The 113,398-nt window shown below is 72.1% G+C and carries 104 protein-coding genes, 2 tRNA genes and 4 pseudogenes (2 of these 110 only partly in view); 78 read left to right on the forward strand and 32 right to left on the reverse strand.

From position 1 onward, the window contains the following. The 10 genes from sufB to FE374_RS07035 form a co-directional block, all read left to right on the forward strand. A protein-coding gene (sufB, locus tag FE374_RS06990; protein WP_139927845.1) for a Fe-S cluster assembly protein SufB crosses the window boundary here: on the forward strand, positions 1-977 show its 3' portion. 475 nt of this gene lie to the left of the window's left edge; the window shows 977 of its 1,452 coding nt (coding positions 476-1,452); the start codon falls outside the window, past its left edge; it ends in the stop codon at positions 975-977. Then, positions 977-2,188 (forward strand): Fe-S cluster assembly protein SufD, encoded by a 1,212-nt coding sequence (gene sufD, locus FE374_RS06995; RefSeq protein ID WP_139927846.1) that lies wholly within the window; start codon positions 977-979, stop codon positions 2,186-2,188. Before sufB ends, sufD begins: the two co-directional genes overlap by 1 nt. Further along, a complete protein-coding gene (locus FE374_RS07000; RefSeq protein WP_168205780.1) occupies positions 2,185-2,532 on the forward strand; it encodes a non-heme iron oxygenase ferredoxin subunit in 348 nt (115 codons plus the stop codon). The genes sufD and FE374_RS07000 overlap by 4 nt, the downstream gene beginning before the upstream one ends. A gap of 44 nt (positions 2,533-2,576) precedes the next feature. Further along, positions 2,577-3,335 (forward strand): Fe-S cluster assembly ATPase SufC, encoded by a 759-nt coding sequence (gene sufC / locus FE374_RS07005; RefSeq protein WP_139927848.1) that lies wholly within the window; start codon positions 2,577-2,579, stop codon positions 3,333-3,335. Positions 3,336-3,349: 14 nt separating this feature from the next. Next, on the forward strand, positions 3,350-4,693 hold the full coding sequence (locus FE374_RS07010; RefSeq protein ID WP_139927849.1) for a cysteine desulfurase: 1,344 nt from the start codon (positions 3,350-3,352) through the stop codon (positions 4,691-4,693). Further along, positions 4,686-5,195, forward strand: a complete 510-nt coding sequence (gene sufU, locus FE374_RS07015; RefSeq protein WP_139927850.1) for a Fe-S cluster assembly sulfur transfer protein SufU — start codon at positions 4,686-4,688, stop codon at positions 5,193-5,195. The genes FE374_RS07010 and sufU overlap by 8 nt, the downstream gene beginning before the upstream one ends. Then, positions 5,192-5,539 carry a metal-sulfur cluster assembly factor gene (locus FE374_RS07020; protein WP_139927851.1) on the forward strand — a complete coding sequence of 116 codons (348 nt, stop codon included), beginning with the start codon at positions 5,192-5,194 and terminating at the stop codon, positions 5,537-5,539. The genes sufU and FE374_RS07020 overlap by 4 nt, the downstream gene beginning before the upstream one ends. A gap of 246 nt (positions 5,540-5,785) precedes the next feature. Further along, positions 5,786-6,814, forward strand: coding sequence for a site-specific integrase (locus tag FE374_RS07025; protein ID WP_168205615.1), 1,029 nt, complete (start codon positions 5,786-5,788; stop codon positions 6,812-6,814). After that, a complete protein-coding gene (locus tag FE374_RS20055) occupies positions 6,786-7,046 on the forward strand; it encodes a tyrosine-type recombinase/integrase (RefSeq protein ID WP_168205616.1) in 261 nt (86 codons plus the stop codon). Before FE374_RS07025 ends, FE374_RS20055 begins: the two co-directional genes overlap by 29 nt. Positions 7,047-7,145: 99 nt before the next feature. After that, entirely contained in the window at positions 7,146-7,355 is a 210-nt protein-coding gene (locus FE374_RS07035; RefSeq protein WP_139927854.1) for a helix-turn-helix domain-containing protein, read from the forward strand. Between the two features lie 979 nt (positions 7,356-8,334). On the opposite strand, the gene FE374_RS07040 is transcribed toward FE374_RS07035, so the two are convergent. After that, positions 8,335-8,565, reverse strand: a complete 231-nt coding sequence (locus FE374_RS07040) for a hypothetical protein (protein ID WP_139927855.1) — start codon at positions 8,563-8,565, stop codon at positions 8,335-8,337. Between the two features lie 80 nt (positions 8,566-8,645). Further along, positions 8,646-9,059, reverse strand: coding sequence for a hypothetical protein (locus FE374_RS07045; RefSeq protein ID WP_139927856.1), 414 nt, complete (start codon positions 9,057-9,059; stop codon positions 8,646-8,648). A gap of 160 nt (positions 9,060-9,219) precedes the next feature. On the opposite strand from FE374_RS07045, the gene FE374_RS07050 reads away from it, so the two are divergent. The 4 genes and pseudogenes from FE374_RS07050 (at position 9,220) to FE374_RS20065 (ending at position 13,932) form a co-directional block, all read left to right on the forward strand. Beyond that, a complete protein-coding gene (locus FE374_RS07050) occupies positions 9,220-11,211 on the forward strand; it encodes a sensor histidine kinase (protein ID WP_139927857.1) in 1,992 nt (663 codons plus the stop codon). Next, positions 11,208-11,861 carry a response regulator transcription factor gene (locus FE374_RS07055; protein WP_139927858.1) on the forward strand — a complete coding sequence of 218 codons (654 nt, stop codon included), beginning with the start codon at positions 11,208-11,210 and terminating at the stop codon, positions 11,859-11,861. The genes FE374_RS07050 and FE374_RS07055 overlap by 4 nt, the downstream gene beginning before the upstream one ends. Before the next feature lie 1,212 nt (positions 11,862-13,073). Further along, positions 13,074-13,493: pseudogene (locus FE374_RS20060) on the forward strand (relaxase domain-containing protein); the annotation flags it as partial. Between the two features lie 73 nt (positions 13,494-13,566). Further along, the gene (locus tag FE374_RS20065) at positions 13,567-13,932 is read left to right on the forward strand and encodes a hypothetical protein (RefSeq protein ID WP_269142063.1); all 366 of its coding nucleotides are present in this window, start codon (positions 13,567-13,569) and stop codon (positions 13,930-13,932) included. On the opposite strand, the gene FE374_RS07065 is transcribed toward FE374_RS20065, so the two are convergent. Further along, on the reverse strand, positions 13,850-15,328 hold the full coding sequence (locus FE374_RS07065) for an amidohydrolase family protein (RefSeq protein WP_168205617.1): 1,479 nt from the start codon (positions 15,326-15,328) through the stop codon (positions 13,850-13,852). The genes FE374_RS20065 and FE374_RS07065 overlap by 83 nt on opposite strands. Positions 15,329-15,591: 263 nt before the next feature. Here FE374_RS07065 and FE374_RS07070 point away from each other — a divergent pair. Further along, positions 15,592-15,753, forward strand: a pseudogene (locus tag FE374_RS07070) (ISL3 family transposase); the annotation flags it as partial. 383 nt (positions 15,754-16,136) lie between these two features. Here FE374_RS07070 and ypfJ read toward each other — a convergent pair. Continuing rightward, entirely contained in the window at positions 16,137-17,009 is an 873-nt protein-coding gene (gene ypfJ / locus FE374_RS07075) for a KPN_02809 family neutral zinc metallopeptidase (RefSeq protein WP_139927860.1), read from the reverse strand. Positions 17,010-17,131: 122 nt separating this feature from the next. Between ypfJ and FE374_RS07080 the strand changes: the two genes are divergently transcribed. Both FE374_RS07080 and FE374_RS07085 read left to right on the forward strand, forming a co-directional pair. Continuing rightward, on the forward strand, positions 17,132-18,010 hold the full coding sequence (locus FE374_RS07080; protein ID WP_139927861.1) for an aminoglycoside phosphotransferase family protein: 879 nt from the start codon (positions 17,132-17,134) through the stop codon (positions 18,008-18,010). Between the two features lie 157 nt (positions 18,011-18,167). Then, a complete protein-coding gene (locus FE374_RS07085) occupies positions 18,168-19,781 on the forward strand; it encodes an ABC-F family ATP-binding cassette domain-containing protein (protein ID WP_139927862.1) in 1,614 nt (537 codons plus the stop codon). 35 nt (positions 19,782-19,816) lie between these two features. On the opposite strand, the gene FE374_RS07090 is transcribed toward FE374_RS07085, so the two are convergent. From FE374_RS07090 to FE374_RS07100, 3 genes are read right to left on the reverse strand one after another with little or no spacing between them, the layout of a single operon-like run. Further along, positions 19,817-20,794 carry an SURF1 family cytochrome oxidase biogenesis protein gene (locus FE374_RS07090; protein ID WP_139927863.1) on the reverse strand — a complete coding sequence of 326 codons (978 nt, stop codon included), beginning with the start codon at positions 20,792-20,794 and terminating at the stop codon, positions 19,817-19,819. Further along, positions 20,791-21,036 (reverse strand): hypothetical protein, encoded by a 246-nt coding sequence (locus tag FE374_RS07095; protein WP_139927864.1) that lies wholly within the window; start codon positions 21,034-21,036, stop codon positions 20,791-20,793. Before FE374_RS07095 ends, FE374_RS07090 begins: the two co-directional genes overlap by 4 nt. Beyond that, complete coding sequence (locus FE374_RS07100) at positions 21,033-21,359, reverse strand: DUF3099 domain-containing protein (protein WP_139927865.1); 327 nt, start codon at positions 21,357-21,359, stop codon at positions 21,033-21,035. The genes FE374_RS07095 and FE374_RS07100 overlap by 4 nt, the downstream gene beginning before the upstream one ends. Before the next feature lie 158 nt (positions 21,360-21,517). Between FE374_RS07100 and FE374_RS07105 the strand changes: the two genes are divergently transcribed. The 6 genes from FE374_RS07105 to FE374_RS19130 all read left to right on the forward strand — a co-directional run bounded on the left by FE374_RS07105 (position 21,518) and on the right by FE374_RS19130 (position 26,105). Then, a complete protein-coding gene (locus FE374_RS07105) occupies positions 21,518-22,180 on the forward strand; it encodes a cytidylate kinase-like family protein (protein ID WP_139927866.1) in 663 nt (220 codons plus the stop codon). Positions 22,181-22,281: 101 nt separating this feature from the next. Continuing rightward, positions 22,282-23,676, forward strand: coding sequence for a gluconate permease GntP (gene gntP, locus FE374_RS07115; protein WP_139927867.1), 1,395 nt, complete (start codon positions 22,282-22,284; stop codon positions 23,674-23,676). 124 nt (positions 23,677-23,800) lie between these two features. After that, positions 23,801-24,517, forward strand: coding sequence for a 3-oxoacyl-ACP reductase FabG (fabG, locus tag FE374_RS07120; RefSeq protein WP_139927868.1), 717 nt, complete (start codon positions 23,801-23,803; stop codon positions 24,515-24,517). Positions 24,518-24,579: 62 nt separating this feature from the next. After that, the gene (fabI, locus tag FE374_RS07125; protein ID WP_139927869.1) at positions 24,580-25,347 is read left to right on the forward strand and encodes an enoyl-ACP reductase FabI; all 768 of its coding nucleotides are present in this window, start codon (positions 24,580-24,582) and stop codon (positions 25,345-25,347) included. Next, positions 25,347-25,847, forward strand: a complete 501-nt coding sequence (locus tag FE374_RS07130; protein WP_139927870.1) for a SixA phosphatase family protein — start codon at positions 25,347-25,349, stop codon at positions 25,845-25,847. Before fabI ends, FE374_RS07130 begins: the two co-directional genes overlap by 1 nt. Positions 25,848-25,934: 87 nt before the next feature. After that, positions 25,935-26,105: a hypothetical protein gene (locus tag FE374_RS19130; RefSeq protein ID WP_168205618.1), complete on the forward strand. Its 171-nt coding sequence runs from the start codon at positions 25,935-25,937 to the stop codon at positions 26,103-26,105. 85 nt (positions 26,106-26,190) lie between these two features. Here the strand turns inward: FE374_RS19130 and serB are convergent, their stop codons facing one another. Together serB and FE374_RS07140 are read right to left on the reverse strand one after the other, a co-directional pair. Then, the gene (gene serB, locus FE374_RS07135; RefSeq protein ID WP_230978502.1) at positions 26,191-27,102 is read right to left on the reverse strand and encodes a phosphoserine phosphatase SerB; all 912 of its coding nucleotides are present in this window, start codon (positions 27,100-27,102) and stop codon (positions 26,191-26,193) included. A 57-nt stretch (positions 27,103-27,159) separates the two neighbouring features. Beyond that, complete coding sequence (locus FE374_RS07140) at positions 27,160-28,401, reverse strand: glucose-1-phosphate adenylyltransferase (RefSeq protein WP_139927871.1); 1,242 nt, start codon at positions 28,399-28,401, stop codon at positions 27,160-27,162. 161 nt (positions 28,402-28,562) lie between these two features. On the opposite strand from FE374_RS07140, the gene glgA reads away from it, so the two are divergent. After that, a complete protein-coding gene (gene glgA, locus FE374_RS07145; RefSeq protein ID WP_139927872.1) occupies positions 28,563-29,795 on the forward strand; it encodes a glycogen synthase in 1,233 nt (410 codons plus the stop codon). Between the two features lie 86 nt (positions 29,796-29,881). Here the strand turns inward: glgA and FE374_RS07150 are convergent, their stop codons facing one another. Next, the gene (locus FE374_RS07150; protein WP_139927873.1) at positions 29,882-30,751 is read right to left on the reverse strand and encodes a hypothetical protein; all 870 of its coding nucleotides are present in this window, start codon (positions 30,749-30,751) and stop codon (positions 29,882-29,884) included. A 221-nt stretch (positions 30,752-30,972) separates the two neighbouring features. On the opposite strand from FE374_RS07150, the gene FE374_RS07155 reads away from it, so the two are divergent. From FE374_RS07155 to FE374_RS07180, 6 genes are all read left to right on the forward strand, one after another. After that, a complete protein-coding gene (locus FE374_RS07155) occupies positions 30,973-31,782 on the forward strand; it encodes an ABC transporter ATP-binding protein (RefSeq protein ID WP_139927874.1) in 810 nt (269 codons plus the stop codon). Between the two features lie 232 nt (positions 31,783-32,014). Further along, positions 32,015-32,464: an NfeD family protein gene (locus FE374_RS07160; RefSeq protein ID WP_139927875.1), complete on the forward strand. Its 450-nt coding sequence runs from the start codon at positions 32,015-32,017 to the stop codon at positions 32,462-32,464. A gap of 24 nt (positions 32,465-32,488) precedes the next feature. Next, positions 32,489-33,832 (forward strand): SPFH domain-containing protein, encoded by a 1,344-nt coding sequence (locus FE374_RS07165; RefSeq protein WP_179957354.1) that lies wholly within the window; start codon positions 32,489-32,491, stop codon positions 33,830-33,832. A gap of 118 nt (positions 33,833-33,950) precedes the next feature. Then, on the forward strand, positions 33,951-35,849 hold the full coding sequence (locus FE374_RS07170; protein ID WP_139927876.1) for an ABC transporter ATP-binding protein: 1,899 nt from the start codon (positions 33,951-33,953) through the stop codon (positions 35,847-35,849). Continuing rightward, positions 35,846-37,774: an ABC transporter ATP-binding protein gene (locus tag FE374_RS07175; RefSeq protein ID WP_139927877.1), complete on the forward strand. Its 1,929-nt coding sequence runs from the start codon at positions 35,846-35,848 to the stop codon at positions 37,772-37,774. Before FE374_RS07170 ends, FE374_RS07175 begins: the two co-directional genes overlap by 4 nt. Positions 37,775-37,836: 62 nt before the next feature. Next, entirely contained in the window at positions 37,837-38,697 is an 861-nt protein-coding gene (locus tag FE374_RS07180) for a TrmH family RNA methyltransferase (protein ID WP_139931441.1), read from the forward strand. 15 nt (positions 38,698-38,712) lie between these two features. On the opposite strand, the gene FE374_RS20280 is transcribed toward FE374_RS07180, so the two are convergent. Together FE374_RS20280 and FE374_RS07190 are read right to left on the reverse strand one after the other, a co-directional pair. After that, entirely contained in the window at positions 38,713-39,267 is a 555-nt protein-coding gene (locus FE374_RS20280; RefSeq protein ID WP_139927878.1) for a TIGR02391 family protein, read from the reverse strand. After that, positions 39,264-39,950 (reverse strand): hypothetical protein, encoded by a 687-nt coding sequence (locus FE374_RS07190; RefSeq protein ID WP_139927879.1) that lies wholly within the window; start codon positions 39,948-39,950, stop codon positions 39,264-39,266. The genes FE374_RS20280 and FE374_RS07190 overlap by 4 nt, the downstream gene beginning before the upstream one ends. A gap of 69 nt (positions 39,951-40,019) precedes the next feature. Here FE374_RS07190 and FE374_RS07195 point away from each other — a divergent pair. After that, positions 40,020-40,183 (forward strand): annotated as a pseudogene (locus FE374_RS07195) (TrmH family RNA methyltransferase); the annotation flags it as partial. A gap of 178 nt (positions 40,184-40,361) precedes the next feature. Then, positions 40,362-41,009, forward strand: a complete 648-nt coding sequence (locus FE374_RS07200; protein ID WP_139927880.1) for a dihydrofolate reductase family protein — start codon at positions 40,362-40,364, stop codon at positions 41,007-41,009. 62 nt (positions 41,010-41,071) lie between these two features. Here FE374_RS07200 and FE374_RS07205 read toward each other — a convergent pair whose 3' ends face one another. Continuing rightward, positions 41,072-41,464 (reverse strand): nitroreductase family deazaflavin-dependent oxidoreductase, encoded by a 393-nt coding sequence (locus FE374_RS07205; protein ID WP_139927881.1) that lies wholly within the window; start codon positions 41,462-41,464, stop codon positions 41,072-41,074. Positions 41,465-41,559: 95 nt separating this feature from the next. Between FE374_RS07205 and FE374_RS07210 the strand changes: the two genes are divergently transcribed. Continuing rightward, complete coding sequence (locus tag FE374_RS07210) at positions 41,560-42,003, forward strand: MmcQ/YjbR family DNA-binding protein (RefSeq protein ID WP_139927882.1); 444 nt, start codon at positions 41,560-41,562, stop codon at positions 42,001-42,003. Positions 42,004-42,071: 68 nt separating this feature from the next. On the opposite strand, the gene FE374_RS07215 is transcribed toward FE374_RS07210, so the two are convergent. Both FE374_RS07215 and FE374_RS07220 read right to left on the reverse strand, forming a co-directional pair. Further along, complete coding sequence (locus FE374_RS07215) at positions 42,072-43,802, reverse strand: SulP family inorganic anion transporter (RefSeq protein WP_139927883.1); 1,731 nt, start codon at positions 43,800-43,802, stop codon at positions 42,072-42,074. Beyond that, complete coding sequence (locus tag FE374_RS07220; RefSeq protein WP_223173663.1) at positions 43,799-44,185, reverse strand: ArsR/SmtB family transcription factor; 387 nt, start codon at positions 44,183-44,185, stop codon at positions 43,799-43,801. The genes FE374_RS07215 and FE374_RS07220 overlap by 4 nt, the downstream gene beginning before the upstream one ends. A gap of 195 nt (positions 44,186-44,380) precedes the next feature. Between FE374_RS07220 and FE374_RS07225 the strand changes: the two genes are divergently transcribed. Further along, the gene (locus FE374_RS07225) at positions 44,381-45,763 is read left to right on the forward strand and encodes a dihydrolipoyl dehydrogenase family protein (protein WP_139927884.1); all 1,383 of its coding nucleotides are present in this window, start codon (positions 44,381-44,383) and stop codon (positions 45,761-45,763) included. Positions 45,764-45,809: 46 nt separating this feature from the next. On the opposite strand, the gene FE374_RS07230 is transcribed toward FE374_RS07225, so the two are convergent. The 5 genes from FE374_RS07230 to FE374_RS07250 all read right to left on the reverse strand — a co-directional run bounded on the left by FE374_RS07230 (position 45,810) and on the right by FE374_RS07250 (position 49,557). Continuing rightward, positions 45,810-47,162 carry an MFS transporter gene (locus tag FE374_RS07230; RefSeq protein ID WP_139927885.1) on the reverse strand — a complete coding sequence of 451 codons (1,353 nt, stop codon included), beginning with the start codon at positions 47,160-47,162 and terminating at the stop codon, positions 45,810-45,812. Between the two features lie 35 nt (positions 47,163-47,197). After that, positions 47,198-47,662: a tRNA (cytidine(34)-2'-O)-methyltransferase gene (locus FE374_RS07235; protein WP_139927886.1), complete on the reverse strand. Its 465-nt coding sequence runs from the start codon at positions 47,660-47,662 to the stop codon at positions 47,198-47,200. Between the two features lie 44 nt (positions 47,663-47,706). Next, positions 47,707-48,249, reverse strand: a complete 543-nt coding sequence (locus tag FE374_RS07240) for a ferritin (protein ID WP_139927887.1) — start codon at positions 48,247-48,249, stop codon at positions 47,707-47,709. 106 nt (positions 48,250-48,355) lie between these two features. Further along, entirely contained in the window at positions 48,356-49,018 is a 663-nt protein-coding gene (locus FE374_RS07245) for a YbaK/EbsC family protein (protein ID WP_139927888.1), read from the reverse strand. Between the two features lie 11 nt (positions 49,019-49,029). Beyond that, the gene (locus FE374_RS07250; RefSeq protein WP_139927889.1) at positions 49,030-49,557 is read right to left on the reverse strand and encodes a YbhB/YbcL family Raf kinase inhibitor-like protein; all 528 of its coding nucleotides are present in this window, start codon (positions 49,555-49,557) and stop codon (positions 49,030-49,032) included. Positions 49,558-49,782: 225 nt separating this feature from the next. Between FE374_RS07250 and FE374_RS07255 the strand changes: the two genes are divergently transcribed. From FE374_RS07255 to FE374_RS07270, 4 genes are read left to right on the forward strand one after another with little or no spacing between them, the layout of a single operon-like run. Then, complete coding sequence (locus tag FE374_RS07255; RefSeq protein ID WP_139927890.1) at positions 49,783-50,403, forward strand: 2-oxoacid:acceptor oxidoreductase family protein; 621 nt, start codon at positions 49,783-49,785, stop codon at positions 50,401-50,403. Beyond that, positions 50,396-51,658 carry a pyruvate ferredoxin oxidoreductase gene (gene porA, locus FE374_RS07260; RefSeq protein WP_139927891.1) on the forward strand — a complete coding sequence of 421 codons (1,263 nt, stop codon included), beginning with the start codon at positions 50,396-50,398 and terminating at the stop codon, positions 51,656-51,658. The genes FE374_RS07255 and porA overlap by 8 nt, the downstream gene beginning before the upstream one ends. Next, a complete protein-coding gene (locus FE374_RS07265) occupies positions 51,655-52,815 on the forward strand; it encodes a thiamine pyrophosphate-dependent enzyme (RefSeq protein ID WP_139927892.1) in 1,161 nt (386 codons plus the stop codon). The genes porA and FE374_RS07265 overlap by 4 nt, the downstream gene beginning before the upstream one ends. Position 52,816: 1 nt before the next feature. Next, on the forward strand, positions 52,817-54,433 hold the full coding sequence (locus FE374_RS07270) for an NAD(P)-binding protein (RefSeq protein WP_139927893.1): 1,617 nt from the start codon (positions 52,817-52,819) through the stop codon (positions 54,431-54,433). Between the two features lie 5 nt (positions 54,434-54,438). Here the strand turns inward: FE374_RS07270 and FE374_RS07275 are convergent, their stop codons facing one another. Beyond that, positions 54,439-55,320 carry a manganese catalase gene (locus FE374_RS07275; RefSeq protein WP_139927894.1) on the reverse strand — a complete coding sequence of 294 codons (882 nt, stop codon included), beginning with the start codon at positions 55,318-55,320 and terminating at the stop codon, positions 54,439-54,441. Positions 55,321-55,713: 393 nt separating this feature from the next. Here FE374_RS07275 and FE374_RS07280 point away from each other — a divergent pair, with 393 nt between their 5' ends. From FE374_RS07280 to FE374_RS07300, 5 genes are all read left to right on the forward strand, one after another. Continuing rightward, on the forward strand, positions 55,714-56,712 hold the full coding sequence (locus FE374_RS07280; protein ID WP_139927895.1) for a hypothetical protein: 999 nt from the start codon (positions 55,714-55,716) through the stop codon (positions 56,710-56,712). 1 nt (position 56,713) lies between these two features. After that, positions 56,714-58,348 (forward strand): Y-family DNA polymerase, encoded by a 1,635-nt coding sequence (locus tag FE374_RS07285; protein ID WP_139927896.1) that lies wholly within the window; start codon positions 56,714-56,716, stop codon positions 58,346-58,348. A 38-nt stretch (positions 58,349-58,386) separates the two neighbouring features. Beyond that, entirely contained in the window at positions 58,387-59,211 is an 825-nt protein-coding gene (locus FE374_RS07290) for an MBL fold metallo-hydrolase (RefSeq protein WP_139927897.1), read from the forward strand. Positions 59,212-59,282: 71 nt separating this feature from the next. Further along, positions 59,283-59,852 carry a dihydrofolate reductase family protein gene (locus tag FE374_RS07295; RefSeq protein WP_139927898.1) on the forward strand — a complete coding sequence of 190 codons (570 nt, stop codon included), beginning with the start codon at positions 59,283-59,285 and terminating at the stop codon, positions 59,850-59,852. Positions 59,853-59,874: 22 nt separating this feature from the next. Further along, complete coding sequence (locus FE374_RS07300; protein WP_139931443.1) at positions 59,875-63,333, forward strand: error-prone DNA polymerase; 3,459 nt, start codon at positions 59,875-59,877, stop codon at positions 63,331-63,333. A gap of 64 nt (positions 63,334-63,397) precedes the next feature. Here FE374_RS07300 and FE374_RS07305 read toward each other — a convergent pair whose 3' ends face one another. The 3 genes from FE374_RS07305 to FE374_RS07315 are packed head-to-tail and all read right to left on the reverse strand — an operon-like array spanning position 63,398 to position 66,580. Continuing rightward, positions 63,398-64,801, reverse strand: a complete 1,404-nt coding sequence (locus FE374_RS07305; protein ID WP_139927899.1) for an AI-2E family transporter — start codon at positions 64,799-64,801, stop codon at positions 63,398-63,400. A 49-nt stretch (positions 64,802-64,850) separates the two neighbouring features. Then, positions 64,851-65,855, reverse strand: coding sequence for an aminoglycoside phosphotransferase family protein (locus FE374_RS07310; protein ID WP_139927900.1), 1,005 nt, complete (start codon positions 65,853-65,855; stop codon positions 64,851-64,853). After that, positions 65,852-66,580 carry an HAD hydrolase-like protein gene (locus FE374_RS07315; RefSeq protein ID WP_230978503.1) on the reverse strand — a complete coding sequence of 243 codons (729 nt, stop codon included), beginning with the start codon at positions 66,578-66,580 and terminating at the stop codon, positions 65,852-65,854. Before FE374_RS07315 ends, FE374_RS07310 begins: the two co-directional genes overlap by 4 nt. A 253-nt stretch (positions 66,581-66,833) precedes the next feature. Between FE374_RS07315 and FE374_RS07320 the strand changes: the two genes are divergently transcribed. The 4 genes from FE374_RS07320 (at position 66,834) to FE374_RS07335 (ending at position 70,456) form a co-directional block, all read left to right on the forward strand. Beyond that, positions 66,834-67,298: a hypothetical protein gene (locus FE374_RS07320; RefSeq protein WP_139927901.1), complete on the forward strand. Its 465-nt coding sequence runs from the start codon at positions 66,834-66,836 to the stop codon at positions 67,296-67,298. 57 nt (positions 67,299-67,355) lie between these two features. Continuing rightward, positions 67,356-68,267 carry a D-hexose-6-phosphate mutarotase gene (locus FE374_RS07325; RefSeq protein ID WP_139927902.1) on the forward strand — a complete coding sequence of 304 codons (912 nt, stop codon included), beginning with the start codon at positions 67,356-67,358 and terminating at the stop codon, positions 68,265-68,267. A gap of 231 nt (positions 68,268-68,498) precedes the next feature. After that, positions 68,499-68,939, forward strand: coding sequence for a Fur family transcriptional regulator (locus tag FE374_RS07330; RefSeq protein WP_139927903.1), 441 nt, complete (start codon positions 68,499-68,501; stop codon positions 68,937-68,939). Continuing rightward, a complete protein-coding gene (locus FE374_RS07335; protein ID WP_139927904.1) occupies positions 68,936-70,456 on the forward strand; it encodes a catalase in 1,521 nt (506 codons plus the stop codon). Before FE374_RS07330 ends, FE374_RS07335 begins: the two co-directional genes overlap by 4 nt. A gap of 187 nt (positions 70,457-70,643) precedes the next feature. On the opposite strand, the gene FE374_RS07340 is transcribed toward FE374_RS07335, so the two are convergent. Further along, positions 70,644-70,729 (reverse strand) — tRNA-Leu (locus tag FE374_RS07340). A gap of 214 nt (positions 70,730-70,943) precedes the next feature. Between FE374_RS07340 and FE374_RS19785 the strand changes: the two genes are divergently transcribed. The 3 genes from FE374_RS19785 (at position 70,944) to FE374_RS07355 (ending at position 75,716) form a co-directional block, all read left to right on the forward strand. Then, the gene (locus FE374_RS19785) at positions 70,944-72,026 is read left to right on the forward strand and encodes a GNAT family N-acetyltransferase (protein WP_139927905.1); all 1,083 of its coding nucleotides are present in this window, start codon (positions 70,944-70,946) and stop codon (positions 72,024-72,026) included. Positions 72,027-72,093: 67 nt separating this feature from the next. Continuing rightward, positions 72,094-74,241 (forward strand): M3 family metallopeptidase, encoded by a 2,148-nt coding sequence (locus FE374_RS07350; protein WP_139927906.1) that lies wholly within the window; start codon positions 72,094-72,096, stop codon positions 74,239-74,241. A gap of 116 nt (positions 74,242-74,357) precedes the next feature. Next, on the forward strand, positions 74,358-75,716 hold the full coding sequence (locus FE374_RS07355) for a M20/M25/M40 family metallo-hydrolase (RefSeq protein WP_139927907.1): 1,359 nt from the start codon (positions 74,358-74,360) through the stop codon (positions 75,714-75,716). 22 nt (positions 75,717-75,738) lie between these two features. Here the strand turns inward: FE374_RS07355 and FE374_RS07360 are convergent, their stop codons facing one another. Further along, a complete protein-coding gene (locus FE374_RS07360) occupies positions 75,739-75,969 on the reverse strand; it encodes a DUF5703 family protein (RefSeq protein WP_221934802.1) in 231 nt (76 codons plus the stop codon). Positions 75,970-76,062: 93 nt separating this feature from the next. On the opposite strand from FE374_RS07360, the gene FE374_RS07365 reads away from it, so the two are divergent. Further along, positions 76,063-76,341: a DNA primase gene (locus FE374_RS07365; protein WP_139927908.1), complete on the forward strand. Its 279-nt coding sequence runs from the start codon at positions 76,063-76,065 to the stop codon at positions 76,339-76,341. A gap of 56 nt (positions 76,342-76,397) precedes the next feature. On the opposite strand, the gene FE374_RS07370 is transcribed toward FE374_RS07365, so the two are convergent. Next, positions 76,398-77,390, reverse strand: a complete 993-nt coding sequence (locus tag FE374_RS07370) for an aldo/keto reductase (RefSeq protein ID WP_139927909.1) — start codon at positions 77,388-77,390, stop codon at positions 76,398-76,400. Between the two features lie 106 nt (positions 77,391-77,496). Here FE374_RS07370 and FE374_RS07375 point away from each other — a divergent pair, with 106 nt between their 5' ends. Beyond that, positions 77,497-78,357 carry an undecaprenyl-diphosphate phosphatase gene (locus tag FE374_RS07375; RefSeq protein WP_139927910.1) on the forward strand — a complete coding sequence of 287 codons (861 nt, stop codon included), beginning with the start codon at positions 77,497-77,499 and terminating at the stop codon, positions 78,355-78,357. A 38-nt stretch (positions 78,358-78,395) separates the two neighbouring features. Next, positions 78,396-79,679, forward strand: coding sequence for a cysteine--1-D-myo-inosityl 2-amino-2-deoxy-alpha-D-glucopyranoside ligase (gene mshC / locus FE374_RS07380; protein ID WP_139927911.1), 1,284 nt, complete (start codon positions 78,396-78,398; stop codon positions 79,677-79,679). Here the strand turns inward: mshC and FE374_RS07385 are convergent, their stop codons facing one another. Then, positions 79,680-80,624, reverse strand: coding sequence for a PAC2 family protein (locus tag FE374_RS07385; protein ID WP_139927912.1), 945 nt, complete (start codon positions 80,622-80,624; stop codon positions 79,680-79,682). An 82-nt stretch (positions 80,625-80,706) separates the two neighbouring features. On the opposite strand from FE374_RS07385, the gene FE374_RS07390 reads away from it, so the two are divergent. Continuing rightward, positions 80,707-81,414, forward strand: a complete 708-nt coding sequence (locus FE374_RS07390) for an HAD family hydrolase (RefSeq protein WP_230978504.1) — start codon at positions 80,707-80,709, stop codon at positions 81,412-81,414. 10 nt (positions 81,415-81,424) lie between these two features. Here FE374_RS07390 and FE374_RS07395 read toward each other — a convergent pair whose 3' ends face one another. Beyond that, a complete protein-coding gene (locus FE374_RS07395) occupies positions 81,425-82,321 on the reverse strand; it encodes a RecB family exonuclease (RefSeq protein ID WP_179957356.1) in 897 nt (298 codons plus the stop codon). A 96-nt stretch (positions 82,322-82,417) separates the two neighbouring features. Between FE374_RS07395 and FE374_RS07400 the strand changes: the two genes are divergently transcribed. The 7 genes and pseudogenes from FE374_RS07400 (at position 82,418) to FE374_RS07430 (ending at position 90,988) form a co-directional block, all read left to right on the forward strand. Beyond that, a complete protein-coding gene (locus FE374_RS07400) occupies positions 82,418-83,587 on the forward strand; it encodes a site-2 protease family protein (protein WP_139927913.1) in 1,170 nt (389 codons plus the stop codon). Positions 83,588-83,620: 33 nt separating this feature from the next. Further along, positions 83,621-84,709 (forward strand): tRNA (adenine-N1)-methyltransferase, encoded by a 1,089-nt coding sequence (locus FE374_RS07405; RefSeq protein WP_139927914.1) that lies wholly within the window; start codon positions 83,621-83,623, stop codon positions 84,707-84,709. Positions 84,710-84,811: 102 nt separating this feature from the next. Then, positions 84,812-86,416 (forward strand): annotated as a pseudogene (gene arc, locus FE374_RS07410) (proteasome ATPase); the annotation flags it as partial. A 211-nt stretch (positions 86,417-86,627) separates the two neighbouring features. After that, a complete protein-coding gene (gene dop / locus FE374_RS07415) occupies positions 86,628-88,292 on the forward strand; it encodes a depupylase/deamidase Dop (protein WP_139927916.1) in 1,665 nt (554 codons plus the stop codon). A gap of 38 nt (positions 88,293-88,330) precedes the next feature. Beyond that, a complete protein-coding gene (locus tag FE374_RS07420; RefSeq protein ID WP_139927917.1) occupies positions 88,331-88,519 on the forward strand; it encodes a ubiquitin-like protein Pup in 189 nt (62 codons plus the stop codon). Continuing rightward, positions 88,516-89,910, forward strand: a complete 1,395-nt coding sequence (gene pafA / locus FE374_RS07425; RefSeq protein ID WP_139927918.1) for a Pup--protein ligase — start codon at positions 88,516-88,518, stop codon at positions 89,908-89,910. Before FE374_RS07420 ends, pafA begins: the two co-directional genes overlap by 4 nt. Positions 89,911-90,034: 124 nt before the next feature. Next, a complete protein-coding gene (locus FE374_RS07430) occupies positions 90,035-90,988 on the forward strand; it encodes an FKBP-type peptidyl-prolyl cis-trans isomerase (RefSeq protein WP_139927919.1) in 954 nt (317 codons plus the stop codon). Positions 90,989-90,995: 7 nt separating this feature from the next. Here FE374_RS07430 and FE374_RS07435 read toward each other — a convergent pair whose 3' ends face one another. After that, entirely contained in the window at positions 90,996-91,616 is a 621-nt protein-coding gene (locus FE374_RS07435; RefSeq protein WP_139927920.1) for a nucleoside/nucleotide kinase family protein, read from the reverse strand. Positions 91,617-91,687: 71 nt separating this feature from the next. Between FE374_RS07435 and hisF the strand changes: the two genes are divergently transcribed. The 11 genes from hisF (at position 91,688) to lgt (ending at position 101,154) form a co-directional block, all read left to right on the forward strand. Continuing rightward, complete coding sequence (gene hisF / locus FE374_RS07440; RefSeq protein ID WP_139927921.1) at positions 91,688-92,458, forward strand: imidazole glycerol phosphate synthase subunit HisF; 771 nt, start codon at positions 91,688-91,690, stop codon at positions 92,456-92,458. 25 nt (positions 92,459-92,483) lie between these two features. Further along, positions 92,484-93,164: a TIGR03085 family metal-binding protein gene (locus tag FE374_RS07445; RefSeq protein WP_139927922.1), complete on the forward strand. Its 681-nt coding sequence runs from the start codon at positions 92,484-92,486 to the stop codon at positions 93,162-93,164. A gap of 122 nt (positions 93,165-93,286) precedes the next feature. After that, positions 93,287-93,667, forward strand: coding sequence for a phosphoribosyl-AMP cyclohydrolase (gene hisI, locus FE374_RS07450; RefSeq protein ID WP_230978505.1), 381 nt, complete (start codon positions 93,287-93,289; stop codon positions 93,665-93,667). Beyond that, positions 93,664-95,286 carry an anthranilate synthase component I gene (locus tag FE374_RS07455; RefSeq protein WP_139927924.1) on the forward strand — a complete coding sequence of 541 codons (1,623 nt, stop codon included), beginning with the start codon at positions 93,664-93,666 and terminating at the stop codon, positions 95,284-95,286. The genes hisI and FE374_RS07455 overlap by 4 nt, the downstream gene beginning before the upstream one ends. Positions 95,287-95,296: 10 nt before the next feature. Further along, positions 95,297-95,929 (forward strand): Trp biosynthesis-associated membrane protein, encoded by a 633-nt coding sequence (locus FE374_RS07460; protein ID WP_139927925.1) that lies wholly within the window; start codon positions 95,297-95,299, stop codon positions 95,927-95,929. A gap of 92 nt (positions 95,930-96,021) precedes the next feature. Next, the gene (locus FE374_RS07465; RefSeq protein ID WP_139927926.1) at positions 96,022-96,303 is read left to right on the forward strand and encodes an HGxxPAAW family protein; all 282 of its coding nucleotides are present in this window, start codon (positions 96,022-96,024) and stop codon (positions 96,301-96,303) included. Then, complete coding sequence (locus tag FE374_RS07470; RefSeq protein ID WP_139927927.1) at positions 96,303-96,728, forward strand: hypothetical protein; 426 nt, start codon at positions 96,303-96,305, stop codon at positions 96,726-96,728. The genes FE374_RS07465 and FE374_RS07470 overlap by 1 nt, the downstream gene beginning before the upstream one ends. Before the next feature lie 126 nt (positions 96,729-96,854). Further along, the gene (trpC, locus tag FE374_RS07475; protein ID WP_139927928.1) at positions 96,855-97,670 is read left to right on the forward strand and encodes an indole-3-glycerol phosphate synthase TrpC; all 816 of its coding nucleotides are present in this window, start codon (positions 96,855-96,857) and stop codon (positions 97,668-97,670) included. Then, the gene (gene trpB, locus FE374_RS07480) at positions 97,667-99,013 is read left to right on the forward strand and encodes a tryptophan synthase subunit beta (RefSeq protein ID WP_139927929.1); all 1,347 of its coding nucleotides are present in this window, start codon (positions 97,667-97,669) and stop codon (positions 99,011-99,013) included. Before trpC ends, trpB begins: the two co-directional genes overlap by 4 nt. A gap of 2 nt (positions 99,014-99,015) precedes the next feature. After that, positions 99,016-99,849: a tryptophan synthase subunit alpha gene (gene trpA, locus FE374_RS07485; protein WP_139927930.1), complete on the forward strand. Its 834-nt coding sequence runs from the start codon at positions 99,016-99,018 to the stop codon at positions 99,847-99,849. Between the two features lie 216 nt (positions 99,850-100,065). Continuing rightward, the gene (gene lgt, locus FE374_RS07490; RefSeq protein WP_223173664.1) at positions 100,066-101,154 is read left to right on the forward strand and encodes a prolipoprotein diacylglyceryl transferase; all 1,089 of its coding nucleotides are present in this window, start codon (positions 100,066-100,068) and stop codon (positions 101,152-101,154) included. An 83-nt stretch (positions 101,155-101,237) separates the two neighbouring features. On the opposite strand, the gene FE374_RS07495 is transcribed toward lgt, so the two are convergent. Beyond that, entirely contained in the window at positions 101,238-102,872 is a 1,635-nt protein-coding gene (locus FE374_RS07495) for a DUF222 domain-containing protein (protein WP_139927931.1), read from the reverse strand. A 281-nt stretch (positions 102,873-103,153) separates the two neighbouring features. Here FE374_RS07495 and gltB point away from each other — a divergent pair, with 281 nt between their 5' ends. The 6 genes from gltB to FE374_RS07525 all read left to right on the forward strand — a co-directional run bounded on the left by gltB (position 103,154) and on the right by FE374_RS07525 (position 113,262). Then, positions 103,154-107,755 carry a glutamate synthase large subunit gene (gene gltB / locus FE374_RS07500; protein WP_139927932.1) on the forward strand — a complete coding sequence of 1,534 codons (4,602 nt, stop codon included), beginning with the start codon at positions 103,154-103,156 and terminating at the stop codon, positions 107,753-107,755. Next, positions 107,748-109,232 carry a glutamate synthase subunit beta gene (locus FE374_RS07505; protein WP_139927933.1) on the forward strand — a complete coding sequence of 495 codons (1,485 nt, stop codon included), beginning with the start codon at positions 107,748-107,750 and terminating at the stop codon, positions 109,230-109,232. The genes gltB and FE374_RS07505 overlap by 8 nt, the downstream gene beginning before the upstream one ends. Before the next feature lie 134 nt (positions 109,233-109,366). Then, complete coding sequence (gene pyk / locus FE374_RS07510; RefSeq protein WP_139927934.1) at positions 109,367-110,791, forward strand: pyruvate kinase; 1,425 nt, start codon at positions 109,367-109,369, stop codon at positions 110,789-110,791. Between the two features lie 108 nt (positions 110,792-110,899). Next, positions 110,900-110,984: transfer RNA gene (locus FE374_RS07515), tRNA-Leu, on the forward strand. Between the two features lie 165 nt (positions 110,985-111,149). Then, positions 111,150-111,764, forward strand: coding sequence for an ANTAR domain-containing response regulator (locus FE374_RS07520; RefSeq protein ID WP_456319098.1), 615 nt, complete (start codon positions 111,150-111,152; stop codon positions 111,762-111,764). 223 nt (positions 111,765-111,987) lie between these two features. Then, entirely contained in the window at positions 111,988-113,262 is a 1,275-nt protein-coding gene (locus FE374_RS07525; protein WP_139927935.1) for an ABC transporter substrate-binding protein, read from the forward strand. Positions 113,263-113,378: 116 nt separating this feature from the next. Here FE374_RS07525 and FE374_RS07530 read toward each other — a convergent pair whose 3' ends face one another. Next, a protein-coding gene (locus FE374_RS07530; protein WP_139927936.1) for an ABC transporter ATP-binding protein crosses the window boundary here: on the reverse strand, positions 113,379-113,398 show its end. It continues 799 nt past the right edge of the window; only the last 20 of its 819 coding nucleotides appear in the window; its start codon lies beyond the right edge, outside the window; it ends in the stop codon at positions 113,379-113,381.

Here is a 113,398-nt window from a genome sequence, read left to right on the forward strand (position 1 = left end):
TCATCTTCCTCGACACCGACACGGGCCTGAAGGAGCACCCCGAGATCTTCGAGGAGTACTTCGGCTCCGTGATCCCCGCCGGGGACAACAAGTTCGCCTCCCTCAACACCGCGGTGTGGTCCGGCGGCTCCTTCGTGTACGTGCCCAAGGGCGTGCACGTGGAGATCCCGCTGCAGGCCTACTTCCGGATCAACACCGAGAACATGGGCCAGTTCGAGCGGACGCTGATCATCGCCGACGAGGGCTCCTACGTGCACTACGTCGAGGGCTGCACCGCCCCGATCTACCAGTCCGACTCGCTGCACTCCGCCGTCGTGGAGATCATCGTCAAGAAGGACGCCCGCGTCCGGTACACGACGATCCAGAACTGGTCGAACAACGTGTACAACCTGGTGACCAAGCGCGCCACGGTCGACGCCGGCGGCACCATGGAGTGGATCGACGGCAACATCGGCTCCAAGGTCACCATGAAGTACCCGGCCGTGTACCTCATGGGCGAGCACGCCAAGGGCGAGACCTTGTCCATCGCCTTCGCCGGCGAGGGGCAGCACCAGGACACCGGCTCCAAGATGGTGCACCTGGCGCCGCACACCTCCTCCTCGATCGTGTCCAAGTCCGTGGCCCGCTCCGGCGGGCGCGCCTCCTACCGCGGCCTGGTGCAGGTGCTCGAGGGTGCCGTGCACTCCAAGTCCATCGTGCTGTGCGACGCGCTGCTGGTGGACCAGATCTCCCGGTCGGACACCTACCCCTACGTGGACGTGCGCGTGGACGACGTCGAGATGGCGCACGAGGCCACCGTGTCGAAGGTGAGCGAGGACCAGCTCTTCTACCTCATGTCCCGGGGCATGACCGAGACCGAGGCCATGGCGATGATCGTCCGGGGCTTCGTCGAGCCCATCGCGCGTGAGCTGCCGATGGAGTACGCCCTCGAGCTCAACCGACTGATCGAGCTGCAGATGGAAGGGGCCGTCGGCTGATGACCGCCACGACCAACATGTCCACCGACCACACCCGCGCCGCCGCGGACGCCGCCCACACCCACGGCGGCGGCACGGTGCCGGAGTCCTCCCGCGCCGACCGCCGCTCGTCGTTCGACCTGGCCGACTTCCCGGTCCCCACGGGCCGGGAGGAGGACTGGCGCTTCTCCCCGGTGGACCGCCTCCAGCGGCTCTTCGCCGGTGACCTCACCGGCACCGGGCCCGTGGTGACGGTCGAGACCGACGACGCCGTGCGCGTGGAGCGCGTGGGCCGCGACGACGCCCGTCTGGGTCAGGTCGGCGCACCGGGCGACCGCATCTCGGCCGCCGCGTGGCACTCCTTCGGCGAGGCCTTCGTGGTCACCGTCCCGAAGAACCACGTCGCCGAGCGGCACACCATGCTCGCCGTCAACGGCGACGACGTGACCGCCTTGGCCCCGGCCGCGCAGCACGTGCTCGTGGTCGCCGAGGAGCTCTCCGAGTCCCTCGTGGTCCTGGACCACCGCGGCACCGCCGAGCTCGCCCAGACGGTCGAGATCGACGTGCGCGACGGCGCTCGCCTCACCCTGGTCTCGGTCCAGGACTGGGCCGAGGGCGGCGTGCACGTGGCCAACCACCGCGCCCGCATCGCCAAGGACGGGCACCTCAAGCACATCGTCGTCACCCTCAACGGCGACGTCGTGCGGGTCACCCCGGACGTGGCCTTCACCGGACCCGGCGCGGACGTCGAGCTCCTCGGCGTGTACTACGTCGACGCGGGCCAGCACTTCGAGCACCGCCTGTTCGTCGATCACGCCGTGCCCAAGGCGAAGTCCCGGGCCACCTACAAGGGCGCCCTGCAGGGCGACGGCGCGCACTCGGTGTGGGTTGGCGACGTCCTCATCCGCAAGGAGGCCGAGGGCACCGACACCTACGAGCTCAACCGCAACCTGGTCCTGACCGAGGGCGCCCGCGCGGACTCGGTGCCGAACCTGGAGATCGAGACCGGCGAGATCGAAGGCGCCGGCCACGCCAGCGCCACCGGCCGGTTCGACGACGAGCAGCTGTTCTACCTGCGCTCGCGCGGCATCCCCGAGACCGAGGCCCGCCGCCTCGTGGTGCGCGGCTTCTTCGCGGAGCTGATCAACCAGATCGGCGTGCCGCTGGTGCAGGACCGCCTCATGGCCGCCATCGAGGAGGAGCTGTCCCGCACCATGGGGGCCGCGTCCTGATGAGACAGCACGCCTGCGACACCGCCGACCTCGAGCCCGGGGAGGCCATGCGCCTCGAGCTCGAGACGGCGGACGGCGCACCCCTCCCGGTCGCGCTCGTACGCGACGAGGACGGGGAGTTCCACGCCATCTCCGACATCTGCTCGCACGGGCAGGTGAGCTTGTCGGACGGCGAGGTCGAGGGCCGCACCATCGAGTGCTGGCTGCACGGGTCCACCTTCGACCTGCGCACCGGCAAGCCGCTCAGCCTGCCCGCCACCCAGCCCGTTCCCGTCTACCCCGTGACCGTGGACGGGGAGCGCGTCCTGGTCGACGTCGACACCACCGCCGACGTCGTCAGCTGACGCCCCCCGCCGCCCAGACCCCAGGAAGAGAAGAAACCATCACGATGTCCACTCTTGAGATCAAGAACCTGCACGTCAGCGTCGAGACCAACGACGGCCCTAAGGCGATCCTGCGCGGCGTCGACCTCACCATCAACTCCGGCGAGATCCACGCCATCATGGGCCCCAACGGCTCCGGCAAGTCGACCCTGGCGTACTCCATCGCCGGCCACCCCAAGTACACGGTCACCGAGGGCGAGGTGCTCCTCGACGGCGAGAACGTGCTGGAGATGAGCGTCGACGAGCGCGCCCGCGCCGGCCTGTTCCTCGCCATGCAGTACCCCGTCGAGGTCCCCGGCGTCACCGTCTCGAACTTCCTGCGCACCGCCAAGACCGCCATCACCGGCGAGGCCCCCGCGCTGCGCAAGTGGGTCGGCGACGTCAAGGACGCCATGGCCAAGCTGCGCATGGACCCCGAGTTCGCCCAGCGCGACGTCAACCACGGCTTCTCCGGCGGTGAGAAGAAGCGCCACGAGATCCTCCAGATGGAGCTGATCGAGCCGAAGTTCGCCGTCTTGGACGAGACCGACTCCGGCCTCGACGTCGACGCGCTGCGCGTGGTCTCCGAGGGTGTCAACCGCGTCCACGAGAACACCGGCCTGGGCGTCATGCTCATCACGCACTACACGCGGATCCTGAACTACATCAAGCCCGACCGCGTGCACGTCTTTGTCGAGGGCAGGGTCGCCGAGCAGGGTGGCCCCGAGCTGGCCGACCGGCTCGAGGCCGAGGGCTACGACAAGTACCTGACCACCACGGTCTGAGGAGCACCACGCACATGACAGCCGCCGGAACGTCGACGACCGGCCCGCTCCCGGCACCGGCCGCCGGCTCCGCGCGCTCCCTGAGCGCCGCGGAGCTGGCGGCCGTCCGCGGGGACTTCCCGCTGCTCGCACGCACCGTGCGCGACGGCCGGCCGCTGGTCTACCTCGACTCTGCCGCCACCTCCCAGAAGCCGCAGTGCGTCATCGACGCCGAGCAGGACTTCTACGAGCGCACCAACGCCGCCGTCCACCGCGGCGCACACGCCCTCGCGGAGGAGGCCACCGAGGTCTACGAGGCCGCCCGCGCGGCGGTGGCCGCGTTCGTCGGTGCCGCCGAGGACGAGATCGTCTGGACGAAGAACGCGACCGAGGGCCTCAATCTCGTCACCTACGCGATGTCCAACGCGTCTCTCGGGCGCGGCGGGGACCGGGCCCGTGAGCTCTTCGGGCTCGGGGCCGGCGACGAGATCGTGGTCACCGAGGCCGAGCACCACGCCAACCTCGTGCCCTGGCAGGAGCTGTGCGCCCGCACCGGCGCAACCCTGCGCTGGATCACGGTGGGCGACGACGGCCGGCTGGACCCGGCGTCGTACGGCGTCATCACCGAGCGCACGAAGGTCGTGTCCCTCACCCACGCCTCCAACGTCACCGGCGCGGTCAGCCCGGTCTCCGACGTCGTCGCCCTGGCCCGCAAGGTCGGCGCCCTGGTGGTGCTCGACGCCTGCCAGTCGGTGCCGCACCTGCCGGTGGACCTGCACGCGCTGGACGTCGACTTCGCCGCGTTCTCCGGGCACAAGATGCTCGGCCCCACCGGTATCGGTGTGCTGTACGGCAAGCGTGAGCTGCTCGCCGCCATGCCGCCGTTCCTTACCGGCGGGTCCATGGTGCAGGTGGTGACCATGGAGTCCACCACCTACGCCGAGGCGCCTACCCGGTTCGAGGCGGGCACCCAGATGGTGGCCCAGACGGTGGGCTTACGCGCCGCCGTCGACTACCTCGCCGAGCTGGGCATGGACGCCGTCGCCGCCCACGAGACCGACCTCACCGCGCTGCTGCTCGAGGGGATCTCCTCGGTCCCCGGCGTGCGAGTGCTCGGTCCCACCGACCCGGCTGACCGGCTCGCCGTCGTCTCCTTCGTCGTCGACGGGGTGCACCCGCACGACGTCGGCCAGGTCCTCGACAACGACGGGATCGCGGTGCGGGTGGGTCACCACTGCGCCCAGCCCGTCCACCGCCGCCTCGGCGCGCACGCCTCGGCACGCGCCTCGGCCGGCGTGTACACCACCGCCGAGGAGATCGAGCTGTTCGTCGACAAGCTCGGCGGCGTCCGGCGCTTCTTCGGGGTGGATCATGGCTGACGCGATGCAGCAGTTGTACCAGCAGGTGATCCTCGACCACTCCCGCGAGCGGCACGGCGCCGGGGAGATCGAGCCGTTCGACGGCGAGTCCTTCCAGGTGAACCCGACCTGCGGGGACCAGGTGACCCTGCGGGTCCGGCTGGACCACTCGGTCGGCGGGCCCACCATCGCCGCCGTCGGCTGGGTCGGGCAGGGCTGCTCCATCTCGCAGGCCTCGCTGTCGATCCTCAACGACCTCGTCACCGGGCAGGACATCGCCACGGCGGACCGCCTCAACGAGACCTTCCGTGAGCTGATGCACGGCCGCGGGAAGGCGCTCGAACCCGCCAAGGAGGAGCAGCTCGAGGACGCCGCCGCCTTCGTCGGCGTGGCGAAGTTCCCCGCACGCATCAAGTGCGCGCTGCTCGGCTGGATGGCGCTGCGCGACGCCCTCGCGCACGCCCTCACCGCCGAGCCGCACACCACCGACACCCCCGGGTCCGACCCCAAGGAGAACGCATGAGCGAGACCACCCAGCCCACGGTGACCAACCCGTCGCCGACCACGGCGGCCGACGTCGAGGAGGCCATGCGGGACGTCATCGACCCCGAGCTCGGTATCAACGTCGTCGACCTCGGCCTGGTTTACGGCATCACCGTGGACCAGAACAACGAGGCGGTCATCGACATGACCCTGACCTCGGCGGCGTGCCCGCTGACCGACGTCATCGAGGACCAGGCCCACATCGCCACCGAGGGCCTGGTCAACAGCATCCGCATCAACTGGGTGTGGATGCCGCCGTGGGGCCCCGACAAGATCACCCCGATCGGCCGCGAGCAGCTGCGGGCGCTGGGGTTCAACGTCTAGCTCTTGGGCGGCGTTCCGCTGATCGTCAGATCAGCGGGAATGCTGCCTGACCTGCGACGACGCCGTTTCCGTTGGGGACTCAGGTGGACTGAAAGGCCCTCTCAGGGCACCTCATTCCCCCACTGGTCCCCCACGGAGATCGGTCCCTTTGTGCAGGTCGGAGCCCGGATTGCCGGCGTTGGCGCGTGTGCGATTCCCCCACCAGAGGAGGTCCCGGCGGGACACCTGATGGGTGGAGGCACACCCATGACAGGCAACACCGGACCAAGGCGGACCTTCGGTGAGCTCGAGCGGCGCAAGAGCCAGCCGGCTGGCGCGGTCATCGGCTGGCGCGCCCGCTACACCGGGCCCGATCTGAAGCGGCACTCGCGCAACTTTGGCGACAAGATGGCCGCCGAGGCCTGGCTCAACGCCGAGCGGCTCCTGATCGACCGCGACCTGTGGACCCCACCGCGCGAGCGGGCGCGCCGTGCTCGATTGGATGCGCAGCGCGGGATCACGTTCGCCGAGTGGGCGGAACGATCGATCGCCGGCAGGCCGCTGCGCGCGTCCACCCGCTATCGGTACGAGGGAACGCTGCGTAAGCGCATCCTGCCCGAGCTCGGCGACATCCCGCTGAGGGAGCTGTCGCGGCTGGACGTCACCAACTGGTACACGAAGATGCGGGCGCAGCTCGCTGCCGAGGCCCGGGCCGCGCATCGCAGAGGCGACGGCCGTGGCGCGGCGTTCTCCGCCTATCAGGTGCTGTCCTCAGTACTGAACGACGCGGTCGACCACGAACTTCTCGAAACGTCGCCGGCCCGCGTCAAGGGGGCGTTGCGGTATGACGCCGTCCACGAGCCTGTGGTGCTGACGCCAGAGCAGATGTGGACGCTGCACGAACTGATGCCCGACTATCTGGCGGCGCTCGTGCCGCTGGCCGCGACGACCGGGCTGCGACACGGCGAGCTGCGGGCGCTGCAGCGCCAGCACCTGGACCTGGAGGACCCGGCGCGGGCCGTCGTGCATGTTCGCGGTACTGCTGCCAACAACAAGGTCAGCGGGAGGTACAACGAGATCGGAGAACCGAAGACGAAGGCATCCAAGCGTGACGTCGCGATCCCGTCGTTGGTCGTGCCGATCTTGAAGGCTCACCTCGACAAGCACGCACAGCCCGGTGACGACGGCTTCGTCTTCGTCGGGCGGAAGGGCGCGGTGCTGCACGCTTCCGTCGTCGAGTCGAACTGGCAGGCCGTGGCGCAAGCAGGTGGGACTGGACGACCTGCACATCCATGACCTGCGGCACACGGCGCTGACGTGGGCCGCGCGTTCGGGTGCGACGTTGGCCGAGCTGATGGCGATCGCGGGCCACAAGAACCCCACCATCGCGCTGCGCTACCAGCACATCGGCGACGAAGAGCGCCGGCACGCCATCGCGGAGAAGGTGGGGGCTGCCTTCACCGACGAGCTCACCCAACGACGTGCTCGTCGCACGACCGGCGGCGAAGGTGCCGGGCAGTCGCATTGATGGTGGACGCCACCGGACCGCGAGGGGCCGGAGGGGCCCGGCACACACCTCATGGATGACGGCGGAGTGCGCCGTCCACGTCCACCAGGAGGCCCTCAGATGAACACGAATCGGCCGGCCACGCGGGTGCCGAGCGGCAAGCTGGTCGCTCTCGCCGATGCCGCAGCAGAGTTCAGCGTCTGCACGAAGACGATCCGGCGACGCATCGCCGACGGCACCGTCACCGGATACAAGATTGGTCGCGTGATCCGGGTCGATCTCGACGAGTTCCGGCGGGCACTCGTCATCACGATCCCGGCGGCGCGGTAAGCGTGACGCCGAGCGCATCGGACCGACGGGACATGGGCCGGCCCCGGCTTGGGGGCGCGGTCTGTGCGGTGGGCGTGAGTCACGCCCACCGTTCAGTCCTCCATTGATGTCGCCTTCGAAGCGCGAGGCACCCTCCTGGCGGCGTCAGCGTCACGGTTCTCGGCCAGCAGTTCCTTCAGTTCTCGGGAGAGCGTCGCCCCCTCCCACGGCGACGACGCTGCGTCCCGGCACGGACGGAAGTGCAGCAACGCAACCTCACCGAAGCAGCAGCCGGTGACGACGCGTCGGCCGAACTCATCATCGTCGCCAGCGCCCTACCTGCGGAAACGGTCGAGCAGTCCATGCCCCCACCATGGCGGCGGCGCGTACCCCTTTCCGTCCCCCTGACCGGGTCCTCCCAGCGTCCCCCCGTCGAAGGCACGGCAGCAGTGCTGGTCACACGGCGTCCCCCTCGTCGTGAAGCGCCTTGGCTCGGCGGCGAGGATCTGTGTTGGAACCTCCGCCCACGGTGCCATTGGCGACGATCAAGAAGTCGGCCAGGAGCGGCACCCTCGAGGACTGCGCCAGTACCGGACGGACGTGTGCGGATGCCACGCGTGCGAACTGCGGCCCCTCCCACGTGCACGCAAGAACTGAAACGGGTCGAGGTCGACGAGGAGGTCGTCGCCAGACCCACGGCCGATCCGGTGTTCCTTGGCGGGGCCGGCGGGCCTCGATTTTGTCGACAGGCGGCATGTGCGGCATCCCGCTGGGTGCGTCGATGCCGCGACATTTGCGGAGGCGGGGCATGTGATCGTGCGCTCGGCGGTTGGCGATGTCGGTTGCATCATCGAGTTGGGCGGTCGTGGTGCCGCGTCCCCCAGCAGGGTGAGGTAGCTCCGGCCGCCGGATCGTCGTCGATCGCTCTGTCGTCTCTGTCGTTGCCTGTCAACGACGGCTGAAAGTGGACCCCCTGGCGACGGCCGCCAGGGGTCATTTTTCACGTGCCGTTGACATAGTCGACGGTCTCGATGGCCTGCTGAGTGTCGGCGAGCGGGGCTCGCACCTTCTCCGCACCTTCGAGGTCGCCACGGGCCTCCGGCGCGGCCAGTGTGGCGAGATGGTGCTGGCTTTTGAGCTTTTCGCGTTCGCGCACGAGTTCCTGCTCGGCCTTCCTCTGCTCGCGCAGCTCCTCGCGCCGGGCGCGGGGAGCCGCCGCTCTCCACCACATCAGGATCCTGGGACCACCGCCGGCGGCTGCTTGACGCCCGAACACCGGTGGAGCCACTCGGCCGAGGTCGTCCCCACGACTCAGGCCGTGTAGGAGCGGACCGAACGGGACATCGCGAGCGCGATGAGCGCCACATCGGCCGCGCCAAAGGCGATGGCCTCCGTCTCCTGCCACCAGATCAGCTTGGCGACCGTGAAGCAGATGCCGAACAATGCGTAGGCGATCAGCACCTTGCGGGCTGTGTTGCTTCCCTTGAACATGTTGATGGCCGCGGCAACGCCCGTGACCGCCACGGCGATGAAGGCGACGACGAAGAGCACCGTCCACACCGAGCGCTGCGGCGCGCCCTCCCAGAAGAGGGTGAAGTAGGTGGCGCCGTAGGATGTCACGGCGGCGAGCGCGTACGTGAGGACCGTGGCGACCCAGACGGTGGCCGGACGGCTGCGGCGGTCGGAAACGGTGGTCTTGACCGCGGTCGTGCGGGTGCTGGACATGCTGTCTCCTCGTTCTCGGGGGATCTTGCCGTCAGCATCCGCGCGACGATGTCCCGCCCGCGAGGGGCGGCGGACCCGTATCGCGCCAGGTCTCCTCGTCCCGGCAGATCGGGACGCCGAGTCCCATGACAGAGCGGTCCGAAACGGCGACCATGGGCTCATGACACCTCGCGGCGCGGCGGTGCCGGCCGCTATCGCGTCGGCTGCCCTGTTCCTCGGTGCGGGATCGGCCCTCCACCTGATGCAGCGCGGGACACCCACCGGTGCCGGGGTCACCGACTGGTGGCTCATGGCGGTGTCGATGACCGTGGCGTTCGCCACCACGGGAGGGTGGTTGGCGAGACGCCGCTCGCAGCTCGTCATCGGCTGGCTCATGCTCTCCATCGGCGTGACGGCCTCCTTGTCCATGCTGTCGCTCGAGTACGGCGTCTACGGCCTTGACCACCCGGGCGTACCCGGCTCCGACTTCCTCCTGTGGGTCGGCAACTGGGCGTGGTCGGCAGCGGTTGTCGCGGTCGCGGCACTGCTGCCCCCGTTGCTGCCCGAGGGCCGCCTGCCGAACCGAACGTGGTGGCCTGTTCTCGTCCTCGGCTCGCTCTCCGTGGTCGCGGCGAGCGTCCAGTGGGCGTTGATGCCGTACGAGGCCTGGTCTCCCGTTATCGCCGACGCGGGTGCGGTCAACCCGGTCGGTGCTGACGTTGTGGCGACGCCAGCGGCCCAGACGATGTTCGCGCTGGTTGTGCTGGCCGGCCCGCTCGCGGCCGCGGGGGGCCTGGTGGTCCGGTGGAGGGCGTCGCAGGGGGCGACGAGACAGCAGCTCAAGTGGATCCTTCTCGGGCTGGTCTGGGCGGTGGTGCTGTTCGCGGCGGGGTTCGCTCTGGGCCCGCTCGTGACGGCGGCCGCGGTGCTGCCGGTCCCCGCCGGCATCGTGGTCGCGGTGCTGCGCTACGGGCTGTGGGACGTGGACGTGGCCATCAGCAGGTCGCTCCTGTACCTGGCGCTGGCCGCAGCCGTCGCCACGGTCTACGTCACGGTCGTCGGGCTGCTCGGGGGGTTGCTGGGCGCCACTACGGGGGCGCCGGTGCTCGCGACCGCGCTGGTCGCCGTCCTGGTGGAACCGTTGCACCGCCGCCTGCGCAGGGTGGTCAACCGCGTCGTGCACGGCAGCATGTCGGACCCTCTGACGGCCCTGGCGGAGATGGGGTCCCGGGCGGCTGCTGCTCATGACGCCTCGACGGTCGGGGAGCACCTGCTGCCGAGGCTGCTCGCCTCGACGGCCAGCACGATGCACCTGGGCTACGCGGCGGTGGAGCTCGCCGATGGGTCGGTGATCTCCAGTGGCGAGGTCGGGGGAGAGCACGTGCGTGTGCCGCTGGTCCACGACGGTGCCGATGTCGGCTTCCTCGTCGTCGGTGGCCGGCGTGCGGGCCTGTCGCGCAGGGATCGAGACCGCCTGGCACGATTGGCGAGTCAGGTCGCCGTAGCGGCCCACAACGTCCTCTTGGTCAACGCGTTGCGCCGGTCCGGCGAGGAGCTCGTCAACGCGCGAGAGGAGGAGCGGCGACGCCTGCACCGGGAGCTGCATGACGGGGTCGGACCCTCCCTCGCCGCTCTGGCGCTGACCATCGAGCTGGCGCGTGACCTGGTTGTGGACGAACCGAAGGAGGCCGTCGAGCTGCTCGACCGGACCCTGCCCCGGCTGAAGGGGACGGTGGACGACGTCCGGACCGTCGTCCTCGGTCTGCGGCCGCCCGCGCTCGACGACCTGGGACTGGCCGGGTCCGTGCGGGAGCTGGCCGCTGGTTTCGCCGGGCCGAGCCTCTTGGTGCGCGTGCAGGTCGACGGCGACCTGTCGGATCTGCCGGCAGCGACCGAGGTGGCGACCTATCGGATCGTCGCCGAGGCGCTGGCGAACGCGAGCCGGCACGCCGATGCAGGGGAGATCGTCGTCTGGCTGGAGCGGTACGGGGATGAGGTGAGCGTCGACGTGGTGGACGACGGCCGGGGCATCGAGGTGAGCCGACCGGGTGGCGTCGGGCTGCAGTCGATGACGGGGCGGGCCACCGAGGTTGGTGGTCGGCTGCTGCTCGGCCCGGGCAGGGACGGCCGCGGAACCAGCGTCCGCGCGGTCCTCCCGGCGGTGACACCGTGAGGGTGGTCGTGGTGGATGACCACCCCGTCTACCGGGAGGGTCTGAGCGCGGTGATCGGCCGCATGGACGCCGTCGAGGTGGTGGGAGAGGCGGATGACGGCGAGGCTGCGGTGCCGCTAGTGCAGCGCCTGCAGCCCGACGTGGTCGTCATGGACCTGCACATGCCGCGTCTGAACGGCATCGACGCCACGCGGCAGGTCCTGGAAGTCGCTCCGTCGACCGGCGTGCTGGTGCTGACGATGCTCGAGGGCGACGAGTCCGTGTTCGCCGCGATGCGAGCGGGGGCCCGCGGTTACGTGCTCAAGGGCGCCGACCGCGGCGAGATCGAGCGGGCCCTGCGCGCCGTCGCCAGCGGGGAGGTCGTCTTCAGTGCAGGCGTCGCCGCGCGGGTGCTCGCCTGGTTCCGCACCGGAGGTGCAGCCCGCGAGTCGCTGGCCCCCTTTCCCGAGCTGACGGAACGCGAAAGGGAGGTGCTCACCCTGGTGGCCCGAGGTCTGACGAACACGGAGATCGCGAGCAGGCTCGTCGTGTCCGGCAAGACGGTGCGTAACCACGTCTCCAACGTCTTCGCCAAGCTGCACGTGACGGACCGCGCGTCTGCGGTGGCACGGGCACGGGACGCCGGTCTCGGTAGAACAGACCTGGCGTAGGTCAGCGATCCGAGCGGCGGTTGACATGCTGCGGCGTCGCTCAGGGGGACCAGGTGAGCGCTCGTGGGTGGGACGTCGTTGCGGGCCATGTCCGTCTACAATCGGATCGACGCCTTTGTCCATCAGGTGTACTGGGGGCGCCGCGCAAGGCAACGTCGGGCGGACCGTCGGTCAGACGCTCGCCGGGCTGGCGAGGGCGGGGTCTCTGCGGTGGGCGTGAGTCACGCCCACCGTTCAGTCCTCCGCTGATTCGTCTCCGAAGCGCGAGGCCTCCGGCCGCGTTGCGGTCCTCGGCCAGCAGCCGAGGGGCGCCGCCTCGCGGGGACAGCGGCTTGCGTCTCGGCACGGAGGGAAACGCAGGATCGCAACCTCACCGAGGCGGCTGGCGGTGACGACACGCTGGCGGAGCGCACCATCGCCGCCGGCGCTGCGCCCGCCGAAGCGGTCGAGCTGTCCGTGCCCCAACGATGGCGGCGGCGCGTACCCCTTTCCGTCCCCTCTGACCGCGTCCTCCCAGCCCCCCGAGGAGAGGCACGGCAACAATGCAGGTCAGAGCGTCCCCTCGTCGGGAAGCGTGTATGCGGCGGCGGCAAGTGATCTTTGTTGGCGGCCTCGGCCACGGTGCGTTGGTGATGGTCGAGAAGTTGGCCAGGATCGACTCGGTCGAGAGTCTGCGCGAACTTCGGACGGACTTGTGCGCGCGTCCTCCAGACCGTGCGCATTGCGGCTCCTCCTACGTTCACGCGAGCGTTCGAGGTCGACGAGGACGTCGTCGGCGGGTACACGGGCAACTCCTGTCCGCGTTGGCGGGCCACGATTCTGTCGGCACGCGGCACGCGGCACGCGGCACGCGGCACGCGGCACGTGTGTGCGGGATCGTGATGCGCGCTTTGATGCCGAGCCACATGCGGGGGAGGTGATGGTCGCGCGCTCGGCGGTTGGCAATGTCGGGTGCACCCGCGACCTGGTCGGTCATGGCGCCGCGTTCCGTCACAGGCGACGTTCGCCCGGGCTCCGGCTCGTCGTCGTTCGGTGCGGCGGTCGCTGTCGCCGTCGCTCGGCGGCGTCCCGGCGGCCGCTGCCGCCGTCGTTGCCTTTCGCCGCCGCGGTCCGTGGTGTCGTCTCGAGGCTGGTCACACGTCTGGCACTGAGGCCGGTTGAGCGAACACACCTTCATCGTGGAGGTGTGATGTGACGGTCTCGATGAGGGTGATGTCGGCCGGGGACGGCTATGCGTTCTTGCTGCGCTCGGTCGTAACCGGCGACGGCCTGGCGTCGCATACCTCTGCACTGTCCCGGTACTACGCCGCGGCCGGCACACCGTCGGGAACCTGGATGGGCGCGGGCGTCACCCAGTTCGGCAAGGGCGAGCTGCAGGCAGGCATGACCGTCACCCCGGAGCAGCTGCAGGCGCTCCTGGGCTGCGGGTGCGACCCGATGACCGGTGCCGGCCTTGGACGCCCCTACCAGCGGTACGCGACCGTGGCGGAGCGCATCGCTGCCCGCGTCGCAGGGATCGACCGGAGCCTGCCCGTCGCGGAGTACGACGCCGAGGTCGCCCGGATCGAGGCCGATGAGACCACGCGGGGACCGCGCACCTCGGTTGCCGGGTTCGACCTGACGTTCTCGGTGCCGAAGTCCGTCTCGGTGCTGTGGGGCGTGGCCGATGCCCACACCCAGGAGCTGATCGTCGAGGGCCCACCATATGGCTGTCGCGCAGGTGTTGGAGTTCTTCGAGCGGGAGGTTGCCGCCACCCGGGTCGGCTCCGGGGGCGTCGCGCAGGTCGAGGTTCTCGGGGTGGCGGCCGTCGGGGTCTTCCGGATGGGTGGCGTGAGAACCTCCATCCTCGGAAGACCTCGACCCCTATCGGGCGACCGACGCACCGCCCCTCACTACACCCTCAACTGCGAAGAGCCGCCAAAGTGGCACACAGGGACTCCTCTCCTATACTTCAAAGCCGAGTATTGCGGCTGGAGCACGGCTGAGATCAGCGCGGCTCCAAGCGGTCCTCGCGGGGCACCTCGACGAAGAAGTCCTCTGCCTCCAGACGTTCCCAGATCCGCGCGTTAATCCGACCGGCGGTATTGATAACCTCGGCGACGTCGTCGAAGACAAACTCGCCGTCACGCAGCTGCCACACACCCTCGGTGAGTACGTTGCGCACCGACAGTCCATTGGCGTAAAGCAGGAGGTTCAGTGGCTCCGGCGGCACCACACCGACGCCGTGCGGCGCCCCCACGACGTCGATCGAGCACAGGTCGGCGCGTGCACCTGGGACGAGGCGGCCCAGATCCCGCCGCTCCAGACCCGCCGCAGCGCCGATCGTGGCGGCATGCAGCGCCGTCCAGATCGATGGTCGGTCCATCGCCACCGCCGAACGGTCGACGAGGAAATCCGTGCGCGCCCGGCCGTACATCACCGCCAGCTTGATGTTCTCCAGATAGTCCGCCGAGTGCGCGTCGATCCCGATCGAGGTGTTGACGCCCGCCGCGAGCATCTCAGGCCAGGGGGCGATCCCCGGCGAGACCCCACCGCCGGTAGCGGAAGGCGAGTTGACATAGGTGAAGTTGTCGCGGGGAAGCAGGTCCAGGTCACGTTCGAGCTCGAGTCCAAGGCAATGAGCGCCGAAGACGGGCGTTCCCGGGTCAAACAAGCCAAGCGCCGCAAGCCACGGGACCTCATCATTGCCCCATACCCGGCGAAACTGCTCATCCGTCCCCGTCGGGCCACCAGTGAAGCCGGCCTGCAGGTGAATCTGCACACCGTGGAACCGCTCCGCCGCTTCTCGCACCTGTCGGATCGTTTCGGGCGTGTGCGCGGCACTGGTTCCAACTGCCATCATCGGCCGAAGGAGATCGTCCTCGATGGACGCCGCGAAGTCCACGGCGAGCGCAATCTCCGTCTCGGTTTCGGCCGCGGCAGCGCGCAGCACGTGTTGATCAGCGCCCCAGAGTTCCATGATCCGATGCATGCCAGGGACCATCGCCGAGGGATAGCCGCGTACGCCGTACCGCCGAGCAACCCGTACGTAGGACTGCATCTGCTTGAGGCTGAGCGACATTTCGACATGTGTGGTGCATCCGCCGCGCAACATCCCTAGCACGTTCGCCGCTGTCAGGGCGTCCCGCTCATCGTCGGTAAGCTCTTCGAGGAGCTCCATCGTATGCAGGAAGTTGCGGCCGCGGCGGGTGCGGGGATTGCTCTCGACGTAGCCGCGTGTGGAGCTCAGCGCGCCGATGTGGCTATGTCCCGAGATGAAACCTGGCAAGAGCAGGTGCCCTTCAAGCCAGATCCGGTCGTCGCTGCCGCGCGGATCGGTAGCGGGCCGCACATCCGCAATGACACCCCGATCGATGACCACCTCGTGGTCGCGGACGAGTTCCAGCCGGTCGTCGGTCGCGGTCAGCACCCAACTCGCGCCGACGATGCGCGGGCCGGCGGTGGAGCGATCGCGGTCTGGGGTCATGAGCGGGCCTCCTGCAAGCAAAAGTGCCGGCTCCATGTGCCAGCTGTGACGGACAATCTAGCGAGGTCAAACCCGCGGGAGTGCCGTATCGGACGGCGTGATCCGTTCGGGTTGCTTAGGCGCTCACAGCGGCGGGGATCTCGGCGGTGGTGACCTCTTCGGTTCGCTTACGAGGGTGAGGGGACTTGGCCAGGACTTCGAGGCCGAAGTAACGGCGGCCTTCTGCCCATCGTCGTGCTGTTCGGCGGCGGCGACATTAGGGCTTCGATCGGCTCGGGACATCGGATGGGCCAACCGAGGCCATGAACGGTCGCCTCGAGCACTTCCGAGGCTCCGCCCTCGGGTACCGCGACCTCATCAACTACATCGGACGGTCGCTGCTCGAGGCCGGCGGATTCAGAACCCGACTACACCCTCGATTCTGAAGAGCCCCTTTGGCTCCGCCGCCGCCTCGTTTGGGTGAGTTGTCTTCGAGGCCAGGACCCTGCGTTGGTCCTGAGTTCGGTCATTCGGGAGCCCAAGGCGGTCCGTTGCTGCGGATGACCCAGGGCTCGGTAGAGTTGCCGATGGTGGGCATGTTGCCCACTCGAGATCAAGACGTGACCGTCAGGGTCTCGCCACCTCCGTCTCGGCGGGGGAGCGCACACGTGCCCGATTCCCCCATGGTTCCCCCACAGCCTCCCGGCTCACATTGGCTTGCAGGTCAGGGCGGGTACGCACAGTTCAACGTCTGACCCGTCTGGCTCGTCCGCCCCGCGAGATGTCATCTTCTCCGCGAGATGTCATCGGTGTGCGCCGCGGCGCGGGCTCAGAGCTGCGGCGCGGCGAAGGTGTCGCACGCGGCCATCGTGCCCTGCTCATAGCCCGTGGTGAACCACTGCACCCGCTGCTCGGCCGCGCCGTGGGTCCAGGTCTCAGGGTTGACCTCTTGCCCGGCGCCGGCCTGGATGCGGTCATCGCCCACTGCGGCGGCCGCGTCGATCGCATCCGTGACCTGCTCGCGCGTCGGCGGCTGGATGAACGTCACGCCCGAGTCCGGGTCGACGACGTTCGCGGCCTGTCCGACCCACAGCCCGGCGTAGCAGTCCGCCTGCAGCTCCAGCCGGACGCCGTCGGACTCGGGGCCGGTGCCCTGCCGGTCGATGGTGGCCATCGTGCCCTGCTGGTTCTGGATGTGATGGCCCCACTCGTGGGCGACGATGTACATCTGTGCCAGCGGCGCGTTCTCCGCACCCAGCTGCGTCTCGAGCTGGTCGAAGAACCCGATGTCGAGGTAGACCGAGGCGTCCGGCGGGCAGTAGAACGGGCCGACGGCGGCGGTGGCGTTGCCGCACCCGGTCGAGACGCTCTGCTCGAAGACCCAGAAGTCGGGCTGCTGGTACGCGATCCCGGTCTGGTCGGGCAGCGCCGCGCCCCAATACTGGTCCAGCGCGTCCGCCGTGAAGAGCATCCGGCAGTCGGTGAACTCGTTGGCGTCGGCGCCGGTGCGGCAGTGCTCGAAGGACCCCTGTTCCGCGGTGGGCTGCTCACCGCCCTCGAGGACGCCGGAGACGTCCTGGCCGGTGAAGAGATAGATCAGCAGTGCCACGATGCCCAGGCCGCCACCCCCGACGGCGATGCCCCGTCCGCGTGAACGGCCCACCCGCCCGGTGTCGGCACGCACGCCCTCGTTGAACGTCATGGGCAGAACGTAGCCTCGGCGCGTCGCACGTGCCCGTCGCACGCCGCGGCGCCAGGCTTCCCGTGCGGGGTCGGCGAACGTCCCGGCCGGTCGTGAGCACCGGGCCGGAGGAAGGAGAGCGCATGGCCGACAAGCCCGCTGCCGAGGTAGCCGTCGACGAGGCACTGGTCGCACGGCTCCTCGCCGACCAGCACCCGGACCTCGCCGCACGCCCGTTGCGCCTGGTGGCCAGCGGCTGGGACAACGCGATCGTCCGGGCGGGGGAGGACCTCGCCGTGCGCGTGCCGCGCCGCGCGGCCGCCGCCGACCTGATCCGCCACGAGCAGCGGTGGCTACCGGTGCTGGCCCCGCGCCTGCCGGTGGATACCCCGGTCCCGCTGCGCCACGGGGAACCGACGGCATACTTCCCGTGGGCGTGGAGCGTGACCCCGTGGCTGCCGGGGACGACGGCGGCCGTCCTCGCCGCGGGGGAGCGACGGCCGCTGGCGGAGCCGCTCGCCGCGTTCGTCACTGCGATGCATCGGCCCGCCCCCACGGACGCCCCGCACAACCCGGTGCGCGGTGTGCCGCTGCGCGGACGACACGACGCCGTGCGAGAGCGGCTCGGCTCGGGGCTCGTGCCCGAGGCGGACCGTGTTCTCACCCTCTGGGAGGACCTCAGCCGCGCACCGGCCTGGACCGGACCGCCGCTGTGGCTGCACGGCGACCTTCACCCCGCGAACATGCTCGTCCGCGACGGCGTCCTGACCGCCGTCCTCGACTTCGGCGACCTCACTGCCGGAGACCCGGCCACCGACCTGGCCACCGCCTGGCTCACGTTCGACGCCCCCGGCCGCGACTCCTTTGCCCGCGCCCTGGCCGGGGCCTACGACGAGGCGACCTGGCGCCGCGCCCGTGGCTGGGCGCTGTCCCTGGCGACGGCGCTGCTCGCGCACTCCGACGACGTGCCGCTGCTGCGCGCGGTGGGTGAGCACACCCTGCGCGAGGTGCTCGGAGGCTGACGACGGACGCCCGGCTGCGCCGTCGGGCATGACGCTCTCGGTCCGTCGTCAGACGTGTCGAACCTGGCAGAACCGGGCGAAGCGGACCGCCGTACACTGGAACGGCGCGTCCCGGCGTGCTCCCCACTCTCCTGAGCCATGTCTTGAGGTCTGCCCTGTGATCACCGCCCACGACGTCTCCGTGCGCATCGGCGCCCGGGAGCTGCTGCACGAGGCGAGCTTCCGTGTCGACACCGGGATGCGCATCGGGCTCGTCGGCCGCAACGGCGCGGGCAAGACGACCCTGACAAAGCTGCTCTCAGGGCAGGAGGAGACGGCGTCGGTCATCCAGCACACGGGGCAGATCGTCCGCACCGGGGAGATCGGCTACCTCCCGCAGGACCCCCGCACCGGCGACCTGCAGGTGCTCGCCCGCGACCGGGTGCTCTCCGCCCGGGGGATCGACCTCCTGCTGCGTCGCATCCGCAAGGCGGAGGAGAAGATGGCCACCGCAACCGGGGACGCGCAGGTCAAGGCCATGGAGAAGTATGTGCGCCTGGACGCGGAGTTCGAGGCCCAGGGCGGGTGGGCGGCCGAGTCCGAGGCGGCCCGCATCACCTCCAACCTCGGCCTGCCCCAGCGCGTCCTCGAGCAGCCGCTGGAGACCCTCTCCGGCGGTCAGCGCCGCCGGGTCGAGCTCGCCCGGATCCTCTTCTCCGGCGTCGACACCCTCCTGCTCGACGAGCCGACCAACCACCTCGACCACGACTCGATCGAGTGGCTGCGCGAGTACCTCCGGACCTATAACGGCGGCTTCGTCGTGATCAGCCACGACGTCGAGCTGCTGCGCCAGACCGTCAACCACGTCTTCTACCTCGACGCCAACCGCAGCGTCCTGGACGTGTACAACATGGGCTGGGACGCCTACGTCAAGCAGCGCGAGGCCGACGAGCGGCGCCGGCACCGCGAGCGGGCCAACGCCGAGAAGAAGGCCGGCGCGCTGATGGCGCAGGCGGACAAGATGCGCGCCAAGGCCACCAAGACGGTCGCCGCGCAGAACATGGCGCGCCGCGCGGAGCGGCTCCTGTCCGGGCTGGAGGAGACGCGCCGCGCCGACAAGGTGGCACACCTGCGCTTCCCCGACCCGGCGCCGTGCGGCAAGACGCCGCTGACCGCCGAGGGGCTGAGCAAGTCCTACGGCTCTCTCGAGGTGTTCACCGACGTCAACCTCGCGATCGACCGTGGCTCCAAGGTGGTCATCCTGGGCCTCAACGGCGCCGGGAAGACGACGCTGCTGCGCATCCTCGGCGGCGTGGAGGAGCCGGACACCGGCGAGGTGATCCCCGGCCACGGCCTGAAGGTGGGCTACTACGCCCAGGAGCACGAGACCCTCGACCTCGAGCGAACCGTGGTGGAGAACCTGCGCTCGGCCGCCCCGGACATGGACGACACCGGCGTGCGCAGCGTGCTCGGCTCTTTCCTCTTCTCCGGCGACGACGCCGACAAGCCCGCCAAGGTGCTCTCCGGCGGCGAGAAGACCCGCCTCGCGCTCGCGGTCCTGGTGGTGTCCTCGGCGAACGTGCTGCTCCTGGACGAGCCCACGAACAACCTCGACCCCGCCAGCCGCGAGGAGATCCTGGGCGCGTTGCGCACGTTCAGCGGCGCCGTCGTCCTCGTCACCCACGACGAGGGTGCGGTCGAGGCCTTGGAGCCGGAACGGGTGCTGCTCCTGCCCGACGCCGACGAGGACCTGTGGAGCGAGCAGTACCTCGAGCTGGTCACGCTCGCCTGAGACCTGGCCCGGCTCGACCTGGGGGCTGGTCGGCCTCAGTCCCGCTCGACCTCCGGCCCGGCCGCCTCGATGACCCGGTCGCGACCCTGTTGCTCGGCCGGGTCCAGCCGCGCGCCGGACCCACCGGACACGCCGGACCCACCGGGCAGCGCAGTCGTTGCCCGCAGCTGCTGGTAGACCTCCAGGTCCTCCTCGAACTCCGCCCGGCTGAGCGTGCGCACCGGGCCGCGGCCGGAGCGGTCGGCGGCCTCGCGCCGGGCGAGGACCACCACGGCGCCGAGCGCCGCGACCGAGAACAGCCCCCACTGAATCGTGTACGACAGGTTCATCCCGTAGTTGAAGGCGGGCCGTGCGTACCCGCCCAGCGGCTGCGGCGGCGCAGGAGACTCCTTCGCGGCGAGCACGTGCCCGTCGAGCACGGGCAGGCCGGCCACCTCGGTCAGGTCCGTCACCTCCGCGGCGGAGGCGAGCACCTCCTCGGGCGCGAGCGTGTACATCTGCCCGGTGGGACGGGCGCGACCCGCGGGGTCCTCGGCGAGGCGGAGCCGTCCGGTCAGCCGCACCTCGCCGGACGGCGGCGCCGGCAGGTCGGCGCCGAGCTCGTCCGCGCGGTCGGCCGCGATCCAGCCGCGGTCGACCACCACGACCAGGCCGTTCCCGCCGCCGCCCGAGGCCACGAACGGGGTCACCAGGTGGGCGGCGGCGTTGCCGTCCACCGGGCGGTTGCGCAGCACCACGGTGGCATCGTCGACGTAGTGGCCGGTGAGCTCGACGGGCCGCCACTCGTCCCCGGGCCGCACCGTCAGCGTGGGGAGCGCCTCCATCAGCGGCTCGGGTGAGGCGTCGTAGACGGCGTTGACCTGCCGGGAGTCGGCCGAGCGTTCCTCGAACCGGCTCCACTGCCACCGGCCGAGGAGCACGCACGCGAGGGAGACGGCCACCATCAACGCGATCAGGCTGAGCCAGCGAGGAGTGGTGAGGAAGGCGTAGCGACCGGTCGTCGGCGCGCTCACCCGTGCGACTCGTCGAGCTCGTCCACGCCGACCACCTCGCGCAGGAACGACCGGGCCGTTAGGAACTGTGAAAGGTGCTCACGGTGAGCCTCACAGGCCAGCCACACCTTGCGGCGGCCCTCGGTGTGCAGGCGCGGGTTGTTCCACAGCAGCGCGTGCACCGCTCGCTCGCCGCAGCCCTTGGCGCTGCAGGCGAGCTGCCCGACGTCGCGCACGTAGGGCAGGGCGGCGTCCGGGCTCATGCGAGGTACTCCGTGTTCGGGTCGTAGGGCAGGCGGGGGAGCTCAGGCGGCTCGTCGCCTGAGGAGAGCAACGTCTCGGCCGGCACGGGGCGCTCACGCCCGGCGTTGGCGAACAGCACCGCGATCATCGGCAGGAAGATCGCGCCGGCGCCGGCCACCCACTTCCACCAGCCGGGGACCACGAACAGCAGCAGCATGCAGCCGGTGCGGATGCCCATCGAGGTGAGGTACCGCACCGTGCGGGCGTGCACATCCTCCGCCAGCGCACGCGGCGCCGAGGTGATCGCGTAGACCCGCGACTCCTGGCCGTGTCGTCCCCTCACTCCACCAGGCTACGCCGCACGGGGACGGTCGGCGTGGCCCGCCCGCCACCCGCCGGGCCGGCCAGCCCGGCCGGGCCGGCCGGCCGGGCGGCGCTCGGGCGCACAGGCGGTGCGACCCGGTCGCCACTACGCTGCCGTCATCCGGCGATGGAGGTTCCATGTCCGAGTCCGCAGCCCCCATGCAGAGCAGCCGGCCCGGACGCAGCCGGCCGCTGATCGCCATCTCGGCGACCTACGGTGCCGGTGGGGCCGTCGTCGGCCAACGGGTCGCCGACGCGTTGGGTGTGCCGTTCCTGGCGCACACGTTCAGCTCCGAGCAGATGGAGCAGGCGCACCGGGAGGGCGGCGCGGCGAACCCGTCGGCCGCCTACCTCCAGCACCGCGTGCGTGGCGACCTGGCAACGGACGACGACGCCGCGCGCTCCGCGCTGGCCGAGCTCGAGAGCCGGTCCTTCTTCGAGGAGAGCGACGAGGAGGTGCGCGCCCTGCTCACCACGGGCGGCGTGGTCGTCGGACGGGCGGGCCCGTACCTCCTGCGCGACGACCCCGCGGTGCTGCGGGTCCTCCTCGACGGCCCGCGTGACGCCCGCGTCGCGGCCGGCGCCGCGCAGGAGGGCGTGGACGCGGCGACCGCGGAGCGGCGCCAGGCCGCCCACGACGCCTCCCGGGTCGCGGTCGCCCGGGTGCACTACGGGGTCGACCCGAACGAGCTGCGGCACTACGCCGTCGTGCTCGACACCGTGGTGCTCGGGTTCGACACGGCGGCAGACGTGATCGTGACGGCAGCGCGGGCGCTGCACGACCGGACCGCGAGCCGATGAGCTGCGGGGCGCCCCGGCGGGTGCCCCGTCCGGCACCTCGCCGAGCCCGGGACCGGTAGGCCGCCCGGGCCGCCACAACCACTCAGTAGGGGGCCTGTCTCATGGAATGGGTGCACATCCTGTTCGTGGTGCTCGGCATCGCGCTCATGCTGTTCCTGAACATCAAGTTCAACGTCAACGCCATGCTGGCGCTGCTGCTGGCGACACTGTTCATCGGGTTCCTGGAGATGGGCGGGATCGCCCTGGGGTGGCTGCCGACCCCGGAGGGTGGGCTGAATCCCGCGGTCATCCTCGAGACGATCCAGACCGGCTTCGGCTCGACCCTGGGGTCCCTGGCCATCATCGTGGTGTTCGGCGCGGTCATCGGGAAGCTGATGGTCGACTCCGGCGCCGCGAACCAGATCGCCGAGACCCTGATCGCCCGGTTCGGGATCCGCTTCGTGAAGATCGCCATGGTCATCGCGGGCAGCGTCTTCGGCCTGGCGATGTTCTACGAGGTCGCCTTCATCATCATGGCGCCGCTGATCGTCGCCGTCGCCCACGAGGCGAAGATGCCGTTCATGAAGATCGCGATCCCCGCCGTGGCGGCCACGACGACGGCGCACTCGCTGTTCGTGCCGCAGCCCGGCCCGGTCGCGCTGGTCGAGGCGTACAACGCCGACACCGGCATGGTCTACATCTACGGGATTCTCGTGGCGATCCCCACGATCGCCGTGACCGGCTGGGTGCTGCCCCGGCTGCTGGGCAACCTCGACTACCCGGTGCCCAAGCTGCTGCAGGCCGAGAACGAGGTGCCGGTAAGCATGCGGCCCTCGTTCGGGATCTCGATGCTGGTGCCGCTGATCCCGGCGATCATCATGATCGGGGCCACGATCGCGAACGCGTTCCTCGTCGAGGGCACAACCGTGCACATGTGGGTGAACTTCGTCGGCTCACCCATCGTCGCGATCTCGCTCGCGATGATCGCGGCGTTCTACTTCTTCGGCACCGCCCGGCGCCGGTCGTTCGAGTGGGTGATGGACTCCTTCGGCGGCGCTGTCAAGGCGATCGCCATGGTCGTCCTCATCATCGGTGCGGGCGGCGCGCTGAAGCAGATGATCATCGCGACCGGGATCGGTGACTACATCGGCACCCTGATGTCGGGATCCTCGGCGAACCCGTACATCATGGCCTGGCTGATCACGGTGCTCATCCGGCTCGCCACCGGGCAGGGTGTGGTGTCGGCGATGACCGCCGCCGGGATCATCGGCTCCGCGGTCATCGACCCGGCGACCGGTCAGATGGTGGCAGGGGTCGACCCCGCGCTGCTGGTGCTCGCCACCGCCGCCGGGTCCAACACCCTCACCCACGTCAACGACGCCTCGTTCTGGCTGTTCAAGGGCTATTTCGACCTGTCGGTCAAGGACACGCTCAAGACCTGGGGCCTGCTCGAGCTGTGCAACTCCCTCGTCGGCCTCGGCGTGGTGCTGCTCCTCTCGCTGTTCGTCGGAGGGTGACCTCACCCACCCGCCGGACCCGCGCACCGGGCGGCCAGGGCACCGGGCTTTTCCCCGTGCCGGTCGCCGTCGGCTACGGTTTCCCCGCAGCGACAGCGACCGGCAGACGAACGGGGAGACACGGGTGGACGAACAGGGTGCGCGCAGCGTGCTGGTGACCGGGGCGAACCGGGGTATCGGCCGCGCGATCGCGGAGCGGTTCGTGGCCGCCGGTGACAAGGTGGCCACGATCTACCGGTCCGGCGACCTGCCCGACGGCGTGCTCGGCGTGGTCGGGGACGTGCGCGACACCGCCTCCATCGACGCGGCGTTCACGCAGATCGAGGCCGAGCACGGCCCCGTCGAGGTCGTCGTCGCCAACGCGGGGGTGACCCGCGACCAGCTCCTCATGCGCATGAGCGACGAGGACTTCGACACCGTCCTGGACACCAACCTCGCCGGTGCGTTCCGGGTGGCCCGGCGGGCGAGCAAGGGCATGATCCGGCTGCGTCGCGGCCGCATCGTGCTCATCTCCTCCGTGGTGGCCATGTACGGCGGGCCCGGTCAGGTGAACTACTCCGCGTCGAAGGCGGGCCTGATCGGCATCGCCCGCTCGATCACCCGCGAGCTCGGCGGGCGTGGCATCACCGCCAACGTCGTCGCCCCGGGGTTCATCGACACCGCGATGACGCAGGCGCTGCCGGAGAAGCAGCAGCAGGCCTACCTCGCCGCCATCCCCGCCGGCCGCTTCGGCGCCGTCGACGATGTCGCGGCCGCCGTGCAGTTCCTCGCGAGCGACGCCGCGGCCTACATCTCCGGCGCCGTCGTCCCCGTGGACGGCGGCCTGGGCATGGGTCACTGACCACCGCCCCCAGATCTATCCCCGCGGCGCCCGCGCGCCGCCACATGAAGGAGACGCACGACATGGGCCTGCTCGAGGGCAAGACGATCCTGGTGACCGGGGTGCTGAAGGACAACTCCATCGCTTTCCACGTGGCGCGGCTCGCGCAGGAGCAGGGCGCCTCGGTGATCCTGTCCTCCTTCGGCCGCCAGCTCCGGCTCACGGAGATCACCGCCCGCCGCCTGCCCCAGCCCGCACCGGTGGTCCAGCTCGACGTGCAGAGCCAGGAGGACCTCGCCGGCCTGGCCGCCGCCGTCCGCCAGCACGCCGACCACCTGGACGCGGTGGTGCACTCCATCGGGTTCGCCCCGCAGTCCGTCATGGGCGGCAATTTCCTCGCGGGGGAGTGGCAGGACGTCTCCACCGCGATCGAGGTCTCGGCCTACTCCCTCAAGGCCCTCGCCGTGGCGGCCAAGCCCCTCATGGGCCGGGGCTCCGCCGTCGTCGGCCTGACCTTCGACGCGTCCTTCGCGTGGCCGGTCTACGACTGGATGGGCGTCGCGAAGGCGGCCTTCGAGGCCACCTCCCGCTACCTGGCGCGCGACCTGGGGCCGGACGGCATCCGGGTCAACCTCGTCTCCGCGGGCCCCGTGCGCACCACGGCGGCCACGTCCATCCCCGGCTTCGACCAGGTCGAGGGCGGCTGGGACGACCGTGCCCCCCTGGGCTGGGACGTCTCCGACGCCGAGCCCACCGCCCGCACCGTGCTGGCCCTGTGCTCCGACTGGCTGCCGGCCACGACGGGGGAGATCGTCCACGCCGACGGCGGCGTCCACGCGATGGGCGTGTGATGGCGCGCACGCTCGTACTGCTGCGGCACGCCAAGGCCGAGCCGGAGGGCGACCTCGGCGACGCGATGCGCCCGCTGGCGGGGAAGGGCCGCAAGCAGGCCACCGCGCTGGGCCCCCAGCTCGCCGACCTCGTCGGACCCGTGGACGTGGCACTGGTGTCGAGCGCCCTGCGGGCGACGGAGACCTACAAGCTGGTCGCCGCGGGGATGAAGGTGCGGGCGCAGCAGGTGGTCGGGGAGATCTACGAGGGGGGTCCGCGCACGGTGCTCGGCCTCCTGCAGGACGTGGACGAGGCGGCCGCCACGGTGCTCGTGGTCGGCCACGAGCCCACTATCTCCGGCCTGGCGTCCCTGCTGCACGACGCCCGCGACGACCTCGCCCGGCAGGTCAGCCTCGGGGTGCCGACGGCGACGGCGTGCGTCCTCCAGGTGCCCGGCACCTGGCAGGAGCTCGACCGCTCGACCGCCCACCTGAGCAGGCTGATCCGCCCGTCGCACTGACCTCAGGCTCACTCTCGACGGCCTGCCGCAGGGGTGGTGCGCGGTGGCTGCGCGGCGCACACTGGAGGCACGGCGAAGGGAGTGACCATGTGTTACGGAGCCTACGGAGAACGCTTCTGGGAGGAGCGCGAGGAACGTCGCCGTCGCGCCCAGGAGCAGGCGAAGACCCCTGAGGAGAAGACCACCGCGGCACCCGAGACGTTCGAGGACGCGCCGGTCGAGATGATCATCGAGGAGCTCGAACCCGCCGCCCGGTGAGGTGGTGAGGGATCGGCTGCACACCACGTGGCCCGTCCGGCGCTCAGGCGCAGGGCGGGCTCGCGCGCGTGCCCGGCGCGCGTTGTCACCTGCCGAGCAGGCCCAGGACCGCGTCCAGGCGCGGGAACGTCAGTGCCGCGTGCGCCTCGGCCTGCACCACCGGCTTGGCGCAGAACGCCACGCCCAGCCCGGCGACCGCCAGCATGTCCAGATCGTTGGCGCCGTCGCCCACGGCGACCACCCGCTCCAGGGGCACCCCGTCCTCGGCCGCCCACGCGCGCAGGTGCCGCTCCTTCGCGGCCCGGTCGACGACGGCGCCGGCCGTGCGGCCCGTGAGCTGGCCGCCGTCGACCTCGAGGGTGTTGGCGACCACGTGGTCGATGCCCAGCTCCTCGGCCAGCGGGCGCACGATCTCGGCGAAGCCGCCGGAGACCAGGCCCACCGTCCCGCCGGCGGCGTGGACAGCCTCGACGAGCTCGCGGGCCCCCGGGGTCAGGCGGACGGCCGCGCGCACCTCGTCGAGCACCCGGGCGTCGAGACCGGCCAGCGTGGCCACCCGCTCGCGCAGGCTGGCGGCGAAGTCCAGCTCGCCGCGCATCGCCCGGTCGGTCACCGCGGCCACCATCTCGCGGGTACCGGCGTGCTCGGCGATGAGCTCGATGACCTCGGCGGTGACGAAGGTGGAGTCCACGTCCGTCACGAGCAGGCCGACGCCATCGGCCGCGAGCGGGCCGGCTGTGACCGCGCTGTCCACTCCCAGGGCGGTGGCGGGGCCGCGGAGCTCCGTGCCCAGCTCCGCGTGCGAACGCCCACCGGGACGTGCAGTGCCGGCCACGGCGAGGCCGAACCAGCCGTCGCGGGAGGTGTCGGTGACGCTGACGCCGTCGGCGCCCTGCTCGATGACGGCGACGGCGTGGCGCACCAGCGTCTCGGGGATGGGGCGGGCGGAGACCAGGCCGGCGCGCACGGCGGAGCCGGGGACGGGGGGAAGACTCACGGGCGCAGCCTACGGTGACGCGGCGGCTCGGCGGGGACGGCGTCCGCCGGGTCCGTCTCAGCGGCTGACCACCGCGCCCTTGGGCACCACGGTGATGCCGGACTCGGTCACGGTGAAGCCGCGCTCGAGGTCCTTCTCCACGTCCAGGCCCACCTGCGCGCCCTCCTCGACGCGCACGTTCTTGTCCAGGATCGCCCGGCTGACGGTGGCGTTGCGGCCCACGTCCACCCCGTCGAACAGGACCGAGTCACGCACCGACGACCAGGAGTTCACCCGGGTTCCGGGGGAGAGGACCGAGCCGACGACCTCGCCGCCGGAGACGATCACCCCGGGGGAGATGAGCGAGTCCAGCGCGTGGCCGAGGCGCTCGCGGTGGCCGTAGACGAACTTCGCCGGCGGCAGCCCGGTGTAGCCGGTGTGCAGGGGCCAGTGGTCGTTGTAGAGGTTGAAGATCGGGTAGACGGAGATGAGGTCCTGGTTGGCGTCGTAGAACGCGTCCACGGTCCCGACGTCGCGCCAGTAGCTGCGGTCCCGGTCGGTGGAGCCGGGCACCTCGTTGAAGGTGAAGTCGTACAGGCCCGCGGCGCCGTCGGCCACGAAGCGCGGGACGATCGAGCCGCCCATGTCGTGCTTGGAGGCCTCGTTCTTGGCGTCCGCGCTGACGGCCTCCACGAGGGCGTCGGCGTTCATGACGTAGTTGCCCATCGAGGCGAGGACCTTGTCGGGGGAGTCGACCAGGCCCACGGCGTCCTTCGGCTTCTCCAGGAACTCCCCGATCTTGTGGGGGTTGTGCGGGTCTGCCTGGATGACGCCGAACTGGTCCGCGAGGGAGAGCGGCTGTCGGATGCCGGCCACCGTGAGGGGGAAGCCGGAGTCGATGTGCTGCTCCACCATCTGGGAGAAGTCCATCCGGTAGATGTTGTCCGCACCGGTGATGACCACGATGTCGGGCCGCTCGTCGTCGATGAGGTTCAACGACTGGTACACCGCGTCGGCGCTGCCGAGGAACCAGTGCTTGCCCACCCGTTGCTGCGCGGGCACGGGCGCGACGTAGTTGCCGAGCAGGTTCGACATCCGCCACGTCTTGGACACGTGCTTGTCCAGGCTGTGTGACTTGTACTGGGTGAGCACCACGATCTTGAGGTAGCCGGAGTTCACCAGGTTCGACAGAGCGAAGTCGATCAGCCGGTAGATGCCCCCGAAGGGCACTGCGGGCTTGGCCCGGTCGGCAGTCAGCGGCATCAGGCGCTTGCCCTCTCCGCCTGCCAGGACGATTGCCAGAACGCGTGGGGATGCCATAGCACCGACCATATTGCCGACCGCCGAGAACGGCGTGGCGAACGGCAACATCTTGCACCGTGTTGCGCGTCTCACCCGGCGTGGGGGCATGCTGGGACCCGGCCGCACCGCGGCGGCCGCCTGGCCGACATGCCGACATGCCAGTACCTGGAAGGACAGCCATGAGGGTCGACCTCCTCACCCGCGAGTACCCGCCCCACGTCTACGGGGGTGCCGGGGTGCACGTGACCGAGCTGGCGCGCGTGCTGCGCCGCAGCATCGACGTCCGGGTCCACGCCTTCGACGGCCCGCGCCTGAACGGCGACTCCGACAACGACGACGTCGTCCCCGTGACGGGCTACGACGACCTCCCCGAGCTGCAGGGCGCGAACGCGGCGCTGCGCACGTTCGGCGTCGACCTGCAGATCGCCGCCAACCTCGACGGCACCGACCTCGTGCACTCCCACACCTGGTACGCCAACCTCGCGGGCACCCTCGGGTCGTTGCTGCTCGACGTGCCGCACGTGCTATCTGCCCACTCCCTCGAGCCGCTGCGCCCGTGGAAGGCCGAGCAGCTCGGCGGCGGGTACGCGCTGTCTAGCTGGGCCGAGCGCACCGCCTACGAGGGGGCCGCCGGGGTCATCGCGGTGTCGGGCGGCATGCGGGAGGACATCCTGCGGGCCTACCCGCAGGTGGACCCCGCCAAGGTGCACGTGGTCCACAACGGCATCGACCTCGAGGGCTGGCGGCGCCCGGACGACGACGCCGCCCGGGAGGCCGCCGAGGCCACCCTCGCCCGGCTCGGCATCGACGCGACCCGGCCGACCGTGGTGTTCGTCGGCCGTATCACCCGCCAGAAGGGCCTGCCGCACCTGCTCCGCGCCGTCGAGCAGCTGCCCGCCGACGTCCAGCTCGTGCTGTGCGCCGGCGCCCCCGACACCACCGAGATCGCCGCGGAGGTCACCGGCCTCGTGGAGGGCCTGCAGGACAAGCGGGACGGCGTCGTCTGGATCGAGGAGATGCTGCCCCGGCCTGAGCTGGTCGCCGTGCTCGCCGCCGCGACGGTGTTCGTGTGCCCGTCGATCTACGAGCCCCTCGGCATCGTCAACCTCGAGGCCATGGCCGTGGGCCTGCCCGTGGTCGGCTCCGCCACCGGCGGCATCCCCGAGGTCATCGACGACGGCGTGACGGGCACCCTGGTCCCGATCGAGCAGGTGACCGACGGCACCGGCACGCCGGTGGACCCGCGTGCCTTCGAGCGGGACCTGGCCGAGGCGCTCACCGCGCTGGCCGGCGACCCCGAACGAGCCGCCCGCATGGGGGTCGCCGCTCGGCGCCGGGTGGAGGACCACTTCTCGTGGGACGCGGTCGCCGATCGCACGTTGGAGGTCTACCGCGCGGTCCTTCAGGGCTGAGTCCACGCACCCTCCCTACCCGCCCTCCCTAACCCGCGAGATGTCATCTTCTCCGGGAGATGTCACGATCGGACTCGGCGGCGTCGTCAGCTCCGGCCCGGCCTGGTCGCGCTCGCCGCGCACATCGCGTGCCGGGCCGCGCGCTCCACGTGGGCCAGCGCGTGGGCGCGCTGGTCGATCTGCGCCGCCGTGACCGCGGCGCCGGCGTCGTCCAGCGCCAGGTCGACGATGGCCAGCAGGCGCGCCGCGCGCTCGAGGACGTCGAGCTGGCGCGGCTCCACGTGCGGGGGAACCAGCCGGTCGGGGAGCGTGGCGAGGGAGAGGTCGAGCAGCTGGTCGGCCAGGTCGGGCCGGTTGCGGGCGACGTCGAGCGCCTCGAGGGTCTCGACCGCCTCGGTCAGCGCCAGCTGGATCTCGCGGCGAGCATGGGAGAGGGAGTCAACCCCGGCGAGCAGGAGGCTCGGGGCGGGCACCAGGTCGGTGATGTCATCCTCGACAGTCCAGGTCACCAGCTCCCCGCGCTCGTAGACGCTGCCGTAGGTGCTGCGCATCGGCACGACCACGCTGCACTGCTCGATGCCATGCCCGTCGGTGCGGCGTAGCAGCAGGCCTTCGCCGGCGTCGAGGAGGTCCGCCGAGCGTGCGGCGGGCGCGCCCATGGGATCCCCCGCGCGGGGCATCACGGCAGCTACCTCGAGCACCGGGGTCAGCCCCACCACCAGGTCGTGCAGGGCGGCGAGCCAGGCAGAGGAGCTCACCGCCGGTGCCCGCCGTCGTGCCTCGAGCTCGTCGGCACGCGAACGGTGGACCGCTCTACGGTTGTGGACCTCGTGATGCTCACCGGACCGGGCGACGGCGCGTGCGGCCCGGTAGGCGGAGTCACGGTCGTTGGCGACAGGCAGCCAGAGCGCGAGCGTCACCGAGGCGGGCAGCGCGAGGATCGCCGGGCCGGACATGGGTACACCTTACGAACATGCGGACCTGTAGCGGTCGGCCGCCGCTCCCAGACGCAGCGGACCGGTGCGCGACGAATCGCGCGTCGTCGCCCGGGCGGGGCTGCCGCCGTCGTCCGCGCGACCTCTGCCGTCCGCGCGCGACTTCCGCCGTCGCCCGGGGAGCGACCCCGGCGGGCGCGTGCGGGTCGGGACCAGGCGCCGAGGTGTTCTAGGGTCAGGGCATGGGTGATGTGCTCGAGCTCGACGCGGTCTCGGTGCGCCGCGGGACCAAGATGATCCTCGACGACGTGAGCTGGTCGGTGAACGAGGGCGAACGGTGGGTCGTGCTCGGCCCCAACGGTGCCGGGAAGACCACCGTCATCCAGCTCGTCTCGGGCCGCATGCACCCCACGTCCGGCTCCGTGACGATCATCGGCGAGCCGCTCGGCAGGACCGACGTCGCCGAGCTGCGTCCGTTGATCGGGCTCGCCTCGGCCGCGCTCGCCCACCGCATCCCCGACGACGAGAAGGTTCTCGACGTCGTCGTCACCGCGTCCTACGGCATCACCGGGCGCTGGCGCGAGCAGTACGAGGATCTCGACACCGACCGCGCGCAGGCGCTGCTCGACGTCTTCGGCGTCGGCCACCTGAGCGGCCGGGCCTACGGAACCCTCAGCTCGGGTGAGCGCAAGCGCGTCCAGGTCGCCCGCGCCCTCATGCCGGACCCGGAGGTGCTGCTGCTCGACGAGCCGGCCGCCGGGCTCGACCTGGGTGGACGTGAGGAGCTCATGCAGGCCCTCGCCGAGCTGGCCGGTGACCGGCGCTCGCCGGTGATGGTGCTGGTCACCCATCACGTGGAGGAGATCCCGCCCGGCTTCACGCACGCTCTCCTGCTGAAGGAGGGCACCGTCGAGGCCGTCGGACCGATCGACGAGGTCATCACCCCGCAGCACCTGTCGCGGGCGTTCGGCCTGGACCTCGAGGTGGAGCGGCACCGCGACCGCTTCGCCGCACGCGCGGCCGGCGCGCACGTCGGCGCCCGCGCGCACTGACGCTCCCTCCCGCCTCACCCTTTCCCACGGTGTCATCTTCTCCGCAACATGTCGTGACATCTCGCGGAGAAGATGACATCTCGCGGCGACGACGAAGCTCGGTGATAACGGGCGTTGGCGGCGTGGTATCACCCCTGGTATGGCCGTCAGCCGGGTAGGATCTGAGTGACACGCGCGGCCGTCGGTGCACGTCACAGACACGTGCAGCGGTCTGGAGCGAGGGGAGCGACGCATGGCCTGGCTCTGGTGGCTCGGCGCGGCGCTGGTGCTCGGCGTCATCGAGCTCGTCACCGTCGACCTGATCTTCCTCATGTTCGCCGGTGGCGCTGCCGCCGCCGCGGTGGTGGCCCTCATCGGGACGCCGCTGTGGGTGCAGGTGCTCGTGTTCGCCGTCGTCTCCGTGGTGCTGCTCTTCGGTGTGCGCCCCTGGGGCAAGCGTCTCCTCGAGCGCTCCACCCCCGACACGCTCACGAACGTCGCCGCCCATGTCGGACGTGAGGCGACCGTGCTCATCGACGTCACGGACCGGGCCGGTCGTGTCAAGCTCGTCGGCGAGGTCTGGACCGCCCGCGCGTCGCGGCCGGGTGTGGTGCTGCCCGCCGGGACCAGCGTCCGGGTGGTGCGGATCGACGGCGCGATCGCCGTCGTCGAGGCCACTGCCGACACCACGTTGTACCCCTGACCGCATCACGTCCGAAGGAGCACCATGACCGAGAGCGTCGGCAGCATCATCGCGGTGATCATCCTCGCCCTGCTCGCGGTCCTGGTGATCGTCGCCATCTACAAGGCTGTGCGGATCGTGCCGCAGGCGGTGGCGCTCATCGTCGAGCGGCTGGGCAAGTACCAGACCACCATGTACGCCGGCCTGCACTTCCTCATCCCGTTCGTGGACCGGGTCCGGGCCAGCGTGGACCTGCGCGAGCAGGTCGTCTCCTTCCCGCCGCAGCCGGTGATCACCTCCGACAACCTCGTCGTCAGCATCGACACCGTCATCTACTTCCAGGTCACCGAGCCGAAGTCGGCCACCTACGAGATCGCGAACTTCATCACCGGCATCGAGCAGCTCACCGTCACCACGCTGCGCAACGTCATCGGGTCGATGGACCTGGAGCAGACCCTGACCAGCCGCGACCAGATCAACGGCCAGCTGCGCGGGGTGCTGGACGAGGCGACCAGCCGGTGGGGCATCCGCGTGAACCGGGTCGAGCTCAAGGCGATCGACCCGCCCCCGTCCATCCAGGGCGCGATGGAGCAGCAGATGCGCGCGGAGCGTGACCGCCGTGCCGCGATCCTCACCGCCGAGGGCGTGAAGCAGTCCCAGATCCTCACCGCCGAGGGCGAGAAGCAGTCCGCCATCCTCCGGGCCGAAGGGCAGGCGCAGGCCGCGATCCTCCGGGCCCAGGGTGAGTCGCGGGCCATCCTGCAGGTCTTCGACGCCATCCACCGCGGCAACGCCGACCCGAAGCTGCTCGCGTACCAGTACCTGCAGACCCTGCCGAAGATCGCCGAGGGCAACTCGTCAAAGATGTGGATCATCCCGACCGAGTTCACCGCCGCCCTGACGTCCATCACCCGCGCGTTCGGCGGCGGCGGAGCCGACGGCGGCAACGGGGTGGACGATGGCGACCCCAACCCCGTGGTCGACTTCGGCCCTGGCGGCAGCGAGCTCGCGGAGGGGCTGCGCGACACCAGCCTGCAGGACCCCGACGAGGCGCTCGCCGAGGCCCGCGGGGAGGCCGAGCGTGCCACCTCCGAGGCCACCTCGGCCGGCACAGCCTCCGGGATGCCCTTCTCCCAGAGCGCCGAGCGGGGCCAGCACCCCGCAGAGGACGAGCCCAGCCGCGCCGAGCGGCGCCGCGCCTCCCGTGAACGCGTCGAGGATGCGATCGAGGACGGCGGCGAGCGGGCCCGCCGGGAGGCGCTGCGACGCGCCGAGGAGCGCGCGGGCCAGGACGACACCTCACGCTTCGCCCCGCCGCCCGGCGAGCAGACCGGGCCGACCGACGCCGGTGCCGACCCGGCACAGGGGCCCGACACGCCCCGGCAGTAGCGCCCGGCGTGGGCCGAACGGTGGGGGCCGTTCGCCCTGCGCGAGCGGACGCGCTACCGGGCACCATGCGCGCCTACGCTGGACCGCCGATGTTCTGGGGCGCGACGGAGGGTGATCGATGCTGCTGCGGGTCCTCAGGCTCTTCCTACGGCCCTACCGCGGCGCCGTCGCCGTGGTCGTGCTGCTCCAGGCCGCCGCGACCATCGCCGCGCTGTCGCTGCCCAGCCTGAACGCCGACATCATCGACCTCGGTGTGGTCACCGGTGACACCGGGTACATCCTTCGCACCGGCGCGCTGATGCTGGGCATCACCGCCGTGCAGATCGCCGCCTCGATCGTCGCGGTCTACATCGGGGCCCGTACCGCGATGTCGGTCGGCCGTGACCTGCGCTCGGCGCTGTTCGACCGCGTTCAGCAGTTCTCGCTCGAGGAGATGGGCCGGTTCGGGGCGCCGTCGCTGATCACCCGCACGACCAACGACGTCCAGCAGGTCCAGATGGTCACCCTGCTCACCTTCACCATCATGGTGATGGCCCCGATCATGATGGTCGGCGGCGTGGTGATGGCGCTGCGGCAGGACGTGGTGCTCTCCGGGCTGCTGGTCGTCATCGTGCCCGTCCTGGTCCTCGTCATGGGCCTTGCTGTCTGGCGTATGCGCCCGCTGTTCCGGCAGATGCAGGTGCGACTCGACCGGATCAACCGGGTGCTGCGCGAGCAGATCGCCGGCGTGCGGGTGGTCCGGTCGTTCAACCGGCAGGCCACCGAGCGGCAGCGGTTCGAAGGCGCGAACACCGAGCTGATGACCACCGCGCTCAGCGTCGGCCGGCTCATGGCCATGCTGTTCCCCGCCGTGATGCTGATCATCAACGTCTCCTCGGTCGCCGTGATCTGGTTCGGCGCCGGCCGCATCGACGCCGGCGACATGCAGGTCGGCTCGCTGGTGGCGTTCCTCAACTACCTCATGCAGATCCTCATGTCCGTCCTCATGGCGGTCATGATGTTCATGATGGTGCCGCGCGCGGAGGTGGCCGCCGAGCGCATCCGGGCAGTGCTCGCCACCGAGCCCGCCATCGTGGCCCCCGCCGCACCCACCCCCCTGCCGCGCGGCGGCATGGCCGGCGCCGCCGTCACCGCCGCCGGCAGCGGTCAGCGCCACTCCGGCAACATCGCCACCCAGGTCGCCGTGTCCGGTAACGGCCAGCGCCGCGAGCCCGGCGTCGCCACCCAGGTCGCCGTGTCCGGCAACGGCCAGCGCCGCACGCCCGTTGACCGGGGCCTCGTCGTCGAGCTCGACGGCGCCACCTTCGGCTACGCCGGCGCCGAGGTGCCTGTGGTCCGCGGGGTGGACCTGCGCCTCGAGCCCGGCCGGACGACGGCGATCATCGGCTCCACCGGCGCGGGCAAGACCACCCTGGTCAACCTCATCCCGCGGCTGATCGACGTCACCGCCGGCGCGGTGCGCGTGGGCGGGGTCGACGTGCGCGCCGTCGACCCGGGCGAGCTGCGCGAACGGATCTGCCTCGTGCCGCAGAAGTCCTACCTGTTCTCCGGCACCATCGGCTCGACCCTGCGTCACGGCCGGCCCAGCGCCACGGATGACGACCTGTGGCGGGCCATCGACGCCGCCCAGGCCCGTGACTTCGTCGACGAGCTCGCCGACGGGCTGGCCACCCCGGTGGAGCAGGGCGGGACCAACTTCTCCGGCGGGCAGCGCCAGCGGCTGGCGATCGCCCGGGCGCTCCTGCGTCAGGGCGACGTCTACCTCTTCGACGACTCCTTCTCCGCCCTGGACTACGCCACGGACGCCCGGCTGCGGGCCGCCCTGCCGGCCGCCACGGGCGGCGCGACCGTCCTGATCGTCGCGCAGCGGGTGGCCAGCATCCGCGACGCCCACCAGATCGTGGTGCTCGACGGCGGAGCCGTGGTGGGCACCGGCACGCACCACGAGCTGATGGAGACCAACGAGACTTACCGCGAGATCGTCCTGTCCCAGCTCAGCGCGGCGGAGGCCGCATGAGCGGCCACGGTCCCATGGGGCGCGGGCCCGTCGTCGCGCCCGGCCAGAAGTCGATGAACTTCGGCCCGTCGCTGCGCCGGCTCCTGCGCAGCCTCGTCCCGGAGCGGGCGAGGCTCGTCGCCGTCGTCGTGCTTGGCACCGCCTCGGTGGCCCTGTCGGTGCTCGGCCCCAAGATCCTCGGCGACGCCACCAACATCGTCTTCAACGGCGTCGTCGGCCGTACGCTGCCCGCCGGGCTCACCAAGGAGCAGGCCGTCGAGGGGTTGCGGGCAGCCGGCCAGGGCAGGGTCGCGGACATGGTCTCCGGCATGGACGTGGTGCCCGGGCAGGGCATCGACTTCACCGCGCTGCAGACCACCGTGCAGGTGGTGCTGGTGGTGTACGTCCTCGCCGCCATCTTCCTCTGGCTGCAGGGCCGGATCCTCGCCGGCGTCGTCCAGCGCACCGGATTCCGGATGCGCGAGGACGTCCAGGCGAAGATCGACCGCCTCTCCCTCGGGCACCTGGACGGCCAGCCCCGCGGCGACGTGCTGTCCCGGGTGACCAACGACATCGACAACGTCACCCAGAGCCTCCAGCAGACCCTCTCCCAGCTCGTCACCAGCCTGCTGACGGTGCTCGGTGTGCTCGTGATGATGTTCGTGCTGTCCTGGCAGCTCGCCCTCATCGCGCTGGTCACGGTGCCGGTCTCGGCCGCCCTGACCATGGTCATCGCCAAGCGCGCCCAGCCGCACTTCGTCCAGCAGTGGGCCTCCACCGGCAAGATGGGCGGGCACGTCGAGGAGGCGTTCACCGGCCACGACCTCGTCACCGCGTTCAACGCCCAGGACAGCTTCAGCAAGACCTTCGAGGCCGAGAACGACCAGCTCTACCGGGCCAGCTTCCGGGCACAGTTCATCTCCGGGACGATCATGCCGGTGATGAGCTTTGTCTCGAACCTCAACTACGTGCTGGTCGCCGTCGTCGGCGGCCTGCGGGTGGCCTCCGGTGCGCTCACCCTCGGCGAGGTGCAGGCGTTCATCCAGTACTCCCGCCAGTTCAGCCAGCCGCTGGCGCAGCTGGCGTCGATGGCCAACCTCGTCCAGTCCGGGGTCGCCTCCGCGGAGCGCATCTTCGAGCTGCTCGACGCCCCGGAGGAGATCCCCGACCCCGTGCCGAGCGCCCGCCCGGCCGAGGTGCGCGGCCGGGTCGAGTTCGCCGGCGTGAGCTTCCGTTATGACCCCGAGGTCCCGCTCATCGACGACCTCGACCTGGTGGCCGAGCCCGGGCAGACGGTCGCCATCGTCGGGCCCACCGGCGCGGGGAAGACCACGCTGGTCAACCTGATCATGCGGTTCTATGAGATCGACGGCGGGCGCATCACCCTCGACGGCGTCGACACGGGCGAGATGACCCGCCAGGACCTGCGCGACCGGATCGGGATGGTCCTGCAGGACACCTGGTTGTTCCAGGGCACCATCGCCGAGAACATCGCCTTCGGCCGCACGGACGCCACCGAGGACGAGGTCCACGCGGCCGCCCGGGCCACCAGCGTGGACAGGTTCGTCAGCTCCCTGCCCGACGGGTACGGCACCGTCATCGACGAGGAGGGCGGCGGCGTCTCCGAGGGCGAGAAGCAGCTCATCACCATCGCCCGCGCGTTCCTGGCCGACCCGCAGATCCTCATCCTCGACGAGGCGACGAGCTCGGTGGACACCCGCACCGAGGTGCTCGTGCAGCAGGCCATGGCACAGCTACGCCGCGGCCGCACCAGCTTCGTCATCGCCCACCGGCTGTCCACCATCCGTGACGCGGACCTCATCCTCGTCATGGAGCACGGCCGCATCGTCGAGCAGGGCACCCACACGGAGCTGCTCGCGGCCGGCGGGGCGTACGAGCAGCTCTACGACGCCCAGTTCGCGGCGCCCGCCGTCGAGCAGGCCTGACGACCGTCCGGCCACGGGAGTCCGGCGCGCCGCCGTGGGTGCGGGATCATGACCCCGTGCCCCTGATCCGTATCACCGACCCCGCAGACGAGCGCCTGGCCGACTACACGAACCTGACCGACGTCGCCCTGCGTTCGCGGCACGAGCCGGAGAAGGGCCTGTACATCGCGGAGAGTGCCAACGTCATCCGCCGCGCCACCGGGGCCGGGCACCGGCCCCGCTCCTTCCTCATGGCCGAGAAGTGGCTCGAGTCGATGGCACCGGTCATCGCCGCGTCGCCGGGCAGCGGGGGAGTGGCCGACGGCGGCACGGACGTGCCCGTGTTCGTCGCCGAGGAGTCGGTGCTCCGTGCCGTCATCGGCTACAACCTGCACCGTGGGGCGTTGGCCGCCATGCACCGCCCGCCACTGGCCGGGGTGCGGGAGCTGCTCGAGGGCGCTCGCGGCGGGGCGGGCGCCCGGCGGGTGGCGATCCTCGAGGACATCGTGGACCACACCAACGTCGGTGCCATGTTTCGGAGCGCGGCCGGGCTCGGCGTGGACGCGGTGCTCGTCACGCCGCGCTGCGCCGACCCGCTCTACCGGCGCTCCGTGCGCGTGTCGATGGGCACCGTGTTCCAGGTGCCGTGGACCCGGCTGACCACCTGGCCCGAGGGGATCGAGAAGCTGCACGCCATCGGGTTCACCGTGGCGGCGTTGGCGCTCGCGGACGACTCCGTCGGCCTCGACGACTTCGCGGCGTCCGACGCCGTCCGCGCCCCCGGTTCTCGGGTGGCGCTGGTGCTGGGCGCCGAGGGCGACGGGCTGGCACGCAGCACCGTCGAGGCCGCGGACGTGGTGGTGCGCATCCCGATGTCCGGCGCGGTGGACTCGCTCAACGTGGCCGCGGCGTCCGCCGTCGCCTTCTGGGCGACCCGAGTTTGAAGCCGCACACGACTCTTAAGCCGTCTTCCGTCGGCGGGTCCGTTTGGCTGACTTCGTTACACCGATCAGATCATTGATCACTTCAAGCATCATGAGCGTCCTCTCTGGCGCGTCATCCAGTAGCCGATGCGCACGAGGATTTCTCCATGCGCCTATGACGCCTTGACACAGTTGCATGTGGCCACGTTGGGCACTCTCATCGCTTTTGGTTCTACCGGAGTTGATCCGCAGGATTGGATTCGAGGGGGAGAAGACTACCGTCATGAGGCCGTCACCATCTTCATGTCGACCGCTGAGCGAGCGTACACATTCGTTGAGTGTCTTCACTGCAGCCTCAACTGCGTCAGCATAGTGCTGCGAGACGAACCGTGACCGTGTTGCCTGACGGAGATCGGTATCCGTAATGCGGTTATCGAAGTCGGGCAGCAGTTCCCCACCCGGATGCAGAGTGGGCACCTGTTCGGCAGGAGGTTCGTCGTTCTCAAACGTGGGACTGGCGTACTCAGCTAGTTCACTGCCGAGGCGGACGGCTAGCCGTATCGGAGTTTTCCAGTAATCGACCCCCGTCATCGCTGATAGAGATGCTTCGCCATACTCGCGAAGATCTGATCGATCTGCTCGCCGTCCGCCGTCGCAGGGATGTGGATTTGGATGTCTAGGTGCACCACAGGTTGAGTTCCTTGCCCAGCGGGCGGGACCGGACCAGTTGCGTCCGGGACGTCGACCATCGAGGCGTGTGGTTGTTTCGGTGACCCGTCACCGGTTATTGGCGCCTTTCGGCTCGCCTTCCTGGGCCCGTTCTTCTTCGAATCCCCTCCCGTTGGCGGCTCGGTGGGACTCTTGTCAGCGATCAGGGCGTACGTGGCTGCCATAGACGCGGCGTTTGACCCCCCAAAACCCTTGTGCTGGAGCCAGGTCGCGATCCGTGCCTTGTCCGGCTCGCCTGCAGGTGTCGTCAATGCCGCGAGGTCTCCTGGGTAGACCTCGTCGAGGATTTCCTGGCAAGCATCGGCATACGTGGAGTCGATTCTCCACTTGTTACCGCGCTCCGTAAGCGTGCCATCTTCTTCCAGTAGCCCTAACTTCTTGAGCGGTGAGACGACGTTGTCCTGAGCGCTCCTTGGACCTGACATGTCGAGGAGGGCTGCGACTGTAGCTGGTGTGAACTTCGTGGAGGGTGCGGCCGAGGCACGAGCCCGTAGGACTTTCCAAGCTTTAGCAGGCACCTTCGGGTAGGCGTTGGAAGTCGCCATTGGGTTCTCCGTTCAGTGGGTTAACGGAGATACTAGATCCAAACTCTCGTCGTCCGGGCTCAGACGTGTCCCGGCTCTCTTGTCGCGCTGGTGCTGGGCACCGAGGGGACGGGCTGGCACGCAGCACCGTCGAGGCCGCGGACGTGGTCGTGCGCATCCCGATGGCCGGCGGGGTGGACTCGCTCAACGTGGCCGCGGCGTCCGCCGTCGCCTTCTGGGCCACGCGGGCCTGAGCGCCCGGTATCGACTGTGCCGACAACGGCCGTCGCGTCGTCCTGAGCAATTCAGGCGGCCGAGCTGGAGCCGCGTGGCACGATCCAGGCTCAGAGCTTCCGCGCGGGACCGATGAACGCCCGGGTCGGCGGAGGTCTCTCCATCCGCGCAAGACGGCCGAGCAGACGGAGCCAGCACATGACACGGACCCGCATCCACAACCTTTCCATCTCGCTGGACGGGTTCGCCACCGGCGTCGGCCAGGCATCCGAAGCACCCATGGGCCACGCCGGCCAACGGCTGCACGAGTGGATGATCGCCACCCGCTTCGGCGCCCCGATCATGGGACGCGAGGGCGGCACCCTCGGCGTCGACGACGCCTTTGCCCAGCAGCACGAGCCCGGCATCGGCGCCGAGATCATGGGTGCGGGCAAGTTCGGCCCACCTGGCTGGCAGGACGACGCCGACTGGCAGGGGTGGTGGGGTCCGAACCCCCCGTTCCACACGCCGACCGTCGTGCTGACCCACCGCCCGCGACCCTCGATCGAGATGGAGGGTGGCACCACCTTCCACTTCCTCGACGCCGCACCGGCCGAGGCGCTCGACGCCGCCCGTGGGCTGGCCGACGGACGGGACGTCCGCATCGGCGGTGGTCCGACCGTCGTGCGCGACTTCCTCGCCGCAGGCCTGGTCGACCACATGCACCTGGTCCAGGTGCCGATCGTGCTCGGCCGTGGTGTCCGTGTGTGGGACGGACTGGAGGCGCTGGAGGAGGACTACGAGATCGAGGCCGTCTCGGCGCCCAGCGGGGTCACCCACCTGACCTTCGACCGGAAGACCTCGTGACGAGGGCGTGTCGCGAAACCCGGCATCTGCTGCACGAGGCACGGCACGCACCCTGACGGCGCTCAACCGCGCGGAGGCCGGATGGTGAAGGACAGGGAGTCAGGCACATCGAGGAGTCCCAGGAGCTCCCGGACCAGCGGCGGCGCCCAGGCCACAGTGGGGTCGTGGACCAGACGGGGCTCGGCCAGCTCGACCCGGCGGCCGCGTGTCGTGATCCAGCAGCCACCCGCGGCGAGCACGTTGCGCACCCAGTCCGCTTCGCGCCCGTAGGTCAGCGCAACCCGGTAGCCCGGGCCGGCACGGAAGATGTTGACCACGGCGCTGTGCTCACGACCGCTGCGGCGGCCCACGTGGGTCAGCACGGCGAAGCCGGGCAGGCGCGGGGCGACCAGGCCCATGACCCTGTTCAGCACCAGCCGGTTCGCCCGCCCGAGCCATCGCGGCAAGGGGCTCATCCGCGGCCTCCCGTCTGCGTCTGAAGGCGCCGGCCACGGCCGTGTCGGTACCGCGCCGTACGCTGGCCGCACGGCCCGACCGAGAGGTGGCGAGGATGGCCCACCCGACGATGTTCCACGACGCCGATCCCTACCTTGCCCTGCTGCGCACCATCGCGCTGGCCTTCCCGGAGGCCGAGGAGGTGGTCTCGCACGGCCGGCCGAACTTCCGTGTGCGGAAGGTCTTCGCCGTCTATGGCTCCGGCACCAAGGGTCCCGCGGCGACGCGGGTGAGGTACGACCACGGTCTGGTGGTGCTGCCCGAGGAGTCCGAGCGGCCGGCGCTGGTACAGGACCCGCGGTACTTCGTCCCTGCGTACCTGGCGCCCTCGGGGTGGATCGGCGTCGACCTGACCGCTCGGGGCCGCGACGGTCCCGACGATGTGGACTGGGACGAGGTCGCCGAGCTCCTCGACGGCTCCTACCGGCAGGTCGCCGGTCCGCGGCTCGTCACCCGGCTCGACGCCGAGGGCGGCCCGGCGGCGCACCGACGCCGCTGACGCCGACGCTGCCAACGCCCGCGTCCGAGGACCGGGCCGCCCCGGACGAACGCGTCAGGACGATCGCGTCAGCGCGCCGGCAAAGTGGCGCAGTCCAGCTGCGAGCGGCCGTTCAGCTCGTGGCGCACGTGGTTGCGGGCGTGGGCGACGGCGGCGGAGATGTCGTGGAAGTAGTGCAGCTCACCGATCGCGGCCAGCACGCCCACCGCGCCGGCCACCCGCAGCTGGCGGGCGTCGAGACCCTTGAGCAGCACCGTGATCCCGCGTCGCTGGAGGCTGGTGACGATCTCGGTCAGGGCGTTGGCGCCGGAGGCGTCCATCATGCGCACGTCCGTCAGGGCCAGGATGATCACGTGCACGTGCTTGACGCTGGTGAGCTCGTCGAGAAACTGCTTCGTGCCACCGAAGAAGAGGGCACCGTGGAAGCGGTAGACGGCGATGTGCTCGTGCAGCAGCGCATCCTCCTCGGCCGCGTCGAGCTCGGGCACACCCTCCCGGCGGAGCCCGGAGACACGGGACATCGCCCGCAGTGCCAGGAAGGCCGCGACCGCGACGCCCGCCTCCACCGCGACCACGAGGTCGAACACGATCGTCACGGCGACCGTCACGACGAAGACCAGACCGTCCGACCGGGTCGACCGCAGGATGGAACGGGCCGTGCCCAGGTCGATCATGCGCACGGCGGTGACGATGAGCACCCCCGCCAACGCGGCGGTCGGGATGAGCGCCACCACTGGCGTCGCGAGCAGCACCACGGCCACGAGGACGACGGCGTGGCTCGCCGAGGCCACCCGGGTCCGGGCGCCGGCGCGCACGTTGACGGCGGTCCGGGCGATGGCCCCGGTGGCCGGCATGCCGCCGAAGATGCCGCTGGCGATGTTGGCCAGGCCCTGCCCGACGAGCTCGCGGTCGGCCTGGGTGTTCGGGACCTCCTCGACCATGCCGTCGGCCACGCGCGCGGAGAGCAGGCTCTCCAGCGCCGCCAGTGCGGCAATGGCCAGGGCGGCGGGGAACAACGCGGCGATCGCCTCGTTGTCCCAGGCCGGGAACGTGGGGGAGGGCAGCGAGGCAGGCAGCTCGCCGATGCGGGCCACCGGCAGGTCCGCTACCTCGGCCACCACCGTGACGGCGGCGACGGCGATCAGCGAGCCGGGCAGCGAGCGGCGGATCCGGGCGAGCACGAGCATCAGGACGATGGCACCGACCGTGAGCATCAAGGGCACGGTGGCCACCGACCAGTCCGCGACCCGCAAGGTCGACACCGCCACGAGGGCGGCGTTCTCGCCGTCGGGCTTGGGCACGTCCAGGGCGAGGGGCACCTGCTGGAGAAAGATGATCACCCCGATGCCCAGGGTGAAGCCCTCGACCACGGGCCAGGGGATGACCGAGACGAGCCGGCCCATGCCCACCAGACCCATGACGACGACGAGCAGCCCGGCCAGGATCGAGAGTGCGAAGACCGCCTCGGGGCCGTAGCGGGCGACGACGGGCACGAGCACCACAGTCATCGCACCGGTGGGGCCGGAGACCTGCAGGTGCGAGCCGCCGAAGACGGCGGCCACGAACCCTGCGACGATCGCGGTGACCAGCCCCGCGGCGGCGCCAACCCCAGACGCGACTCCGAAGCCGAGAGCGAGCGGGAGCGCCACGATACCGACCGTGACGCCCGCGATGAGGTCGCGACGCCACGAGCGCGGGAGCTCGGCGTAGTCGCTGCGGCGCGGTACCAGCAGGCCGGCGGCGTGCCGCGCCGCACTGCGCCAGGTCAGGCGCGGTTGGAGTGCGGGGATGGCGCTCATGCCCGTTCCCCCGCCGCGCCGCGCACCGCGCCGACCTCGTCGGGCTCCGTGAGATCTGCAAGCACGCCGCTGGCCTCGCCCAGGCGGTGCAGCAGGAAGGTGCGTGCCACGGTCAGCAGGTCCGCGACCGAGGGGTCGGCGAGCGAGTAGGTCACCGAGTTGCCCTGGCGTGCCTTGGTCACCGCCCCCGCCCGGCGCAGCACCGCGAGGTGCTGCGAGAGGTGCGACGCCTCGATGCCGATGTCGGCGAGCAGTGCGCTGACCGGCCGGTCACCGGCGCTGAGCAGCTCCAGGGTGCGGATGCGCACCGGGTGGCTGAGCGCCTTGAACAGCTCGGCTTTGATCTCGTAGATGGGGGCCTGAAGGGCCACAGGTTCGGGCACGGACGATCCACTCGTTTCCGACAGGGACTTGGCGACTTGATGACTGTATCAAGTGCGCAAGTGCTTGTGTGCCCGTCGCCGAGGGCGCCGCGGCACTAGCAGGTGCTGCCGCCCCGGCACATCGAGGGGCCTGCGACCGGTGGTCAGGGTGATGATGGCCCGGTACGCACGCCGTCGCCCGTTGAAGAGAGCAACATGCCATCGCACGCGATCGAGGACGTCGACCTGCTGGTGATCGGCGGCGGCAAGGCGGGGAAGTCGCTGGCCATGGACCGTGCCAAGGCCGGTCAGGCAGTGGCCATGGTCGAGCGGGACAAGATCGGCGGCACATGCATCAACGTCGCCTGCATCCCCACCAAGGCCCTCGTCGCCTCTGCCCGGACGCTTCTCACCGCGCGCCGCGCCGGCGCGCTGGGCGTCGTCGTCGACGGCGAGCCTGCTGTGGCCCTGGAGAGGCTCCGCGCCCACAAGGAGGGCGTGGTCGGCGGTATGGTCGCCGCCCACCAGAAGCTCTTCGCCGACTCGGGGATGGACTTCATCCTCGGCACCGCCCGGTTCGTGGGTGAGCGCACCGTCGAGGTCTCGACGGCGGGCGGCGGCACCCGACGGCTGCGCGGCCGCGACGTCGTGATCAACACGGGCACCACCCCCGCACACCCGGACCTGCCCGGTCTGGCCGACGCGAGGCCCTGGGACTCCGAGAGCATCCTGCGCCTGGAGCGGCTGCCCAACTCCATCGTGGTGCTCGGCGGCGGTTACGTGGGCTGCGAGTTCGCGTCTATGCTCGCCGTGTTCGGCTCCCGCGTGACGCTCCTTCAGGGCCGCGACCAGGTCCTGCCGCGCGAGGACCCCGACGTCGCCGCCGCCGTCGCCGACGTGCTGACCGACCAGGGCGTCGACGTCCGGCTCGGTGCCCGCGCCTCGGCGGCCCGGCGCGACGCCGGCGGCGTGGTGGTCACGCTCACCGACGGCACCGAGGTCCGCGCGGACGACCTGCTCGTCGCCACGGGCCGGGCACCGGTGACCGCGGACCTGGGTCTGGCCGCGGCCGGCGTGGAGCTGGATGAGCGCGGGTTCGTCGTGGTCGACGACCACCTGCGTACCTCCGCCGAGCACGTCTGGTCCGCGGGCGACGTCGCCGGCAGCCCGCAGTTCACCCACGCCTCCTGGCACGACTTCCGTGTGCTCAAGGCCCAGCTCTCTGGCGGCGACGCCACTGTGACGGGCCGGCTGGTGCCCTATTGCGTCTTCATCACCCCGGAGCTCGCCCGGGTAGGCATGAGCGAGTCCGAGGCCCGCGCGGCAGGCCGGGAGATCAAGGTGGCTCGGCTACCGGTCGCCGCGATCCCGCGCGCGAAGACGCTCCGCGAGACGGTGGGCCTGTGGAAAGCGGTCGTCGACGCCGGTACTGACGAGATCCTCGGCGTCGCCCTGCTGGGCCACGCGGCCGGCGAGGTGGTCACGGCCGTGCAGATGGCGATGCTCGGGCGCCTGACCTACCAGCAGGTGCGCGACGCCGTCATCACGCACCCGACCATGGGGGAGGGGCTCAACCTCCTGTTCGACCCGCTCGGATAGGGGCCGAGTCCGCGTCGGGTCCGGCGGACATCACCATGGGCGGGCCTCACGCCCGGCCGGCGTCGGGACCGGGCGCCTCGGCGTCCCACACCTGGCCCGGGGCGATGGGCGGCTCCTGAGACGGCGTCACCGGCGGGGAGCCAGGGGGCTCCTCGGCCGGTGCGCCCATCTGGGTGTCGGCGGGGTGGCGCTCACGCCGGGACAGCGCCAGGAACGGCAGCCCGAGCACGGAGATCCCGGCGCTGACGAGGAAGGAGGCGCCGTATCCGCCGAGGTCGGCGGCGCGGCCGAGGACGGGCTGGGCCCAGACCCCGCCGGCGGAGGACATCAGCGAGTCGAAGGACAGGATCGTCGCGCGCTGCTCGGAGGGGATCATGCCGTTGAGGTAGGCCTGGCGGATCGGCTCGGACGCGGCCCAGAGCAGGCCCCAGACCACGACCAGGGCCATGACCACCCAGAACCGCTCGATGGCGCCGACGCCTACGAGGGTGGCGGCGCTGATGCCGGCCGCGAGCAGGAGCGCGGAGGTGCGGCGGTGGAAGAGCTTGCGCAGGCGGGAGGCGGCCAGCCCGCCGAGCATCTGCGCGCCGGCCACGACGGCCGCCACCAGGCCGGCGACGGTGTACGCGTGCGGGTCGCCGTAGAGCTCGAGCAGGTACGGCTGGAGGGCGTAGAAGACGTAGATGCCCACGCCGCCGGTGAACAGCGCCTCGAGCATGAGCCAGCGGACCGCCGGACGCCGCAAACCCTGGTCGACGGACTCCCGCACGAGGCGGCGCACCTCGCCCATCGGGGACCGTCCGCGCCGTCGGGTGAAGCCCAGGTCGCGCATCATCAGGTACGCGACGACGAACATCGCGACGAGGATCACGCCCCGCAGCACGTACGGGACGCCGAGGTTGGTGGCCTGGGCGATGATGCCGCCCGCCACCGAGCCGACCAGCATGGCCGCCCCGCCGACGACCTGCGCGCGCCCGAAGACGACCTCGAGGTCCCCGGTGAATCCCGTGGCCTTCAGGGCGTCGACCAGCCAGGCCTCGACCGCGCCGGAGAAGAACGTGAACCCGAGCCCGATGAGCACCGAGACGACGGCCCAGAGCCAGAACGCCGCGCCGACGTACCAGAGCAGCACGTACAGCAGGGTCGAGGCGGCGAGGGTGACCGTACCGAGCAGGAAGGAGTAGCGGCGTCCCAGCGTGTCCGCGATGACCCCGGTGGGCACCTCGAACAGGACCATGCCGGCGGTGAAGAAGGCGTTCGCAGCGAACGCCTCGAAGTTCGACAGCCCCGCGTCCAGCAGGAAGATCGTGTTGATGCCCCAGATGAGGGACGCGGCGAGGGTGTTGCCGAGCGTCAGCACCAGGTAGGTACGCACGATCGACCGCGACGTCGTCGCCATGGTCGTCAACGATGGCACTGTGAGGGGTCTCCCCGCTACACCCCTTCGGTGTACCCATGCTGGCGCCACGCCTCGTAGACGGCGACGGCGGCGGAGTTGGACAGGTTGAGGGAGCGGATGCCCGGGATCATCGGGATGCGCACCCGGTCGGTCAGCCGCGGGTCGGCGAGCACCTCGGCCGGCAGGCCGGTGGGCTCGGGCCCGAAGAGCAGCGCGTCGCCCGGGGCGTAGGCGACGTCGGCGAAGCTGCGGGTGGCGTGCCCGGTGAAGGCGTAGACCCTGCCCGGGGCGACGGCGGCCAGCGCAGCGTCGAGGTCGGCGTGGACGACGACGTTCGCGAGGTCGTGGTAGTCGAGGCCCGCACGGCGCAGGTTGGCGTCCGTCAGGTTGAACCCGAGCGGCTCCACAAGGTGCAGGGTCGCCCCGGTGCAGGCAACCATCCGGATGGCGTTGCCGGTGTTCGGTGGGATGCGGGGCTCGTAGAAGACGACGTGGAACACCGGCCAATCTTGCACCGTGCGCCAACGAGATGCGGGAGCGGTAGCTACGCCGCCCCGCCCGCGGCGGCCGGTGCGCCTGGCGACACCCCGCCGTCGCCGATCTGCTCCCGGGCCACGTAGTTCTCCAGGTCGAACAGGTTCGACCCGGCCCGCTCGGCCACGGTGAGCAACGTGGTCGCGGAGGCGACCTCCTCCACCTGCTCCTGCAGGAACCAGAGCATGAACTGCTCGCCGAGCGGGTCGTTCTCCGCCCGGGCCGCGCGGAAGATCGCCTCGATCTGCGCGGTGACCTGCTTCTCCTGCTCCAGCGCCAGGCGCAGCGGCTCGGTGACGTCGGCGAAGTCGTTGCGCACCGGGGAGCCGGCGGGGATCTGCACGTCGAGGCTGCGGTCGATCATGTACTGCACGATCATCATCGCGTGGTTGCGCTCCTCGAGGGCCTGGCGGTAATAGTGCCGGGCCAGCTGGGGCAGGTCGTGGATGTCGAACCACACCGCGATCGCGACGTACTGCTGGTGGGCGTCGAACTCGTGGCCCACCTGCTCGTGCAGCAGCCGGAGGAACTGGGACGTCGTCGGCTCGCTCATGCGCGCCAGGCTACGCGCCGGCGCCCACACCGGCGATGGTTCCCGCTCGGCGCCACCGCCACCGCCACCGCCACCGCCAACGGCCAGCGCCAGGCCGCAGGAGCGCCTACGCGGGCTGCGCCAGCCCGGGGACCACCTCGGCGCCCGGCAGGACGGCGAGTGCCTCGCCCGGCAGCAGCAGCTTCGAGCCGCGGATCCCCGACCCCACGATGGCGTGCCCGGTCGTCACCCGCGGGTCCAGCAGCAGCCGCCACCCGTCAGGGACCCCGACGGGTGTGATCGCGCCGTACTCCATCCCGGAGGCGGCCACCGCCTGCTCGGTGGGCCAGAACGACGCCTTGCGCACGTCGAGCAGCCGCCGCACCACGTTGTTGACGTCGGCACGGGTGGTCGCGCGCACCACGCACGCCGCGACCCGCTCCTCCCCGGCCCGTCTGCCCGCCACCAGCACGCAGTTGGCGGAGACCTCCAGGGGCAGGGCGTAGGCCGTCGTCATGGCGGCGGTGTCCGCGTGCTCGGGGTCGATCTCCGCGACGAGGATCTGCTCGGCCAGGTCGGGGTGGCGGTCGGCCAGCTCGGCGAGGGCGACGTGGACGGGCTCGGCGAGCAGGTCCCGACGCTCCAGCGCGGGCACCCACACGAGCGTGCCGAAGGCGACGGCGCCGGTCTCGCCGAGCACCGCCGTCGGCTCGCCCGCGACCTCGGGGAGGTCCGGCGACGCTTCGCCGGCTGCCGAGGCGCCGGTCGCGGGGGACTGGGCCGCGGTCATGGCGCTCCTCCTCAGTTCTTGTAGGTCGCCACCAGGACGCCGCGGGCGACCGTGTGGTTGAGGATGCGCATGGACGCCTTGGCCAGCGAGACGTCCTCGTCCAGCTCGAGTGTCTCGGTGTCCAGGGCGTGCACGACGAAGTAGTAGCGGTGCTCGCGGTCGCCCCGCGGCGGTGCCGCCCCCACATAGGCGTGCTCGCCGTCGTCGCCGCGCAGGTGCATCGCGGCACCGGGGAGCATGAGGTCGGACTGCCCGGCCCCCTGCTCGAGCTCGGTGAGGTCTGCGGCGAGGTCCACCACGGCCCAGTGCCACCAGCCCGACGGCGTGGGCGCGTCCGGGTCGAAGCAGGTGACGACAAACCCTCGGGTGCTGTCGGGAAAACCCGACCAGGCCAGCTGCGGGGAGACGTTGCCGCCGCCGGCGGTGAACGTGGCAGCCATCGGCCGGCCGTCGGCGATGTCGGTGGAGGTCACGGGAAAGGACGGCACGCCGGGCAGCTTGCCGTACGGGTCCTGGGCGTGGGGGCGGTCAAGGTTCATGGATCCTCCGGGACTCGGGAGCCGGGGCGCTCGCCCCGGTCCCGAACAACTTAGGCCCTCGGCGGCGACGGCGCCGCGAACCTCTCCCCGCGCGCCTGACCTGCGCGCACACGGCGGCGGGCCGTCCCGCGACAGGCCACGCCTGAGCTTGAGGACCTTCGTCCCCTCCGCGGAGGGGACGCACGGCATAGAAACGAGGGAAGGCTCGGACAAGGAGGTCCACTCGTGTTCCAGGTCCGCATCCACGGCCGCGGTGGCCAGGGGGTGGTCACCGCCGCCGAGCTCCTCGCCGACGCGGCGTTCCGCCAGGGCCGCCACGCCCAGGCCTTCCCCAGCTTCGGCTCCGAGCGCACCGGCGCCCCGGTGGTCTCCTTCTGCCGCATCGCCGACCACCCCATCCGTGTGCGCGAGCCCGTGCTCGCCCCAGACGCGCTGATCGTCCAGGACGCCACCTTGCTCAGCGGCATCGACGTCTTCGACGGTCTCGCCCCCGACGGGTACGTGCTGCTCAACTCCCGCCGCACCTTCGCCGACCTCGGTGTCGCCGACCGGGTCCGCCACCTGCCGAGCGGGCACGCGGTCACGGTGCCCGCCACCGACCTGGCCGTCGAGCACCTGGGCCGACCGCTGCCCAACGCCGTCCTGCTCGGGGCGTTCGCCGCCCTGCACCCCGGTCTGGACCTGGGCGCGGTCCTGGACGCCCTGCGGGCCCGGTTCCCCGGCGAGACCGGCGAGCGGAACGCGGCGGCGGCGCTCGCGGCCCATCGCGCCGTCGACGCGGTCACCCGCACCACGGACGACGGCGGCACCCGCACCCCGCACGAGGAGGAGAAGGCGCATGCGTAAGCAGATCGAGGGCTCCCGGGCCGTCGCCGAGGCTGTGGCCGCGTGCCGGCCGCAGGTGATCTGCGCCTACCCCATCTCGCCGCAGACCCACATCGTCGAGCAGCTCTCCCGGTTGGTGAAGGCCGAGGAGCTGGTGTGCGAGTACGTCAACGTCGAGTCCGAGTACGCCGCGATGTCGGTGGCCATCGGCGCCTCGGCCACCGGTGCGCGGGCCTACACCGCCACCGCAAGCCAGGGTCTGCTGTACATGGTCGAGCCGGTCTACAACGCCGCGGGGATGCGGCTGCCGATCGTCATGACGGTGGCCAACCGGGCGATCGGCGCGCCGATCAACATCTGGAACGACCACACCGACGCGATGAGCCAGCGCGACTCCGGCTGGCTCCAGCTCTACGCCGAGGACAACCAGGAGGCGGCGGACCTGCACGTGCAGGCCTTCCGGATCGCCGAGGAGCTCTCCGTGCCGGTGATGGTGTGCATGGACGGCTTCATCCTCACCCACGCCGTCGAGGCGGTGGACGTGCCCGAGGCGGCCGAGGTGGACGCGTTCCTGCCGCCGTTCGTCCCGCGCCAGCGGCTCGACCCGGACGACCCGGTGACGATCGGCGCCATGGTCGGGCCCGAGGCGTTCACCGAGGTCCGCTACCTCGCCCACCAGGCCCAGCTCGACGCCGTCGAGGTGGTCGACCGGGTGGCGCGGGAGTTCCGCGAGGTCTTCGGCCGCGACAGCGGCGGCCTCGTGCGGCCCTACCGGATGGAGGACGCCGAGACGGTCGTCGTCGCGCTCGGCTCCGTGCTCGGCACCATCAAGGACGTGGTCGACGCTCGCCGCGAGCGCGGGGAGCAGATCGGCGTCCTGGGCATCACGTCCTTCCGGCCCTTCCCGTACGCGGCGCTCCGCGCCGCGCTCGAGGGCGCCCGGTACGTGGTGCTCGTGGAGAAGGCGTTCGCGCCCGGCGTCGGCGGCATCGTCGCGCAGGACCTGGCTACCGCGCTGGCCGGCACGGGCACGCAGGTGCGCACCGTCGTTGCCGGTCTCGGTGGCCGACCCGTCACCCAGGCGTCCCTGCACGGGGTGCTCGACGCCGTCGGGCACCTCGAGCCGTTGACGTTCCTGGACCTCGACCGGGCCGTGACCGAGCGGGAGATCGCCCGGGACCGGGCCCTGCGGGCGGACCCCACCGCGGCACCACCCGGGTGGACGGAGCCGGCCGCCGCACCGGCGGCCCTGGCCCAGGAAGGGAGCAGGCGATGACCACCACGCCCGTGAAGTTCTACCAGGTGGGTAGCTTCGCCGTCGGGAACCGGCTGCTGGACCCGGCGCTGGCGAGCGTGCAGTCCCAGCCCGACCGCACCAACGCCCTGACTTCCGGCCACCGCGCCTGCCAGGGCTGCGGGGAGGCGCTCGGCGCGCGGTACGCCCTCGACGCCGCCATGGCCGCCACCGACGGGCGGATGGTCACCGTCAACGCGACCGGGTGCCTGGAGGTCTTCTCCACCCCGTACCCCGAGAGCTCCTGGCGGGTGCCCTGGCTGCACTCCCTGTTCGGCAACGCCCCGGCCGTCGCCACCGGCGTGGCCGCGGCCCTGCGCGCCACCGGCCGCGACGATGTCCGCGTGGTGGCCCAGGGCGGCGACGGCGGCACGGTCGACATCGGCTTCGCCTGCCTGTCCGGCATGTTTGAGCGCAACGACGACGTGCTGTACGTCTGTTACGACAACCAGGGGTACATGAACACCGGCGTGCAGCGCTCCGGCGCGACGCCGCCGGCCGCCCGCACCGCCACGACGCAGGCGGTGGGCCCGGAGCCGGGCAACGTCTTCGGCCAGGGCAAGGACGTCCCACGCATCGCCATGGCGCACGAGATCCCGTACGTGGCCACCGCGACCGTCGCCGACCTGCGCGACCTCGAGGCCAAGGTCGCCAAGGCGATGACCATGCGCGGGGCCCGCTACATCCACGTGCTGGTGCCGTGCCCGCTGGGCTGGTCCTCGGCCTCCAGCCACACGGTGCGGGTGGCCCGGCTGGCCACCGAGTCCGGCCTCTTCCCGGTCTTCGAGGCCGAGCACGGCGAGGTCACCGCGGTGCGGCGGATCCGCCGGCAGGTGCCGGTCGAGGAGTACCTGCGGCTGCAGGGCCGCTACGCCCACCTGTTCCGGCCCGCCCGAAACGAGGCGGTGCTCGCCCGCCTGCAGGCCGGCGCCGACCGCAACATCCGCCGCTACGGTCTGCTCGAGCCCGCCGCCGTCCCCGAACCGACCCACGGCGAACCGGTGCTCACCGGCCCCGCCCCGCACCTGGAGCACCCGGCCCCGCGCAGCGACGACCACGCGCCGTCCACGTCGGCCGGGCCGGCCCTGGACGTGCACTTCCGTCCCGCCCCCGGGCGGACGCCCCACCAGGAGGTCTGAGATGGACAAGCCCTTCGCGATCACCCTCGACGTGGGGTCCTCGCTGGTCAACCGCACCGGCGCCTGGCGGGTGGAGCGTCCCGTGTACCGCGACTTCCTGCCGCCGTGCCAGAAGGCCTGCCCGGCCGGTGAGCACGTCCAGGAGTGGCTCTACGACGCCGAGGACGGCAACTACGAGCGGGCGTGGCGCACCCTCGTGCGCGAGAACCCGCTGCCCGCCGTGATGGGCCGCGTCTGCTACCACCCGTGCCAGACCGCCTGCAACCGCGGCCAGGTGGACGAGGCGGTCGGCATCAACGCCGTCGAGCGGTTCCTCGGCGACGAGGCGATCCGGCGGGGCTGGACGATCCCCGTCACCGCGCCGGACACCGGCCGGCGGGTGCTCGTGGTCGGCGCCGGCCCCACCGGGCTGTCCGCGGCGTACCACCTGCGCCTGGCCGGGCACGACGTCACCGTGCGCGACGCCGCGCCGCGGCCCGGCGGCATGATGCGCTACGGCATCCCCGCCTACCGGCTCCCGCGCGAGGTCCTCGACGCCGAGATCGCCCGGATCGCCGAGATGGGCGTGCGCTTCGAGCTCGACTCCCGGGTGGGCAGTGTGGCGCCCGAGCTGCAGCACTACGACGCCGTCCTGCTCGCGGTCGGCGCTCAGATCGGCAAGCGCGCCTACGTGCCGGCCGGTGAGGCCGCCCGCATCCTCGACGCCGTCCAGCTCCTGCACGACGTCGAGGACGCCGACGCCCCCATGCTGGGTCGGCGCGTGGTGGTCTACGGCGGCGGCAACACCGCCGTCGATGCGGCCCGGACCGCCAAACGGCTCGGCGCCGAGGAGGCGATCGTCGTCTACCGGCGCACCCGCGACCGGATGCCTGCCCACGACTCCGAGGTCACCGAGGCCTTGGAGGAGGGCATCACCGTGCGGTGGCTCTCCACCATCAGCTACGCCGACGCCGGCACGGTCACCATCGAGAAGATGGAGCTCGACGAGTCCGGGTTCCCCCGCGCCACCGGCGTGCTCGAGGACCTCGCGGCCGACGCCGTCGTCCTCGCGGTGGGGCAGGAGAGCGACCTGTCCCTCGTCGACGACGTGGACGGCCTCGTCATCGACGACGGCGTGGTCCGGGTGGACGCGCACATGATGACCGGCCGGCCGGGGCTGTTCGCCGGCGGTGACATGGTGCCCTCCGAGCGCACCGTCACCGTCGGCGTCGGTCACGGCAACCTCGCCGCCCTCAACATCGACGCCTACCTGCGCGGCACCACACACACCGAGCCGGCCCCCGCCCCGGATGCCGAGCTGGGCGCCCTGAACACCTGGTACTACGCCGACGCCGCGCACCAGGTGCGCCCCCGGTTGGAGGGGCCGCGCCGCGCCGGCACGTTCGACGAGGTGGTCCAGGGGCTGAGTGCCGAGACCGCCCTGTTCGAGGCGCGCCGGTGCATGGCCTGCGGGAACTGCTTCAGCTGCGACAACTGCTTCGGGGTGTGCCCCGACAACGCGGTGAAGAAGCTGCCGGACGGCAGCTACGAGATCGACTACGAGTACTGCAAGGGTTGCGGCATCTGCGTGGAGGAGTGCCCTTCCGGCGCGATCGAGATGGTGCCCGAGGAGGCGTAGCGGCCCTACTCCTTCTTGAGCTTGTCCTGGACTGAGCCGGCGATCTTCTCGACCCGGTTGGGCACGTCGGTGGTGCCGTACATCCGGGCGTCGGGGCGGGTGACGTCGGGCATGGGCGCCGTCGTCGTCGGGCCGTCGTGGTAGGAGAACTCGCCGTTGCCGTCGGGCGTCGGCCCCTTGGCCCAGGACCCGTCGCCGGCCTGCTGACCGTCGGAGAAGTTCAGGTACTGGTAGGACACCGCGGTGTGCTCCTTCTTCTGCGGGAAGTTGCTCGGGACCGGCAGCTGCTCGAGCCCGTCCGCCTTGAGCTCCTCGACGGCGCGGAGCCACTGGTTCTGGTGCATCGTGTCGCGGGCCAGGAGGAAGGACAGCAGGTCGCGCACGCCGGCGTCGTCGGTCATGTGGTAGAGCCGGGCGACCTGGACGCGGCCCTGCATCTCGGCGTTGGCGTTGGCCATGAAGTCGGCCAGGAGGTTGCCGCTGGCGGTGATGAATGACCCCTGCCACGGGTTGCCGTTGGAGTCCACCGCCCGCGCGCCGGCCCCCGCGACGATGGCGTGCTGGACGTCGGTGCCGCCGATGATCGCGGCGACGGTGGGGTCGTCCTGGATCGCGTCCTTGGTGATGCCCACCGGGGCCTTCTCGAGCAGCTGGGCGATCATCGTGGCGAGCATCTCGACATGGCCCATCTCCTCGGCGCCGATGCCGAAGACCAGGTCGCGGTACTTGCCGGGGATGTGCATGTTCCAGGCTTGGAACATGTACTGCATGGCCACCGTGATCTCGCCGTACTGGCCGCCGAGGACCTCCTGGAGCTTGCGGGCGTAGACGGCGTCGGGCTGGTCCGGCGTGGACGAGTACTGCAGCTCCTGCTTGTGGAAGAACATCGGGTCTCCTCAAGTGCCGACTGTGAGGTCGGCGCATTATGGGCTTGCCTCTGAGCGGCAACTGCCGGGGACCGCGACATCGCGGCCCGGGCACCTCGCCTTTGACCTTCGGTCCGGCGTCCGGACCAAGGGTGTCCATCGTGAACCCGGACCGGGGGATGGTGCATCTGGAAAACCATGTTCGATGGACCGTTTGTCGGGCGGGCACCTGGGCGGAGCGCTGGATCCGGGCCGATGTGGGTGGTCGGCGGCATGCTGCTGGTGAGGGCCGATACGGCCGTTCTCGGTGGCGGGTGCTCGGTTGACTTTGCCCGCTCGCCGACGAACACTGATGTCGAACGCATGTTCGACTCGCGGTTACGGCGGGTCGCTCGGGAGAGGGAGGAGGAGCCCATGGGAACGGTCACGACCGCCCCCGACGTGCACCTCCGGACCCCCGATGATCCCGGCGGCTCCCGTCCGGCCCCCACCGGCCCGCCAGGCCGGCCCGCGGACCCGGCTGGCAAGCTCGCCGCCGCCCGAGCCGCGCTGACCCGGGCGGAGCTGGCGGCCGGCCTGCGCACCCGGCTGGCCGGGCCGACGGTGGTGGGCACCAGCCCTGCCCTGGTCGCCGTCTCCGGCGGGGCTGTCTCCGACACGGCCGCCCCGCTCGCGACGGTGGCGACCGGCGCCGGCCCGGTGCCCGGCGACGACCGGCACCTCCCGGTGCCCGGCGACGACCGGCACCTCCCGGTGCCCGGCGACGACCGGCACCTCCCGGTGCCCGGCGTCCTCGCGCCGCTCTTCCCCGGCGGCGCCCTCGCCCGCGGCAGCGTGGTCCAGGTGACCGGCTCCACCTCGGTCCTCCTTGCCCTGGCCGGGGCCGCCAGCGCGGACGGGGCCTGGTGCGCGCTCGCGGCCATGCCCGACGTCGGGTGGCGCGCCGCCGCCGCGGCCGGCCTGGCGCCGGAGCGGGTGGCCGTGGTGCCCGCGCCCGGTCCGGACGCCGCGGCGGTGGTCGGCGCGCTGGCCGACGGCTTCGACGTGCTCGTGGTGGGCCGGTGCCCGGCCCTGGGGGAGCGGGACCGTCGGCTCCTCGGGTCCCGGCTGCGCACCCGGGGCGCCGTGCTGCTCAGCACCCACCCCTGGCCCGGCGCCCAGCTGGTGCTGCGGGCGACGGTGCAGTCCTGGGACGGCCTCGGCCAGGGGTGGGGCCATCTGGCACGGCAGGAGCTGGCGGTGCGGGCCACCGGCCGGGCCGGCGCCACACGGGCCCGCGAGGTCCGGGTCCACCTCGGTACCGCAGGGCTGCTCGTCCCCGTGCCGGGTGCGCCGTCGTCCGGCTTGGCGGCCGTCGCCACCCCGGCGTCCTCGGCCTCCCCGGACGAGGCGCCCCTGCTCCAGGCGGTGTGAGATGGCCACCGCCGGAACCGGGCGGGCCGCCCGCCGGGCCGTGCTGTGGGTCCCCGACTGGCCGGTGGCCGCAGCCCTCGCCGAGGGTGTCGTCGACCCGCAGGTCCCGGTCGCGGTGCACGACGGACGTGGCGTCGTCGTCGCCTCCGCCCCGGCCCGCCGCGCGGGCGTGCGCCGCGGCATGCGACGTCGCAGCGCCCAGCAGGTCTGCCCCGAGCTCGTGCTCCTGGCCGCCGACCCGGTGCGCGACGCGCGCGCTTTCGAACCGCTGGTCCAGGCGGTGGAGACGGTGGTCGCCGAGGTCGAGGTGGTCCGGCCCGGCATGGTCGTCTTCCTCGCACGCGGACCCGTGCGGCACGTCGGCTCGGAGGACGCCCTGGCCGAGCTGCTCGTCGGCACCGTTGCCACCGAGACCGGCGCCGAGTGCCAGGTGGGTCTGGGGGACGGGCTGCTCGCCGCCATGCTCGCCGCGCGGGCCGGGGTGCTCGTCCCCGCCGGTCCCGGCGCCACCGCGGACTTCCTCGGCGCCCAGGACGTCGGGGCCCTGACCCTCGCGGCCAGCACCCGGCAGGCCGAGACCGAGACGGTCGAGCTCGTGGACCTGCTGCAACGCCTCGGTTTGCGCACCCTTGGGGCCTTCGCCGCCCTGGAGACCGGCGACGTCGCCGCCCGGTTCGGCACCCGCGGACTGGCCGCCCACCGCCTCGCCCGCGGGCTGGACATGCGCCCGCCCACCACGCGCCGGCCCGAGGACGACGTCGTCGCCGCGCGCGAGCTCGACCCGCCCGCCGAACGGGCCGACGTCGCCGCGTTCGCCGCCCGGGCGCTGGCCGAGCAGCTCGCCGAGCGCATGCTGCGGCGTGGGGTGGTCTGCGCCCGGCTGCGGGTGACGGCACGCACCGAGGACGGCAACGAGCTGGTCCGCACCTGGAGCATCGACGGCGCGCCCACCGCCGCCGAGCTGACCGACCGGGTGCGCTGGCAGCTCGAGGGGTGGCTCTCCGGGCGCAGCGGGCGGGCCCCCTCGGCGCCGCTGACCCACCTGGAGCTGACCGCTCAGGAGGTCAGCCCGGCGGGTGCGGTGCAGGACGGGCTGTGGGGACGCTCGCTGCGCGGGCACGCGCAGGCGGGCCGGGCTGCCCTGCGGGTGCAGGGGCTGCTCGGCGCGGAGGGCGTGCTCGTGCCGGTGCTCCAGGGCGGGCGGGACCCCCGTGCCGCCGCCCGGCTCGTGGCCTGGGGTGACGACCCGGCCCCGCTGCGCCGTCCCGACGCGCCCTGGCCGGGGCAGGTGCCCGCGCCCTGGCCGGCCACCGTGCCCGCCGAGCCGGTGCCGGTCCGGCTCATCGACGCCGCCGGCGCGCCGGTGCGCGTGGACGCCCGGGGTCGGGCCAGCGCCGCGCCCGCGTGCGTGGTCGTGCCCCCGGACCCGCGGACGGTGGCGGGGCAGGCCCCCGCGCCGGTGGCGGCGGGGGAGTACCCGTTGCGCGCGTGGGCGGGCCCGTGGCCGGTGACCGAACGGTGGTGGTCGCCCGAGGGGCGTCGGCGCGCCTACGTCCAGGTGGTCCCGGAGGGGGTGCCGGCGCTGCTCCTGGCCGTCGAGCGCGGCGCCTGGCAGGTGGAGGGGGTGTACGACTGACTGGGCAAAGCCGAGCCGACTGGGCAGGATCGACTCCCATGACCGTTTGGATCTGCCGCACGTGCGCCGTCGAGCACCCCGACGCCGACCGACCGCCACAGGTGTGCGCGATCTGCGCGGACGAACGGCAGTGGGTCCCGGCCGCCGGCCAGCAGTGGACCACCCTCGACGAGCTGCGCACGCCCGACCGGAAGATGGCGGTCGAGGAGGTCGAGCCCGACCTCTTCGGCATCACCGTCGACCCCGAGGTGGGCATCGGCCAGCGCACCCTCCTTGTACGCACACCCGCGGGCAACCTGCTGTGGGACCCCACCGGCTACCTCGACGAGGACACCGGGCGACGGCTCGGCGACCTCGGCCCGGTCGTGGCCATCGCGGCGAGCCATCCGCACATGTTCGGCGTCCAGGTCGAGTGGAGCCGGGCTCTGGGGGACGTCCCGGTACTCGTCAACGAGGCCGACGCCCGCTGGCTGGCACGCCCGGACGCGGTGGTGCGCTACTGGTCCGGCACGTTCGAGGTGGTTCCCGGGCTCAGGCTGCACCAGATCGGCGGGCACTTTCCCGGCAGCGCGGTCGCACACTGGCCGGCGGGGGCCGGTGGCGCCGGTGCTCTGCTGGCCGGGGACACCATCGCACCCAACCCGGACCGTGCCACGGTCTCGTTCATGCGCAGCTACCCCAACCGCATCCCGCTCTCCGGTGGCGTGGTCGAGCGGCTGGCCCGCAGCGTCGAGCCGCTGGCCTTCGACCGGCTCTACGGCAACTTCGCCGGGGTCGTGCCCACCGGCGCCAAGGCCGCCGTGCGGTACTCGGCCGCCCGGCATGTCGCCTGGGTGACCGGCGAGCACGACGACGAGACCTGAGTCGATCCGACCCTACGCCGGGCCCGCGGCGGGGAGACTTGGGGCGGTCCGTCAGCCACCGGAGGCCTGCGATGCGCCAGATCGTCCTGCACATGTCCGTCTCCCTGGACGGCTACATCGAGGGCCCGAACCGGGAGATCGACTGGCACGTCGTCGATGACGAGCTGCACCAGCACATGAACGACGTGCTGGGCCCCATGGGCGCGTTCCTCCACGGCCGCGTCGTCTACGAGCTCATGGCGGACTACTGGCCCACCGCCGACGCCGACCCCGCCGCCCCCGGCGTCATCCGCGAGTTCGCCGCGATCTGGCGGGAGAAGCCGAAGTATGTGTACTCGCGCACCCTGCAGCAGGCGGGCTGGAACAGCACCATCGTGCGCGACGTCGTGCCGGAGCAGGTCGCGGCGCTCAAGGCCGAGCCCGGCGGCGACCTGGTGCTCGGTGGGGCGGACCTGGGCGCGGCGTTCCTCCGGCACGACCTGATCGACGAGTTCCGCACCTACGTCCACCCGGTGCTCATCGGCCGCGGCACGCCGCTGTTTCCCGCCCGGGACGGGCGGGCACGGCTGGATCTGGTCGAGACCCGGACGTTCGGCAACGGCGTCGTGCTGCTGCACCACCGGCGAGTACGTTCGAACTGACGTTCGATATGCTGGGGCGGTGGTGGTCCCCTACGCCGAGCTGCACGCTCACTCGGCCTTCAGCTTCCTCGACGGCGCGAGCCAGCCCGAGGAGCTCGCCGTCGAGGCCGCGCGGCTCGGGCTCGAGGCCCTCGCCCTGACCGACCACGACGGCCTCTACGGCGTGGTGCGCCTGGCCGAGGCCGCCCGCGCCCTCGGCCTGCCCACCGTGCTCGGCGCCGAGCTGAACCTGGGCACCACCGGGCGCGCCGGTGGCGCCACCGCCGCGGGGGCGCACGGGCAGATGGACCCGGACGGCACCCACCTGCTCGTCCTGACCCGGGGCGCGGAGGGCTACCGGCGCCTGTCCCGCGCGATCGCGCAGGCGCACCTGAGCGCCGGTGCCAAGGGTCTGGCGGACTACGACCTGGAAGACCTCGCCGCCCAGGCGGACGGGCACTGGCTCGTGCTCACCGGGTGTCGCAAGGGTGCGGTGCGCCAGGCACTGGAGGGTACCGGCCCTGGTTCGGTCGTCGGCCAGGGCGCTGCCACCAGCCCACGCTCCGCCGTCGGGTATTCCGACGGCGAGCGGGCCGCCCGGGCCGAGCTGGACCGGCTCACCGCCCTGTTCGGGCGGGACAACGTGGCGGTGGAGATCACCGACACCGGCTCCCCGCCGGACTCCGCCCGCAACGACGCCCTCGCGGCGCTGGCCCGCGCCGCCGGTCTGCCCCTGGTGGCCACCGGTGCGGTGCACTGCGCCCGCCCCGGGGACCAGCTGCTCGCCGACGTCCTGGCCGCCACCCGCGCCCGGGCCAGCCTGGAGGAGATCGACGGCTGGCTGCCCGCGGCACCGGCGCACCTGCGCTCGGGGGCCGAGATGGCCGAGCGGCACCACCGCCACCCGGCCGCCGTCCCCACCTCGGTGGCCCTGGCCGCCGAGTGCGCCTTCGACCTGCAGCTCGTCGCCCCGAACCTGCCCCCGCACCCGGTCCCGCCCGGGCACACCGAGGCCACCTGGCTGCGTGAGCTGACCTACCGCGGCGCCGCGCAGCGGTACGGGCCGCGCGGGGCGGAGCGGGTGCCCGGCGCCTACGACATGATCGAGCACGAGCTGGCGATCATCGAGCAGCTGAGCTTCCCCGGCTACTTCCTCATCGTCCACGAGATCGTGGAGTTCTGCCGCGACCGGCACATCCTGTGCCAGGGCCGCGGCTCGGCGGCGAACTCCGCGGTGTGCTTCGCCCTGGGCATCACCGCCGTCGACGCCGTGCAGCACCGCCTGCTCTTCGAGCGGTTCCTCTCCCCGGGGCGCTCCGGCCCGCCGGACATCGACCTGGACATCGAGTCGGGCCGCCGCGAGGAGGTCATCCAGTTCGTCTACGAGCGTTACGGGCGCGAACACGCCGCCCAGGTGGCCAACGTCATCTCCTACCGGCCCCGGTCCGCGGTGCGCGACGCCGCCCGCGCCTTCGGCTACGACGTCGGCCAGCAGGACGCCTGGTCCAAGAGCATCGAGCGGTGGGGGAGCCTGCGCACCGCCGACGACGGCGACGGCGGCGCGGGGCCGACCACCCGCGACGGGCGGGCCGCCCCGCCCGCGGACGATCTCGGCGGGATCCCCGAGCACGTGCTCGACGTCGCCGAGCAGATGCTGCGCCTGCCCCGGCACCTGGGCATCCACTCCGGCGGCATGGTGCTGTGCGACCGCCCCGTCATCGAGGTCTGCCCGGTGGAGTGGGCCACCATGCCCGGGCGCACCGTGCTGCAGTGGGACAAGGACGACTGCGCCGACGCCGGGCTGGTCAAGTTCGACCTGCTGGGTCTGGGCATGCTCACCGCGCTGCGGCTGGCCTTCGACGCCATCAACGCCGCTGAGGGACGCGGGGTCGACGGCGCACCGCCGGAGCTGGGCCTGCACTCCCTGCCCCAGGAGGACCCGGCCGTCTACGACCTGCTGTGCGCGGCGGACACGGTCGGGGTGTTCCAGGTGGAGTCCCGCGCCCAGATGGCCACCCTGCCGCGGCTGCGGCCGCGGTGCTTCTACGACATCGTCGTCGAGGTCGCCCTGATCCGGCCCGGACCCATCCAGGGCAACTCGGTCAACCCCTACATCAACCGGCGGCTGGGCCGGGAGGAGGTCACCTACCTGCACCCGCTGCTGGAGCCGGCGCTGTCGAAGACCCTCGGGGTGCCGCTGTTCCAGGAGCAGCTCATGCAGATCGCGATCGATGTCGCGAACTTCAGCCCCGCTGAGGCGGACCAGCTGCGCAAGGCCATGGGCTCCAAGCGCTCCACCGAGCGGATGGAGGCCCTGCACGGCCGGCTGCTGGCCGGGATGGCCGAGAACGGGGTCACCGACGAGGTGGCCGAGGCCATCTACGACAAGCTCCGCGCCTTCGCCGACTTCGGGTTCCCCGAGTCACACTCCTTCTCCTTCGCCTACCTCGTCTACGCCAGCGCCTGGCTCAAGGTGCACCACCCGGAGGCGTTCTACGCCGCGCTGCTGGCGGCCCAGCCGATGGGGTTCTACTCCCCGCAGTCCCTGGTGGCCGACGCCCGCCGGCACGGGGTGGCCGTGCTGCGCGCCGACGTCAACGCCTCGGCGGTCCAGGCGCAGGTCGAGCGCCTCCCCGCCGACGCCGTCATCTCACGGGATCAGGGCGGGGGCGACGTCGCACACCTCGTCCGCCCCCACCCCCACCTGGCCGTCCGGCTGGGGCTGGCGCCGGTGCGCGGGGTGGGGGAGAAGACCGCCGAACGGGTCGTCGCCGAGCGCGAGCGTGGCGGGCCTTTCACCGACCTCGCCGACCTCGCCCGGCGGGTGGACGTGACCGCGGCCCAGCTCGAGGCGTTGGCCACCGCGGGGGCGCTGGGCTGCTTCGGGCTGGACCGGCGCGAGGCGCTGTGGGCCGCGGGGGTTCTCGCGGGGGAGCACGGCACCCGGCACGCGGGCCGGCGTCGCCGCCGCGCCGGGCACGCCACGGACCGGGGCACGCCGTCGTCGCCGGAGGAGGCCGGGCCGGTCTGGTACCAGCCCCCGCTGCCGGGCACCGCCGTCGGGGCCGGTGCGCCGCTGCTGCCCGGGATGGACGAGGTCGAGACCGCGGTGGCGGACGTGTGGGCCACCGGCGTCTCCCCGGAGAGCTACCCCACGCAGTTCCGCCGGGGCGACCTGGTGGCCGGGGGAGTGCTCACGGTGGCGGACCTGGCCGTCCACGCGGCGGGGGAGCGCCTGCGGGTGGCGGGGGTCGTCACGCACCGGCAGCGCCCGGGCACCGCCGGCGGGGTGACCTTCCTGTCCCTGGAGGACGAGACGGGTCTGCTCAACGTGGTCTGCTCGCCCGGCCTGTGGGCGCGGTACCGGCAGGTGGCCCGCACCAGCGCGGCCCTGGTGGTCCGCGGCACCCTGGAGCGGGCCGACGGCGTGACGAACCTCGTGGCGGACCAGATCGCCCCGCTCAGCCTGGTGGTGCCGTCCGTGTCCCGGGACTTCCGGTAACCGGTGCGCCGGTTGCGGGCCAGCGTCGGACAACCCCGACGCCGTGGCGGCGTGGCGGCCGCGGTCAGCCCTCCGCGCCGAGGTCATCGCTCATGCGGCCGCGTGCCTCGAGCTCCCCGCGCTGCTCGAGCGCCCGGCGTGCGCGCGGTGTGGCCGCCGGTGGTTCCTCCATGGGTGGGTCCACCTGCCGCACCGAGGAGTACACCGCCCACGCCACGGCAATCAGCGGGATGGCCACGACCGCGCCCAGCAGGCCGCCGAGGAACGTGCCGGCCGTCACGCCCACCGCGACGACCACCGGGTGCAGGGACACCTGCTTGCCCATCACCAGCGGCTCGAGGATGTGTCCCTCGATCTGCCCGATCAGGGCCACCCCGAGGGTGACGACGAGGGCGGAGACGATGCCGTTCGCGGCAAGTGCGACGACCGCGGCGACGATCATCGCGGCCGGGGCACCGATCAGCGGGATGAACGCGCCGATGAACACCAGCACGGCGAGCGGCGCCGCCAGCGGCACCCCGACCACCGTGAGGAGGATGAAGGCGAGGACGCCGTCGGCGAACGCCACGATCATCGTGCCGCGGGCGTAGCCGGAGAACGTGTACCAGCCGGCGCTCGCGGCGGTGTGCACCTGCTCGCGGTTCCTGGTGGGCAGCTGGTTGAGGAACCACCGCCACATCTGGGCGCCGCGGGCCAGGAAGAAGATCGTGATGAACAGGCTCAGCGCGAGCACGGTGAAGATCAGCGCGACGGCCCCGGCGTTGCTGAGCACCGTGCTGGCCAGGTCGCCGGCGTTCTCCTGCACGTACGTGGTGGCCTGGTCGATGAGCTGGTTGATCGCGTTGTTGATCTCCGCCTGGGTGAAGTGCCACGGCAGCGGCCCGGACTCGAAGAACTCGAGGATCTGGTTGATGCCGTCGCCGAACCGCTCGGAGAGCGTGGCCCACTGGGTGGTGACCGAGGTGACCACGTAGGTGACCAGACCCGCCACGACGGCGAACGAGCCCAGGAGCCCCAGCACCGTGGCCAGCGCGCGGGGGATGTAGCGCGCGAGCGCGGTGACGACCGGGTCGAGCAGCGAGGTGACCACCAGGGCGATGAACACCGCGATGAAGACCACCTGGATGCGCGAGGTCGCGAAGACGATCATGGCGACGACGATGACGATCCCGATGAACAGCCACGCCATGAGCCCGTACCTGCGGATCCACCGGGGCACGCCGTCGGCGTAGGTCTCCGCCCGCACGGCCCGGTCGGGCATGCGGCGCAGCGAGAGGCGGCCCGCGGTGGTCGGCCGCATGGTGCGGGTCACCTCGCCGCGCGCGCTGCGGGGCGCCACCTCGGCCTGGGAGATCACCTGGTCGACGGCGGTCGGGTGGGACGGCCGTACCCGCCGCGAGGCGCGGCCGGTCAGCTGCCGGCTCATCTGGCTCAGCAGCTTGCGGGAGCGTCCGCCGATCGATGCCATCGGGTTCAGTGTGCCCCACCCGTGGCGAGGATTACCTCCGACGCGCGCCTCAGAGCATCCGCGCCCAGGTGCGGGCCTGCGCCAGCTCGGCCAGGGCGCCGTCCCGGTCGCCCTGCACGGCGGCGCGCCACAGCGCCGACTCGCAGCTGCGGGCCAGCGCCCAGGCGGCCACCCGGTCGGCCTCCAGGCCCGCCGCCGCGCACAGCACCCGGGTGTGGGTGCGCAGGGTGGCGGGAGGGTTGTCGTCGGTGAACGGTGCGCCCACCTGCGTCAGCAGCGGCCAGGGGTCGTATGCCGGGTCGCCCAGGGCGGGCTTGGGGTCGATGGCCAGCCACGTGCGCCCGGTTCCGTCGCTCGCGGCGAGGATGTTGCCGGGATTGAGGTCCCCGTGGACCAGCACGGTGCGGGCGGCGGAGCCGGGCAGCTCCTCGAGCAGCCCCGCGGCCTCCGCGACCAGCCCGGTGTCCAGCTCGAGGGGACCGGCCAGGCGGGCCGCCCGGTCTTGCAGCAGCTCGGCCCAGGGCACCACCTGGGACGGCAACGCAGCCACGCCGTCGGCCGGGTGGGGAGCGTCGTGCAGGCGGGCGAGCAGCTCACCGGCGACGTCGAGCCGTGCCGGCGCCGGCCGCTCGGCGAGGAGACGGTCCTCCTCGAGGCCGTGCCCGGGACGGGCGCGGCGCAGCAGGAGCGTCCAGGCCTCGGTGTCGTCGTCCAGGAGCTCGACGGCGCCCTGGCCTGTCCAGGCGCGCAGCGCCGCGGCCTCGCCGGCCGCCTCCGGGTGCGGCAGGACGATCTTGACCACGGCGTCAGCGCCGTCCCGGGTGCGCGCCGGCGCGGTCCACGCTGTGGTACCCGGCTCGAACGGGGGCTCCAGCCGCAGGCCCCACCGGGTGCGGGCCCGGTCCACCAGGGCGGGCAGCCGGGTCAGCCAGGCTGCGCCGTCGGGGGTGGTCCCGGCGCCGCGACGCAGGGCGTCGGGGACGGGCACCGCCTCCGGGCCGGGGCCCGCGGGGGCGTCCCCGGGGCGATCCCGGTCCCCGGCGCGTGGGCTCATCGGCGCGCCGGCACCGGCTGGCCCAGGAGGGCGGCGAGCTCGGCGGCGTCGGCGACGACGGCGTGCGCGCCGTCCTCCTCGCCGGGCTGCCCGTAGCCCCACCGCACCAGGATCGCGGGGATGCCGTGCTCGGTGGCTCCCTCGACGTCGTGGTGACGGTCGCCGACCATCACGGCCCGGGAGATGTCGGCGCCGGCGGCAGCGAGCCCGGTGAGGGCGTCGATGACGATGTCGGCCTTGGCGCTGCGGGTCTCGTCCGCCGTCGCGCCGCGGATCACGGTGAAGTACCGGGTGAGCCCGGCGTGGGCGAGGATCGGCTCGGCCATCACCTGCGTCTTGGAGGTGGCCACGGCCAGCGGGACGCCGGCGGCGTGCAGCCGGGCGATGAGCTCGGGGACGCCGGGGTAGAGGTCGACGTCGAGCATCCGCTCGGTGTACGCGGCGCGGTAGTGCGCGACGACAGGCTCCAGGTCGGCGTCGCTCACGCCGGCGAAGCGCTGCAGGCCTACCCGGATCGGGGGGCCGACGAAGCGCAGCAGCTGCTCCGGCGTCTGCGCGGCGTAGCCGAATGCGGCCAGGGCCTCGGCGATCGAGCGGGTGATGGCCGGGCCGGAGTGGGTGATGGTGCCGTCGAGGTCGAAGAGCACCGCGGTCGGTCGCAGCCCGGGCCGCCGGGACGCGGCGGGGGCGGGGGCGGTGCTGGCGGGATCGGCGTTGACAGTCAAGGGAATACGTTCCTTCCGGTTCGCGGTCAGGGTAGACACGTCTCTGATTGCGGAACGCCGACGGCCATAGGGTGGATTCCGTGACCTTGGTGACGGCGCGGCGGCCCGGGGCCGTCCTGGACCGCGACGGGCTGCCTCCTACCTGGGGGCCCTCGATGGTCGGGGTGCGGCTGGGCCAGGCCTGGGAGGCCCCGCCGCGCGCCGGGCGGCGGCCCGGCAGGCATGGCAGGCTGACCTCTCGGAACGTGACAGCGTGAACGGGAGTGTCGTGGGCAAGGTCGGGACGTTGATCAAGGTCGCGGTGGCCGCGGGTCCCGCGGTCTGGGAGGCGGTGCGCCGGCTCGGCCCCACCCTCACCCGCCTGCGGGAGGAGAACCCGGAGATCTACAAGCTCGTCTCGGACCAGGTCACCCGCCTGGCCCGGACCCGCCGCGAGAGCCACGGACCGGAGGGGCTGCGCCGCCGGATCGGTGTCATGCGCGACCAGGTGGCCTACCTGCTCGCCTCGGCCGACGACGACGGCGAACGGCACCGGGCGCAGGACTGGCGCCGCCAGCTGGACAAGATCGAGGCGTCCCTCCCGCTGCTCACCGCGATGAGCCCGCAGGCCGCGGCGCGCGAGGCCCGGCACGTCGACGAGCGGATCGACGAGCTGTCCGCGGTGATCCTCTCGGCCTACGTCGACGAGCAGCGCGAGGACCACCAGCTCGAGCCGTAGGCGGCAAGTTCGTGCAACCGGTGTCGGCGGGCACGCTGGACAACTAGCGTCGTGCTCATGCCTGAAGACCTGATCGCTGTCGATCTGCCCGCCTCGGTCACCCGCACGGACGGCGAGGGTGGACTGCCCGTCCTCCGCGTGTCCACGCCCGTCGCCACCGGGGAGGTGTATCTCCACGGCGCTCACGTCAGTGCGTACACCCCGGCCGGTCAGGACCCGGTGATCTGGATGAGCAAGGCGAGCATGTTCGCCGCCGGCCAGCCGATCCGTGGCGGGGTGCCCGTCTGCTTCCCGTGGTTCGGTGCCGGACGTGAGGCCGGCATGGCCCCGGCGCACGGCTTCGCCCGGCTCGCCGACTGGACCCTCGTCGGCGCAGACGACGCCGACGGCGTCGTGCGCCTGACCTTCCGGCTCACCGATACCGACGTGGCCGCGCTGCCCGGGGTGGAGGCGTGGGCGCACGGCTTCGAGCTGACCTACGTCGTCACGTTCGGGCCCGAGCTGACCCTCGCGCTGTCGGTGCGCAACACGAGCGGGGAGGAGTACTCCTTCGAGGAGGCCCTGCACACGTACTTCCACGTCAAGGACGCCACCGCGGTGACCGTCGAGGGCCTGGACGGCGCGTCCTACCTGGACAAGGCACCCGGGGCAGGCACCGACCGGCTTAACCAGTCCGGGCCGGTGGCCTTCACGGGCGAGACCGACCGCGTGTACGTCTCCACGGGCACCGCCGTGGCGGTGGATCCGGGCAGTGCCCGGACGATCACCGTGGCCAAGGAGAGCTCGGCCAACACGGTCGTGTGGAACCCGTGGGCGGCCAAGGCTGCCGCCATGGCCGACTACGACGACGCCGAGTGGCCGACCATGGTGTGCGTCGAGACGGCGAACGCGCTCGAGCACGCGATCACGCTCGGCGCCGACCAGAGCCACACGATGACCGCACGGATCAGCGTGGCGCCGAAGGCCTGAGCGATGCCGGCGAGCCGGTAAGCCGGTGGCCCGCTGACGAACCCGCAGCCAGTGGCTGCGGGTTCGTGCGTTACGGCGAGGGAATGGCCATGGGCGGCACAGGCGGCTGGTACGGGCTGGACGCCGATGGTCGGGAACGCCGGCACCACGCGGCCCTGAATCACCGCGCGAAGCGGACTGGAACGGCTCCTTAACTTGAGTCATTCCAGTTAATCTGCTTGAATTGAATTTATGGCCGCCACCTTCCCTGAACTGCTCCGGCAGGCGGGCTTGCGCGTGACAGCGCCCCGCCTCGCCGTGCTGGCGGAGGTGGCCGAACATCCTCACGCGGACGTCGAGACGATCCGCCGGGGCGTGCTCGACCGCTTGGGCGCGGTGTCGACCCAGGCCGTCTACGACGTCCTCCACGCCCTCACCTCGGCCGGCATCCTGCGGCGCATCGAGCCTGAGGGCTCGCCCGGCCGCTACGAGATGCACCGCGGGGACAACCACCACCACCTCGTCTGCCGGGGGTGCGGGCGCCTCGAGGACGTGCCGTGCGCCGTCGGCGCCGCACCGTGCCTCCACGCCAGCACGGACCACGGCTTCGTCATCGACACGGCCGAGGTCATCTATTGGGGCACGTGCCCCTCCTGCCTGTCCGAAACCGTTTCCACGAAGGAGATCTCTTGACCCAGAGCAACGGCGCGCACGCGCCCTCCACCACCCAGTTCGGCGCCCCCGCCGTCTCGGACCGCAACTCGCTGAGCGTCGGCTCCAACGGCCCGCTGCTGCTGCACGACGTCCACCTGGTCGAGACCCTCGCGAGCTTCAACCGTGAGCGGGTGCCGGAGCGCAACCCGCACGCCAAGGGGTCCGGTGCTTTCGGTACGTTCGAGACCACCGAGGACGTCTCCCGCTACACCAAGGCCGCCCTCTTCCAGCCGGGCGCCACGGTGGACATGCTGGCCCGGTTCTCCACGGTCGCCGGCGAGCAGGGCTCGCCCGACACCTGGCGCGACGTACGTGGCTTCTCGCTGAAGTTCTACACGACCGAGGGCAACTACGACCTCGTCGGGAACAACACCCCGGTCTTCTTCGTGCGCGACCCGATGAAGTTCCCCCACTTCATCCGCTCGCAGAAGCGCACCCCCGCCTCCGGCCTGCGCAGCGCCGACATGCAGTGGGACTTCTGGACGCAGAACCCCGAGTCGGCCCACCAGGTCACCTACCTCATGGGTGAGCGCGGCCTGCCCAAGACGTGGCGGCACATGAACGGCTACGGCTCCCACACCTACATGTGGATCAATGCCGCGGGCGAGAAGTTCTGGGTCAAGTACCACTTCCACACCCACCAGGGCATGGAGTTTCTCAGCAACGAGGAGGCCGAGAAGCTGGCCGGCTCCGACGCCGAGTACCACCGCCGGGACCTGTTCGACGCCATCGAGCGCGGGGACCACCCGAGCTGGACGCTGTCCGTGCAGGTCATGCCGTACGAGGACGCGAAGGCTTACCGCTTCAACCCGTTCGACCTGACCAAGGTCTGGCCGCACGCGGACTACCCGCTGATCAAGGTCGGCACGATGACGCTGAACCGGAACCCGGAGAACTTCTTCGCCGAGATCGAGCAGGCCGCGTTCGCCCCGTCCAACACGGTGCCCGGCATCGGCGTCTCCCCGGACAAGATGCTGCTCGGCCGCGTGTTCGCCTACGCCGACGCCCAGCGCGCCCGCATCGGCACCAACTACCAGCAGCTGCCGGTCAACAAGTCGATCGCCCCGGTGCGCTCGTACACGTTCGACGGCAACATGACGTTCGAGCACTCCGGTGATGCCCCGGTCTACGCGCCGAACTCCTTCGGCCGCCCGTGGTCGGACGAGACGGGCCCGGTCAACGACGGCTGGGAGGCCGACGGCGAGCTGGTCCGCAGCGCCTACGCCCTGCACGCCGAGGACGACGACTTCGGCCAGCCCGGCACCCTCGTGCGCGAGGTGTACAACGACGCGCAGCGCCAGCAGCTCGTCGACACCGTCGCGGGCGCGCTGCTGGGTGTCCAGCACGACGTCGTCCTCCAGAACGCCTTCCAGTACTGGAAGAACGTGGACAACGAGATCGGCGACCGCATCCAGGCCGCCGTCCACGCCGGCAAGGGCGACCCTGAGGTCGGCCTGGACAACGAGGCCATCGACGAGCCCGTCGCGGCTCGCTGACCCACGGTGCCTTCGGGGCCCGGTGACCGTCGATCGGTCACCGGGCCCTTCGCGCGCTGCACGGGCGGCCGGCCCGCCGCACGCCCGACAGAGCCGTCGCCGCGCTCGGGATCAGGATGACGAACGACGAAGGCCCCGGCCCGGCGTTTCCGCCGGCCGAGGCCTTCGTCGTCGCTGTCTCAACGAGTGTCCGGAGGGGGACTTGAACCCCCACGCCCGATAAAGGGCACTAGCACCTCAAGCTAGCGCGTCTGCCTATTCCGCCACCCGGACGGGTGGTGCTCCGCGGTGTCGAGGCGGCCTTTCGGCCTCCCCGTTCCCCGTGGGCAACGCCGTAAAAGATAGCACGCAGGATGAGGCGTGATCGAACGCGCCCGTCGGAAACGGGGCTCAGGTGACCGATACCACAGACGGTACGGTGGACACCCGCAGCCCGCTGGTGAGGCCGTCGCCGGCAGGGCCCGCCGAGCAAGTACGGTCGGGGCCCATGGAACCCTTCGCGCTGCGCTCGGCCGACGGCACGCTCGAGCTCACCATCCCCACCGCCGCCGACGTGGGCCGGATCGCCGAGATCTGCGCCGAGCCCGACATCCAGCGCTGGACGACCGTGCCCAGCCCGTACACCCCTGGCGACGCCGAGGGGTTCGTGGGCGGCCTCGTCGCCGAGGGGTGGCAGCAGGGCTCGCCCACCTGGGCGGTGCGCACGGTGGACGACGGCGGGACGACCCTCGTCGGCATGGCGGGCCTGGCGGACGTGCGCGACGGCAGGGGCGAGCTCGGCTACTGGCTCGCCGGCGAGACCCGTGGCCGCGGCGTGATGACCCGCGCGGTGAGCCTCGTGCTCGACGCCGCCTTCGACCGGCTCGAGCTCGACACCGTGCTGTGGCGGGCCGACGTCGGCAACTGGGCGTCGTGGCGGGTCGCCTGGCGTCACGGGTTCCGCCACGAGGGCACCGTGCGCGCGCTCAACGCCAAGCGCGGACGGTGGGTCGACGGGTGGATCGGCACGCTCCAGCGCGGCGACATCCGCGAACCGGTCGCACCGTGGGACGGCCCCGACTCGCTCAGGGGTCCCGGCACGACGGCGCAGCTCGCCCCGGACCCGCGCGACCCGGAGGCGCTCGTGCGCCAGTTCCACCAGACCTACCGGCTGCCGGTCGTCGACGACGCCCCGACCGTCGACCGCGACCGCGTCCACATGCGCATGGCCCTGGTGGCGGAGGAGCTCGCCGAGCTCGTCGCCGCCGTCTACGGCGAGGCGGCAGGGTCGGAGATGTCCGCGGCGTTCACCCGGGCGGTGGCGGCCGACGACGGCACCCGGGACACCGTCGAGGCCGCCGACGCGCTGGGTGACCTCATCTACGTCATCTACGGCATGGCCCTCGAGTGCGGCATCCCGCTCGGTGACGTGCTGCGCGAGATCCAGGCCTCGAACCTGTCCAAGCTCGGCGCCGACGGGCAGCCGATCTACCGCGAGGACGGCAAGGTGCTCAAGGGCCCGGGCTTCTTCCCCCCAGACATCCCCGCCGTCCTGGCCCGGCACGGCTACCGCCCGCCCGCCCGCGGCTGAGCGGCGCGGGCGGGCACATCTGGACCCTCGCGAGCCGGTACCGGATCGAGGCGGCACAATGACCCGCATGCCTGCCGAGACCGTCGCCACCTTCGAGCCCGCCGGGGGAGCCGCCCTCGACGCCTCGAACCCCTTCGCCGCCCCGTCCGCGCTGCCGTACGGGCTCCCCGACTTCGCGGCCGTGGGGGTCGAGCACCTCCGGCCCGCCGTCGCTGCCGGCATGGCGGCCCAACGGGCGGAGTGGGAGGCGGTGGCCACCGACGAGCGCATGCCGGACGTCGCCAACACCCTCGAGGCGATCGAGCGCTCGGGAACTTTGCTGCGCCGGGTGATGACCGTCTTCCACACCCTCGCCAGCTCCGTGGGCGGGGACGAGATCCACGCCGTCGAGACCGAGGTGGCCCCGCGCCTGGCCGCCCACGGTGACGCGTTCTGGCTCGACCGGCGCATCTTCGACCGCCTGGAGTCCCTTGCCAACGCCGCGCCGCTGCTGGACCTCGACCCCGAGACGGCGTGGCTGCTGCACACCTATCGCAAGAACTTCCAGCGGGCCGGCATCCGCCTGGCCGACGCCCAGCACGAGCAGCTCCGCTCGCTCAACGGACGCATCGTCACCCTGGAGACCGAGTTCTCCCAACGGGTGGTCAAGGCCATGGAGGTCGGCGTCGTCCGGGTCGAGGACCCGGCCGAGCTCGCCGGGCTGGACGAGGGCACGGTCGCGGCACTCGCCCGCAACGCGGCCGACCGTGCCGGGTCCACGCTGGCCATGCCCGGCGGAGGCCACCTCGTCACCCTCATGCTGCCCACCCAGCAACCGCTGCTGGCCCGGGCCTCCCACCGCGGCCTGCGCGCCCGTCTCCTCGAGGCCTCCCTGACACGGGGCACCGGGGTCGACGCCGCCTCCGACACCCGAGCGGTGCTGCTCGAGCTCGCCCGGCTCCGCGCGGCACGGGCCCAGCTGCTCGGCTACGCCCACCACGCCGCGTACGTGGTCGAGGACGGCACCGCCGCCTCCGCCGACGTCGTGGGCGAGATGCTCGCCCGGCTCGCCGCCCCCGCAGCTCGTAACGCCACCCGCGAGGCGGCAGAGCTGCAGGAGATGCTCGATGCCGACCCCACCGTCCCCGACGGCACCCGGCTCGCCCCGTCGGACTGGACCTACTACGCCGAGCGGCTGCGCAAGGAGCGGCTTTCCTTCGACGACACCGTCCTGCGCCCCTACCTCGAGCTGGACCGCGTCCTCACCGAGGGCGTCTTCTACACGGCCGGCAAGCTCTTCGGTCTGACGTTCCGCGAGCGGGACGACCTGGCGGGGTACGCGGACGACGTGCGCGTGTGGGAGGTGCTCGAGGCCGACGGCACCGGCGTCGGCCTGTTCGTCGGCGACTTCTACGCGCGTCCGGGCAAGCGCGGCGGCGCGTGGATGCACAACCTCGTCGACCAGTCCGGCCTGCTGGGCCAGCGCCCCGTCGTGGTCAACAACCTCAACATCACCCCGCCCCCGCCGGGCATGCCCACGCTGCTCACGTGGGACGAGGTGCGCACCTGCTTCCACGAGTTCGGCCACGCGCTGCACGGACTCTTCTCGGACGTGCGCTACCCGTCCCTGTCCGGCACGTCAGTGCCCCGCGACTTCGTCGAGTACCCCTCCCAGGTCAACGAGATGTGGATGGCGCACCCCGACGTCGTCGCCCGGTTCGCCCGCCACCACGTGACCGGCGAGCCGCTGCCGGCCGAGCTGCTGGAGAAGGTGCTCTCCGCGGGCACCTACGGGCAGGGCTTCGCCACCACCGAGTACCTCGGCGCCGCGCTCCTCGACCAGGCCTGGCACCAGGTCGGCCCCGACCAGGTGCCGACCGAGCCCACCGAGGTGGAGGCGTTCGAGCGGGAGGCGCTCGACCGCGCCGGCGTCGGTCTAGAGCTCGTGCCCCCGCGCTACCGGTCGACGTACTTCAACCACACCTTCGGCGGTGGGTACGACGCGGGCTACTACTCCTACATCTGGTCCGAGGTGCTGGACGCCGACACCGTCGAGTGGTTCGAGGAGCAGGCGCAGGACGGCGACGGCGGGCTCAACCGGGCGGCCGGCACACGGTTCCGCGAGGCGCTGCTCTCCCGCGGGTACTCCCAGGACCCGCTGGCCTCCTTCCGCGAGCTGCGGGGCCGGGACGCGGTGATCGACCCGCTGCTCGTGCGCCGCGGCCTGACTCACTGACCTCCGTGAGATGTCAACTCCTCCGTGAGATGTCATCCGGGATTGCGCACCGCCCACGTCTGAAAGCTCCTTCGCGCCGCCGCCATGGGTGCGCCGGTGCTGGGTAGCCTTCGGGTGTGAGCACCCCCGACCCCGCACAGCCCTCGACCACCCCCACGCCCACCGCCGCGCTGCGGCCCGAGGACGAGGTCGTCGGCATCTGCCAGGACCTCGTCCGGATCGACACCTCCAACTACGGTGACGGCTCGGGGCCGGGGGAGCGGGCGGCCGCCGAGCACGTCGCCGCCCTCCTCACGGAGGTCGGCTGGGAGCCGGAGCTCATCGAGGCGGCACCGGGGCGCACCAGCGTGCTGCTCCGCATCCCCGGCACCGACCCCGACCGGGGCGCCCTCGTCCTGCACGGGCACACCGACGTCGTCCCGGCGCACGCCCCGGACTGGACGGTGCCGCCGTTCTCTGGCGAGATCCGTGACGGCATGCTCTGGGGACGCGGCGCCGTGGACATGAAGGACATGGACGCGATGATCCTTGCGCTGGTCCGGGACATGGGTCGCACCGGCTGGCGCCCACCCCGGGACGTCGTCGTCGCGCTGATGGCCGACGAGGAGGCCGGCGGCAAGTTCGGTGCCCACTGGCTGGTCGACCACCGCCCGGACGTCTTCGCCGGCGCCACCGAGGCGATCAGCGAGGTGGGCGGGTACTCGGTGGAGGTGGACGGGCGGCGGGTCTACCTGCTCCAGACCGCCGAGAAGGGCCTCGCATGGCTGCGCCTGCTCGCCGACGGGACGGCGGGCCACGGCTCCCAGGTCAACGAGGACAACGCCGTCACCCGTCTCGCCGGCGCCGTGCACCGGATCGGCACGCACGCCTGGCCGCTGCACCTGACCGGCACCGTCCGCCGGCTGCTCGACGGCGTGGCGGACCTCACCGGCACCACGTTCGACCCCGAGGACCCGGACGGCATCGACCGGCTCGTCGACGCGCTCGGCCCGGCGAAGAAGTTCGTCGGGGCGACGCTGCGCACTGGCGCGAGCCCCACGCAGCTGGACGCCGGGTACAAGGTCAACGTCGTCCCCGGCGCCGCGTCCGCGGCCGTGGACCTGCGGCCTGTCCCCGGCGAGGAGGAGCAGGCGCGCGCGACGCTCGCCGATCTCGCCGGCCCGGGCGTGCGGTTCGAGACGATCCACGAGGACCCCGGGTACGAGGTGCCCTTCGAGGGCGCCCTGGTCGACGCCATGGTCGCCGCCCTCGGCGTGCACGACCCCGGCGCGCAGGTGCTGCCCTACATGCTCTCGGCCGGTACCGACAACAAGGCACTGCGCCGCCTGGGGATCACCGGGTACGGCTTCGTGCCGCTCCGCCTGCCCGCGGACCTCGACTTCGCCGGGATGTTCCACGGCGTCGACGAGCGGGTCCCGGTGGACGCGCTGCGCTTCGGCACGTCGGTGCTCGGGCGGCTGCTGCGGACCTGCTGACGGCGCCCGCACTCCGCTGACCTCAGAGGGTGCTGTCCACCCGCATCGCCTTGCGGCGCAGCCACACCTTGCGCGACCCCCCGATGTACACGCGGGTCCGGGCCAGCTCCCAGCGGCCGTACTCGGCCTGCTCGGTGAGAAGCCGGCGTACGTCCCCGCGGCCCAGCGAGCCGGGCAGGGTAAGGGTGCGGTACTCGTAGTAGGTCGCGTTCAGCGACGCGCGACTCGACGCGTAGCGGCTCATCCTCGCCATCCGCACAAGCTCCTTCCAGCTGGTCCCCAGACCATACCCACCCCGGCAGGCGCAGGTCTGTTCCACACCTGTCCTGGCGCTAGGCTCTGGCTCATGGCTACCGACCCCCGTGCGGCGCTCGACCGACTCGTCGCCGCGTTCGAGGCACACTACGACGCTGTCGCCGCTGCGCAGGACAGCGACGCACCTGCCGTGGTCGCCGCGGCGAACACGCTGATGGACGCCTTCGACACCTACGACGACGCGCTGTTCACCGGCTTCGGGGTCGACACGCCATTCGACATCTACTCCGACGAGGACGAGGACTACGAGGACGACGACCTCGAGGACGAGGACGAGGACGAGGACCTGGACGACCTCGACGACGAGTGAGCCGAGCGGCCTCGCGGCCTGCCCGGTCAGCGGCGGTCAGCGGCGGTCAGCCAACCTCAGAAGCGTTCCGGGTAGCCGATCCCCGGGTTCGTGACCTCGTCCAGGACGGCACGGATGGGGGCGGGCAGCTCCAGGTCGTCCGCAGCGAGCACCCCGCGCAGCTGCCCCGCGGTGCGGGCCCCGGCGATGGCTGAGCACACGCCCGGCGCGTCGCGCACCCACGCCAGCGCCACCTCCAGGGCGCTGCGGCCGAGCCCGGCGGCGGCGGTGGTCACCGCCTCGACCACGCCGTGCGCCCGCTCGGTGAGGTACGGCTCGACGAACCCGCGCAGGTGCGGCGAGGCCGCGCGCGAGCTCGCCGGTACCGCGTGGCGGTACTTGCCGGTCAGCACGCCCCGCCCGAGCGGGGACCACGCCAGCACGCCGGTGCCCAGCGCCCGTGCAGCCGGCACCAGCTCCCGCTCGACACCCCGCTGGAGCAAGGAGTACTCCACCTCGACGGCGGTCAGCCCGGGGGCGCCCGGACCCAGCGGCCCGGCGGGGGAGAGCAGCGTGGCGGCCTGCGCCGTCGTCCATGCCGGGTAGTTGGACAGGCCCACGTACCGGGTGCGGCCCGTGCGGACGGCGTGCTCCAGAGCACCGAGGGTCTCCTGGAGCGGAGTCCCGGCGTCCGGGGACTGCACGAGCCAGAGGTCGAGGTGGTCGGTGCCGAGCCGGGTCAGCGAGGCGTCGAGGGTGTCGAGCAGGCTGCCGCGTGAGGCGTCGACCACGCCGCCGCCGTCGCGGGTGCGGCGGCTGCGCACGCCGGCCTTGGAGACGAGCACAAGGTCCTCACGGTCCACGGCACCGGCCAGCAGCGACCCGATGAGGCGCTCGGCGTCGCCGTCGCCGTAGGTGGCGGCGGTGTCGACGAGCGTGCCGCCGGCGTCGAGGAAGACCTCGAGCTGCTCGGCGGCCTCGTGCTCGTCCGTGTCCCGGCCCCACGTCATGGTGCCCAGGCCCACGCTGGAGACCGACAGACCTGTGCGTCCGACCCTGCGCTGCTGCATAGGCCAACGGTAGTGGCCGAATCGGGAAGGGCGGACGCGTGAGGTTCCGCACGGGCGCCCCGCGGCACCGGGGGAGGGCGGTGCAGGTGCCGTAGGGTGGCCGACCGTGACGTGGCTCGAAGCAGTGATCCTGGGGCTCGTGCAGGGCCTGACCGAGTTCCTCCCGATCTCCTCGAGCGCGCACCTGCGCATCGTCGGCGACCTCATGGGCACCGACCCCGGGGCCGCCTTCACCGCCATCACGCAGATCGGCACCGAGACCGCGGTCGTCCTGTACTTCCGCAAGGACATCGCCCGGATCATCAAGGCTTGGTTCGGTGCGCTGCCGGTCGGCCCCTGGAAGCACACGGTGCCGACCACGGACCCGGACGCACGCATGGGCTGGTACGTCATCGCCGGGTCCGTGCCGATCGTCCTGCTCGGTCTGCTCCTCGAGGACGCGATCGACAACACCTTCCGCAACCTCTACCTCACAGCGTTGACCCTCGCGGGCTTCGGCGTCCTGCTCGGGGTGGCCGACGCGCTGTCGCGTCGCACCAAGCAACTGGAGCACATGACCTGGCGCGACGCGCTGCTGTTCGGGCTCGCCCAGGCCATGGCGCTGGTCCCCGGCGTCTCCCGCTCCGGCGGCACCATCACCGCCGGGCTGCTCATGGGCTACACCCGCGAGGCGGCGGCCCGGTACTCGTTCCTGCTCGCCATCCCGGCCGTGCTCGGCTCGGGGTTCTACAAGCTCTTCACCGACGGGCTCGACGGCGGCATCGAGCCGGTCCCGACGCTTGTCGCGACCGCCGTCGCGTTCGTCGTCGGCTACTTCGTCATCATCTGGTTCCTTCGGCTCGTCTCCACCCGCGGCTACCTGCCCTTCGTGGTCTACCGGCTCGTGCTCGCCGTGGTGGTCGTGGTGCTGATCCTGACTGGTCTCGTCAGCGCCCTCCCGGACGTGGCGGTCTCGCAGGCCGGGTGAGGCGGGGCAGGGCGACGCCGGGCCGTTAAGGTCGGGCTGTGCATGCCTGGACCTCACCCTCTCTGCCCGACCTGCCCGGGGTCGGGGACCCCGTGCACGTGCACGACACCCTCGCCGGTGCCCTCGCCCCGACCCGCCGCGGGGGGGAACCCGCCACGCTGTACGTGTGCGGCATCACCCCGTATGACGCGACCCACCTGGGCCACGCGAACACCTACGTGGGGTTCGACCTGCTCGTGCGCGCCTGGCGGGACGCCGGTCGGGAGGTGCAGTACGTCCAGAACGTCACCGACATCGACGACCCGCTCCTCGAGCGCGCCGCGCAGACCGGCCAGGACTGGCACGAGCTCGCCCAGAGCCAGATCGAGCTGTACCGCACCGACATGGCCGCCCTGCGTGTTCTCGCCCCCACCCACCTGGTGGGCGCGGTCGAGGCGATCCCGCTGGTGGTCGACGCCGTCGAGCAGATGCTCGCCGAGGGCCACGCGTACCGGGTGGACCTGCCGGCTGGTGCCGGCGGGAACGAGCCCGGGCTCGGCGACGTCTACGCCAACGTCACCGACGACTCCTTGTTCGGGACCGGGGTAGGCATGAGCTGGGACGACATGCTGAAGGTCTTCGCGGAGAACGGCGGCGACCCGGACCGCGCCGGCAAGCACAACCCGCTCGACCCGCTGCTGTGGCGGCGCACCCGCCCGGGCGAGCCGGACTGGGACGGCGCCACCCTCGGCCGCGGCCGGCCCGGCTGGCACATCGAGTGCGCGTGCATCGCCATGGAGCACCTCACCGGCGTCGTGGAGGTCCAGGGCGGCGGCCGGGACCTCGTCTTCCCCCACCACGAGATGAGCGAGTCGCACCTGCGGGTCCTCACCGAGCAGCCCGCCCCCGTCATGCTGCACGTGCACGGCGGCATGGTGGGCTACCACGGCGAGAAGATGAGCAAGTCCCGCGGCAACCTCGTGCTCGTCTCCGAGCTTCTCGCCCAGGGCACCGACCCGATGGCGGTGCGGCTGGTCCTGCTCGGCCACCACTTCCGCGAGGACTGGGAGTACACCGACGCCGACCTCACCGAGGCCACGGCCCGGCTGAGCCGGTGGCGGACGGCCATGCACCAGGCGCAGGGGCCGGAGGCCCAGACCCTCCTGACCCGGGTGCGGGCGGCGATGGCCGACGACCTGGACGCCCTGGCCGCCGTGCAGGCGGTCGACGAGTGGGTCGACGCCGCGCTCGCCGGTGCGGGCGCCGGCTCGTCCGAGATGTCCCAGGCGGCGCCGGAGCTGGCCCGGCGCGTCGTGGATGCCCTGCTCGGGGTGGCGGTCTAGTCAGATTCCGCTGGGGCCGCGCGGCCCGGGCGGGTCGCCCCGCTCGCCCTTGTCCCGGCGGATGTCCCGGCGGCGCAGGTAGCGCTCGAACTCACGCGCGATCGCCTCGCCGGTGGCCTCGGGCAGCTCGGCGGTGTCCTTGGCCTCCTCGAGCTGCTGGATGTACTCAGCGACGTCCGGGTCCTGGCCGGCGAGCTCGTCCACCCCGGCCTGCCAGGCCCGGGCGTCGTCGGGCAGGTCGCCGACCGGCAGCGGCTCACCGACCAGCTCCTCCAGGCGCAGCAGGATCGCCAGGGTCGCCTTCGGCGAGGGCGGCTGGGCGACGTAGTGCGGCACGGCGGCCCAGACGCTGAGGGTGTGCATGTCCCGCTCGGCCGCGGCGTGCACGAGGACCCCCACGATGCCCGACGGGCCCTCGTAGTCCGAGCCGTCCACGCCGAGCAGCGCCTGCACCTGGGCGTCGTTGGACGACGTCTGCACCGGGATGGGCCGCGAGTGCGGGACGTCCGCGAGCAGCGCACCCACCCCCACCACCGTGCCGACGCCCAGCCCTTCGGCCACGTCGAGGATCTCCCGGCAGTAGTCCCGCCACCGGAACGACGGCTCGACCCCCTGGACGAGCACCACCGTGCGGCCCGACACCGGCGCACGGGTCACCGAGACCGTGGTGCTCGGCCACGTCAGGGTGCGGCGGCCGTCGTCGTCCATGCCCACGTGCGGCCGGTTGACCTGGAAGTCGTGGAAGTCCTGCGGGTCGAGCTCGTGCACCACCTCGGCGTCCCACGCGTCGGCGACGACGTCCAGCGCCTGTGTGGCGGCGCTACCGGCATCGTTCCAGCCCTCGAAGGCAGCCAGCAGCAACGCCGGCGGCACGTCACGCGCGGGGTCCGCGGCGTCGTCCTCCTCGTGGGGCCGGCCGGTGGGGCCGTCCTGCGAAGTCGTCATGCGCTCAACCTTAGGCGTGTGCCCGACCCCGGCGCGCGAAGCGGCCGACCGGTGAACCGGACCGGAAAGGTAGGCTCGGCTGGTGCACAACCTCCCACCTCCTGCCGCGGTCCTGTGGGACATGGACGGCACCCTCGTCGACACCGAGCCCTACTGGATGGCCTCCGAGACCGAGCTCGTGTCGCGGCACGGCGGCATCTGGACGCACGAGCAGGGCCTCCAGCTCGTGGGGAACGACCTCATCACCTCCGCCCGGATCATCAGGGCGCAGACCGGCATCCCGGGCACCGACGAGGAGATCGTCGAGCAGGTCCTCGCCGGCGTCGTCGAGCGTGTGCGCACCCATGGCGCGCCGTGGCGGCCCGGTGCGCTCGACCTGCTGGCCCGGCTGCGCGGCGCCGGGGTGCCCTGCGCGCTCGTCACGATGTCCTACGACGTCTTCGCGGCCGCAGTGCTGGAGGCCGCGCCACCGGGCACCTTCGACGTCGTCGTGACCGGCGACCAGGTCACCCGAGGCAAGCCGCACCCGGAGGCCTACCTGACGGCGGCGGACCGGCTCGGCGTGGACATCACCCGGTGCGTGGCCGTCGAGGACTCACCGACCGGCGTCGTATCCGCCCTGGCGTCGGGTGCCCGCACCATCGCCGTGCCGCTGATGCTCCCCATCGAGGCACGAGAGGGGCTGAGCCGGCTGCGCACGCTCGAGGACGTCGAGCTCGACCTCCTCGCGCGGATCGCTGACGGTGACGTCGTCGACGATCTCGAACCGGCCGGCCGGACCTCGCGCTAGGGCGGACCCCTCAGCCGGCGGTCTGCACCGACAGCAGGTGCTCGACGCCGCCCTCCGGCAGCTCCGGCAGCTCACCGCCGAAGCTGGGGCACCGCGCCTGGAAGCTGCACCAGTCGCACAGCCGGGAGAGGCGTGGCGCGAAGTCACCCGCGCGGGCGGTCGCCGCGATGGTGCGCCACAGGTCGTCGAGCTCGCGCTCCATGGCGACCAGCTCCGCCTCGTCCGGGTCGTGCGCCAGCGTGCGGCCGTCGCCTAGGTAGACCAGCTGGAGCCGGGCCGGCACCACCTTGTGCAAACGCCACAGCATGAGGCCGTAGAAGCGCATCTGGAAGAGCGCCTCGTCCTGGAACCGTGGTTTCGGTGACTTCCCGGTCTTGTAGTCCACCACCCGGACCGCGCCGCTGGGGGCCACGTCGATGCGGTCGACGAAGCCGCGCAGCAGCACGCCCGAGCTCAGCTCGGTCTCCACCAGGAGCTCGCGCTCCGCGGGCTCGAGCCGCTGCGGGTTCTCCATGCGGAAGTACTGGGTGAGGAGGCTGCGGGCCTGGGCGAGCCAGGCGCCCAGATCCTCCGGGCCAGCGAACATCGTGGCCACCTCGGGCCGCTTCTCGCGCAGCTGTGCCCACTGCGGGTCCAGGAGGCGCTGCGCGGACTCCTCGGTGCGCTCGGCGGCGGGCAGGTCGAAGAGGTGCTCGAGGACGGCGTGGACGAGGGAGCCCTTGACCGCGGCCTGGCTCGGCGGCTCGGGCAGACGGTCCACGGCCCGGAACCGGAAGAGCAGCGGGCACTGACGGAAGTCCTTGGCACGCGAGGGCGACAGGGCGGCCCGCCGACGCGGCGCACCGGCGGCGGGCGGCGGCGCCGGTACGGCGTCCTGCTGGGTGATCGTGGCACTGGGTGAGGGCATGTCTGTCACGTTAACCGCCGCCACCGACAAGGCTGTGCAGGCGTGTGGATGGCGCGGCCCCCACAGCCGTCCAGGTTCGGCCCGTAGGCTGAGGTGATGTACCAGCCCAGACCCGGCCCGGACCGCTCCGTGCGGCAGGGCGCTGCCCGCAGCCGGCCCGGCTGGGTGCTGGGGCGGGTGGGCGGAACCCCGGTGATGCTGGCACCCTCCTGGCTGCTCATCGCGGCCGTGATCGTCGCCCTGTACTTCCCGGTCGTGCGTCGCGTCGCCCCGTTCGCGTCCACCACGGCGGTGGTCCTGACCACGCTCGCCGTCGTCGTCATGCTGTTCGTCTCGGTCCTGGTCCACGAGCTCGCCCACGGCCTGACCGCCACCCGCTTCGGTGCACCGCCGCGGGAGTACGTCATCACCTTCTGGGGCGGGCACACCGCCTTCGACCGGGAGCTGCCCACCGCAGGCTCCTCCGCCCTCGTCTCCGTGGCGGGCCCGGCGGCCAACGCCGTCCTGGCGGCTCTGGCCTGGCTGGCGCTGCGCGCCGTGCCGCCGGACGTGACGGCGTTCCTGGTGGTGTACGGGGCGTTCTTCACGAACGCGCTGGTCGCGGCGTTCAACCTCCTGCCCGGCCTGCCCCTGGACGGCGGCCGCGTCCTGGAGTCGCTCGTCTGGGCGGTGACCGGGGACCGTGTGCGCGGCATGACCGTGGCCGCCTGGGCGGGCCGGGTGGTCGTCGTCGGCGGTGTTCTCGGCGCGGCGCTGTACTACGCCGTCCGCGGCATGCAGCCGGGCCTGACCACCGTCGTGTGGGTCGCGCTGCTGGGCTCTTTCCTGTGGTCCGGCGCGGGCCAGACCCTGCGCGCGGCACAGGTACAGCGCTCGGCCCAGGGCCTGGACCTGCTGGCCCTCGCCACGCCTGCCCTCGCGCTGCCCGCGGTGGCCCGGCTGGCGGACCTGCCCGCGGCGCTCGCCGGTCGCGAGGGCAGCGCCGTCGTCCTCGTCGAGCAGGGGCGACCCGTCGCCCTGCTGGACCCGGCCGCCGTCCGGCAGGTCCCCCCGGAGAATTACGCGGCCACCCCGCTCACTGCCGTCGCCCGCGGCCTGGCCCCGGAGCAGGCCGTCGACGCGCTGCGCGGTGCGGACGCGCTGGCCGCCGTGGCCCGCGCGCAGAGGCACGGCCCGGTGGTGGTGCTCCTGGTCGACGGCGGCGTGCTCGGCGTCGTGGAGGTCGCGCGCGTGGCACGGCAGGTGCAGCGCTTCGGGGCGCGGTAGTCCCACCGCCGCCGGACCGTAGACTCGCCGGTCGTGACCCAGCAACCTGAGCCGACCACCACCGCCGACACCGAGCTGCCCCTGGGCCCCGCGCACCGTCGCGGCCCGCTGCGGGCGGGGGAGCGTGTGCAGCTGACCGACTCCAAGGGCCGCCTCCACACGATCCTGCTCACCCACGACGGCTACTTCCAGAGCCAGCGCGGCTCGTTCCGCCACTCCGCGCTGATCGGCCAGCCCGAGGGCACCGTCCTCACCACCACCACCGGGCACCAGATCCTCGCCCTTCGGCCCCTGCTGAGCGACTACGTGCTGTCGATGCCGCGCGGCGCCGCGGTGATCTACCCCAAGGACGCCGGTCAGATCGTGCAGATGGGCGACATCTTCCCCGGCGCCCGGGTGGTCGAGGCCGGGGTCGGCTCCGGCGGGCTGACCATGAGCCTGCTCTCGGCCATCGGCGAGCGGGGCCGGCTGCTCTCGGTCGAACGACGCGAGGACTTCGCGGACATCGCCCGCGGCAACGTCGAGTCCTGGTTCGGCGGCCCGCACCCGGCCTGGGACGTGCGCGTCGGCGACCTCGCGGACGTGCTGCCCGACGCCGTCGAGCCCGGCACCGTCGACCGTGTGGTCCTCGACATGCTCGCCCCCTGGGAGAACCTCGAGGCTGTCGCGGACGCGCTCGCGCCGGGCGGGGTGCTGGTGGCCTATGTGGCCACCACTACTCAGCTGAGCCGGTTCGTCGAGGAGGCCCGCGGGACCGAGCTCTTCACCGAGCCGCAGGCGTGGGAGGCCATGGTGCGCACGTGGCACCTGGAAGGGCTGGCGGTGCGGCCGGACCACCGGATGGTCGCGCACACCGGCTTCCTCGTCACCACCCGCCGGCTCGCACCCGGCACGACGCCGCAGCAGCGCACCCGCCGGCCCGCGAAGGGGGCGTACTCGCCCGACGGGGAGTGGTCGCCGTCCGACGTCGGAGAGCGCACCATCTCGGACAAGAAGGTGCGCCGGGTCCGCCGCGACATCCACCGCCGCGCGGATATCGAGGTCTCCGGGATGGCCTCCCAGCCCGGCGTGCGGCCGGCCGACACCCAGGACGAGGACCTCCTCAGCCACCCGGAGGAGTGACGACCCCGCCGTCGAACGCCGGCGCCGCCGCACGCGAACGGCCGCATCACGTTGTCACCGGCGGCACCTAGGCTGGGTGGACGAGAAGAGGAAGGGGCCGTCATGGCAGATGCGGACCGCTACAGCGAGGCCCGCGCCCGTGAGCTCGAGCAGCAGGCGATCTCCCTGGCCAGCAAGAACGAGCGCCTCGCGCAGGCGCTCGACACCGCCCGCCAGCGGCTCGTGCAGCTGCAGGATCAGCTCGACGCCGTCTCCCGGCCGCCCGGCTCCTACGGCACCTTCCTGACCGGGCACCTGGAGGACCGCGAGGCGGACGTCTTCGTCGGCGGTCGCAAGATGCGGGTCGCCGTCTCCGCGGCCGTGCCCCTCGGCGCACTGCGCGCCGGCCAGGAGGTGCGTCTCAACGAACAGCTGCTCCTCATCGGGGCCGGCTCGTACGAGACCACCGGAGAGATCGTCACCGTCAAGGAGGTCCTCGACGGCGACCGGGTGCTGGTGCTCGCCCGCACCGACGACGAACGGGTGATGCGGCTGGCCGGCCCCCTGCTGACCACCCATGTGCGGGTCGGGGACGCCCTGACGGCGGACATGCGCACCGGCTTCGTCATCGAGCGCGTGGTGCGCTCGGAGGTGGAGGAGCTGCTCCTGGAGGAGGTCCCGGACACCGACTACTCCGACATCGGGGGCCTCGGCCCGCAGATCGAGCAGATCCGCGACACGGTCGAGCTGCCGTTCCTGCACCCAGACCTCTACCGCGAGCACGGCCTCAAGCCGCCCAAGGGCGTGCTTTTGTACGGGCCGCCAGGGTGCGGCAAAACCCTCATCGCCAAGGCGGTGGCCACCTCCCTGGCCACCACCGCCACCCAGCGCCGCGAGGACCGTGACGGGCACGCCGACACCGCCTCGCCGCGCAGCTACTTCCTCAACATCAAGGGTCCCGAGCTGCTCAACAAGTTCGTGGGGGAGACGGAGCGGCAGATCCGGGTCATCTTCGCCCGTGCCCGGGAGAAGGCGGTCAAGGGGATCCCGGTCGTCATCTTCTTCGACGAGATGGAGTCGCTGTTCCGCACCCGTGGCACTGGGGTGTCCTCCGACGTCGAGACCACCATCGTCCCGCAGCTGCTCAGTGAGATCGACGGCGTCGAGAAGCTCGAGAACGTCATCGTGATCGGTGCGTCCAACCGCGAGGACATGATCGACCCTGCGATCCTGCGGCCCGGCCGCCTGGACGTGAAGATCAAGATCGAGCGCCCGGACGCCGAGGGCGCCCGGGAGATCTTCGCCAAGTACCTCACCGCGGACCTGCCCCTGCACGACGCCGAGCTCGCACGGCACGACGGCGACCCCGACGCCACCGTCCGCGCCATGATCGAGTCGGTCGTCGCGGCCCTGTACGCCACGGAGCCACGCAACGAGTTCCTCGAGGTGACCTATGCCGACGGCGACCGCGAGGTGCTGTACTTCAAGGACTTCGCCTCGGGCGCGATGATCGCCAACATCGTCGACCGCGCGAAGAAGCGGGCGATCAAGGATCTGCTCGCCACCGGTGGCCGGGGCCTGCGCACCGCCCACCTGCTCGGTGCGCTGGCCGCGGAGATGCGCGAGAACGAGGACCTGCCCAACACCACCAACCCGGACGACTGGGCGCGCGTGAGCGGTAAGAAGGGCGAGCGGATCACCTACATCCGCACGCTCGGCACTGGCCGCGACGACCTCGCCGACGCGGGCGTGGCCGTGACGGTCGAGGGGCCGGCCGCCGGAGCGGGCGCGGGGGCCGGTCCCGGGCTGGGAGCCGGTGTCGGGCCTTCGCCCGCGGCGCCCACCACCGTGGGCGGCAGGCACGGGCCGGACCGGGTGGACGGCCGCGAGGTCGACAACGTCACACCCGCCGGCGGCTACCTGTGACCGGGGGATCGCGATGAGCGTCCACCGCCCGATGGGCATCGAGACCGAGTACGGGCTCATCGAGCCCGGCAACCCCGGCGCCAACCCGATGGTGCTCTCCGCGCACGTGGTCGCCGCCTACGCGGAGACCGGCGGCCGCGGCGGCCACGTGCGCTGGGACTACGCGGGGGAGGACCCGCTGTCCGACGCCCGCGGCTTCCGGCTCGACCGGGCCAGCGCCCACCCCTCCCAGCTGACCGACGACCCCGACCACCCGGCACCGCCGGAGGAGGGTGACGACGGCGCGGGAACCGACGGGTCTGTGCCCGCGGCCCGCGGGGTGCGCACCACCACCCTGCGCCGCCCCAGCCCGGCCGAGCTCGCGCTGCCCGTCGCGAACAACGCCGTGCTGACCAACGGGGCCCGGCTCTACGTCGACCACGCCCACCCGGAGTACTCCAGCCCGGAGGTCACCAACCCGCTCGACGCCGTCCGCTGGGACCGGGCGGGCGAGCTCGTCATGCGCGGGGCCATGGACGCCCTGCACGCGGCCCCCGGCCTGCCCGACGTCGTGCTGTACAAGAACAACGTCGACGGCAAGGGCGCCGCCTACGGCACCCACGAGAACTACCTCGTGCGCCGCGAGGTCAACTTCGGCGACATCATCCGCTACCTCACCCCGTTCTTCGTCACCCGGCCGATCTTCTGCGGCGCCGGCCGGGTGGGGCTGGGCCAGCGCAGCGAGCGTGCCGGGTTCCAGATGTCTCAGCGCGCCGACTACGTCGAGAACGACGTCGGCCTGGAGACCACCTTCAACCGGCCCATCATCAACACCCGCGACGAGCCGCACGCGGACGCCGGGAAGTTCCGGCGGCTGCACGTCATCGGCGGCGACGCCAACCTCATGGACGTCTCCACGTACCTGAAGATGGGCACCACCTCCCTGGTGCTGTGGCTGCTCGAGGCCGACGCCGTACCCCTCGAGCTGGACAGCCTCATGCTTGCCAACCCCGTGGGGGAGACCGCCGAGGTCAGCCACGACCTCACGCTCTCCCATCGGCTGACCCTCGCCGACGGTCGGGAGATGACCGCGCTGGCGATCCAGCGGGTCTACCTCGACGTCGTCGCGGCCGCGCTCACCCAGGCGGGCAGGACGGACCAGGCCACCCGCGACGTGCTCGAGCGGTGGGCGGGCGTGCTCGACCGGCTCGCCACCGACCCCGCGGGCGCCGCCGCGGAGGTCGAGTGGGTGGCCAAGCTGCAGCTCCTCGACGGCATGCGCCGCCGCGGTGGCCTGCCGTGGGACCACCCGAAGCTCGCGGCCCTGGACCTGCAGTGGTCGGACCTTCGCCCGGAGCGGTCGGTCTTCAACCGGCTCGTCGCCGCCGGCCGCGTGGAACGGCTGGTGCCGGACGCCGACGTCGTCACCGCCATGCGCACCCCGCCAGCGGACACCCGCGCCTGGTTTCGCGGCCAGGTGATCGCCCGCTATCCGGGGCAGGTTGCCGGGGCGAGCTGGGAGTCGGTGGTGCTGGACCTGCCCGGGCACGACCACCTCGTCCGAGTGCCGATGACCGACCCTCTGCGCGGCACCCGCGCGCACGTGGGCGCCCTGCTCGAACGGGCCGGCACCGCCGTCGAGCTGCTCGAGGCCCTGACCGCGCCCCCGGCCACCGGCCCGCCCGCCGCGCCCGCCTGAACGTAGGATCACAGCAGACCCCGAGGAGGAGCACCGCCATGGCACACCAGGAGCAGCGCCACAGCACCCGCCGGGACGAGCCCGGGATCGACCCCGAGCCCCCGGTCGCCGCCGCGGCACAGGCACGCACCCAGCAGGTCGACGACCTGCTCGACGAGATCGACTCCGTCCTCGAGGCCAACGCCGAGACCTTCGTCCAGGGTTTCGTGCAGAAGGGCGGCCAGTGACCGTCCGACGCGTGTTCGGCGTCGAGACGGAGTACGGCATCACCTGCGCCGCCCCGCCGGGCGGCGACCCGGGCACGGTCGTCACCGCCGACGACGCCGCCCGGTACCTCTTCCGCAAGGTCGTGCAGTGGGGCCGGTCGTCGAACGTGTTCCTGCGCAACGGCGCGCGGCTGTACCTCGACGTCGGCTCCCACCCGGAGTACGCCACCGCGGAGTGCGACGACGTCCACCAGCTGGTCGTGAACGACCGCGCGGGGGAGGCCATCCTCGACGAGATGGTCGAGGACGCGAACCAGCTCCTCGCCGCCGAGGGCGTGCCGGGCACCATCCACCTGTTCAAGAACAACGTCGACTCCGCCGGCAACTCCTTCGGCTGCCACGAGAACTACCTCGTGCGCCGGCGCCGCGACTTCCAGGCGATGGGCGACGCCATCGTGCCGTTCTTCATCACCCGGCAGATCCTGACCGGCGCCGGCCACATCCGCGCCCGGGCGGGCGGCGGGGCGACCTACGCGTTCTCCCAGCGCGCCGACCAGATGTGGGACGCCATGAGCTCGGCGACCACCCGCTCGCGCCCCATCATCAACACCCGGGACGAGCCGCACGGGGACGCCGACCTCTACCGCCGCATGCACGTCATCGTGGGCGACTCCTCGGTGGCGGAGACCACGACCATGCTCAAGGTGGGCATGACCGACCTCCTGCTCGGCATGCTGGAGGACGGTGTGCGGGTGCGAGACCTCGCGCTGGCCGAGCCGATGCGGGCGATCCGGGAGATCTCGCACGACACCACCGGCACGGTGCCGGTCGAGCTGGCCACCGGCCGGCGCATGAGCGCCCTGGACATCCAAGAGGAGTTCCTCACGCGTGTCACCGCTTACCTCGACTCCCGGGGCCTCACCGAGGGGCTCACCGGCGTGCAGCGCCGCGTGCTCGAGCTGTGGGAGCGGGGCCTGCGGGCGCTGCGCGACGCGGACCCCTCGCTGGTGGACACCGAGCTGGACTGGGCGATCAAGGCCCGGCTCTTCGAGCGGTACCGCAGCAAGCACACCCTTGCCCTCGACGACCCCCGCGTGGCCCGCCTTTCGCTGGCGTACCACGACATCTCGCCCACGAGGGGCTTGGCCACCACGCTGGCCCGCCGCGGTCTCATGGCCCGCATCACCACCGACGACGAGGTCGCCGCCGCCGTCACCGAGCCGCCGCCGACCACCCGCGCGAAGCTGCGCGGCGACTTCGTCGCCCGGGCGCAGGAACGGCGCCGCGACGTCACCGTGGACTGGGTGCATCTGAAGATCAACGACGCCGTCCAGCGCACGGTGGTGCTCAAGGACCCGTTCGCCCCGGTCGATGAGCGGGTCGACGCCCTGATGGCGGCGCTGCAGGCCTGACGGCGGCCCCGAGATCGCGCGGGGCACGTCACCTGCCGACCGGTGGGGCCGACGCAGGTCACCGCGACGTAGGCTGCCCTTCGTGGTTCAGCGAACTCCGGCCCCGTCCCGGCGAGCATCCCGCGTGCTAGCCGCGTGGTTCGCGGCCGTGCTGTTGGTCCTGCTCACCGCCTGCACGAGCGAGGAGCCGCCCGAGGAGGCGCCCGAGGTGGGCGTCTCCGGCGCGTTCGGCTCGGTGCCCGTGGTCACGTTCACCCCGCCGCTGCCGCTGACCGAGTCCTCCGTGGAGACGATCATCGAGGGGGACGGGCGTGAGCTCGCCGCGGACGAGCCGGTGGTCCTGACGCTGACCGCGTACGACGGCGACGACGGCGGGCTGGTCGAGAACCGGGGGGTCGGCGAGGTCCGCACGCTCACGCTCACCCCGGAGGACGTCGGCGCGGACCTCTACCCGGTGCTCGTCGGCGCCCGTGAGGGCAGCCGTCTCCTCGTGCGCCAGCCGGTCGAGGAGGCGGGCACGGACCGGATGCTGGTGCTCGTCATCGACGTCCGGTACACCACCGCCCGGGGTGAGCCGGTGAAGCCCGCCGAGGGCCTGCCGACGGTCACCGTCGCCGAGGACGGCACGCCCACCATCACGCTGCCCGAGGGCGACCCGCCGGACCAGCTGGTGGTCCAGCCGCTGCTGCGCGGCGACGGCGGACAGGTGCGCCCCGGTCAGGACGTCACCGTCCAGTACGCCGGTGTCGCGTGGGAGTCCGGCGAGCTCTACGACTCCACGTGGGCGGCGGGCAAGGTCCCGCGCACCCTGGTCCTCGGGGACACGATCCCCGGTCTGCGGGACGGCCTGCTCGACCAGACGGTCGGCTCGCAGGTGCTCCTCGTCATCCCACCGGCGCAGGCCCGGGGCACCGACACGCTCGTGCTGGTCGTCGACGTGCTCGCCACCTCCGGCGGTGACACGGACTCGGTGGTGGAGAACCCCCCGGGCTCGGCCGGGAAGGACACGACGCCGGACCCGTCCGAGTCCGAGCCGACGCCGGCCCCCGCCGACACCGAGGCCACGCCGCTCGACTGAGCGGCGTTCACCCGGTCCGCAGCACCAGATCCGCGGCCACCCGGGCGTCCCGCTCGTCCAGCAGGGCCTGCTCCTGTGCCGCCCACGAGTCCCACAGGTGGGCCCAGCCGCCTCCGTCGCGGGTGAGCGCCCGGTGCCGCCGCACCCGTTCCGGCGCGTCGAGCCAGACCAGCAGGTCGAGGAAGGGTGCGCACACCAGCGAGCCGGCACCGCACCCCTCGACCACGAGCACGCGGGGCATCGGGGCGCCCGGTGCGGGTACGAGCAGCTCGCCGTCGAGGGCACCGGTTACCCAGTCGTAGCGAACCGCCCGACCGTGCCGTCCGCGTGTCAGCGGGGCAAGGATCCCGGCCACCACGACCTCCAGCCCCTCCCGCAGCCCGTCCCAGCCGCGGTAGGAGTCCTCCAGTGCCAGGGTGGTGACGCCGCCGTCGGCCTGGGCCACCTTGAGCACCTCAGCCAGCCGGGCGGCCACCCCCCGCGCGAGCTCGGACTTCCCTGAGCCGGAGCGGCCGTCGATCCCGAGCACCAACGGGCCGGGCCCCACGTGGCCCGCCAGGGCGACCTGCACCAGCGCGGTCACGGCACCGACGGGGTCGGATGGCGGGTCCGGCGGGCGGGCGGTCATGTCGGCTGACGGTACCTGCCGGGATAATCTCGTCCTGGCCGACACGGACGGCCGGGAAGAGGGACAGCGAGATGAGTGTGGCGGTCCGGGTCATCCCGTGCCTCGACGTCGCCGACGGCCGGGTGGTCAAGGGCGTCAACTTCCAGGGCCTGCGCGACGCCGGCGACCCGGTGGAGCTGGCCCGCCGGTACGACCGAGAGGGCGCAGACGAGGTCACGTTCCTCGACGTGTCCGCCTCGGCCGAGGCCCGCGAGACCACCATGGAGGTCGTCTCGCGCACCGCCGAGCAGATCTTCGTGCCGCTCACCGTCGGCGGCGGCGTGCGTTCCGTGGCCGACGTCGACCGCCTCCTCAAGGCCGGGGCGGACAAGGTCGGCATCAACACCGCGGCCATCGCCCGCCCCGAGCTCCTCAGCGAGGTCGCCGAGCGGTTCGGCAACCAGGTCATCGTGCTGTCCGTGGACGCGCGCCGGTGCACGGGGGAGACCCGCACGCCGTCGGGCTACGAGGTCACTACGCACGGCGGCCGCCGCGGGACCGGGATCGATGCGGTCGAGTGGGCGGTGCGTGGCGCCGAGCTCGGCGCCGGCGAGATCCTCCTGAACTCGATGGACGCCGACGGCACCAAGGATGGTTTCGACCTGACCATGCTGCGCGACGTCCGCCACCAGGTGCGCGTCCCGCTGATCGCCTCGGGCGGGGCGGGCAAGGTGGAGGACTTCACCGAGGCCGCCCGCGCCGGGGCCGATGCCGTGCTCGCCGCGTCGGTGTTCCACTTCGGCACCCTGACGGTCGCCGAGGTCAAGGCCCACATGCGCGCCGCCGGCATCGCCGTCCGCTGACCGTCCACCAACACCCGGAGGGCCCATGACCTGGATGGAGACCGAGCGCGCCGCGCTCGTTGACACCTTTCGCGACGCCGATCCCGACGCCGACACGCTGTGCGAAGGGTGGACCGTGCGGCACCTGCTCGCCCACCTCGTGCTGCGTGAGCACCGGCCTGTGCGGAACGCGGTGGAGCTGGCGGCTCGGCGGCCCCCTGGCCGGGAGGTGTTCCTTGGCTCCCTGGTCGAGCGGGCGCGGACGCCCGCGGGATACGCCGCGCTGCTCCAGCGGTTCGCGGGCGGCATGAGCGCGGCCAACCCCGTGTCGTGGCCCGGGGACGGGGCCCACCTCCTGGAGTACGTCATCCACCACGAGGACGTCCGCCGCGGCGGCGACGAGCCGGCCGAACCGCGCGTCCTGCCGCCGGACGAGGTACGGGCCATCTGGGCGCGACTGGCACCGTTCGCCAAGCTCGGGTACCGCCGCAGTCCGGTCGGTGTGGTGCTCGCCGTCCCTGGCGGGCCGCGGGCGGTGGTGCGGCGCGCCGCCGACGCCGTCGTCCTCACCGGCGACCCGGTCGAGCTCGCCCTGCACGCCTCCGGGCGCCGGACGGCGGCCGACGTCGAGGTCATGGGCCGCCCGAAGACGGTCGAGAGGTTTCTCGACCACTTCGCGGGCGATCCCGACCCGCAGCCGGGGCAGGGCAGCGCGCGGATCAGGTGACATCTCGCCGAGGAGATGACATCTCGCGGAGGAGATGACGTCTCGAGATGACATCTCGCCGGAGGGGTGGCGGGGGCGAGACGTCGCGGCAGGTCGTCGCGCCGCCGTGGCAAGATCGACCGGTGCCCACCAGCCCTCTCGAGCCCGCCCTCGCCGCCCGCCTCAAGCGCGACGAGCACGGGCTGATCTCCGCCGTCATCCAGCAGCACGACACCGGTGAGGTGCTCATGGTCGGCTGGATGGACGACGAGGCCCTGCACCGCACCCTCACCTCCGGGCGGGTGACCTTCTGGTCCCGCTCCCGGCAGGAGTACTGGCGCAAGGGTGACACCTCGGGGCACACCCAGCACGTGCGCGCGGTGGCGCTGGACTGCGACGGCGACGCCGTGCTGGTCAAGGTCCACCAGGTGGGTGCGGCCTGCCACACCGGCACCCGCACCTGCTTCGACGCCGGCGGCGACCTGGGCGCCGTCGTCGGCCACACCCCCGGGACCGACGCATGAGCACCGAGACCACCTACCTGTCCACCCCGCGCGTGGAGTGGGGCGAGACCTGGCCGGCCCTGCCGGAGTTCCGCGAGATGGCCGCCGACCGGCGCGTCATCCCGGTAGTCCGCCGCCTGCTAGCCGACGACGTCACCCCGGTCGGCCTGTACCGCCAGCTCGCGGGCGGTCGCCCCGGCACGTTCATCCTCGAGTCCGCCGAGCACGACGGCGCCTGGTCGCGGTGGTCCTTCGTCGGCGTCGCCTCCCGGGCGACCCTGACCAGCCGGGACGGGCACGCCGTCTGGCACGGCGACGTCCCGGTCGGCGTCCCCGCCGCCGGCCCCCTGCTCGAGGTCCTCGCCACCACCCTCGCCGAGCTGCGCACCCCGGCCATCGCGGGCCTGCCGCCGCTGACCGGCGGGCTGGTCGGCACCCTCGGCTGGGAGGTGCTGCGCCAGTGGGAGCCCACGCTGCGGGTGCAGGCACCCGTCGAGCACGACACCCCCGAGGTGGCGCTGTGCCTGGCCACCGACATGGCCGCCGTCGACCACCACGACGGGTCGGTCTGGCTCATCGCCAACGCGGTCAACTTCGACAACACCGAGCACCGGCTCGACGCCGCGCACGCCGACGCGGTCGCGCGCCTGGATGCGATGGAGGCGGCGCTGCTTCGGCCCACCACCACCGCGGCGGCCGTGCGGGTGCCCGTCCAGGAGCCGGAGCTGCGGTTCCGCACGCCGCGGGCGGACTTCGAGAGCGCCGTCCTGGCCGCCAAGCAAGCGATCTACGACGGTGAGGCGTTCCAGGTGGTGCTCTCCCAGCGGCTCGACATCGACTGCGTCGCCGACCCGCTGGACGTCTACCGGGTGCTGCGGACCATCAACCCGTCCCCGTACATGTACTACCTCCAGCTCGCCGACCCCGACGGCCCGCCCGCCGCGGACGGCCCGGGCACCTTCGCCGTCGTCGGCTCCAGCCCCGAGACGCTCGTGCACGTCAAGGACGGCACCGTCACCACATTCCCGATCGCCGGGTCCCGGCCCCGCGGGACCAGCCCGGCCGAGGACCGGGCGCTGGCCGAGGAGCTGCTTGCCGACCCCAAGGAGATCGCCGAGCACGTCATGCTCGTCGACCTGGCCCGCAACGACCTCACCAAGGTGTGCCGGCCGGAGACGGTCGAGGTGGTCGACCTCATGGAGGTCAAGCGGTTCAGCCACATCATGCACATCTCCTCCACCGTGGTGGGCCGCCAGCGCGAGGGCGTCACCTCGCTGGACTGCCTCACCGCGACCTTCCCGGCCGGCACCCTGTCCGGGGCGCCCAAGCCGCGCGCCATCGAGCTGATCGACGACCTCGAGCCGGCCCGCCGCGGCATCTACGGCGGCGTCGTCGGCTACTTCGACCTCGCCGGCAACCTCGACATGGCCATCGCCATCCGCACCGCCGTCATCCGCGACGGGCAGGCGTCCGTGCAGGCCGGGGCCGGCATCGTGGCCGACTCCGTGCCGGCCACCGAGTACGAGGAGACCCGCAACAAGGCCGCCGCCGCAGTCCGGGCGATCCAGGTCGCGGCAGGGCTGCGGCCGGTGGGAGCGGGTCCGGTCGGGTCCGCGCCGCAGCCGGTCGGCAGGGCGTGAGGACGACGGCGTGACCTGGCCACCCCGCCGGCGCACCGTGGTCGTGCTCGCCCTGCTGCTGGGTGCGGCGCTCCTCGCGGTCGGTGCCCTGCCGTGGGTGCAGGCGTCGGTCCGCACCGTCATCGACGTCCGCGAGATCGCCGTCAGCGGCGCCGCCGCCACACCGGCCCTGACCGCCGCCGGGCTCGTGGTCGGCGCCGCGGCCGTGACGGTGGGTATCGGGCGCCGGGTCGGTGCCGCCGTCGGCGGTGTGGCGCTGCTGGGTGCCGCGGTGCTCGCCGGGACGGCTGTGGCCGGTGTGCTGGGCGACCCGGCGGCGCCCGCGGTCGCCGCTGCCGCGGAGCTCAGCGGTGTGCCGCAGCTCGCCGGCGAGCCCCGGGTCACCCTGTGGCCGTGGGTCGCCCTGGTGGTGGCCGCGTGCCTGGCGGTGCTCGGGCTCGTGCCGCTCGTCGCGGCCGGGCGGTGGCAGGCGGCCGGCCGGCGGTTCGAACGGCCGGCTGCGCCATCGGCCCGTTCGGCGTCGAGCGAGGCGAGCGACGCGCGCACGCGGGCGATGGATGACTGGGACGCCCTCGGCCGGGGCGAGGACCCGTCGGGTCGTGACCCGGACGGCTCCGCACCCGGCGGTCCCGCCCTTTCCTGAGAGGGCGGGTCACGGCGGTGGCGCGCACCGGGAAATCCGCGCGGTACCGCTAAGGTGAAGGCCTATCGCCGTGTCCGCCGAAGGGAAAGACCATGCCGCAGACCCCGGAGCCACAGAGCTACACCCTGCCGCCCGCCGCACCGTTCACCAACCACGGTCGGACCAAGGCCGCGTGGGTGCTCATGTGGGGTGTGTGCCTCGGCTTCCTCGTCACCGCGCTGGGGCTGATGCTGTCCGAGATGGTGGTCATCATCATCGGCGTCATCCTGGCGGTCGGGTCGGTCGTGGTCAGCATGGTCATGCGCGGGATGGGGCTGGGCCAGCCTGCCCCCGTCACGGTCGGCCAGGACGGGCGCGACTGGTACTCCGCCTGATGAGCGCGGCCGGCGAGCCGCCGTTCGGCGAGCAGCCCGGCTACAACGCCGGGCAGTACGGGCCCGGCCAGTACGGTGCCGCGGTGTACGGCGCCGCCGGACCGTCACCGTACGGGTGGGGTGGCGCGAGCACCGAACAGAACAACCTCGGCGTGATCGCGCTCGTCGCGGCGATCGTCGGCGTCGTCGCGTCCTTCATCCCGGGCGTCAATCTCGTCGCCCCGATCGGCGGGATCGTCGGCATCGTCGTGGGCATCATGTCGGTGCGCGCCGCTGCCGCGGGGCGTGCGACGAACCGCGGCATGGGTGTGGCGGGCATCGTCGTCGGCGCCGTGCAGCTCTTGCTCCTGCTCTTGCTCCTGCTCTTGCTCATCATCGGCGCGGTGATCTTGTTCAGCAGCTCCGATCCGGGGTTCTCGTTCTGACGCTCGGCGCTTGATTTGTCTCGTTCTGCCCGCACAGCCCGGCGCCAGCCGTCCTTTGGACATGGTCCAGGCGTGTCGGTGGGGCCGCCTACCATGGGCCGCAGGACAACGAGGGGAGAGCGCGCCGTGACCGTGCTGGAAGAGATCGTCGCCGGGGTTCGGGAGGACCTCGCCGAGCGGGAGGCGCACCGACCGTTGGACGTCCTCAAGGAGATGGCCACCCGTCGGGACGGCGCGAAGAACGCGGTCGCCGCCCTTCGTGGCGAGCACGGCGAGGTGACCATCGTCTCCGAGGTCAAGCGGTCGAGCCCCTCCAAGGGCGCACTGGCGGATATCGCCGACCCGGCCGGCCTCGCCGCGGAGTACGAGGCGGGCGGCGCCAGCGTCATCTCCTGCCTCACCGAGCGCCGCCGCTTCGGTGGGTCGCTGGAGGACCTCGCGGCAGTCCGCGCCGCCGTCGACATCCCGGTGCTGCGCAAGGACTTCGTCGTCACCCCTTACCAAGTCTGGGAGGCGCGCGCCTACGGCGCCGACCTCGTCCTCCTCATCGTCGCCGCGCTCGAGCAGGAGGTGCTCACCTCGCTCGTCGAGCGGGTGCACTCCCTCGGCATGACCGCGCTCGTCGAGGCGCACGACCGTGAGGAGGCCCGCCGCGCCGTCGACGCCGGCGCACGGGTGGTCGGCATCAACGCGCGCAACCTCCACACCCTGACCGTGGACCGCAGCGTCTTCGCCCAGGTGGTCGACGTGGTCCCGTCGGGGCTGCTCAAGGTGGCCGAGTCCGGTGTGCGCGGCCCGCATGACGTCCTGGACTACGCCCGCGCCGGCGCGGACGCCGTTCTCGTGGGGGAGGCCCTGGTCACCCAGGGCAACCCGCGCCAGGCCGTGGCTGACATGGTCGCTGCCGGCTCGCACCCGTCCATCCGGGCGGGACGTAAGTGAGCACCACCGACGCCGCGGGCGCCCCGCCCGAGCGGCTCGACGCGGCGACCGGCCCGTACTTCGGGGAGTTCGGCGGGAGGTTCGTGGCCGAGGCGCTGGTCGCCGCGCTCGATGACCTCACCCAGGCGTGGGAGGAGCTGCGGGTCGACCCGGGCTTCCTCGCCGAGATGGACCACCTCAACCGGACTTACACGGGCCGGCCCAGCATCATCACCGAGGTGCCCCGCTTCGCCGCACATGCGGGTGACGCGCGCATCATCCTCAAGCGCGAGGACCTCAACCACACCGGGTCGCACAAGATCAACAACGTCCTCGGCCAGGCCCTGCTCACCCGCAAGGTCGGCAAGAAGCGCGTGATCGCCGAGACCGGGGCCGGCCAGCACGGTGTGGCGACCGCCACCGCCGCGGCACTCCTCGGCCTGGACTGCACGGTGTACATGGGCGAGGAGGACATGCGCCGCCAGGCGCTCAACGTCGCCCGGATGCGTCTGCTGGGCGCGGAGGTCATCGGTGTCTCCACCGGGTCGCGCACCCTCAAGGACGCCATCAACGAGGCGTTCCGGGACTGGGTCACGAACGTGGAGAGCACCAACTACATCTTCGGCACCGCCGCCGGCCCGCACCCGTTCCCGGCCATGGTGCGCGACCTGCAGAAGATCATCGGCGAGGAGGCCCGTCAGCAGGTCCTCGACCTGACCGGGGCGCTGCCCGACGTCGTGTGCGCCTGCGTGGGTGGCGGCTCCAACGCCATCGGGATCTTCAACGCCTTCCTCGACGACGACGGGGTGCGCCTGGTCGGCCTCGAGGCCGCCGGGGACGGCGTCGAGACCGGCCGGCACGCCTCCTCCATCACCGGCGGGACCCCGGGCGTGCTGCACGGCGCCCGCACCTACCTGCTGCAGGACGAGGACGGGCAGACGGTCGAGTCCCACTCGATCTCCGCCGGGCTGGACTACCCCGGCGTCGGCCCCGAGCACTCCTGGCTCGCCAGCATCCACCGGGCGGAGTACCAGCCGGTCACCGACAGCGAGGCCATGGAGGCGTTCCGGCTGCTGTGCCGCACCGAGGGCATCATCCCGGCGATCGAGAGCGCCCACGCCCTGGCCGGTGCGGTCCGCCTCGGGTTGGAGGCCCAGGCGGCGGGCGAGCCTGCGCCCACCATCCTCGTCAACCTGTCCGGGCGCGGGGACAAGGACGTCGAGACCGCGGCCGCGTGGTTCAAGCTGCTTGACGAGGACGAGCACGACGGCGACGTCCCGGTCGCCGCAGGGCCCGAGGACGAGGCCAAGACCGGCGCGGTGGACGCGGCGGGGTACGAGGCGACCGGCAGCGTGGAGAAGTGAGCATGACGACGACCGACTCGACCACGGCCGCCACCTCCCGGACTGCCGCCGCCATCGACGCCGCGAAGGCCCGCGGTGGTGCCGCACTCATCGGCTACCTCCCGGTCGGCTTTCCCGACCTCGACACGTCCGTCCGGGCCGCGCGCGAGCTCGTCGCCGCCGGTGCCGACGTCATCGAGCTCGGCCTGCCGTACTCCGACCCCGGCATGGACGGCGAGACCATCCAGCGCGCCACCCAGGCCGCGCTCGAGGGCGGCACCCGGACCGCGGACGTGATGCACGCCGTCGAGCGCGTCGCGGCGACCGGTGCCGCGGTGCTCGTCATGACGTACTACAACCCCGTGTACCGCTATGGCGTGGACCGGTTCGCCCGCGACCTCGCCGACGCCGGCGGTGCCGGGCTCATCACCCCGGACCTGATCCCGGACGAGGCCGGCGAGTGGATCGCGGCCTCGGACGCGCACGGGCTCGACCGCGTCTTCCTCGTGGCGCCGAGCTCCACCGACGTCCGGCTGCGGATGACCGCCGGTGTATGCCGCGGATTCGTGTACGCGGCGTCCACCATGGGCGTGACCGGTGCCCGCACGGCCGTGGACAGCCACGCCCGCGGGCTCGTCGCCCGTACGCGCGAGGCCGGCGGCGAGCCGCGGGTCTGCGTGGGGCTCGGCGTCTCGACACGGGAGCAGGCCGCGGAGATCGCCGAGTACGCCGACGGCGTGATCGTCGGCTCCGCGCTCGTGCGCACGCTCATGCGTCCCGACGGCGACTCCGATGCCGCGATCAAGGACCTCACCGCCCTGGGGGCGGAGCTGGCCGCCGGCGCTCACGGCAGCTGACCTCCCCGCGTCGCCGACTCTGCCGACTCGCCCTCCGGTGATGCCGAAAGCGTCGCTGGTGTCGGCCGCGCCGGGGGCGTCGCTCGTTTCAGCCGCGCCGTCGGCTTCGCTCGGTTGCTCACGGGTCGGCGTCGGTAGCTCAGGCCGCAGTCTCGACCATCGCCCGGAGGTGAGCGCCCGCCCGGGGGCACGGTCGCGACCGGCTACTCTGCACCCGTGATCCTCGCGTCGATCCCCAGCCCACCGCAGGGGGAGTGGCACCTCGGCCCCGTCCCACTGCGGGCCTATGCCATCGCCATCCTCATCGGCGGCATCGTCGCCTGGTGGATCCTCGACCGGCGCTACACCGCGAAGGGCGGCCCGAAAGACACGGCGATCGACGTGGTCTTCTGGATGGTGCCGTTCGGCATCATCGGGGCCCGGCTGTACCACGTCATCACTACGCCTGACCCGTACTTCGGCCCTGACGGGGACCCATGGGCCGCATTCGCGATCTGGAATGGCGGCCTGGGCATCTGGGGTGCCGTCGCCCTGGGGGCCGTCGGGGCGTGGATCGGTATGCGTCGCAGAGGGCTGCGCTTGGCCCCATTCGCCGACGCACTCGCCCCGGGCCTGCTCGTCGCCCAGGCCATCGGCCGGCTCGGCAACTACTTCAACCAGGAACTCTATGGCGCGCCCACCACGCTGCCGTGGGGCCTGGAGATCGACGACGCCCACCTCGTGCCCGGCTACGTCTCCGGCACCTTGTTCCACCCCACCTTCCTTTACGAGCTCATCTGGAACCTCGCGATGGTGGCGGTGCTCCTGTGGGCCGAGCGGCGCTTCAGGCTCAGTCATGGGCGGGTGTTCTGGCTCTACGTCATGCTTTACACGGTCGGACGGGTGTGGATCGAGTACCTGCGGATCGACACCGCCGAGATTGTTCTAGGGCTCCGGCTGAATGTGTGGACGTCGATTCTGATCTTCCTCGTGGCGCTGGCGTTCTTCGTTGTGATCGGGCGGCGCACGCGGGGTCAGGAGGAGAGCCTGTGGCTACCGGGTCGGGAGCCGGCCGCTGCCGAGGAGGGCGGGACGGCAGTCGACGATGCCGACCGTGCAGCGGAGACACCCACGGCCACGGTGGGCGAGGCCGGGCCGGGATCGATGACGGTGAGCGAGGCCGGGTCGGACACGGCCGCGGCGTACACGGGAGAACCGGCCATGCCCGGCCTGCGAACGCCGGAGCCTACCTCCGCGACTTCCCCTGAGGAGGGCACCGAGAGCGGTTCGGAGACGGGCACAGCCAGCCCGTCCGGGCGGGCTTGAGCAAAACCCTCGTGCGGTGAGCCGTCTCTCATCGCGGTCGACCCCCCTTACGGTGGAGCTTTTCGCACGTCCGTCGGTCGCGCTCAGAACGGCGGCGGGTCGTCCGCGCCTGCCTCAGCCGGGGTGCCGCTCGCACGTGGACGCGGCGGTGGCATCGGGTCCGGTGGTGGCGGTTTCGCGGTGACCGGCGCGCCCCGTGAGGTGGAATCCGGTGGATCCGGTGGTGTGGTGCCGGGTGGTTTGTCAGCTCGGCGTCGGTACTGGTGGCCGGTCGGGGCGGTCCAGATGGAGTCGCCAGTCTCGGGATCTCGTTCGACGTGCCGGGCCTTGATGGTCTTGGCGCCGTGGTGGGATCGGCAGCGGGCGTAGAGGGTGTCGAGCCGGGTCTGTTGCACGGTGGCGGCCTTGGTGGCGTCGTACTCGGGGGTGTGGTCGAGGTCGCAGCGGTATGCAGGCATTCGGCACCCCATGAACGTGCAGGTCACGTCCCGGGCGATGACAGTACGGGCCAGGACGATACCGGGCCGGTAGACCTTGGTGCCCACGGCGGTGACCTCGCCGGTGGTGGCGTCGGTGAACAGGGCTTGCCAGGTGGCGTCGGTAGCGATCTCGCGGGCAAGGTCGGCGGAGATGGGACCGTACCCGGCGAGCAGGCCGGGCTGGTCGTCCAGGCCCAGGAGGCTGCCGGCGCCGATGGTGACCTGCAGGTGGGGGCGGCGGCGAGCGAACATAGGAAGCTCGGCCCCGTCGAGGTCCAGTCCACGGTCGAGCAAGGTGCGGAAGAGGTCGCGGAAGGCGTCGGCGCGGCGCTGATCCGCGGTGCGACGATCCCCGGAAGCCTTCGCGGCCGTGCCGAGGGCGTCGACGTACGTGCGCACGGCCTCGGCGTCGTCGCACCGCAGCAGGGCCGAGACCCAGGACATGCCGTCGTAGGCCGGCTCGATGGTCACGGTGCGGTCGGCGAAGGACTTCGCATGGCGTTTGGCCACCGCGTCGGGATCGACCAGGAGGGCGGCGTGGCGGAGCTTGTCGCGCAGCTGGGGCCCGGTCAGGGTGGCCGCGTCGGGTAGCAGGGTGTCGTGGATACGGCGCAGCTCGGCGTCGGGCAGGCCCGGGGTTGTGTGGAGCAGCACCTTGGCCTTGTTCACGTCGACCTTCCCGGTGGCCAGGGCGTCGGCGACCCTGGGGAAGTTCTCCAGCTCGACGGCCAGACTCACCTTGGCTTCCGCGCCGTAGCGGGTGGTGCCCAGGCGTGCCTGCAGCTCGAACGCGGCCATGTGCAGCGGGGTCGGCCCCGGGCTGGCCGCCGGCCGTCGGGCGACCAGCTCGGCGACGAGCCGGGCCTGGGTCGCCGCGCCCCAGGCCATCAGCCGTTCGTGGGCGGCGATCGCTTCGACCAGGGTCTGATCGTCGACGTCCGCGCCGTCAAGGCTTCCCGGGACGGCGACCATGCCCGCCCCAGGGGTCAGGCTTTCGAGGCGGATCGCGGCCAGCGTGGTCAGCTGGAAGTCGCTGAGCTGCGGGTCGAGCTCTGCCTGCCGCCACCCCACCGACCTCGTGGTGCCCGGGGCGGTGCGCCGCGGCGGGAGGTAGCCCTCCGGCCCGGCGTAGGACATGTCCGCGCGATAGTCGGGCACCGCCGCCACCCCGAGCAGCATCCGCGCCAGTGGCGCCGACACGCCTGCGGCGCCGTCCCAGTCCAGCTCTTCATCGAACATATGTGCACGCTATCGACGGCCACTGACATCCGATGCTTGGTTATCCATGGCTGTGGACTCGCGCCTCGACACCTTGACACCCCGGCGCTGACGTTCTTGTCTGGGGCCTGCAACCTGCGCATCAGGGTGTGAGCGTCAAGAATGTGGACACGCTGCGTCACGTGCGCGTCACCTGCGAGTAATATCGCGCCACCATCGGGTCGACGGCGCCCCAAACCGGCATCAACATGCTTGACGATGCGGTGGGCCGCAACGGGTCTTCCGCGGTGAGGAGATCGCGCATGGACTTCGACGAGGCGACCGCCGGCCCGTTCCCCGCCCGGCAGCGGCGGGGTCTGTACGACTCCGCGCACGAGCACGACGCGTGCGGCGTCGCCTTTGTTGCCACGCTCCGCGGCCGGGCCGGGCGTGACATCGTCGAAGCGGGCCTGACGGCGCTGCACAACCTCGACCACCGCGGCGCCGTGGGCGCGGAGGAGAACACCGGCGACGGCGCCGGCATCCTCACGCAGGTCCCCGACAGGTTCCTCCGTGCCGTCACCGGCTTCGGCCTGCCTGCCGCGGGCTCGTACGCCGTCGGCACTGCGTTCCTCCCCGGTTCGGATGCGGGGGAGGCTGCGATCGCCGAGGCCGTCGTGCGCATCCAGAGCGTCGCCGCCGAGGAGGGCTTGGACGTCCTCGGCTGGCGAGACGTGCCGGTGGACGCCTCGATGATCGGTCCCAGCGCGCTTGCGACCATGCCCACCTTCCGCCAGCTGTTCTTGGCCGGTGCGGCCGGTGCGGCCGGTGCGGCCGGTGCGGCCGCCGACGCCGCCACCGGGCTCGACCTGGACCGGCGTAGCTTCCGGGTGCGCAAGCGCGTCGAGCGCGAGCTGGGCCTGTACTTCGCCTCGCTCTCGGCCCGGACACTCGTGTACAAGGGGATGCTCACCACGGCGCAGCTGCGGCCGTTCTTCCCCGACCTGTCCGACGAGCGGTTCACCTCGGAGCTGGCGCTGGTCCACTCGCGGTTCTCCACCAACACGTTCCCGTCGTGGCCGCTGGCGCAGCCCTTCCGGCTGGTGGCCCACAACGGCGAGATCAACACCGTGCGCGGCAACCGGAACTGGATGGCGGCCCGTGAGGGCGTGCTCACCTCCGCCGTCCTCGGCGACCTCTCGCCGCTGCTGCCCGTGTGCACCCCGGGCGGCTCGGACTCGGCCACCTTCGACGAGGTGCTCGAGCTGCTGCACCTCGGCGGCCGGTCGCTGCCCCACGCCGTCCTCATGATGATCCCCGAGGCGTGGCAGAACCACGCCTCCATGGACCCGGCGCTGCGGGCCTTCTACGAGTACCACTCCACCCTCATGGAGCCGTGGGACGGTCCCGCCGCCATGACCTTCACGGACGGCACCCTCATCGGCGCCGTCATGGACCGCAACGGGCTGCGGCCGGGCCGGTACTGGGTCACCGACGACGGCCTGGTGGTCCTGGCCTCCGAGTCCGGCGTGCTGGACCTTGCCCCGGAGAAGGTCGTCCGCAAGGGCCGCCTCGAGCCGGGCCGGATGTTCCTGGTCGACACCGGCTCCGGTCGCATCGTCGAGGACGAGGAGATCAAGCGGTCCCTCGCGCACAAGCGGCCCTACCAGCAGTGGCTCGACGAGGGGCTCATCCACCTCGAGGAGCTGCCCGACCGGGACCACGTGGACCACTCCCGGCTGTCCGTCATCCGCCGTCAGCAGACCTTCGGCTACACCGAGGAGGAGCTGCGCCTGATCCTGGCGCCGATGGCCGCCGGCGCCGAGGCGATCGGCTCGATGGGCACCGACACCCCGGTCGCGCCCCTGTCCTCCCGGCCCAGGCTGCTGTTCGACTACTTCGCCCAGCTGTTCGCCCAGGTGACCAACCCGCCGCTGGACGCCATCCGCGAGGAGCTGGTCACCGCGCTGGGCGGGGCGATCGGTCCGGAGCCCAACATCCTCGTCGACGGCCCGGAGCACGCCCGCAAGCTGGTCGTCCCGTTCCCCACGATCGACAACGACCAGCTCGCCAAGATCAAGAACATCGGCCGGACCCCGCGGAAGGGGCACGACTTCACCGCCGTCACCATCTCCGGGCTCTACCCGGTCGCCGGGGGCGGGGCGGCCCTGCAGGCCCGCCTGCAGGAGATCTTTGCCGAGGTCGACGCCGCGATCGAGCAGGGCCGCAACGTCATCGTGCTCTCCGACCGGGAGTCGACGGCGGCCCTCGCCCCGATCCCGTCGCTGCTCCTGACCTCCGCGGTGCATCACCACACCCTGCGCCGCCGCACCCGCACGAAGATCTCGCTGATCGTCGAGGCGGGCGACGTCCGCGAGGTCCACCACGTGGCCCTGCTCATCGGCTACGGCGCCGCGTGCGTGAACCCGTACCTGGCGATGGAGAGCGTCGAGCACCTGGTGCGCTCCGGCGTCGTGGACGTGGACGCCCAGCAGGCGGTGACCAACCTGATCAAGGCCCTGGGCAAGGGTGTGCTCAAGGTGATGTCCAAGATGGGCATCTCCACCGTGGCCTCCTACCGCGGCGCCCAGGTCTTCGAGGCGATCGGCCTGTCCGAGGACCTCGTCTCGGAGTACTTCACCGGCACGCCGACGCCGCTGGGCGGCGTGGGACTGGACGTCATCGCCGCCGAGGTCGCCGCCCGGCACGCCACCGCCCACCCGCACTCCGGCATCTCCCCGGCACACCGCACCCTGCGCATGGGCGGGGAGTACCAGTGGCGCCGGGAGGGCGAGGCCCACCTGTTCGACCCCGAGACGATCTTCCGGCTCCAGCACTCCACCAGCGCTCGCCGGTACGACGTCTTCCGCCGCTACACCGCGGGCGTGAACGACCAGTCGCAGCGGCTGATGACCCTGCGCGGGCTGCTCCGGCTCAAGGAGGCGGCCACCCCTGTCCCCCTCGAGGAGGTCGAGCCGGTCAGCGCGATCGTCAAGCGGTTCTCTACCGGCGCCATGAGCTACGGCTCCATCTCCGCGGAGGCGCACGAGACCCTCGCGATCGCCATGAACATGCTCGGCGGGAAGTCGAACACCGGCGAGGGCGGGGAGGACACCGACCGCCTGCACGATCCCCGCCGTCGTTCGGCCATCAAGCAGGTCGCCTCCGGCCGATTCGGCGTGACCGCGGACTACCTCACCAACGCCGACGACATCCAGATCAAGATCGCGCAGGGCGCCAAGCCGGGGGAGGGCGGCCAGCTCCCCGCCCACAAGGTCTACCCGTGGGTGGCCGGCACCCGGCACTCCACCCCGGGCGTCGGACTCATCTCCCCGCCGCCCCACCACGACATCTACTCCATCGAGGACCTCGCCCAGCTCATCCACGACCTGAAGAACGCCAACCCCGCCGCCCGTATCCACACCAAGCTGGTCAGCGAGATCGGCGTGGGCACCGTGGCGGCCGGCGTCGCCAAGGCGCACTCCGACGTCGTCCTCATCTCCGGGCACGACGGCGGCACGGGCGCCGCGCCGTTGACCTCCCTCAAGCACGCGGGCGCCCCGTGGGAGATCGGCCTGGCCGAGACCCAGCAGACGCTGGTGCTCAACGATCTGCGCGACCGCGTGGTCGTCCAGGCCGACGGGCAGATGAAGACCGGCCGGGACGTCATCGTCGCCGCGCTGCTGGGCGCCGAGGAGTTCGGCTTCGCCACCGCCCCGCTGGTGGTCGAGGGCTGCGTCATGATGCGGGTGTGCCACCTGGACACCTGCCCGGTCGGTGTCGCCACCCAGAACCCCGAGCTGCGCCAGCGTTTCACCGGCCGGGCCGAGCACGTGGTGACCTTCTTCGAGTTCATCGCCCAGGAGGTCCGCGAGCTGCTCGCCGTGCTCGGGCTGCGGTCGGTCGACGACGCCGTCGGGCGGGTGGACCTGCTCGAGGCCGAGCAGGCCGTCGAGCACTGGAAGGCCTCCGGCCTCGACCTCGCCCCGCTGCTCCAGCCCGTCGAGCCCCGGCCCGGCTCCGCCCTGCGGCACGTCCGAGACCAGGACCACGGCCTGGAGAAGGCCCTGGACAACCAGCTCATCGCGGCCGCCGCCCCGGCCCTGGAGCGCCGGGAGAAGGTGGCGATCGAGGCGCAGGTCCGCAACGTCAACCGCACGGTCGGCACCATGCTGGGCCACGAGGTGACCAAGCGGTACGGCGGCGACGGCCTGCCCGACGGTACCGTCGACATCACCCTGCGCGGCTCCGCGGGCCAGTCGTTCGGCGCGGTGCTGCCCCACGGGATCACCCTGCGGCTGATCGGCGACGCCAACGACTACGTCGGCAAGTCCCTCTCTGGCGGACGCATCGTCGTCCGGCCGGACGAGCGGTCGATCTTCGCGGCCGAGGAGAACGTCGTCGCCGGGAACGTCATCGCCTACGGCGCCACCTCCGGGGAGATCTTCCTGAGGGGCCGGGCCGGTGAGCGGTTCGGCGTCCGCAACTCCGGCGCCACGCTCGTCGTCGAGGGCGTGGGCGACCACGCCGCCGAGTACATGACCGGCGGCACCCTGGTCATCCTCGGGCCCACCGGCCGCAACCTCGGGGCGGGCATGTCCGGCGGCACCACCTACGTGCTCGACCTGCGCACCGAGCAGGTCAACGCCCCGGCGCTGGCGGGCGGGGAGCTGATCCTGTCCCCGCTGGACGCCGAGGACCACGCGATCGTCGTCGACCTCCTGCGCCGGCACGTCGCGCTGACCGGCTCGACCGTCGCGGCCGGTCTGCTGGCCGACCTCGCCGGCCTCGACACCCGCTTCACCAAGGTGCTCCCGCGCCAGTACGCCGCCGTCTCCGCCGCGCTCGTCAAGGCGGCCGAGGACGGCCTCGACCCGAGCTCGCCGGACGTGTGGGCCAACATCATGGAGGCTTCCCGTGGCTGACCCCCAAGGTTTCCTGCAGTACCGCGAGCGGGAGCTCCCGCGCCGCCGACCGGTGCCCGTGCGCATCCTGGACAGCCAGGAGGTCTACGAGCGGCGCGCCGAGGACGCCCCCGCGCTCGTGCGCCAGGCCACCCGCTGCATGGACTGCGGCGTGCCGTTCTGCCACAACGGCTGCCCGCTGGGCAACCTCATCCCCGAGTGGAACGAGCTGACCCGGAAGGAGGACTGGGCCGGCGCCATCGAACGGCTGCACGCCACCAACAACTTCCCGGAGTGGACGGGGCGGCTGTGCCCCGCCCCGTGCGAGACGGCGTGCGTGCTGGGCATCAACCAGCCGCCGGTGACCATCAAGAACATCGAGCAGTCCATCGCCGACAACGCCTGGGAGCTCGGCCTGGTGCACCCGCAGGTCCCGGAGCGGCTGACCGGCTCGACGGTCGCCGTCGTCGGTTCCGGCCCGGCCGGGCTGGCCGCCGCCCAGCAGCTGACCCGCGCCGGCCACACGGTGGCCGTGTACGAGCGCGACGACCGGATCGGCGGCCTGCTCACCTACGGCATCCCGGACTTCAAGATGGACCGGGCGCAGGTGGACCGGCGCATCGCCCAGATGGAGGCCGAGGGCACCCGGTTCCGCGCGTCGGTGGACGTCGGAGGTCCGGGTGCCGGGGCGCTCAGCGGTGCGGACCTGCGCGAGCGTTACGACGCCGTCGTCCTCGCCGTCGGTTCCACGGTGCCGCGCGAGCTCGAGGCGCCAGGCCGTGACCTCGGCGGCATCCACTACGCCATGGACTACCTGGTCCAGGCCAACCGGGTCGTCATGGGGCAGGACGTGCCCGGTCAGATCCTCGCCACGGGCAAGGACGTGGTCATCATCGGTGGCGGCGACACCGGCTCGGACTGCCTGGGCACCGCGACCCGGCAGGGCGCGCGGTCGGTCACCCAGATCGACATCAACCCGATGCCCTCGCCGGAGCGGCCCGCCGACCAGCCGTGGCCGACCTACCCGAAGGTCTACCGGGTCTCCACCTCCCACGAGGAGAACGGTGAGCGGGTCTACGCCACCTCGACGGTGGAGTTTCTCAGCGACGGCTCGGTCGGCGGGGGGCAGGTCACGCACCTGCGCCTCGTCGACGTCGACCGCACGTCCGGGGTGGCCGTGCCGATCGAGGGCACGGAGCGGGTCGTCCCCGCCCAGCTCGTGCTCCTCGCGCTCGGCTTCACCGGCGTGCCGGCGGCCGGTCTGGTCGAGCAGCTGGGCGTTGCGCTCGACGCGCGTGGGCGCGTCCTGCGCGATGAGAGTTTCGCCACCTCGGTGCCGGGGGTCTTCGCCGCCGGCGACGCCGCGCGCGGCCAGTCGCTCATCGTCTGGGCGATCGCCGAGGGGCGCTCCGCGGCGTCTGCCGTCGACGCCTTTCTGCGCGGCGAGACCGAGCTTCCGGCGCCTTTGCTGCCGTCCACGGTGTCCGTCTCGGTCTGACACGCGCAGCGGCAGGGCAGTGCCCGACGGCGGCCCGGGGGCCCAGGCCTCCGGGCCCCCGGGCGGGCGGCAACAGGTGGCATCAGGGGGCTGCGACGGGCGGCGTGGGACCGCCAGGCCCTAGGCTGGGGCCCATGCGTAGAGCGAAGATCGTGTGCACCCTCGGCCCCGCCACAGAGTCCCCAGAGAAGGTCCAGGAGCTGGTCGACGCCGGCATGGACGTTGCCCGGATCAACCGGTCGCACGGCAAGGTCGAGGAGCACGAGGCGGTCTACCGCAACGTGCGTGCCGCCGCCCAGGCCTCGGGCCGCGCGGTCGCCGTCCTGGTCGACCTGCAGGGCCCGAAGATCCGCCTCGGCAACTTCGCCAACGGGAAGGAGGACCTCAAGGAGGGTGACACCTTCACCATCACCACCGAGGACGTCCCCGGCACCGCCGAGCTCGCCTCCACCACCTACAAGGGCCTCCCGGGCGACTGCCAGCCCGGTGACCGCATCCTCATCGACGACGGCAAGGTCGGGGTGCGCGTCCTCGAGGTCGACGGCACCCGCGTCGTCACCCGCGTCGAGGTGCCCGGCCCCGTGTCGAACCACAAGGGCCTGAACCTGCCCGGCGTCGCCGTCTCCGTCCCCGCACTGTCCGAGAAGGACAAGGAGGACCTGCGCTGGGCCCTCAAGATCGGCGCCGACATGATCGCCCTGTCCTTCGTCCGCTCCGCCGCGGACGTCGAGGACGTCCACGCGATCATGGACGAGGAGGGACGCCGCGTCCCGGTCATCGCGAAGGTCGAGAAGCCGCAGGCCGTGGAGAACCTCGTCGAGATCGTCGACGCGTTCGACGGCATCATGGTCGCCCGCGGCGACCTGGGCGTCGAGCTCCCGCTGGAGCAGGTCCCGCTCGTGCAGAAGCGCGCCATCGAGCTGGCCCGCCGCAACGCCAAGCCGGTCATCGTCGCCACGCAGATGCTCGAGTCCATGGTGACCAGCCCGCGGCCGACCCGCGCCGAGGCCTCCGACGTCGCCAACGCCATCCTCGATGGCGCCGACGCGGTCATGCTCTCCGGCGAGACCTCGGTGGGCCAGTTCCCGATCGAGACCGTGCGCACCATGGCCCGGATCGTGGAGAACACCGAGGAGAACGGCGGCGAGCGCATCGCCCCGCTCGGCTCCAGCCCGCACACCCGCGGCGGCGTCATCACCCGCGCCGCGGCCGAGATCGGCGAGATGCTCGAGACCAAGTATCTGGTCACGTTCACCCAGTCCGGCGACTCCGCCCGGCGCATGTCCCGCCTGCGCTCGCCCATCCCGCTGCTGGCCTTCACCCCCGACACCGACGTGCGCAACCGGCTCGCGCTCAGCTGGGGCGTGCAGACCTACACGGTGCCCGCGGTCAGCCACACCGACGACATGGTCAACCAGGTCGACCAGCTGCTGCAGACCACCGGTCTCGCGGAGGAGGGGGACCGGGTGGTCATCGTGGCCGGTATGCCCCCGGGCCAGGTCGGCTCGACCAACTCGATCCGCGTGCACAAGATCGGCGAGACCTACAGCAAGGCCTGACGCCGGGACTGCGACACACGCTGACGCGGCCGGCCGGGGGACTCCCGGCCGGCCGACGTGCGTCGGCGTGGACCGGCCGCCGGCCACGCTACTGTGGCCCCGCCCCACGCTCCTGTGGTGGAACTGGCAGACACACCGCACTCAAAATGCGGCGCCGAGAGGCATGCGGGTTCGAGTCCCGCCGGGAGCACCAGACGGCCGTCGCGGCCGTGTTGAACGCGTCACGTGGGCTTTTCGCGGGCTGCCCGTCGACGGAACGCGCTATAGGCTTACCGCCGTGACCACGAAGAAGCGCAGCGAGGCCCCCACCAGCGACGACACCGCGTCCCCCGCGGACGGCGGGGCGATCGAGCTCGAGCTGCCCGGCCCCGAGGCCGGCGCGGCGGAGGAGCCGGCGAAGCGGCGTCGCATCGTCGTGGCCGAGGACGAGACGCTCATCCGCCTCGACATCGTCGAGAGCCTCACCGAGGCCGGCTTCGACGTCGTCGGCGAGGCGGGCAACGGCGAGCAGGCCGTCGCGCTCGCCACGGAGCTCGAGCCCGACGTCGTCGTGATGGACGTGAAGATGCCGGTGATGGACGGCATCACCGCCGCCGAGCGCATCATCGGCGCCCGCACCTGCGCCGTCGTCATGCTCACCGCCTTCTCCCAGAGGGAGCTGATCGAGCGGGCCCGCGACGCCGGCGCCATGGCCTACGTGGTCAAGCCCTTCACCCCGGCCGACCTGGTGCCCGCCGTCGAGATCGCCATCTCGCGCCACCAGGAGATCACCTCCCTCGAGGCCGAGGTCGCGTCCCTGTCGGAGCAGTTCGAGACCCGCAAGCGCGTGGACCGCGCCAAGGGCCTCCTCATGACCAAGATGGGGCTGAGCGAGCCCGAGGCCTTCCGCTGGATCCAGAAGACCTCCATGGACCGGCGCCTCACCATGCGCGAGGTCGCCGACGCCGTCATCGAGCAGGTCGGTTCGAAGTAGCACACGACAGCACCTGACCGGCCCGGTCCCCGCTCGGGGACCGGGCCGTCGTCGTCCCGCCGCGGAGACGCCGTCAGGCGTGTGTGATACGGACCACAATCGTGATCTTCTTGTGACACACAAGCGGCCCATCACGAGGACACGGACACCCGTGGCCAATACGTTGGCGCGCACGGACGCACGCGGTCACCCGACCGTCCCGCCTCGTGACGAAGGAGAAGGCATGATTCGCAGGAAGACAGCGCTCCGATCGCTGGCACTCGCCGCGGCGGTGACACTGACCCTGGCCGCTTGCGGGTCGGCGAGCGACGACGACGGCGACGCCGCGAGCCCCGGCGCCGGGGAAGGGGCGGCGGGGGACGCGCTGCTCCTGGGCACCCTGCTCCCGCAGACCGGGTCGCTCTCCCAGCTCGGCCCGCCCGAGATCGCCGGCGTCGACCTCGCCGTGAAGGAGATCAACGCAGCCGGCGGCGTGCTCGGCGCGGACGTGGAGGTCTCCCACAAGGACTCCTCCGACGCCGACAACGCCCAGGTGGCGACCCAGTCCGTCACCGAGCTGCTCAGCGAGGGCGCCCACGCCATCATCGGCGCGGCCTCCTCGCAGGTGACCCTGAACGTCATCGACGACGTCGTGGGCTCGGAGACCCTGATGGTCTCCCCGGCGAACACCGCGGCGAAGCTCTCCGGGTACTCGGACTTCTTCTTCCGTACCGCCCCGCCGGACACGGTCCAGGGCGACGTGCTGGGCAACCTGATCCTCGCCGACGGCCATGCCAACCTCGGCGTCCTGGTCTTCAACGAGGACTACGGCACCGGCCTGCGCGACGTCGTCCAGGGCGTCGTGGAGGAGAACGGCGGCACTGTCACCTTCGGCACGGCCGGGGACGAGTTCGACCCCACCGAGCAGAACTTCAGCACGATCGTTGGCAACGCACTCGCCACCAGCCCGGACGCGATCGCGATCATCGCGTTCACCACGCAGACCCCGCTGATCGTGCAGGAGCTCGTCAACCAGGGCTTCGACATGTCGAAGACCTACTTCGTGGACGGCAACCTGCAGAACTTCGGCGCCGACTTCGACCCCGGCACCCTCGATGGCGCGCAGGGCACCCAGCCCGGCGTGTTCCCAAGCGATGAGTTCCAGGGGCGCCTGAAGGAGGTCGACCCCGACCTCCAGGACTTCAACTACGCGGCCGAGTCCTACGACGCGGCGATGCTCGTGGCGCTCGCCGCCGTGCGCGCGGAGAGCGTGACCCCCGCCGACGTCCAGGCCAGCATGGCGGCGGTCTCCGGTGCCGAGGGTGGCACCGAGTGCACCGGCTTCGAGGAGTGCGCCGCGCTCCTGGCGGACGGTGAGGAGATCATCTACCAGGCCGTCTCCGGCGTCGGGGCGTTCAACGGGGACAACGACCCCTCCGCCGCGAACATCGGGATCTACCTGTTCGACGGGGAGAACAACAACTCCTTCCAGCGGGTGGAGTTCGGCGAGATCAAGTAGCGACGACGGCGCGGCCCCCTCCCGCGCGACGCACCTTCGGCCCGGCGGAGCAACCCGCCGGGCCGTCGGCGTGCAGCGGAGGCAGCGCCCGAGCGATCAGCCCGAGATCTGCGCGATCAGCCTGAGATCTGCGCCG

This window comes from Georgenia yuyongxinii, from assembly GCF_006352065.1.
GTDB lineage: Bacteria > Actinomycetota > Actinomycetes > Actinomycetales > Actinomycetaceae > Georgenia > Georgenia yuyongxinii.

Excerpts from the sequence above, each read along its gene's own strand:
- FE374_RS07050 (WP_139927857.1), top strand. The coding sequence starts at position 9,220 with ATGACACCTCGCGGCGCGGCGGTGCCGGCCGCTATCGCGTCGGCTGCC.
- ypfJ (WP_139927860.1), bottom strand. The coding sequence starts at position 17,009 with ATGACGTTCAACGAGGGCGTGCGTGCCGACACCGGGCGGGTGGGCCGT.
- FE374_RS07035 (WP_139927854.1), top strand. The coding sequence starts at position 7,146 with ATGAACACGAATCGGCCGGCCACGCGGGTGCCGAGCGGCAAGCTGGTC.
- FE374_RS07285 (WP_139927896.1), top strand. The coding sequence starts at position 56,714 with ATGGCCACCGCCGGAACCGGGCGGGCCGCCCGCCGGGCCGTGCTGTGG.
- trpA (WP_139927930.1), top strand. The coding sequence starts at position 99,016 with ATGACGACGACCGACTCGACCACGGCCGCCACCTCCCGGACTGCCGCC.
- FE374_RS07095 (WP_139927864.1), bottom strand. The coding sequence starts at position 21,036 with ATGAGCCCGGACGCCGCCCTGCCCTACGTGCGCGACGTCGGGCAGCTC.
- FE374_RS07160 (WP_139927875.1), top strand. The coding sequence starts at position 32,015 with ATGGCCTGGCTCTGGTGGCTCGGCGCGGCGCTGGTGCTCGGCGTCATC.
- sufU (WP_139927850.1), top strand. The coding sequence starts at position 4,686 with ATGGCTGACGCGATGCAGCAGTTGTACCAGCAGGTGATCCTCGACCAC.
- glgA (WP_139927872.1), top strand. The coding sequence starts at position 28,563 with ATGAGGGTCGACCTCCTCACCCGCGAGTACCCGCCCCACGTCTACGGG.
- sufC (WP_139927848.1), top strand. The coding sequence starts at position 2,577 with ATGTCCACTCTTGAGATCAAGAACCTGCACGTCAGCGTCGAGACCAAC.
- sufD (WP_139927846.1), top strand. The coding sequence starts at position 977 with ATGACCGCCACGACCAACATGTCCACCGACCACACCCGCGCCGCCGCG.
- FE374_RS07525 (WP_139927935.1), top strand. The coding sequence starts at position 111,988 with ATGATTCGCAGGAAGACAGCGCTCCGATCGCTGGCACTCGCCGCGGCG.
- FE374_RS07165 (WP_179957354.1), top strand. The coding sequence starts at position 32,489 with ATGACCGAGAGCGTCGGCAGCATCATCGCGGTGATCATCCTCGCCCTG.
- fabI (WP_139927869.1), top strand. The coding sequence starts at position 24,580 with ATGGGCCTGCTCGAGGGCAAGACGATCCTGGTGACCGGGGTGCTGAAG.
- FE374_RS19130 (WP_168205618.1), top strand. The coding sequence starts at position 25,935 with ATGTGTTACGGAGCCTACGGAGAACGCTTCTGGGAGGAGCGCGAGGAA.
- hisF (WP_139927921.1), top strand. The coding sequence starts at position 91,688 with ATGAGTGTGGCGGTCCGGGTCATCCCGTGCCTCGACGTCGCCGACGGC.
- FE374_RS07170 (WP_139927876.1), top strand. The coding sequence starts at position 33,951 with ATGCTGCTGCGGGTCCTCAGGCTCTTCCTACGGCCCTACCGCGGCGCC.
- FE374_RS07280 (WP_139927895.1), top strand. The coding sequence starts at position 55,714 with ATGGGAACGGTCACGACCGCCCCCGACGTGCACCTCCGGACCCCCGAT.
- FE374_RS07150 (WP_139927873.1), bottom strand. The coding sequence starts at position 30,751 with ATGTCCGGCCCGGCGATCCTCGCGCTGCCCGCCTCGGTGACGCTCGCG.
- gltB (WP_139927932.1), top strand. The coding sequence starts at position 103,154 with ATGGACTTCGACGAGGCGACCGCCGGCCCGTTCCCCGCCCGGCAGCGG.
- FE374_RS07065 (WP_168205617.1), bottom strand. The coding sequence starts at position 15,328 with ATGACCCCAGACCGCGATCGCTCCACCGCCGGCCCGCGCATCGTCGGC.
- FE374_RS07010 (WP_139927849.1), top strand. The coding sequence starts at position 3,350 with ATGACAGCCGCCGGAACGTCGACGACCGGCCCGCTCCCGGCACCGGCC.
- porA (WP_139927891.1), top strand. The coding sequence starts at position 50,396 with ATGCGTAAGCAGATCGAGGGCTCCCGGGCCGTCGCCGAGGCTGTGGCC.
- FE374_RS07105 (WP_139927866.1), top strand. The coding sequence starts at position 21,518 with ATGTCCGAGTCCGCAGCCCCCATGCAGAGCAGCCGGCCCGGACGCAGC.
- FE374_RS07290 (WP_139927897.1), top strand. The coding sequence starts at position 58,387 with ATGACCGTTTGGATCTGCCGCACGTGCGCCGTCGAGCACCCCGACGCC.
- FE374_RS07270 (WP_139927893.1), top strand. The coding sequence starts at position 52,817 with ATGGACAAGCCCTTCGCGATCACCCTCGACGTGGGGTCCTCGCTGGTC.
- FE374_RS07265 (WP_139927892.1), top strand. The coding sequence starts at position 51,655 with ATGACCACCACGCCCGTGAAGTTCTACCAGGTGGGTAGCTTCGCCGTC.
- FE374_RS07385 (WP_139927912.1), bottom strand. The coding sequence starts at position 80,624 with ATGACGACTTCGCAGGACGGCCCCACCGGCCGGCCCCACGAGGAGGAC.
- FE374_RS07455 (WP_139927924.1), top strand. The coding sequence starts at position 93,664 with ATGAGCACCGAGACCACCTACCTGTCCACCCCGCGCGTGGAGTGGGGC.
- FE374_RS07350 (WP_139927906.1), top strand. The coding sequence starts at position 72,094 with ATGCCTGCCGAGACCGTCGCCACCTTCGAGCCCGCCGGGGGAGCCGCC.
- FE374_RS07370 (WP_139927909.1), bottom strand. The coding sequence starts at position 77,390 with ATGCAGCAGCGCAGGGTCGGACGCACAGGTCTGTCGGTCTCCAGCGTG.
- FE374_RS07140 (WP_139927871.1), bottom strand. The coding sequence starts at position 28,401 with ATGGCATCCCCACGCGTTCTGGCAATCGTCCTGGCAGGCGGAGAGGGC.
- FE374_RS07245 (WP_139927888.1), bottom strand. The coding sequence starts at position 49,018 with ATGACCGCGGCCCAGTCCCCCGCGACCGGCGCCTCGGCAGCCGGCGAA.
- FE374_RS07465 (WP_139927926.1), top strand. The coding sequence starts at position 96,022 with ATGCCGCAGACCCCGGAGCCACAGAGCTACACCCTGCCGCCCGCCGCA.
- FE374_RS07025 (WP_168205615.1), top strand. The coding sequence starts at position 5,786 with ATGACAGGCAACACCGGACCAAGGCGGACCTTCGGTGAGCTCGAGCGG.
- FE374_RS07360 (WP_221934802.1), bottom strand. The coding sequence starts at position 75,969 with ATGGCGAGGATGAGCCGCTACGCGTCGAGTCGCGCGTCGCTGAACGCG.
- FE374_RS07230 (WP_139927885.1), bottom strand. The coding sequence starts at position 47,162 with ATGGCGACGACGTCGCGGTCGATCGTGCGTACCTACCTGGTGCTGACG.
- FE374_RS07295 (WP_139927898.1), top strand. The coding sequence starts at position 59,283 with ATGCGCCAGATCGTCCTGCACATGTCCGTCTCCCTGGACGGCTACATC.
- FE374_RS07040 (WP_139927855.1), bottom strand. The coding sequence starts at position 8,565 with ATGTGGTGGAGAGCGGCGGCTCCCCGCGCCCGGCGCGAGGAGCTGCGC.
- FE374_RS07395 (WP_179957356.1), bottom strand. The coding sequence starts at position 82,321 with ATGCCCTCACCCAGTGCCACGATCACCCAGCAGGACGCCGTACCGGCG.
- FE374_RS07310 (WP_139927900.1), bottom strand. The coding sequence starts at position 65,855 with ATGAGCCCACGCGCCGGGGACCGGGATCGCCCCGGGGACGCCCCCGCG.
- FE374_RS07420 (WP_139927917.1), top strand. The coding sequence starts at position 88,331 with ATGGCACACCAGGAGCAGCGCCACAGCACCCGCCGGGACGAGCCCGGG.
- FE374_RS07045 (WP_139927856.1), bottom strand. The coding sequence starts at position 9,059 with ATGTCCAGCACCCGCACGACCGCGGTCAAGACCACCGTTTCCGACCGC.
- FE374_RS20280 (WP_139927878.1), bottom strand. The coding sequence starts at position 39,267 with ATGACGGGGGTCGATTACTGGAAAACTCCGATACGGCTAGCCGTCCGC.
- FE374_RS07020 (WP_139927851.1), top strand. The coding sequence starts at position 5,192 with ATGAGCGAGACCACCCAGCCCACGGTGACCAACCCGTCGCCGACCACG.
- FE374_RS07325 (WP_139927902.1), top strand. The coding sequence starts at position 67,356 with ATGCCTGAAGACCTGATCGCTGTCGATCTGCCCGCCTCGGTCACCCGC.
- FE374_RS07175 (WP_139927877.1), top strand. The coding sequence starts at position 35,846 with ATGAGCGGCCACGGTCCCATGGGGCGCGGGCCCGTCGTCGCGCCCGGC.
- gntP (WP_139927867.1), top strand. The coding sequence starts at position 22,282 with ATGGAATGGGTGCACATCCTGTTCGTGGTGCTCGGCATCGCGCTCATG.
- FE374_RS07200 (WP_139927880.1), top strand. The coding sequence starts at position 40,362 with ATGACACGGACCCGCATCCACAACCTTTCCATCTCGCTGGACGGGTTC.
- FE374_RS07250 (WP_139927889.1), bottom strand. The coding sequence starts at position 49,557 with ATGAACCTTGACCGCCCCCACGCCCAGGACCCGTACGGCAAGCTGCCC.
- FE374_RS20065 (WP_269142063.1), top strand. The coding sequence starts at position 13,567 with ATGGCTGTCGCGCAGGTGTTGGAGTTCTTCGAGCGGGAGGTTGCCGCC.
- FE374_RS07240 (WP_139927887.1), bottom strand. The coding sequence starts at position 48,249 with ATGAGCGAGCCGACGACGTCCCAGTTCCTCCGGCTGCTGCACGAGCAG.
- FE374_RS07435 (WP_139927920.1), bottom strand. The coding sequence starts at position 91,616 with ATGACCGCCCGCCCGCCGGACCCGCCATCCGACCCCGTCGGTGCCGTG.
- FE374_RS07365 (WP_139927908.1), top strand. The coding sequence starts at position 76,063 with ATGGCTACCGACCCCCGTGCGGCGCTCGACCGACTCGTCGCCGCGTTC.
- FE374_RS07210 (WP_139927882.1), top strand. The coding sequence starts at position 41,560 with ATGGCCCACCCGACGATGTTCCACGACGCCGATCCCTACCTTGCCCTG.
- FE374_RS07225 (WP_139927884.1), top strand. The coding sequence starts at position 44,381 with ATGCCATCGCACGCGATCGAGGACGTCGACCTGCTGGTGATCGGCGGC.
- FE374_RS07495 (WP_139927931.1), bottom strand. The coding sequence starts at position 102,872 with ATGTTCGATGAAGAGCTGGACTGGGACGGCGCCGCAGGCGTGTCGGCG.
- dop (WP_139927916.1), top strand. The coding sequence starts at position 86,628 with ATGAGCGTCCACCGCCCGATGGGCATCGAGACCGAGTACGGGCTCATC.
- FE374_RS07190 (WP_139927879.1), bottom strand. The coding sequence starts at position 39,950 with ATGGCGACTTCCAACGCCTACCCGAAGGTGCCTGCTAAAGCTTGGAAA.
- FE374_RS07305 (WP_139927899.1), bottom strand. The coding sequence starts at position 64,801 with ATGGCATCGATCGGCGGACGCTCCCGCAAGCTGCTGAGCCAGATGAGC.
- FE374_RS07445 (WP_139927922.1), top strand. The coding sequence starts at position 92,484 with ATGACCTGGATGGAGACCGAGCGCGCCGCGCTCGTTGACACCTTTCGC.
- FE374_RS07080 (WP_139927861.1), top strand. The coding sequence starts at position 17,132 with ATGGCCGACAAGCCCGCTGCCGAGGTAGCCGTCGACGAGGCACTGGTC.
- FE374_RS07215 (WP_139927883.1), bottom strand. The coding sequence starts at position 43,802 with ATGAGCGCCATCCCCGCACTCCAACCGCGCCTGACCTGGCGCAGTGCG.
- pyk (WP_139927934.1), top strand. The coding sequence starts at position 109,367 with ATGCGTAGAGCGAAGATCGTGTGCACCCTCGGCCCCGCCACAGAGTCC.
- FE374_RS07155 (WP_139927874.1), top strand. The coding sequence starts at position 30,973 with ATGGGTGATGTGCTCGAGCTCGACGCGGTCTCGGTGCGCCGCGGGACC.
- FE374_RS07330 (WP_139927903.1), top strand. The coding sequence starts at position 68,499 with ATGGCCGCCACCTTCCCTGAACTGCTCCGGCAGGCGGGCTTGCGCGTG.
- FE374_RS19785 (WP_139927905.1), top strand. The coding sequence starts at position 70,944 with ATGGAACCCTTCGCGCTGCGCTCGGCCGACGGCACGCTCGAGCTCACC.
- FE374_RS07275 (WP_139927894.1), bottom strand. The coding sequence starts at position 55,320 with ATGTTCTTCCACAAGCAGGAGCTGCAGTACTCGTCCACGCCGGACCAG.
- FE374_RS07470 (WP_139927927.1), top strand. The coding sequence starts at position 96,303 with ATGAGCGCGGCCGGCGAGCCGCCGTTCGGCGAGCAGCCCGGCTACAAC.
- FE374_RS07130 (WP_139927870.1), top strand. The coding sequence starts at position 25,347 with ATGGCGCGCACGCTCGTACTGCTGCGGCACGCCAAGGCCGAGCCGGAG.
- FE374_RS07205 (WP_139927881.1), bottom strand. The coding sequence starts at position 41,464 with ATGAGCCCCTTGCCGCGATGGCTCGGGCGGGCGAACCGGCTGGTGCTG.
- FE374_RS07400 (WP_139927913.1), top strand. The coding sequence starts at position 82,418 with ATGTACCAGCCCAGACCCGGCCCGGACCGCTCCGTGCGGCAGGGCGCT.